Annotated in this window: 103 protein-coding genes, 3 tRNA genes and 1 pseudogene (2 of these 107 running past the window's edge); 67 read left to right on the plus strand and 40 right to left on the minus strand. The window is 72.6% G+C overall.

Annotated features, from left to right (window positions below; translation table 11 throughout):
• A protein-coding gene (gatB, locus tag ACFYPH_RS05005; RefSeq protein WP_354861243.1) for an Asp-tRNA(Asn)/Glu-tRNA(Gln) amidotransferase subunit GatB crosses the window boundary here: on the plus strand, positions 1-1159 show its 3' portion. The gene continues 341 nt to the left of window position 1, outside the view; the window shows 1159 of its 1500 coding nt (coding positions 342-1500); its start codon lies off the left edge, out of view; its stop codon occupies positions 1157-1159.
• Between the two features lie 105 nt (positions 1160-1264).
• Entirely contained in the window at positions 1265-3622 is a 2358-nt protein-coding gene (locus ACFYPH_RS05010) for a pyruvate dehydrogenase (RefSeq protein ID WP_387179069.1), read from the plus strand.
• Positions 3623-4042: 420 nt separating this feature from the next.
• Here the strand turns inward: ACFYPH_RS05010 and ACFYPH_RS05015 are convergent, their stop codons facing one another.
• The 3 genes from ACFYPH_RS05015 to ACFYPH_RS05025 all read right to left on the minus strand — a co-directional run bounded on the left by ACFYPH_RS05015 (position 4043) and on the right by ACFYPH_RS05025 (position 8739).
• A complete protein-coding gene (locus ACFYPH_RS05015) occupies positions 4043-5614 on the minus strand; it encodes a metallophosphoesterase (protein ID WP_387179072.1) in 1572 nt (523 codons plus the stop codon).
• Between the two features lie 61 nt (positions 5615-5675).
• On the minus strand, positions 5676-6848 hold the full coding sequence (locus ACFYPH_RS05020; protein WP_354861248.1) for a PQQ-dependent sugar dehydrogenase: 1173 nt from the start codon (positions 6846-6848) through the stop codon (positions 5676-5678).
• A 73-nt stretch (positions 6849-6921) separates the two neighbouring features.
• The gene (locus ACFYPH_RS05025) at positions 6922-8739 is read right to left on the minus strand and encodes a SpoIIE family protein phosphatase (protein WP_355133275.1); all 1818 of its coding nucleotides are present in this window, start codon (positions 8737-8739) and stop codon (positions 6922-6924) included.
• Positions 8740-8925: 186 nt separating this feature from the next.
• Between ACFYPH_RS05025 and ACFYPH_RS05030 the strand changes: the two genes are divergently transcribed.
• A complete protein-coding gene (locus tag ACFYPH_RS05030; RefSeq protein WP_355133277.1) occupies positions 8926-9852 on the plus strand; it encodes a 2-hydroxyacid dehydrogenase in 927 nt (308 codons plus the stop codon).
• Positions 9853-9877: 25 nt separating this feature from the next.
• Here ACFYPH_RS05030 and ACFYPH_RS05035 read toward each other — a convergent pair whose 3' ends face one another.
• Positions 9878-10270: a PH domain-containing protein gene (locus ACFYPH_RS05035; RefSeq protein ID WP_354858679.1), complete on the minus strand. Its 393-nt coding sequence runs from the start codon at positions 10268-10270 to the stop codon at positions 9878-9880.
• Between the two features lie 215 nt (positions 10271-10485).
• On the opposite strand from ACFYPH_RS05035, the gene ACFYPH_RS05040 reads away from it, so the two are divergent.
• A complete protein-coding gene (locus tag ACFYPH_RS05040) occupies positions 10486-12915 on the plus strand; it encodes an EAL domain-containing protein (protein ID WP_387179077.1) in 2430 nt (809 codons plus the stop codon).
• 14 nt (positions 12916-12929) lie between these two features.
• Here the strand turns inward: ACFYPH_RS05040 and ACFYPH_RS05045 are convergent, their stop codons facing one another.
• Positions 12930-13949, minus strand: coding sequence for a LacI family DNA-binding transcriptional regulator (locus ACFYPH_RS05045; protein ID WP_354858684.1), 1020 nt, complete (start codon positions 13947-13949; stop codon positions 12930-12932).
• A gap of 401 nt (positions 13950-14350) precedes the next feature.
• On the opposite strand from ACFYPH_RS05045, the gene ACFYPH_RS05050 reads away from it, so the two are divergent.
• The 4 genes from ACFYPH_RS05050 to ACFYPH_RS05065 all read left to right on the plus strand — a co-directional run bounded on the left by ACFYPH_RS05050 (position 14351) and on the right by ACFYPH_RS05065 (position 20084).
• The gene (locus ACFYPH_RS05050; RefSeq protein ID WP_354858686.1) at positions 14351-15631 is read left to right on the plus strand and encodes an extracellular solute-binding protein; all 1281 of its coding nucleotides are present in this window, start codon (positions 14351-14353) and stop codon (positions 15629-15631) included.
• 78 nt (positions 15632-15709) lie between these two features.
• A complete protein-coding gene (locus ACFYPH_RS05055) occupies positions 15710-16726 on the plus strand; it encodes a sugar ABC transporter permease (RefSeq protein WP_354858687.1) in 1017 nt (338 codons plus the stop codon).
• 62 nt (positions 16727-16788) lie between these two features.
• Positions 16789-17631: a carbohydrate ABC transporter permease gene (locus ACFYPH_RS05060; protein ID WP_354858738.1), complete on the plus strand. Its 843-nt coding sequence runs from the start codon at positions 16789-16791 to the stop codon at positions 17629-17631.
• A 29-nt stretch (positions 17632-17660) separates the two neighbouring features.
• Positions 17661-20084, plus strand: coding sequence for a glycoside hydrolase family 2 protein (locus ACFYPH_RS05065; RefSeq protein WP_387179364.1), 2424 nt, complete (start codon positions 17661-17663; stop codon positions 20082-20084).
• A gap of 393 nt (positions 20085-20477) precedes the next feature.
• On the opposite strand, the gene ACFYPH_RS05070 is transcribed toward ACFYPH_RS05065, so the two are convergent.
• From ACFYPH_RS05070 to ACFYPH_RS05100, 7 genes are all read right to left on the minus strand, one after another.
• A complete protein-coding gene (locus ACFYPH_RS05070) occupies positions 20478-20870 on the minus strand; it encodes a hypothetical protein (protein WP_387179081.1) in 393 nt (130 codons plus the stop codon).
• A 46-nt stretch (positions 20871-20916) separates the two neighbouring features.
• Positions 20917-21342 (minus strand): hypothetical protein, encoded by a 426-nt coding sequence (locus tag ACFYPH_RS05075; RefSeq protein ID WP_387179084.1) that lies wholly within the window; start codon positions 21340-21342, stop codon positions 20917-20919.
• Positions 21329-21982, minus strand: a complete 654-nt coding sequence (locus ACFYPH_RS05080; protein WP_387179087.1) for a hypothetical protein — start codon at positions 21980-21982, stop codon at positions 21329-21331. The genes ACFYPH_RS05075 and ACFYPH_RS05080 overlap by 14 nt, the downstream gene beginning before the upstream one ends.
• A complete protein-coding gene (locus ACFYPH_RS05085; RefSeq protein ID WP_387179090.1) occupies positions 21979-22239 on the minus strand; it encodes a hypothetical protein in 261 nt (86 codons plus the stop codon). Before ACFYPH_RS05085 ends, ACFYPH_RS05080 begins: the two co-directional genes overlap by 4 nt.
• A gap of 16 nt (positions 22240-22255) precedes the next feature.
• Positions 22256-22519, minus strand: a complete 264-nt coding sequence (locus ACFYPH_RS05090; protein WP_355067014.1) for a hypothetical protein — start codon at positions 22517-22519, stop codon at positions 22256-22258.
• Between the two features lie 415 nt (positions 22520-22934).
• Positions 22935-23129, minus strand: coding sequence for a DUF397 domain-containing protein (locus ACFYPH_RS05095; RefSeq protein ID WP_387179093.1), 195 nt, complete (start codon positions 23127-23129; stop codon positions 22935-22937).
• Complete coding sequence (locus ACFYPH_RS05100) at positions 23122-24006, minus strand: helix-turn-helix domain-containing protein (protein ID WP_387179096.1); 885 nt, start codon at positions 24004-24006, stop codon at positions 23122-23124. Before ACFYPH_RS05100 ends, ACFYPH_RS05095 begins: the two co-directional genes overlap by 8 nt.
• Before the next feature lie 308 nt (positions 24007-24314).
• Here ACFYPH_RS05100 and ACFYPH_RS05105 point away from each other — a divergent pair, with 308 nt between their 5' ends.
• Positions 24315-24566 carry a hypothetical protein gene (locus tag ACFYPH_RS05105; RefSeq protein ID WP_363937917.1) on the plus strand — a complete coding sequence of 84 codons (252 nt, stop codon included), beginning with the start codon at positions 24315-24317 and terminating at the stop codon, positions 24564-24566.
• On the plus strand, positions 24538-24954 hold the full coding sequence (locus ACFYPH_RS05110) for a hypothetical protein (protein ID WP_363937919.1): 417 nt from the start codon (positions 24538-24540) through the stop codon (positions 24952-24954). Before ACFYPH_RS05105 ends, ACFYPH_RS05110 begins: the two co-directional genes overlap by 29 nt.
• 90 nt (positions 24955-25044) lie before the next feature.
• On the opposite strand, the gene ilvD is transcribed toward ACFYPH_RS05110, so the two are convergent.
• Complete coding sequence (gene ilvD, locus ACFYPH_RS05115) at positions 25045-26892, minus strand: dihydroxy-acid dehydratase (protein ID WP_387179101.1); 1848 nt, start codon at positions 26890-26892, stop codon at positions 25045-25047.
• 129 nt (positions 26893-27021) lie between these two features.
• On the opposite strand from ilvD, the gene ACFYPH_RS05120 reads away from it, so the two are divergent.
• The 5 genes from ACFYPH_RS05120 to serA all read left to right on the plus strand — a co-directional run bounded on the left by ACFYPH_RS05120 (position 27022) and on the right by serA (position 35068).
• Positions 27022-29376 (plus strand): putative bifunctional diguanylate cyclase/phosphodiesterase, encoded by a 2355-nt coding sequence (locus tag ACFYPH_RS05120; RefSeq protein ID WP_387179367.1) that lies wholly within the window; start codon positions 27022-27024, stop codon positions 29374-29376.
• Positions 29377-29563: 187 nt separating this feature from the next.
• Positions 29564-31450 carry an acetolactate synthase large subunit gene (locus ACFYPH_RS05125; RefSeq protein ID WP_387179104.1) on the plus strand — a complete coding sequence of 629 codons (1887 nt, stop codon included), beginning with the start codon at positions 29564-29566 and terminating at the stop codon, positions 31448-31450.
• A complete protein-coding gene (ilvN, locus tag ACFYPH_RS05130) occupies positions 31450-31965 on the plus strand; it encodes an acetolactate synthase small subunit (protein WP_088946549.1) in 516 nt (171 codons plus the stop codon). Before ACFYPH_RS05125 ends, ilvN begins: the two co-directional genes overlap by 1 nt.
• Before the next feature lie 58 nt (positions 31966-32023).
• Complete coding sequence (gene ilvC / locus ACFYPH_RS05135) at positions 32024-33037, plus strand: ketol-acid reductoisomerase (RefSeq protein WP_355067008.1); 1014 nt, start codon at positions 32024-32026, stop codon at positions 33035-33037.
• A 432-nt stretch (positions 33038-33469) separates the two neighbouring features.
• Complete coding sequence (gene serA / locus ACFYPH_RS05140) at positions 33470-35068, plus strand: phosphoglycerate dehydrogenase (protein ID WP_387179107.1); 1599 nt, start codon at positions 33470-33472, stop codon at positions 35066-35068.
• Between the two features lie 169 nt (positions 35069-35237).
• On the opposite strand, the gene ACFYPH_RS05145 is transcribed toward serA, so the two are convergent.
• Both ACFYPH_RS05145 and ACFYPH_RS05150 read right to left on the minus strand, forming a co-directional pair.
• Positions 35238-35594: a hypothetical protein gene (locus tag ACFYPH_RS05145; protein WP_234581292.1), complete on the minus strand. Its 357-nt coding sequence runs from the start codon at positions 35592-35594 to the stop codon at positions 35238-35240.
• A 363-nt stretch (positions 35595-35957) separates the two neighbouring features.
• The gene (locus ACFYPH_RS05150; protein ID WP_387179110.1) at positions 35958-36800 is read right to left on the minus strand and encodes an FAD:protein FMN transferase; all 843 of its coding nucleotides are present in this window, start codon (positions 36798-36800) and stop codon (positions 35958-35960) included.
• Between the two features lie 224 nt (positions 36801-37024).
• On the opposite strand from ACFYPH_RS05150, the gene ACFYPH_RS05155 reads away from it, so the two are divergent.
• Together ACFYPH_RS05155 and ACFYPH_RS05160 are read left to right on the plus strand one after the other, a co-directional pair.
• Positions 37025-38056 carry a 3-isopropylmalate dehydrogenase gene (locus ACFYPH_RS05155; protein ID WP_355133304.1) on the plus strand — a complete coding sequence of 344 codons (1032 nt, stop codon included), beginning with the start codon at positions 37025-37027 and terminating at the stop codon, positions 38054-38056.
• A gap of 162 nt (positions 38057-38218) precedes the next feature.
• Entirely contained in the window at positions 38219-39316 is a 1098-nt protein-coding gene (locus ACFYPH_RS05160) for a branched-chain amino acid aminotransferase (RefSeq protein WP_355067004.1), read from the plus strand.
• Positions 39317-39364: 48 nt separating this feature from the next.
• On the opposite strand, the gene ACFYPH_RS05165 is transcribed toward ACFYPH_RS05160, so the two are convergent.
• The 3 genes from ACFYPH_RS05165 to ACFYPH_RS05175 all read right to left on the minus strand — a co-directional run bounded on the left by ACFYPH_RS05165 (position 39365) and on the right by ACFYPH_RS05175 (position 41367).
• Complete coding sequence (locus ACFYPH_RS05165) at positions 39365-40117, minus strand: tyrosine-protein phosphatase (RefSeq protein ID WP_387179115.1); 753 nt, start codon at positions 40115-40117, stop codon at positions 39365-39367.
• 51 nt (positions 40118-40168) lie between these two features.
• A complete protein-coding gene (locus ACFYPH_RS05170) occupies positions 40169-40627 on the minus strand; it encodes a PRC-barrel domain containing protein (protein WP_234581286.1) in 459 nt (152 codons plus the stop codon).
• A gap of 209 nt (positions 40628-40836) precedes the next feature.
• Positions 40837-41367, minus strand: coding sequence for a carboxymuconolactone decarboxylase family protein (locus tag ACFYPH_RS05175; RefSeq protein WP_363941249.1), 531 nt, complete (start codon positions 41365-41367; stop codon positions 40837-40839).
• Between the two features lie 292 nt (positions 41368-41659).
• Here ACFYPH_RS05175 and cimA point away from each other — a divergent pair, with 292 nt between their 5' ends.
• Positions 41660-43258 carry a citramalate synthase gene (gene cimA, locus ACFYPH_RS05180; protein ID WP_354858716.1) on the plus strand — a complete coding sequence of 533 codons (1599 nt, stop codon included), beginning with the start codon at positions 41660-41662 and terminating at the stop codon, positions 43256-43258.
• A gap of 72 nt (positions 43259-43330) precedes the next feature.
• Here the strand turns inward: cimA and ACFYPH_RS05185 are convergent, their stop codons facing one another.
• Positions 43331-44317, minus strand: a complete 987-nt coding sequence (locus ACFYPH_RS05185; RefSeq protein WP_354858740.1) for an endonuclease/exonuclease/phosphatase family protein — start codon at positions 44315-44317, stop codon at positions 43331-43333.
• Positions 44318-44639: 322 nt separating this feature from the next.
• Here ACFYPH_RS05185 and ACFYPH_RS05190 point away from each other — a divergent pair, with 322 nt between their 5' ends.
• The 9 genes from ACFYPH_RS05190 (at position 44640) to ACFYPH_RS05230 (ending at position 51909) form a co-directional block, all read left to right on the plus strand.
• Positions 44640-45155, plus strand: coding sequence for a hypothetical protein (locus tag ACFYPH_RS05190; protein WP_354858719.1), 516 nt, complete (start codon positions 44640-44642; stop codon positions 45153-45155).
• A 191-nt stretch (positions 45156-45346) separates the two neighbouring features.
• Entirely contained in the window at positions 45347-46396 is a 1050-nt protein-coding gene (locus ACFYPH_RS05195; protein WP_354858720.1) for a MoxR family ATPase, read from the plus strand.
• Positions 46393-47430, plus strand: a complete 1038-nt coding sequence (locus tag ACFYPH_RS05200; RefSeq protein WP_354858722.1) for a DUF58 domain-containing protein — start codon at positions 46393-46395, stop codon at positions 47428-47430. The genes ACFYPH_RS05195 and ACFYPH_RS05200 overlap by 4 nt, the downstream gene beginning before the upstream one ends.
• Positions 47427-48386 (plus strand): VWA domain-containing protein, encoded by a 960-nt coding sequence (locus ACFYPH_RS05205; RefSeq protein WP_354858724.1) that lies wholly within the window; start codon positions 47427-47429, stop codon positions 48384-48386. Before ACFYPH_RS05200 ends, ACFYPH_RS05205 begins: the two co-directional genes overlap by 4 nt.
• 34 nt (positions 48387-48420) lie before the next feature.
• The gene (locus ACFYPH_RS05210; protein ID WP_387179122.1) at positions 48421-49278 is read left to right on the plus strand and encodes a S1C family serine protease; all 858 of its coding nucleotides are present in this window, start codon (positions 48421-48423) and stop codon (positions 49276-49278) included.
• A 99-nt stretch (positions 49279-49377) separates the two neighbouring features.
• A complete protein-coding gene (locus ACFYPH_RS05215) occupies positions 49378-49674 on the plus strand; it encodes a hypothetical protein (RefSeq protein ID WP_354858729.1) in 297 nt (98 codons plus the stop codon).
• A 34-nt stretch (positions 49675-49708) separates the two neighbouring features.
• Positions 49709-50134 carry an alternative ribosome rescue aminoacyl-tRNA hydrolase ArfB gene (gene arfB, locus ACFYPH_RS05220; protein ID WP_354858732.1) on the plus strand — a complete coding sequence of 142 codons (426 nt, stop codon included), beginning with the start codon at positions 49709-49711 and terminating at the stop codon, positions 50132-50134.
• 109 nt (positions 50135-50243) lie between these two features.
• Positions 50244-51242, plus strand: a complete 999-nt coding sequence (locus ACFYPH_RS05225) for an aldo/keto reductase (protein ID WP_387179125.1) — start codon at positions 50244-50246, stop codon at positions 51240-51242.
• A 73-nt stretch (positions 51243-51315) separates the two neighbouring features.
• Positions 51316-51909 carry a TetR family transcriptional regulator gene (locus ACFYPH_RS05230; protein WP_387179128.1) on the plus strand — a complete coding sequence of 198 codons (594 nt, stop codon included), beginning with the start codon at positions 51316-51318 and terminating at the stop codon, positions 51907-51909.
• Positions 51910-51965: 56 nt separating this feature from the next.
• On the opposite strand, the gene ACFYPH_RS05235 is transcribed toward ACFYPH_RS05230, so the two are convergent.
• Together ACFYPH_RS05235 and ACFYPH_RS05240 are read right to left on the minus strand one after the other, a co-directional pair.
• Positions 51966-52832 (minus strand): 3-methyladenine DNA glycosylase, encoded by an 867-nt coding sequence (locus tag ACFYPH_RS05235; protein ID WP_354863246.1) that lies wholly within the window; start codon positions 52830-52832, stop codon positions 51966-51968.
• A 34-nt stretch (positions 52833-52866) separates the two neighbouring features.
• Positions 52867-54351 (minus strand): hypothetical protein, encoded by a 1485-nt coding sequence (locus tag ACFYPH_RS05240; RefSeq protein WP_387179132.1) that lies wholly within the window; start codon positions 54349-54351, stop codon positions 52867-52869.
• A gap of 175 nt (positions 54352-54526) precedes the next feature.
• Between ACFYPH_RS05240 and ACFYPH_RS05245 the strand changes: the two genes are divergently transcribed.
• The 4 genes from ACFYPH_RS05245 to ACFYPH_RS05260 all read left to right on the plus strand — a co-directional run bounded on the left by ACFYPH_RS05245 (position 54527) and on the right by ACFYPH_RS05260 (position 55942).
• On the plus strand, positions 54527-55330 hold the full coding sequence (locus ACFYPH_RS05245; RefSeq protein WP_234591312.1) for a fumarylacetoacetate hydrolase family protein: 804 nt from the start codon (positions 54527-54529) through the stop codon (positions 55328-55330).
• Positions 55331-55438: 108 nt separating this feature from the next.
• A tRNA-Gln gene (locus tag ACFYPH_RS05250) sits at positions 55439-55510 on the plus strand.
• Between the two features lie 134 nt (positions 55511-55644).
• Positions 55645-55717: transfer RNA gene (locus ACFYPH_RS05255), tRNA-Glu, on the plus strand.
• A 152-nt stretch (positions 55718-55869) separates the two neighbouring features.
• A tRNA-Glu gene (locus ACFYPH_RS05260) sits at positions 55870-55942 on the plus strand.
• 178 nt (positions 55943-56120) lie between these two features.
• Here the strand turns inward: ACFYPH_RS05260 and ACFYPH_RS05265 are convergent.
• On the minus strand, positions 56121-56807 hold the full coding sequence (locus ACFYPH_RS05265) for an IclR family transcriptional regulator (protein WP_007456408.1): 687 nt from the start codon (positions 56805-56807) through the stop codon (positions 56121-56123).
• Positions 56808-56856: 49 nt separating this feature from the next.
• Between ACFYPH_RS05265 and leuC the strand changes: the two genes are divergently transcribed.
• The 4 genes from leuC to ACFYPH_RS05285 all read left to right on the plus strand — a co-directional run bounded on the left by leuC (position 56857) and on the right by ACFYPH_RS05285 (position 61814).
• Positions 56857-58302, plus strand: a complete 1446-nt coding sequence (gene leuC / locus ACFYPH_RS05270; protein WP_387179135.1) for a 3-isopropylmalate dehydratase large subunit — start codon at positions 56857-56859, stop codon at positions 58300-58302.
• A 14-nt stretch (positions 58303-58316) separates the two neighbouring features.
• Positions 58317-58904 (plus strand): 3-isopropylmalate dehydratase small subunit, encoded by a 588-nt coding sequence (gene leuD / locus ACFYPH_RS05275; protein WP_354860107.1) that lies wholly within the window; start codon positions 58317-58319, stop codon positions 58902-58904.
• Positions 58905-59076: 172 nt separating this feature from the next.
• Positions 59077-59727, plus strand: coding sequence for an HU family DNA-binding protein (locus ACFYPH_RS05280; protein ID WP_354860105.1), 651 nt, complete (start codon positions 59077-59079; stop codon positions 59725-59727).
• Positions 59728-59870: 143 nt separating this feature from the next.
• Positions 59871-61814 (plus strand): endonuclease/exonuclease/phosphatase family protein, encoded by a 1944-nt coding sequence (locus ACFYPH_RS05285; protein ID WP_387179139.1) that lies wholly within the window; start codon positions 59871-59873, stop codon positions 61812-61814.
• Positions 61815-61914: 100 nt separating this feature from the next.
• On the opposite strand, the gene ACFYPH_RS05290 is transcribed toward ACFYPH_RS05285, so the two are convergent.
• Genes ACFYPH_RS05290 through cofC form a run of 5 tightly spaced genes read right to left on the minus strand, consistent with a single transcriptional unit; the run spans position 61915 to position 67621 of the window.
• Positions 61915-62793: an NUDIX domain-containing protein gene (locus ACFYPH_RS05290; protein WP_387179142.1), complete on the minus strand. Its 879-nt coding sequence runs from the start codon at positions 62791-62793 to the stop codon at positions 61915-61917.
• Positions 62781-64301, minus strand: coding sequence for a CHAD domain-containing protein (locus ACFYPH_RS05295; RefSeq protein ID WP_387179145.1), 1521 nt, complete (start codon positions 64299-64301; stop codon positions 62781-62783). Before ACFYPH_RS05295 ends, ACFYPH_RS05290 begins: the two co-directional genes overlap by 13 nt.
• A gap of 24 nt (positions 64302-64325) precedes the next feature.
• Positions 64326-66698, minus strand: a complete 2373-nt coding sequence (locus ACFYPH_RS05300; RefSeq protein WP_354860099.1) for an RNA degradosome polyphosphate kinase — start codon at positions 66696-66698, stop codon at positions 64326-64328.
• A gap of 54 nt (positions 66699-66752) precedes the next feature.
• Positions 66753-66950 (minus strand): cold-shock protein, encoded by a 198-nt coding sequence (locus tag ACFYPH_RS05305; protein WP_354860096.1) that lies wholly within the window; start codon positions 66948-66950, stop codon positions 66753-66755.
• Positions 66951-66994: 44 nt separating this feature from the next.
• The gene (gene cofC / locus ACFYPH_RS05310) at positions 66995-67621 is read right to left on the minus strand and encodes a 2-phospho-L-lactate guanylyltransferase (RefSeq protein WP_354860093.1); all 627 of its coding nucleotides are present in this window, start codon (positions 67619-67621) and stop codon (positions 66995-66997) included.
• A 126-nt stretch (positions 67622-67747) separates the two neighbouring features.
• Between cofC and ACFYPH_RS05315 the strand changes: the two genes are divergently transcribed.
• The 5 genes from ACFYPH_RS05315 (at position 67748) to ACFYPH_RS05335 (ending at position 72742) form a co-directional block, all read left to right on the plus strand.
• Entirely contained in the window at positions 67748-68482 is a 735-nt protein-coding gene (locus tag ACFYPH_RS05315) for a lysophospholipid acyltransferase family protein (protein WP_387179149.1), read from the plus strand.
• Entirely contained in the window at positions 68479-69486 is a 1008-nt protein-coding gene (locus ACFYPH_RS05320) for an NAD(P)H-dependent glycerol-3-phosphate dehydrogenase (RefSeq protein WP_354860089.1), read from the plus strand. The genes ACFYPH_RS05315 and ACFYPH_RS05320 overlap by 4 nt, the downstream gene beginning before the upstream one ends.
• Before the next feature lie 7 nt (positions 69487-69493).
• Complete coding sequence (locus ACFYPH_RS05325) at positions 69494-70612, plus strand: cystathionine gamma-lyase (protein ID WP_387179153.1); 1119 nt, start codon at positions 69494-69496, stop codon at positions 70610-70612.
• A gap of 5 nt (positions 70613-70617) precedes the next feature.
• Positions 70618-71406, plus strand: coding sequence for a putative protein N(5)-glutamine methyltransferase (locus ACFYPH_RS05330; RefSeq protein ID WP_355133328.1), 789 nt, complete (start codon positions 70618-70620; stop codon positions 71404-71406).
• Positions 71407-71692: 286 nt separating this feature from the next.
• Positions 71693-72742 carry an ROK family protein gene (locus tag ACFYPH_RS05335; RefSeq protein ID WP_355066987.1) on the plus strand — a complete coding sequence of 350 codons (1050 nt, stop codon included), beginning with the start codon at positions 71693-71695 and terminating at the stop codon, positions 72740-72742.
• 121 nt (positions 72743-72863) lie between these two features.
• Here ACFYPH_RS05335 and ACFYPH_RS05340 read toward each other — a convergent pair whose 3' ends face one another.
• Together ACFYPH_RS05340 and ACFYPH_RS05345 are read right to left on the minus strand one after the other, a co-directional pair.
• The gene (locus tag ACFYPH_RS05340) at positions 72864-73064 is read right to left on the minus strand and encodes a DUF397 domain-containing protein (protein ID WP_387179156.1); all 201 of its coding nucleotides are present in this window, start codon (positions 73062-73064) and stop codon (positions 72864-72866) included.
• A 5-nt stretch (positions 73065-73069) separates the two neighbouring features.
• Positions 73070-73915: a helix-turn-helix transcriptional regulator gene (locus ACFYPH_RS05345; RefSeq protein WP_354860077.1), complete on the minus strand. Its 846-nt coding sequence runs from the start codon at positions 73913-73915 to the stop codon at positions 73070-73072.
• Between the two features lie 274 nt (positions 73916-74189).
• Here ACFYPH_RS05345 and ACFYPH_RS05350 point away from each other — a divergent pair, with 274 nt between their 5' ends.
• Together ACFYPH_RS05350 and ACFYPH_RS05355 are read left to right on the plus strand one after the other, a co-directional pair.
• Positions 74190-74408: a hypothetical protein gene (locus ACFYPH_RS05350; protein WP_354860075.1), complete on the plus strand. Its 219-nt coding sequence runs from the start codon at positions 74190-74192 to the stop codon at positions 74406-74408.
• A 172-nt stretch (positions 74409-74580) separates the two neighbouring features.
• The gene (locus tag ACFYPH_RS05355; RefSeq protein ID WP_354860072.1) at positions 74581-75681 is read left to right on the plus strand and encodes a D-alanine--D-alanine ligase family protein; all 1101 of its coding nucleotides are present in this window, start codon (positions 74581-74583) and stop codon (positions 75679-75681) included.
• A gap of 49 nt (positions 75682-75730) precedes the next feature.
• On the opposite strand, the gene ACFYPH_RS05360 is transcribed toward ACFYPH_RS05355, so the two are convergent.
• Both ACFYPH_RS05360 and ACFYPH_RS05365 read right to left on the minus strand, forming a co-directional pair.
• Positions 75731-76444: a DUF3515 family protein gene (locus ACFYPH_RS05360; protein ID WP_354860070.1), complete on the minus strand. Its 714-nt coding sequence runs from the start codon at positions 76442-76444 to the stop codon at positions 75731-75733.
• On the minus strand, positions 76445-76678 hold the full coding sequence (locus tag ACFYPH_RS05365) for an Lrp/AsnC ligand binding domain-containing protein (protein WP_007456453.1): 234 nt from the start codon (positions 76676-76678) through the stop codon (positions 76445-76447). It lies immediately after the preceding gene.
• Between the two features lie 153 nt (positions 76679-76831).
• On the opposite strand from ACFYPH_RS05365, the gene ACFYPH_RS05370 reads away from it, so the two are divergent.
• Positions 76832-77764 (plus strand): thiamine-phosphate kinase, encoded by a 933-nt coding sequence (locus ACFYPH_RS05370; protein WP_387179371.1) that lies wholly within the window; start codon positions 76832-76834, stop codon positions 77762-77764.
• Between the two features lie 29 nt (positions 77765-77793).
• Complete coding sequence (locus ACFYPH_RS05375; RefSeq protein ID WP_355133338.1) at positions 77794-78255, plus strand: GNAT family N-acetyltransferase; 462 nt, start codon at positions 77794-77796, stop codon at positions 78253-78255.
• Positions 78256-78349: 94 nt separating this feature from the next.
• On the opposite strand, the gene rpmB is transcribed toward ACFYPH_RS05375, so the two are convergent.
• A complete protein-coding gene (gene rpmB / locus ACFYPH_RS05380) occupies positions 78350-78541 on the minus strand; it encodes a 50S ribosomal protein L28 (protein ID WP_007456456.1) in 192 nt (63 codons plus the stop codon).
• A 275-nt stretch (positions 78542-78816) separates the two neighbouring features.
• On the opposite strand from rpmB, the gene ACFYPH_RS05385 reads away from it, so the two are divergent.
• Both ACFYPH_RS05385 and recG read left to right on the plus strand, forming a co-directional pair.
• Positions 78817-80430 carry a DAK2 domain-containing protein gene (locus ACFYPH_RS05385; protein ID WP_354860062.1) on the plus strand — a complete coding sequence of 538 codons (1614 nt, stop codon included), beginning with the start codon at positions 78817-78819 and terminating at the stop codon, positions 80428-80430.
• Positions 80427-82625 carry an ATP-dependent DNA helicase RecG gene (gene recG / locus ACFYPH_RS05390; RefSeq protein WP_387179163.1) on the plus strand — a complete coding sequence of 733 codons (2199 nt, stop codon included), beginning with the start codon at positions 80427-80429 and terminating at the stop codon, positions 82623-82625. The genes ACFYPH_RS05385 and recG overlap by 4 nt, the downstream gene beginning before the upstream one ends.
• Positions 82626-82774: 149 nt before the next feature.
• On the opposite strand, the gene ACFYPH_RS05395 is transcribed toward recG, so the two are convergent.
• On the minus strand, positions 82775-84295 hold the full coding sequence (locus ACFYPH_RS05395; protein WP_387179166.1) for a cell wall anchor protein: 1521 nt from the start codon (positions 84293-84295) through the stop codon (positions 82775-82777).
• Between the two features lie 306 nt (positions 84296-84601).
• Between ACFYPH_RS05395 and rsmD the strand changes: the two genes are divergently transcribed.
• The 9 genes and pseudogenes from rsmD to ACFYPH_RS05440 all read left to right on the plus strand — a co-directional run bounded on the left by rsmD (position 84602) and on the right by ACFYPH_RS05440 (position 92590).
• Positions 84602-85165: a 16S rRNA (guanine(966)-N(2))-methyltransferase RsmD gene (gene rsmD / locus ACFYPH_RS05400; protein ID WP_354860055.1), complete on the plus strand. Its 564-nt coding sequence runs from the start codon at positions 84602-84604 to the stop codon at positions 85163-85165.
• The gene (coaD, locus tag ACFYPH_RS05405) at positions 85162-85650 is read left to right on the plus strand and encodes a pantetheine-phosphate adenylyltransferase (protein ID WP_354860053.1); all 489 of its coding nucleotides are present in this window, start codon (positions 85162-85164) and stop codon (positions 85648-85650) included. Before rsmD ends, coaD begins: the two co-directional genes overlap by 4 nt.
• A 243-nt stretch (positions 85651-85893) precedes the next feature.
• The gene (locus ACFYPH_RS05410; protein ID WP_234590503.1) at positions 85894-86391 is read left to right on the plus strand and encodes a hypothetical protein; all 498 of its coding nucleotides are present in this window, start codon (positions 85894-85896) and stop codon (positions 86389-86391) included.
• 110 nt (positions 86392-86501) lie between these two features.
• Positions 86502-87065, plus strand: a complete 564-nt coding sequence (locus ACFYPH_RS05415) for a YceD family protein (RefSeq protein ID WP_357981126.1) — start codon at positions 86502-86504, stop codon at positions 87063-87065.
• Between the two features lie 5 nt (positions 87066-87070).
• Complete coding sequence (gene rpmF, locus ACFYPH_RS05420) at positions 87071-87244, plus strand: 50S ribosomal protein L32 (RefSeq protein WP_030335284.1); 174 nt, start codon at positions 87071-87073, stop codon at positions 87242-87244.
• A gap of 114 nt (positions 87245-87358) precedes the next feature.
• Positions 87359-88345 (plus strand): phosphate acyltransferase PlsX, encoded by a 987-nt coding sequence (locus ACFYPH_RS05425; protein WP_354863221.1) that lies wholly within the window; start codon positions 87359-87361, stop codon positions 88343-88345.
• Positions 88342-89058, plus strand: a pseudogene (gene rnc / locus ACFYPH_RS05430) (ribonuclease III); the annotation flags it as partial. The gene ACFYPH_RS05425 and the pseudogene rnc, both read left to right, overlap by 4 nt.
• A 232-nt stretch (positions 89059-89290) precedes the next feature.
• Entirely contained in the window at positions 89291-90148 is an 858-nt protein-coding gene (gene mutM / locus ACFYPH_RS05435) for a bifunctional DNA-formamidopyrimidine glycosylase/DNA-(apurinic or apyrimidinic site) lyase (protein WP_387179172.1), read from the plus strand.
• Positions 90149-90370: 222 nt separating this feature from the next.
• Positions 90371-92590 (plus strand): MMPL family transporter, encoded by a 2220-nt coding sequence (locus tag ACFYPH_RS05440; protein WP_387179175.1) that lies wholly within the window; start codon positions 90371-90373, stop codon positions 92588-92590.
• Positions 92591-92677: 87 nt separating this feature from the next.
• Here the strand turns inward: ACFYPH_RS05440 and ACFYPH_RS05445 are convergent, their stop codons facing one another.
• Positions 92678-93520: an endo alpha-1,4 polygalactosaminidase gene (locus tag ACFYPH_RS05445; protein ID WP_387179178.1), complete on the minus strand. Its 843-nt coding sequence runs from the start codon at positions 93518-93520 to the stop codon at positions 92678-92680.
• A 116-nt stretch (positions 93521-93636) separates the two neighbouring features.
• Positions 93637-94683 carry a CAP domain-containing protein gene (locus ACFYPH_RS05450; RefSeq protein ID WP_387179374.1) on the minus strand — a complete coding sequence of 349 codons (1047 nt, stop codon included), beginning with the start codon at positions 94681-94683 and terminating at the stop codon, positions 93637-93639.
• Positions 94684-95077: 394 nt separating this feature from the next.
• Between ACFYPH_RS05450 and ACFYPH_RS05455 the strand changes: the two genes are divergently transcribed.
• The 3 genes from ACFYPH_RS05455 (at position 95078) to ACFYPH_RS05465 (ending at position 99878) form a co-directional block, all read left to right on the plus strand.
• The gene (locus ACFYPH_RS05455; RefSeq protein ID WP_007456482.1) at positions 95078-95272 is read left to right on the plus strand and encodes a hypothetical protein; all 195 of its coding nucleotides are present in this window, start codon (positions 95078-95080) and stop codon (positions 95270-95272) included.
• Positions 95273-95643: 371 nt separating this feature from the next.
• Positions 95644-99258, plus strand: coding sequence for a chromosome segregation protein SMC (gene smc / locus ACFYPH_RS05460; RefSeq protein ID WP_387179181.1), 3615 nt, complete (start codon positions 95644-95646; stop codon positions 99256-99258).
• On the plus strand, positions 99258-99878 hold the full coding sequence (locus ACFYPH_RS05465; RefSeq protein ID WP_354856425.1) for an HAD-IA family hydrolase: 621 nt from the start codon (positions 99258-99260) through the stop codon (positions 99876-99878). The genes smc and ACFYPH_RS05465 overlap by 1 nt, the downstream gene beginning before the upstream one ends.
• A 180-nt stretch (positions 99879-100058) precedes the next feature.
• On the opposite strand, the gene ACFYPH_RS05470 is transcribed toward ACFYPH_RS05465, so the two are convergent.
• The 5 genes from ACFYPH_RS05470 to ACFYPH_RS05490 all read right to left on the minus strand — a co-directional run bounded on the left by ACFYPH_RS05470 (position 100059) and on the right by ACFYPH_RS05490 (position 105058).
• Positions 100059-100580, minus strand: coding sequence for a DinB family protein (locus tag ACFYPH_RS05470; RefSeq protein WP_354856423.1), 522 nt, complete (start codon positions 100578-100580; stop codon positions 100059-100061).
• Positions 100581-100624: 44 nt separating this feature from the next.
• Complete coding sequence (locus tag ACFYPH_RS05475) at positions 100625-101119, minus strand: universal stress protein (protein ID WP_354856421.1); 495 nt, start codon at positions 101117-101119, stop codon at positions 100625-100627.
• A 9-nt stretch (positions 101120-101128) separates the two neighbouring features.
• Positions 101129-102733, minus strand: coding sequence for an MDR family MFS transporter (locus ACFYPH_RS05480; protein ID WP_355067835.1), 1605 nt, complete (start codon positions 102731-102733; stop codon positions 101129-101131).
• Between the two features lie 145 nt (positions 102734-102878).
• Positions 102879-103319, minus strand: a complete 441-nt coding sequence (locus ACFYPH_RS05485) for a MarR family transcriptional regulator (RefSeq protein WP_354856417.1) — start codon at positions 103317-103319, stop codon at positions 102879-102881.
• Positions 103320-103345: 26 nt separating this feature from the next.
• Positions 103346-105058: an alkaline phosphatase D family protein gene (locus ACFYPH_RS05490; RefSeq protein ID WP_387179187.1), complete on the minus strand. Its 1713-nt coding sequence runs from the start codon at positions 105056-105058 to the stop codon at positions 103346-103348.
• Between the two features lie 82 nt (positions 105059-105140).
• On the opposite strand from ACFYPH_RS05490, the gene ftsY reads away from it, so the two are divergent.
• From ftsY to ACFYPH_RS05535, 9 genes are all read left to right on the plus strand, one after another.
• Positions 105141-106331, plus strand: a complete 1191-nt coding sequence (gene ftsY / locus ACFYPH_RS05495) for a signal recognition particle-docking protein FtsY (protein ID WP_355067839.1) — start codon at positions 105141-105143, stop codon at positions 106329-106331.
• Between the two features lie 6 nt (positions 106332-106337).
• Entirely contained in the window at positions 106338-107201 is an 864-nt protein-coding gene (locus ACFYPH_RS05500; protein WP_234590129.1) for an aminoglycoside phosphotransferase family protein, read from the plus strand.
• A 263-nt stretch (positions 107202-107464) separates the two neighbouring features.
• Entirely contained in the window at positions 107465-108877 is a 1413-nt protein-coding gene (locus ACFYPH_RS05505; protein WP_387179191.1) for an ammonium transporter, read from the plus strand.
• Positions 108878-108902: 25 nt separating this feature from the next.
• Positions 108903-109241: a P-II family nitrogen regulator gene (locus ACFYPH_RS05510; protein WP_007456507.1), complete on the plus strand. Its 339-nt coding sequence runs from the start codon at positions 108903-108905 to the stop codon at positions 109239-109241.
• Positions 109242-109257: 16 nt separating this feature from the next.
• On the plus strand, positions 109258-111534 hold the full coding sequence (locus tag ACFYPH_RS05515) for a [protein-PII] uridylyltransferase (RefSeq protein ID WP_387179194.1): 2277 nt from the start codon (positions 109258-109260) through the stop codon (positions 111532-111534).
• A gap of 84 nt (positions 111535-111618) precedes the next feature.
• Positions 111619-112785 (plus strand): sensor histidine kinase, encoded by a 1167-nt coding sequence (locus tag ACFYPH_RS05520; protein ID WP_387179197.1) that lies wholly within the window; start codon positions 111619-111621, stop codon positions 112783-112785.
• Positions 112782-113438, plus strand: a complete 657-nt coding sequence (locus ACFYPH_RS05525; RefSeq protein WP_234590136.1) for a response regulator transcription factor — start codon at positions 112782-112784, stop codon at positions 113436-113438. Before ACFYPH_RS05520 ends, ACFYPH_RS05525 begins: the two co-directional genes overlap by 4 nt.
• A 126-nt stretch (positions 113439-113564) precedes the next feature.
• On the plus strand, positions 113565-115118 hold the full coding sequence (ffh, locus tag ACFYPH_RS05530; protein ID WP_354856405.1) for a signal recognition particle protein: 1554 nt from the start codon (positions 113565-113567) through the stop codon (positions 115116-115118).
• Between the two features lie 68 nt (positions 115119-115186).
• On the plus strand, positions 115187-115343 hold the 5' end (the start) of the coding sequence (locus tag ACFYPH_RS05535) for a Uma2 family endonuclease (RefSeq protein ID WP_354856403.1). 422 nt of this gene lie beyond the right edge of the window; the window shows 157 of its 579 coding nt (coding positions 1-157); the start codon lies at positions 115187-115189; the stop codon falls past the right edge of the window.

Consider the following 115343-nt stretch of genomic DNA (forward strand, 5'->3'; position numbering starts at 1 on the left):
CGGCTACCTGGACGTCGAGGTGGGCGGCGAGACGGTGCGCATCGAGATCGAGCGGGTGCACCTGGAGGAGGACACCGGCAAGACGCTGCACGTCGGTGGCGCGACCGGCCGCATCCACGGTGCGACCGAGTCGCTTGTCGACTACAACCGGGCCGGCATTCCGCTCGTCGAGATCGTCACCAAGCCGATCCCGGGCACCGGCGCGCTCGCCCCCGAGGTGGCCAAGGCGTACGTCACCGAGCTGCGGGACGTGATCCGCACGCTCGGGGTCTCGGACGTGCGGATGGAGGAGGGTTCGCTGCGCTGTGACGTGAACACCTCGCTCAACCTGCCGGGTCAGGAGTGGGGCACCCGCACCGAGACCAAGAACGTCAACTCGCTGCGCTCGGTGGAGCGGGCGGTCCGCTCGGAGATGCTGCGGCAGGCGTCGGTGCTGGACGCGGGCGGCCGGATCACCCAGGAGACCCGGCACTTCCACGAGGACACCGGCGACACCACCCCGGGGCGCTCGAAGGAGACGGCCACCGACTACCGGTACTTCCCAGAGCCGGACCTGGTGCCGATCGCACCGGACCCGGCCTGGGTCGCCGAGCTGAAGGCCGCCCTGCCGGAGCTGCCCCGGGTGCACCGGCGTCGGCTTCAGCAGCAGTGGGGCCTGTCCGACCTGGACATGCAGTCGGTGCTCAACGCCGGCGCGGTCGAGCTGATCGAGGCCACCGTGGCCGCCGGCACCACCCCGGCGGCGGCCCGCAAGTGGTGGCTCGGCGAGCTGTCCCGACGGGCCAACGAGAGCGGCGTGGAGCTGGCCGACATCGGCGCCACCCCCGCCCAGGTCGCCGAGCTGCAGGGCCTGGTCGACGCGGGCAAGCTCAACGACAAGATGGCCCGTACGGTGCTGGAGGGCGTGGTCGACGGTGAGGGCTCGCCCACCGAGATCATGACCAGCCGTGGCCTGGAGGTCGTGTCGGACACCGGCGCGCTCACCGCCGCCGTGGACGAGGCGATCGCCGCCAACCCCGGCATCGCCGACAAGATCCGTAGCGGCAAGGTCGCGGCGGCCGGCGCCCTCGTCGGCGCGGTCATGAAGACCACCCGTGGTCAGGCCGACGCGAAGACCGTCCGTGAGCTGATCCTGGAGCGCCTCGGCGTCCAGGGCTGATCCGCCCGATCGAACACCGCTGGCGCGTGCTGCGCCAGCGGTGTTCGCCGTGCACACCGCATCCCCTCGCGAGGGCGTCAACGGCGACGCCCGGATGGAGCCACCGTGAACCAGCACGACCTCGATGTCCTCGACGAGATCCAGCGGCGGGTGCTCTGGCTCGCCACCCGGATCGTGGACGCCGCCAACCACGACCGGGCCACCGGCGACGGGGTGAAGGTCGGCGGCCACCAGGCGTCCAGCGCGTCCCTCGTCACGGCGATGACCGCGCTGTGGTTCGCGCACCTGGACGCCGAGGACCGCGTCGCCGTCAAGCCGCACGCCTCGCCGGTGTTCCACGCCATCCAATACCTGCTGGGCAACCTGGACCGCTCGTACCTGCCCCGGTTGCGGGCCCGGGGCGGCCTCCAGTCGTACCCGTCGCGCACCAAGGACCCCGACGAGGTGGACTTCTCCACCGGCTCGGTCGGTCTGGGCGCGGCGGCGCCGCTGTTCGCCGCCGCCACCCGCCGCTACATCGACGCGCACTTCGGCGCCCGGCCGCGCTCCCGGTTCGTGGCGCTGATCGGTGACGCCGAGCTGGACGAGGGCAACATCTGGGAGGCCGTCGCCGACCCGGCCACCACCGGGCTCGGCAACGTGATGTGGCTTGTCGACTTCAACCGGCAGTCGCTGGACCGGGTGGTGCCCGGCATCCGGATCAAGCAGTGGCGCGGTCAGTTCGAGGCGGCCGGCTGGCACGTCGTGGAGGTCAAGTACGGCCGCCGGCTCGCCGAGGCGTACGCCCGGCCGGGTGGCGAGGCGCTGCGCGACTGGATCGACGCGATGCCCAACGAGCAGTACCAGTCGCTGTTCGGGTTGGCCGGCCCGGCCCTGCGCAAGCAGTTCCTGGACGGTGCGCCGGCCGAGGTGGGCGCGTTCGTGGAGGGCATCGATGACGAGGAGCTGCGTCCGCTCGTCACCGACCTGGGTGGGCACGACCTGTCCGCGATGCTCGACGCGTACGCCCAGTGCGACGCGGTCACCGACCGGCCCAGCGTCGTCTTCGCGTACACCGTGAAGGGTTGGGGGTTGCCCATCGCCGGCAATCCGCGCAACCACTCGGCGCTGCTCAGCACCGAGCAGGTCGACACGCTGCGGGCCGCGCAGGGCTTGACCTCCGAGACCGAGTGGGACCGTCTCGACCCGGCGTCACCAGCCGGGATCCGGGCCGGCGCCCGCCGGGAGGCGCTGTCCCGCGCGCCGCGCGAGCGCGCGCTGGGGGTCACCGTTCCGGAGAGCACGGGAGTACGCGCCAACAAGCCGATCTCCACGCAGGAGGTCTTCGGTCGGGTGCTGGTGGATCTGGCGCGGGACCGGGAGGTGGGCCGTTACCTGGTGACCACCGCCCCGGACGTGGCCACCTCTACCAACCTGGCCGGGTTCATCAACAAGACCGGGGTGTTCGCCCCCACCGAGCAGCGTTCCTGGACCGAGGACCGGATGCTGCGCTGGACCGAGAGCCCCGGCGGGCAGCACATCGAACTGGGCATCTCGGAGATGAACCTGTTCCTGCTGCTGGGCCAGCTCGGCCTGTCCTGGGACCTGTCCGGGCAGCCGCTGCTGCCGGTGGGCACCGTCTACGACCCGTTCGTGCTGCGCGGCCTCGACGCGTTCCTGTACGGCACGTACTCCGGTTCGCGGTTCGTGGTGGCCGGCACCCCGTCGGGCATCACCCTGGCCCCCGAGGGCGGCGCCCACCAGTCCACGATCACCGCGTCGGTCGGCCTGGAGCTGCCCGGGGTGACGTTCCTCGAACCGGCGTACGCGGGGAGCCTCGACTGGCTGCTCTGCGACGCCCTCGGGCAGATCGCGGGCGGGGCGACCCCGGCCGCGACGGCAGCGCCGACCGAGGACGGCGCGTACTACTTCCGGCTGAGCACCCGACCGCTGGACCAGGCGCCGTTCGAGGCGGCCCGGGCCCGGCTCGGCGACGCGGTGCTGCGCCGGCAGGTGGTCGCCGGGGCGTACCGGCTCGTCGACGCGCACCAGGCGTACCCGCATCTGGTCGACGCCCCGGTCGTGCAGCTCGCCGCGTCCGGCGCGGTGCTGCCGGAGGTGCTGGCCGCCGCGGCGGAGCTGGCCGAGGAGGGCGTCGCCGCGCACGTGGTGGACGTGACCTCGCTGGACCGGCTCTACCGGGCGTGGCAGCGCACCCTGCGTCAGGGCGTACGGACCGCGACCGTGCCCAGCGTGCCGGGTGCCCTGCGGTCCGCGTTCGCCGATCGGGTGCCGGTGGTGACCGTGCACGACGCGGCGTCGCACGCGATGGCCTGGCTCGGGTCGGCGCTCGGTGCCCCGGCGGTGCCGCTCGGGGTGGACGAGTTCGGCCAGTCCGGCAGCGTGGCCGACCTGTACGACCTGCACGACCTGATGCCCGGCAGCATCGTCAACGCCGCCCTGGCCGCGCTCGCCCTCCGCTGACCTTGCCCTCCGCTGACCTTGCCCTCCGCTGACCTCGCCCTTCGCTGACCTTGCCCTCGAGGGGTGCGCTCCGCTCGCTTGCCTGCGTGCGCCGGATCGCGTGCGCCAGCCTTCGTGTCTCACTGCCGCCGCCACTGAGAGTGAGGAGCGTCCGCCTGTCGATGGGGTTCTCTTCGCCCTTTGCTCTGCTTCAATATGCGCAACACCTTGCTGAGCTGCAGAAATTCGGGTGCGCGCAGCTGAGCGGAGTGACCCGACGTAACTGTTGCGTCCGTTGAAGCAGAGCAAAGGCTGCGCAGGCACCGTAGGGCTCGGCTCCGGCTCCGGCTCGGAGGGCTCGGCTCGGGCCGGGCTCCGGCTCGGGCTCCACAGGCGGGTGGGCACCGCCGAGTCGGCGGGTGGGCAGGGGGCAGCTCGCGCTCAGCGGGTCGGGGTGGGGGTGACCGAGGCGGGCGCGCCGGCGCTGGGGTTCTGCACGATGTGGCGTTCCAGGTTGACCTGGGCCTGGCCCGTGCCGCCGACGGTGATGTCGTCGTACGCCTGGAGCATCTTCTGCTGGTCGAAGTAGAGCACTGTCATCGACAGCGGGGTCGGCTTCTCACCCTCCAGGCCGCGCAGCCCGGCCCCGCCGGTCGAGCCCTCCACGAACAGGGCGGTGGGCTGCTGACCGGGTGCCTGCGGCAGCTTGGAGACCTGCCGGGCGTGGGTGTGCCCGGCCAGCACCAGCGGGCAGGTGCCGGCGAGCGGCCCGGCCGACGCCGGGTCGTGCACCAGCGCGATGTTGACCGGCCGGGGCGAGCTGCGCACCGTCGCGGCGAGCTGCGTACCGACCCCGATCACCTGGTTGGCCACCTCCTGGGTCAGCCCGCTGCCGGCCGGTGAGGTGTTCTTGTCCGGGGTGAAGCGCGGGTCGCCGATGCCGGCGATGGTCAGCCCGGCGACCGTGGTGGTCGAGTTGTTCAGCACGATCGCGTTCGGCTGGCGGGCCACCGCCGCGGCGGTCTTGCCCGAGTCGTGGTTGCCGCGGATGAACACGTACGGCTTCTTGAGCAGGCTGATCGAGCCGACGAAGGACGCCTCCGGCTCGCTGCCCCAGTCGGTGATGTCCCCGGTGTCGATGACCACGTCGATGCCGAACTGCTCGACCACCGTGCGGATCAGCTGCCAGCCGGTCGGGTTGAGGTGCATGTCGGAGACGTGCAGGACCCGGGTGGTGCCGGGCGCCGGCTCCAACACCGGCAGCGCCGACACCGTCGTGTAGAGCTGGCTGACGTTGCCGACGATGCGTTGCAGCTGCTCGGCGTACTTGGTGTAGTCGTTGGCGATGCGGCGGGCGTCGCCGACGATGGCGGGGGCGTTGACCAGCAGGCCCTCGTAGCGCGGCTCCTCGATCGCCTGGGGGCGCAGGGTCGCCGCGGCGGTGCCGAGGCTGCCGGCGGTGACCAGCAGCGCCAACCCGCCCGCCCAGGCGGTACGCCGCACATCGCGGAAGATCAACCCGGCCAGGATGAGGGTGACCAGCACCGCCGACGCGAGGGTCCGCAGGCCCAGCCGCATCACCCCGGAGCGGACGTCCTCCACTGCGCTCTGGCTGGCTCGGTTGATGCTCGCCGGGTCGTCGAGCAGCGCCTCGGTGCGCCCCTGGTCCAGCGCGCCCAGCCGCACGGTGAGGTGGGTCGGCCCGCTGTGGCTGTCGAGCAGCAGGGCGCCGAGCGGTGGCACGTCGATGGTCGTCCCGCCCTCGCGGGCCGGGGAGAGGGTGAGGTTGGCCCGGAACGGCCCGATGTCGGTGTCCACCCGACCACCGGCCAGCACCCCGAGCACCGCCCCGGCCAGGGCCACCATGAGCACGGCGAGGATCACGCCCGTGCGCCGCACCGGTCCACCGGGCCGGCCGATCCGCCGGCGCGACGGCCGCGACGGCTCGCCGCCGGTCACCGGGTCGCCCCGGTCCTCGGCGTCGTCGTGCTGCTCGTCGCGTTGCCCGTCCATGCTGAGATTCTGACCTGCCCGCCCAAAGATCTTGGCAAACCTGCGCGGAAGGTGACGCAGGTCAGCTGCGACCGCCGTCGCCGCCGGCGAAGACCACCCGCAGGAGGCGGTCGTCGTCGGCCGCCGGATCACCCCGCCCGTCGTGGTTGGAGGTGCTCACCCAGAGCGAACCGTCCGGCGCGGCGGCCACCGCGCGCAGCCGGCCGTACCGGTTGGTGAGCAGATCGCTGGGCTGCCCGAGCAGCGTGCCGGTGTCGGTCAACTCCATCACCCAGAGCCGCTTGCCGCGCAGGCAGCCGGTGACCAGCAGCCGGTCCGTCGCGGCCAGCCCGGAGCAGGACGCGTCGGACGTCGCCCACTGCGTGATCGGGTCGGTGAACCGCTTGTCGCCGGCCCGCCCCTCGACCTCCGGCCAGCCGTAGTTGCCGCCCTTGGTGATCTGGTTGATCTCGTCCCAGGTGTTCTGGCCGAACTCGACGGCGTACATCCGCTTGGCGTCGTCCCAGGCGAAACCCTGCACGTTGCGGTGACCCAGCGACCAGACCGGGGAACCGGGGTACGGATTGCCCGGCGCGGGCTTGCCATCGGCGGTGATCCGCAGGATCTTGCCGCCGAGGCTCTTCGTGTCCTGCGCGTTCGGGCGCTCGCCCGCGTCGCCCGTGCTGACGTAGAGCTGGCCGTCCGGGCCGAAGCCCAACCCGCCACCGTTGTGCACGTTCGCCTTCGGGATGCCGGTGAGGATCGGGCTGGGTTGCCCGCCGAGTTGCAGGCGGGCGACCCGGTTGTCCTGCTCGGCCGTGTAGTAGACGAAGACCGTCCGGTCCCGGGCGTAGCCGGGGGAGACGGCGATGCCGAGCAGGCCACCCTCGCCCGCCGCCGCCACGTCGCTGATCGTCTGCACGACCCGGACCCGCAGCCCGTCCGGGCCGGAGTCCGGGCCGACCTGGAGAATCCGGCCGCTGTCCCGTTCGGTGACCAGCGCGCCGCCGTCGGGCAGGAACGCGATGGCCCACGGCACCCGCAGCCCCTTGGCCAGGACGGTTGCCACCGCCTGCTGGCCCGCGCCGCCAGGGCTCGCCGGCGCCGACGGGGTCGGCAGGTTGGGCGGCTCACCGGCCGGGTCGGGCTCCGGCTCGCCGAAGCTGCAACCCGTGGCGAGCAGCAGCGTCGCGCAGGACGCCGCGAGGACCACCCGGAGGCGGCGGACGCGAGGGTACGGGAGACGGGCTCTCACCCGGCCCAGGGTAGCCCGCCGGACTGCCCGGCCGGGCCCGCGACACGTGGGCCTCGGCTCGTGCCGCAACCGCTCAGCGGGCCCGGACGGCCAGCAGCGCCGTGTCGTCCTCGCGGTGCTGGATCGAGGCGAGCAGCAGGTCACACAGGTCGTCGAGGGGGACGTTGTCGGTGCCGGTCAACCGGTGCACCAGCTCGGCGAGCCCGTCGTCGATGGACCGGTCCCGACGCTCGATCAGCCCGTCGGTGTAGAGCAGCAGCGTGTCGCCGGTGGCCAGGCTGGTCGAGTGGCTGGTCCGCGGCGTGGGCCGGGCCAGGCCGAGCAAGGGCTCCGGTGTCGCTTCGAGGACCTCCACCGCACCGCCGGCCCGCACCACCAGGGCCGGCGGGTGCCCGGCGTTGCACCAGGTCACCTCGCGGACGCCGGAGCGCCGGCCACAGATGCGCACCAGCGTCGCGGTGGCCGCGATGGGCAGCCGCAGGCCACGGATGGCGCTGTCCAGGTGGCTCATCAGCGCTCCGACCGCGTCCGGCCGGCCGAACGCGTTGCCACGCACCAGGTTGCGTAGCTGGCCCATGGTCGCCGCCGCCTCGATGTCGTGCCCGGCCACGTCCCCGATAGCCGCGATCAGGTCACCATCGGGTTGCACGAAGGCGTCGTACCAGTCGCCGCCCACCTCCACCCGGTCGGCCGCCGGCTGGTAGCGGGCCGTCAGCTCCAGCTCCGTCACGAGCGGCAGCCGCGGCAGCATGCTGTGTTGCAGCACCTCGGCGACGTGCCGCTGCTCCCCGTACATCGAGCTGTTGCCGACGGACTGCCCGGCCCGGCGGCCGATGTCCACGGCGGTGAGCAGGTCGCGGTCGTCGAACTGCTGACGGTCGGGGGCGTTGACCAGGGTGATCGCGCCCAGCACGGTGCCCCCGACGGCCCGCACCGGCACGCTGAGGTAGGAGGCGATGCCCAGCCGCTCGGCGATCGCCGACATCTCCGGATCGGTGGTGCCCCGGGCCACGTCGGTCAGCGACGCCACGCCGCCGAGCCGCGGTTGGCCGGTGCGCAGCACCGCCCGGATGATGGACTCCTGGCTCAGCCCCGTCCGCAGCAGCTCGGCGAAACGGTCGACGTCCGGCGTCCGGGCCGGGTCGCGGTGCACCGCGACCACCTCCCGGGGCTGTCCGGATGGCCCGACCAGCGTGAGCAGGCACCAGTCGGCGAGCAGCGGCACCATGGTGGCGGCGAGCCGGCGCAGCGAGGTGCCCACGTCCAGCGTGCCGGCGAGCGTCTCGCTCACCCCGGCCAGCAGCTCCAGCCGCTCATGCGCCCGGACGACCCGCCGCCGCGCCTCCTGCGCGCCGTCCAGCGCGATCCGCAGTCGCAGCTCCGACGAGCAGGCGGCGGCGAGGTCGGCAAGCGTCCGCAGCTGCCCGGCGGTCCACGCCCGGGGCTTGTTGTCGATGGCGCACAGCGAGCCGAGCACCCGGCCGGAGAGGTCGGTCAACGGCATCCCGGCGTACGCGACGACGCCGAGGTCGTCGATGGCCAGGTTGTCGCGTACGCGGGGGTAGAGCCGGGCGTCCGGCAACACCATCGGCACCTCGATGTCCACCACGTGCTGGCAGAACGAGTGGCTCAACGGGGTCTGCCGCCGCTGCGACCACGGCTCCGGCAGACCCACCGCGCCCGGGAAGAACTGCCGGTCGGCGGAGACCAGGGAGACCAGCGCGACCGGAACCTCCAGCAGGTCACTGACCAGCCGGGCGAACCGGTCGAACGCCTCGTCCGGTACGGCGTCCAGGCCCGTGTCGGCCAGCGCACGCAGCCGCGCCGCGTCGCCGAGCGCCGGGGGTGGGGCGGTCGAACGTCGCGGGCTGGCGGGGGAGCCGTCGGTCATCGAGCACCTGTCTGCCGGGGCGGGGGCCGACCGGCCCTCCGACCCTTGGTTATACCTCGTCATGGCCGGGACCGAACATCGGTGTGCCGAGTCTCGCCCGCCCCGCCGCCGCGCGCCATCCCCCGTGACGCCGGATCGCCGCCGTGCCCGCACCGGCCGTCGCGCCGGAGGCTATCGTCGGCGGACGTGAAGGTATGGATCCCGCATCCGGCCGGCCTGAACCTCGTCGGCGAGCTGCCCCCGGACGTGACGGTGGAGGTCGCCGAAACCGCCGACCGGTTGCCGTCCGCCCCGGCCGACGTCCGTTTCTGGGTACCGCCGTTCCTGAGCGGGTCGGACGCGACCGCGCTGCTGCACCAGCTCCCCGATCTGGAGGCGGTGCAGCTGCTCTCCGCCGGGGCGGACGCCTGGGTCGGCCGGATGCCGGAGGGGGTCACGCTCTGCGACGCCAGGGGGGTGCACGACCCGTCCACCGCCGAGTGGGTGGTCACCGCGATCCTCGCCCAGCTGCGGGCCTTCGGAGCCTTCGCCCGCGCGCAGGCCGAGCGGCGGTGGGCGTACGACGGCAACGCGCCGACCGACGAGCTGACCGGCAAGCGGGTGCTGATCGTCGGGGCCGGCTCGATCGGCACCGCGGTGCGCGACCGGCTCGCGCCGTTCGAGGTGAGCTTCACCCTGGTCGCCCGGACGGCCCGGCCCGAGCAGGGGGTGTACGCCGTCGCGGAGCTGCCCCGACTGCTGCCCGACGCCGACGTGGTGGTCGTGCTGGTGCCGCTCACCGACCAGACCCGCGGCCTGATCGACGAGGACTTCCTGGCCGCGATGCCCGACGGGGCGCTGCTCGTCAACGCGGCCCGCGGTCCGGTGGCTCGTACCGAGGCGCTCGTCGCCGAACTGGCCACCGGTCGGATCTCGGCCGCGCTGGACGTCACCGACCCGGAGCCGCTCCCCGCCGACTCCCCGCTGTGGACGATGCCGAACGTGCTGCTCACCCCGCACGTGGCCGGGTCGGTGCGAGGGCTGCTGCCGCGCGCGTACCGGCTGGTCGGCGACCAGGTGCGGCGGTTCGCCGCCGGTCAGCCGCTGATCAACACGGTGGTCGACGGCTACTGACCGGGCCGCGCGGTCCGGCCCGGGCTCACGGGCCGGGTGTTTCGGCGGCCTCGTCCCGCAGTGTCTGGCCGGTGGCCGAGACCAGTCGGGGCAGGTCGGTGCCGCGGACCGCCGGCAGACCGACCTGCTGGCCGTCGTCGAGGCGGGCGACGACCCGCCCGCGCGCGTCGGTGGCCAGCTCGACGACCCGGTCCCAGTCGATCCGACGTTGCCCGAACAGCGCCCGCAGGCGCAGTTCCCGGGAGTCGGCGTCGGTGCCGGCCCGCCAGGCCCACACCCCGACGGCGAGCGGGACGAGCAGCACCGGCAGCAGGTACGCCCGGGCGTTGGCCAGCGGCAGGGCGCCGATGAAGGCGATGACGGCGGCGGCCAGGATGGCTTGGTTGTACCGGAAGCGGACCGTGTCGGGCGTACTCACCCTGCGATGATCCCACCCCTGGTCGACGCGGGTCGCGGCGGGCGGCGCACGGAGCCCCGGACGCCGTACAGTGACACGGGTCACTGCTTCAGGCCGGTGACCGACGCGTAACCAATCTGGTCGCCGGTCGTTCCCCACTGTTGGGCAGCGGACCCGCAACGTCCGCCGCCCCGCACCGCCGCACCGCCCCGTGCCCCCTCACGAAGGCGACCGCCGTGCTCCTCGCGTACCCGTTCCATGTTCTCGTCTCCCGCCGGGCGACCCCGGAGGTCGCCGTGTCCACGGCCGTGGCGCTGCTCGTCCTCGTCGGGGCCGCCGATCTGGTCCCGACCCCGGTGGTGATCGCGTTGTCCGGCGGCGCGGGCGCCACCCTCGCCGGCGTACGACTCTCCCGGCTCGCCAGCCACCGATCCAGCGAGCCGCCGTCCACCGACCCCCCGTGGCGGGCGGCCGCCGTACTGCTCGACGCGGCGGTGGTGGCGGCCGGGTGCGTCGCCGCCGCGCTGCCGCTGGTCGACGCCGGGCACCGCGCTGCCGCGCTGCTCGGATCGCTGACCGTGGCGGTCCTGTCCGTGGCCGGGCTGCTTCGGCTTCCGGCTCGTCCGCCGGGGGCGGCGCGGCTGCGAGGGCTGGTCGAGGCGACCGGCCCGACGCTCGTTCTGACCCTCGCCGGCTGGTTGCTGCTCCCTTTCGACACCCTGCCGGCACCGGCCCGGCTGGTCGCGGCGCTGGTGCTCGGAGGGCTGGGCATGGCCGCGCTCAGCGCGTTCACCGGGTCCGGGCGGCGCTCGGGCGGCGCGGTCTGCCGGGGCGGAGTCCTGCTCACCCTGGTCGGGCTGGCGCTGCTGACGGTCCTGCCACCCGTCCCGACGGGCCGGGCGGCGCTGCTGGCGGTGCCGCCGCTGGTGCTCGGGATGCTGCTGACCGCACTCGGCGCGAAGTCCGCGGTGGCGACGGCCAGCGCGCAGCCGGTGACCGGCCCGCCCGCCGCGACCTGGCCACGGGTGGTGCTTCCGGCGTCGGTGCTGCTGCTGGCGGCGGGCCTGCAGGTTGTATCCGGCCGCACTCCGGACCGGACGAGTGTGCTGCTCGCCCTGGCGGCGGTGCCACCACTGGTCCTGCGGGAGCTGCTGCGCGGCGGCGACGCGGGCGCCGGGGAGCGACACGCCGCGCACCGCCGACGCGCCGACCACGCGGTCCGGCGCCGCCGGTCGGCGCAACCGCCCTTTCCCGGTACGACCGAGGGTGCGCCCGCGCACGACAGGTGCCCCGACGCCGCGCCGTGGCCGTCCGACGGGGGCGCGACCGCCATCTCCGGCGTCGACGAAGCCTGGCCCCCCGACGGTGGTGCCGCCGCGACGACCGGCCTCGACGCGGGTGTCGCCTGGTCGACGTTCGACCACCGGTCCGGATCGGCCGGGGAGCGGGCGGCGCTGCTGGACGCCCTCGCCGCCATCGGCGACGTGCCCGCGCCGGCCGGTGCGCTGCTGCTGGTGGAGCTGCACGGTGCGGACGGGCTCGGCCCGGTGGCGCGCGAGGACGTGCTGGCCGAGGCGGTCCTGCGGGCCCGCGCGGTCGTCGGGCCCGACGACCTGGTGACCGGCTGCACCGGCACCGGCTTCGCGGTGGTCACCGGCGCCGGGCCGGTGCTGGCGTACGCGCTGTGCACCCGGCTGCTGACCGCGCTCACGCCGCCGTACCAACCGGCCGGGTCGGTGCTGCGCGTGCAGGCGAGCATCGGGCTGGCCGAGGTGAGTGGATCCGGACCGGCCGACGTGCTCCGTCAGGCCGAGCTGGCCCGGCGGCGGGCGGTGCAGCTCGGCCGGGACCGGGTCGAGTGGTACGACGCGTTCCTGGAGGAGCAGTTGGTGCGCCGGCTCGACCTGGAACGTGAGCTGCCCGGCGCGGTGGCGCGGGGCGAGCTGGACCTGGTCTATCAGCCGGTGCTCGACCTGACCGACCGGCAGCCGGTGGGCGCCGAGGCGCTTCTGCGCTGGCGCAGCCCGGTGCTGGGCACTGTGCTTCCGGCCGAGTTGCTGCCGGTCGCCGAGGATCTGGATCTGGTCGGCGAGTTCGAGTGGTGGGTGCTGGACCGGGCCTGCCGGCAGTTGGCCGACTGGTCGGCGGGCCCCCGTGAGCTGTGGATGGCGGTCAACGTGACCACCCGGGAGCTGACCGTCCCCGACTTCGTGCAGCGCACCGCCGCGGTGCTGGCCGCGTACGGGGTGTCGCCGGAGCGGCTGGTGGTGGAGGTGGCCGAGCCGAGGATCGGCGCTGACCTGTCGACGGTGGTGGCCCGGCTGGCGGGGCTCCGGTCGCTGGGCGTCCGCACCGCGCTTGACGACTTCCGGGCCGAGCATGCGTCCCTGGCGCAGCTGCGCCGCCTGCCGATCGACCTGCTGAAGGTGGGCCCCGAGCTGGTGGGGGCGCAGCCGGCGGGGCAGCCGCCGCTGATCGACGTCGTGGTCAGCGTGGGCGAGCGGTTGGGTGTGGAGATCGTCGCCGAGGAGTTGGAGTCACCGACCCAGGTCGAGGGGGCGCGTCGGGCCGGCTGCCGCTACGGGCAGGGCTTCGCGCTGGCCCGTCCGGCCACCGCCGAACGGGTCGAGGCGTACTTCGAGGAGTTCCCCTCGGCTTCCCGCTGAGTCACTGAACCGGTTCACTTCCCGCGTGGCGGCGCCGTGCTGCCGCGCGGGGTCAGCTGGGGGCTCTCGTCCTGCACGCGCGTCGCCGGCTGCCCCCCGATGACGGCGAGCAGGTGGCGGGCGGCGTGCGCGCCGTACGCGGGGATGTCGCGGCCCAGCGCCGTCAGGGGCGGGTGCACCAGCCGGCACAGTGGCGAGTCGTCCCAGGCCACGATGGACAGGTCGTCCGGCACGGTGAGGCCCATCTCCTGGGCGACCGAGAGCCCGGCGACGGCCATCACGTCGTTGTCGTAGATGACCGCCGTGGGCCGCGCGGCGGAGCTGAGGAGTCGGCGGGTGACCCGCCCACCCTCCTCGCCGCTGTAGTCGGAGAAGACGGTGACCGCCTCGGCCAGGCCGAGGCGCTGGCACACCGCCGCGAAGGCGTCGGTACGGATCTCGGTGTGTCGCAGGTCGGGCAGGCCGCCGACGCGGGCGATGCGGCGGTGGCCGAGCGCCACCAGATACTCCACCGCCTCGGTCAGCGCGACCGCGTCATCGGACCAGAGGCTGGCCAGCTCGCCGGTGCCGCCCGGCCCGCCGATCACCACGGCCGGCAGTTGGAGCTGTTGCAGGGCGGCGATGCGGCGGTCGTCGGTGTGCAGGTCGCAGACGAGCACCCCGTCCACCCGGCGCTCGCCCCACCAACGCCGGTACACCGCGATCTCGGCGTCGTGGTCGGCCACCACCTGCAGGGTCAGCGCGTACGAGCGGGCCGAGAGTTCGGCCTCCACGCCACTGATCAGCGCCATGAAGAACGGCTCGACGCCCAGCGTCCGGGCCGGCCGGCACAGGGCCAGACCGACGGCGCCGGCGGTGGCGGCGGAGAGCGCCCGCGCGGCGCTGCTCGGGCTGAATCCGATCTCGGTCGCGATGGCGAGGATGCGCTGCCGGGTGGCCTCCGACACCCCGGGCTGCCCGTTCAGCGCGTACGACACGGCACCCTTGGACACGCCCGCGCGACGGGCGACGTCGGCGATTGTCGGCCGCTTCACCGGCGTGCTCCTCCACTCTCGCCCCGGGTCGGGGGTCGGCTGACTGCCACGGCCGAGGCCGGCCCGTGGCCTCCGTTGGCGGCCTCAACCTAGCGCAGCCGGCGTCGTCGACCGACGGCGACCGCGCATCGTCCCGAAACGGCTGCGCCCGGCGAAAGCTTGCCCGGTTCAGCGTACCCGTGTGGGAGGGCGCTGGGCTGTCCCGAGCCCGCCGGAAACTGTGGGAGAACGCGCTCCACCACGCATGATCGCGCTCCCACACGCCGCATTGCGCATCCACGCTCGTCGCGGTTCACCACCCGTTGACACTCCTGGAACCGGACCGTACGGTGACGGAACTTATCCGGTTCAGTCAACGTCTCTCGATGTCGGGAGCGTTTCCATACCTTCGGAGGGATGACATGAAACGGTCCTGGACCCGGTGGGCCCGCACGGTCGTCGCAGGTGCCGTCGGCCTCGCCCTGGTCGCCGCGTGCAGCGGCAGGAGCGGGCAGGAATCCGACGCGGCCGACGGGCAGGTCACCCTGAAAATCAACTTCTGGGGTGACTTCGGCCTTCAGGACCTCAAGACGAAGTACGAGGCCGCCAACCCCAACGTCAAGATCCAGCTCAACTCCGGCGAGTACAACGCCCAGCACGAGGACCTGCAGAAGAAGCTCGTCGCCGGCTCCGGCGCACCGGACATCGCGGCCATCGACGAGGGCTTCATGGTCCAGTTCCGCGGCCAGTCGGACAAGTTCGTCAACCTGCTCGACAAGGGTGCCGGTTCGTACGAGAGCAAGTACCTGCCCTGGAAGTGGAAGCAGTCGCTGTCGGCCGACGGCAAGACCCAGATCGGCCTCGGCACCGATACCGGCGGCCTGGCCATGTGCTACCGCACCGACCTGTTCAAGGCCGCCGGCCTGCCCACCGACCGCGACCAGGTATCCGCCCTCTGGCCCACCTGGGACAGGTTCATCGAGGTCGGCCAGCAGTACACCGGAAAGACCAGGAAGAAGTTCATCGACGCCGGCACCAACCTGTTCAACCCGATCCTCGGCCAGCAGCCCGTCGGCTTCTACAACGAGCAGGACCAGCTCCAGATGGAGCAGGGCCCGAAGGTCGCGTTCGACTACACCACCAAGGCCATCGACGCCGGGCTCTCGGCCAACCTGGTCAGCTTCCAGGCCGACTGGGACAAGGGCTTCACCAGCGGCGCCTTCGCCGTCCTCGCCTGCCCCGCGTGGATGCTCGGCCACATCAAGGACACCGCCCCCGGCACCCAGGGCAAGTGGGACATCGCCGCGGTGCCCGGCGGTGGCGGCAACTGGGGCGGCTCGTTCCTGACCGTCCCCAAGCAGGGCAAGCACGTCGACGAGGCGTACAAGCTGGTGGAGTGGCTGGTCCAGCCGGAGCAGCAGATCGAGATCTTCAAGAAGGTCGGCAACCTGCCCTCGCAGCCGGCCCTCTACAGCGACCCGGCCATCGCCGAGTTCAAGAACCCGTTCTTCACCAACGCGCCGGTCGGGCAGATCTTCCCGAAGATGGCGCAGGGCCTGACCCCGCAGTACCTGGGCAGGAAGAACGGCCCGACCCGGGTCGCGGTGGAGAACGTGATCCGCCGGGTGGAGAACAAGTCCCTCAGGTCCGACGCCGCCTGGGCGGAGGCGGTCAAGGAGGCCGAGAAGGCCAGCAGCTCCTGAGCCCGCTGCGGAGGCGGGCCGGACACGGCCCGCCTCCGCGCAGTCGTACCCCTGTCTCTTCGGCCCTGGAGTGCCCCGATGTCCACGACCCGCGCCGCGCCCGAGCCGTCGGCCCGACCAGCCGCCGGGCGGCACGGCCACGACACCGGCCCGGCCCGCCCCCGACTCGCCTGGCGCGACCGGCTGCACCGGTTCGACTCGCGCTACATGCCGTACGTGCTGATCGCGCCCTTCTTCCTGCTCTTCCTGGCGTTCGGGCTGTTCCCGCTGATCTTCAACGGCGTGGTGGCCCTACGGAACTACCGGCTGGACGACCCCGACGCGACCGGCTGGGCGGGGCTGGGCAACTTCCAGCAGCTGCTCGGCGACGAGGACTTCTGGAACGCCCTCTACAACACCTTCGGCATCTTCCTGCTGTCCTCGGTGCCCCAGCTGCTGCTCGCGCTGATCGTGGCGTCCCTGCTCAACCGGCGGCTGCGGGCGCAGACCTGGTGGCGGGTGGGCGTGCTGCTGCCGTACGTCACACCGATCGTCGCCTCGACGATGGTGTTCAGCGTCTTCTTTTCCCGCGACTTCGGGATGGCCAACTGGGCGCTCGGCCTGTTCGGTGTCGGCGGTGACGACCCGATCGACTGGCGGGCCGACAAGGTGCACTCCTGGATCGCCATCGCCACGATGGTCAACTGGAAGTGGATCGGCTACAACGCGCTGCTCTACCTGGCCGCCATGCAGTCCATCCCGCGGGACGTCTACGAGGCCGCGGCGGTCGACGGCGCCGGCCCGTGGCGGCAGCTCTGGCGGATCACCGTGCCGATGATCCAGCCGGTCGTCGTGTTCACCGTCATCCTGTCCACCATCGGCGGGTTCCAGCTCTTCGTCGAGCCCATGCTGTTCGACCTCCAGGCTCAGGCCGCCACCGGCGGGCCGAACGGCGAGTGGCAGACCATCGCCCAGCTGATCTACAAGGTCGGCTGGAAGGACCTGAATCTCGGGTACGCGGCCGCGATGAGTTGGGCACTCTTCCTGATCATCCTGGTCGTGGCCGGGATCAACACCCTGCTGACCAACCGACTCTCCGGAGGGCGATCCAGGTGAGCGCCGTCGACACCGCACCGCCCCGCCCGACGGCCGCGAAGAGCCGCCGACGGGCCGCCCTGATGGGCCGCGCCCCGCAGGAGACCCCGGCCGGCCTCGGCACGTACCTGCTGCTCGCCACCACCATGCTGTTCGCGGCGTTCCCGCTGTACTGGATGTTCGTCATCGCCACCAGCGACGACGAGGCGCTGGCGCAGCTCCCGCCGACGGTGATCCCCGGTGACCGTTTCCTCGTCAACCTCGACGAGGTCTTCTCCCTGCAGGACGTGTACTTCGCCGCGTCGCTGGTCAACAGCGTCATCGTCGCGACCGTGGTGACCGCCTCGATGCTGTTCTTCTGCTCGCTCGCCGGGTTCGCGTTCGCCAAACTGCGCTTCGCCGGCAGCCGGTGGCTGATGCTGTTCGTGGTGCTCACCCTCACCGTGCCCAATCAGCTCGGCGTCGTCGCGCTCTACATCGTCATGGGCAAGCTGGGCTGGAACGGCACCCTGCTGGCCGTGATCGCGCCGGGCCTGGTCACCGCCTTCGGCGTCTTCTACATGCGGCAGTTCATCCTCAACACCGTGCCCGACGAGCTGATCGAGTCGGCGCGGATGGACGGGGCCACCACCATGCGGGTCTACCGCTCCATCGTCCTGCCGGCGATCCGACCGGCCCTCGCGGTGCTCGGCCTGCTCACCTTCGTGGCAACCTGGAACGACTTCCAGTGGCCGCTGATCACCCTGAGCGGCACCGACTTCCCGACCTCGATGGTGGCCATCTCCGACCTGGCCAGCGGCAACTACGTCATCTACCGTCGGGTGCTCGCCGGGGCGTTCGTGGCGACCATCCCCCTACTGATCATGCTGTTTCTCGGTGGACGACAGATCGTCCGCGGAATCATGGAAGGCGCGGTGAAGTCTTGAGTCGACAGGCACTCCACGACGGCTGGACCATGCGGGCGGCACCCGGAGCGCAGGTGCCGGCCGCGATCGCCGGGCAGGCCGTGCCGGCGACCGTGCCCGGTTGCGTGCACACTGACCTGCTCGACGCCGGGCTGATCCCCGACCCGTACCTCGACGACAACGAGCTGTCCCTGGCCTGGATCGGGCGCACCGACTGGCACTACCGAACGACCTTCCGCCGCCCACCCGGCGACCACGACCGGGTCGACCTGGTCTGTGCCGGCCTGGACACGGTCGCCGCCATCAGCGTCAACGGGGTCGAGGTCGGCCGTACCGAGAACATGCACCGCGGCCACCGCTTCGACGTCTCCTCGCTGCTGCGCGACGGCGACAACGACCTGGCCGTCGCGTTCGACTCCGCCTACCGCTACGCCGAGGCGCAGCGTGACCGCCTCGGCGACCGCCCCAACGCGTATCCGGAGCCCTTCCAGTTCGTCCGCAAGATGGCCTGCAACTTCGGCTGGGACTGGGGGCCCACGCTGGTGACCGCCGGCATCTGGCAGGACATCGGCCTGCACGCCTGGTCCACCGCCCGGCTGGCCACCGTCCGCCCGCTGGTCACCCTCGCCGGCCGTGACGGCCGGGTCGACGTGCACGTCGAGGTCGAGCGGGTCGCGGCCGTCCCGCTGACCGTGCGCGCCACCGTCGCCGACGCCCACGCCGAGGTGGTCGTCCCGGCCGGGCAGCGCACGGCCGTGCTGAGCCTCACCGTCCGCGAGCCCGCGCTGTGGTGGCCACGGGGGTACGGCGAACAGGCCCGCCACCTGCTGGAGGTGACCCTGCACGCGCCGGACGGCGAGACCCTGGATGGCTGGTCGCGGCGGGTCGGCTTCCGCTCGGTGCGACTGGACACCACCCCCGACGAACACGGCACCCCGTTCGTGCTGTCGGTCAACGACGTTCCGGTCGTCGTGCGCGGCGTGAACTGGATCCCCGACGACGTGTTCCCCACCCGGATCACGCGGGATCGGCTGGCCGGGCGGTTCGACCAGGCGATCGGGGCCAACGTCAACCTGCTGCGCGTCTGGGGCGGCGGCCGGTACGAGTCGGAGGACTTCTACGACCTCGCCGACGAACGCGGGCTGCTCGTCCAACAGGACTTTCTCTTCGCCTGCGCCGCGTACCCCGAGGAGGAGCCGTTCGCCAGCGAGGTCGCCGCCGAGGCCGCCGAGCAGGTGACCCGCCTGACGCCCCACCCGTCGCTGGTCCTGTGGACCGGCAACAACGAGAACATCTGGGGCTGGCACGACTGGGACTGGCAGGAACCCCTGGCGGGCCGCACCTGGGGACGCGGCTACTACCTCGACGTCCTGCCCCGCATCGTCGGCGAGCTGGACCCGACCCGCCCGTACTGGCCGGGCAGCCCCTGGTCGGGCACCGAGACGATCCACCCCAACGACCCGGCGCACGGCACCACCCACATCTGGGACGTGTGGAACACCGACGACTACCAGAAATACCGGGAGTACGTCCCGCGCTTCGTCGCCGAGTTCGGCTACCAGGCCCCACCGGCGTACGCCACCCTGCGCCGGGCGCTGAGCGACGAACCCCTCGCCTCCGACTCGCCCGGCATGACCCACCACCAGAAGGCCGCCGACGGCGACGCCAAGCTCCAGCGAGGCCTGGACGCGCATCTGCCCGCCCCGGCGGACTTCGACGACTGGCACTACCTGACCCAACTCAACCAGGCGCGGGCCATCCAACTGGGGGTCGAGCACTTCCGGTCGCACCGGGACGTCTGCGCCGGCACCATCGTCTGGCAGCTCAACGACTGCTGGCCGGTCACCTCCTGGTCGGCCGTCGACGGCGACGGCCGCCGCAAACCCCTGTGGTACGCGCTGCGTCACGCGTACGCCGACCGGTTGCTCACCGTGCAACCTCGCGACGGCGGGCTGGCCCTGGTCGCGGTGAACGAGACAGCCGAGGCATGGAGCGCGCCGGCCACGGTCACGCGTGCCACCCTCACCGGGGAGCCGAGGGCGAAGACCTCGGTCGACCTCGACGTCCCGGCGTACTCGGCGGTGGTGCTGGCGCTGCCGGCGGAGCTGGCGCGGCCGGACGAGAGCCGCCGTGAGCTGCTGGTCGCGGAGGCTGGCGACGCCGTGGAGCGGGCGCTGTGGTTCTTCGCCGAGGACCGGGACGTGGAGTGGCCGGCGCCGGCCTGGGACGCGACCGTCGAACCGGTCGACGGCGGTCAGCGGGTACGGGTGACGGCGGGTACGGTGCTGCGCGACCTGACCCTCTTCCCGGACCGGCTGGACCCCGCGGCCACTGTGGACGAGGCCCTGGTCACGCTGCTGCCCGGCGAGACGGTCACGTTCACCGTGCGGTCCGGGGCTCCGCTGGACACCGTTGCGTTGACGGCGCGCCCGGTGCTGCGCTGCGTCAACGACCTCGCGTCGGCACGGACCTAGCCTGACCTAGCCCGATCGGCGGAGGTCACCGCCCGTGACCTCGGCCGGGGCGGATACGTCACTGAGCGGTATACCTCAGGGGAATGAATATTCCTCTGAGGTATACCGCTCAATGTCACGGCGACCCAGCCGAACGCATGCTGGACCAGATGCCAGGGCCGCGACCGAACGTCGAGGGCTCCGAGCGCTGTCACTGTCGCCGGAGCGCCAGCGCCAGCCGCCAAACCGCGGTTGAGGGGTTTGCGCCAGGCGGAGAGGCAAGCGTCTGCGCTCGTTCGATTGCGGCGTCGATGCCGTTACGAAAGTCGTCGAAGTCAAGCCTAGTTTTGTCCCAGTTGGGGAGGTGGCTACATCCGCGAGTACTACTGACGGCCCCGCGCTCAGGGCGCGGGGCTAGAGGTACTCGGCGGCTGTCCGCTCCACGTCTGCCATGAACTCCTCCAACTGCGTCTCGTCGGGATTGCGGTCTTGAAGCAGCTTGCCGAGGAAGACGATCTGCATCTGGAGCGCTGTCCCTGGGCTGAGATTGTCGATGAAGCCGACTTCACCGAGAGCCGCGCGGACGAGCCCTTCCATCGCCAGCGTGGGAAGCGATTGGGCTCCGGGGAACTGAGCGAGAGTCTCGGTCACAAAACGAGTGACTTCGGTGCAAGAGCCGCCACCGGCGAAGCGGTCGTTAACCGCGATGGCGAACGCCGCGCCGATCACCTGGTTACCGCCCTGCCAACCGGAAGTCTCCAACCCGTCCAGGAGTTGGTCCACCATGCCCCAGTCACGTCTCACCATCGCGCGGATCAGATCGCTGAACTCCGCCCTCGCCCTCAAGAGCAGCTCACACCCGGCTGGCGAGATCTGCCGCCTCGGCGAGGAGCGCGTCCAGATCTTCGCCCGAAGTGGCGCCGTGACCCAAAATTCGCAAGATCACTAGACCCTGGATCCTTCCGGCCATCTCAGGATCGATGTCCGTCTCGATGTTCGGGTTCAGTGCGGCGCGGATCAGCCGCTCGGCCGCGTTGGCGTCGATCTCTGGTGCGCCGGCCGGTGTGCTCGCTCGCATGTCGGCGACAAATCGCATGATCTCACCAGGGGCGGTCTGCTCGTCGAAGCGTCGGTTGACCGCGAAGTAGAAGACAGCACCGAGCAGGGTTGGAAAGCCATCCCAGCCAAGCTCATCGAGGCGGGCTTCGATCCGATCGTTGGCCTCGTGGTCACCTCTGATCATCGTCCGGATGTAGTCGACCATTTCAGGGCTGCTCATCAGATCGCTTCCTTTCGCGGCGCTTCTTTGCCATGTTCCAGGCCCCTCGAAGTCCTACGACGACCGCGCCAGCAGCCATGATGACTGATGTGACGGGGTGCTCCAACTGGGGACGGTCAGCCGGCGCGCCGGGGTTGGCGGGGGTCGACGTCGTGCTACCAGTCGAGCCCGAACCCTTCAGACTCTTCTGTAGCTCGCGAAGGCCAGTGGTGATCGATTGCTCCGTCTGCTTGAGGGTGTCCTCGGAGTCATCCGCTTTCTTGACGTGACGGCGGAGGAACGCCTCTGCTTTGCTGCTGCGGCCTTCGGCTTCCTCCACCAGCCGTTCGCCTGATGGTGATGCGGCATCGTCTGGCCCGGATGACGCGGCGCCGGGGGCGATGGTGTTGATGTACCGGGTGATGTGCCGGGCGGCGTCGGCCAAGAGGCGGGCGTAGCGCCCGGCTTTGTCACGGGCGACCTCGGCGTCGGTGGCGGCCTCCCGCAACTGTCGGTCGCTGCTACCCCGCCGGACATCGTTCAAAAGGGCCAGGGCATGCTCCGCGTCCGTGCGGGCGCGTAAGGCCCTGACGGCGGCGGCGTCGAGCTGTCCGCGTACGACGAGAAGCTGCGCGACGAGTTCGCCGATGCTGCCGCTCATCCGAGTTGATTGAGGTAGCGGGTTGCGCGTTCCGCAGTGTTGACGAATCGGCGGCGGGTCGGCTCAACCTCGGCACTCGCGGCGGCGAGTGCCTGCTGGACGGCTCTCACGTCCTCGTCTCGGCTGCCGTTCAGGATGGCTTCTGCCGCTGCGCTCGCTGCCTTCGCCCCGGCGGATGCCCGATCGAAGACGTCCCTCCCGTGGAGGGCCGCTTCGATGGCGGCACGCAGGGCTACCTTGACCTCGCCGACGCTCATCGTGGAGGTTCGGTGGTCAGCCGAGTACGCCGATGTAGCGGCGTGCCGCCTCCGCGCTGCCCTGCACCAGGGTCATGGCCTCGGCCAGACGCTGTTTGCTCTGCTCGCCCCGGGCGATGGCATCGGCGATGGTCGGGTGTCCGGTGCCGGCGGCGATGGCACGTAGCCGGGTCAGCATCTGCTCGGTGTTCTCGGCGGCGGCTCGGATCTGGTTGGCCGACACATTGCCCTGCTCGGCGGCCTGCATCAGCGCCGCCTTGACTTCCTCGATGCTGGCCATTCCGCCTCCATCTGCCGATCGCGCAACGAGTTCACGTTTGCGTGGTCGGACGGACACTATCGGAGATGAAGGTGGGTTGCAGCCCCGCTGCTCACAGGTGCTCTGCGGCCGTCCACGCCTTCCATCTCCAGTGAGGAGAGCGATTGAGCGCCGGAGAACTGGGCGCGAGTCTCGTTGCGAACCGGACCACCTGAATGGGGAAGCTCCCTCGAAAGATCCGAGCAACATCAGGGTTGTTGCTGCCTCACGCGCGCCGCAGGCAGCAACAACAGGGAAGTTGCTCGGATCTTGGTTCGTCGAGATGCTGGGGGATCCCGATTGGTCCCGCTTCTCGGGGCGGGTGCCGCTGCGTGACTATGCACGCTTGTGAGGCTTCGGTGGGTGTCCGGGCGGCCCCGGAACACCCACCGAAGCCTCAGCGGAAGGTGCTGGTTGCCTGGACGAAGGTGGCCCAGGCGGCGGGGGTGAAGGTGAGAGCTGGGCCGTGGGGGTCCTTGCTGTCGCGTACGGCGACGATGCCGGGCAGGTTGTCGGCAACCTCGACACACTCACCGCCGTTGCCCGCGCTGCGGGTGCTCTTGCGCCAATGGGCGCCGGTCAGGTCAACCATGGTGAACCTCCCCGATGATCTTATTGATCAGTTGGAACGATTGTCCCTCATCGAGGGTGAGTGACAGCAGGCTCGACCAGACCTTCTCGTAGGTCGCGAACTCATGGGGACGGTCGAGGTAGAGGGCGCCGGTGATCGCCTCGCTGTAAACCAGTGGAGGCTCGGGGGTAGTTCGGTTCCCGAGCGGAAACTCAAGGAGCACGAACTCGCCGGCAACAGTTCCGTGATGTGGCCCCGCGATCAGCGGCATCACGCGAATCGACACGTTCGGCAGCCGGGTCATCGCCAAGAGGTGGTGGAGTTGCCCGGCCATGGTCTCGGCGTCGCCCACCGGCCGTAGAAGCACCGATTCGCAGAGCACCACCTGCACCTGCGGAGCCCGGGGCAGGCGACGGGTCAGCAGGGACTGGCGTTGCAGGCGAAGCTCGACCGCGCGCTCCCGGTCGTCGTCGCTCATGTCGGGCTGGTCGATGCGGTAGATGCCCCGGGCGTAGTCCCGGCTCTGGAGAATGCCGGGCACGAGACTGTTCTTGTAGAAGCGGAGTCTGGACGCGGCAGATTCGAGCCCCACGTACAGCTCGAACCATTCCGGAACGGCGTCGCCGTACGCGTGCCACCAGCCCTTCGCTTTCGTCTCACTGGCCAGCGAGGTCAGCGCGTGGGTCAGCCCGTCCGTTGCCCCGTACAGCTCGCACATTGCCCGGACGTCGACGCCACGCACCGAGCCGAGGCCGCTCTCGATCCGCCACACCTTCTGGCGGCTGCACTCCAGCGCCTCGGCGACCGCGTCGAGGGTCGCCCCCGCCTCGGTGCGCAGGTCACGCAGCGCCCTGCCGAGCTGGCGTCGGGGCACCGTCGAGCCCATGTCATCGGCCACCCGGCTCTCCTTCCTGTGTTGAGTTTTGCAACATCCCGAGAGCCGTTCTGCAACAGGGGAATGTTGCGCACAATTATCGGAACAGTGTGAGTGGACATTCATTGCGATGGTGCTTCCGACCTTACAAGATTGGTCCGACAACGGCGATGGACGCGCAATTCCCACGTCGGTGTATGTCGAACAATTTGTGAGGAAGGGTGGTGCTGTTTCGTGCGCGCGTTTCTCCGTCATCTCTGGGCCGAGCCGCCCCGGCCGGTCAGCAGACGCCAGCGCAGCCGGCGGACCCGCGAGGATATGGCGGCCCGCCGGTGAGCGCCCGGTGGGTGGCGCACCTGCCGTTCACCGCCGCCGACCTGCCGGCCGCCCAGCATCTCGCCGGCACCCTGGCCCGATCGTTGAGCTTCTTGTCCGAGGTGGACGCCGGTGAGACAACGGTGTCGGCCGAGGACTCCCAGGGCGTACGCCATCGGGTCTTCTGCGACCTGCCGCTCGACGGCGGCCGGCGGTGTGTGCGGCGGGTGGAGCACGACGGTGACTGCGCGTCCCGGCGGCGCCGGTGACCCCCGTCGTCGTCACCTGCCCCGACTCGACCTGGCCCTCGTCGTGGGCATGGACGACCTGCGGCACAACTCCGGCGACCCGCTGCTGGCCGACGGGCTGAACTGGCCGGTCGACGTGAAACCGTGCCACGCCCCCGTCCGACCCGACCACCTGCCCAACCGGCCGAGCCTCGCCGCCGCGCTCGCCTGGTGCGCCGAGTGCCTGGCCGACGCCGTCGCCGGGCCGCCCGCACCGACGCCGCCCAGCACGCCGGGCAGGTGGTCACCGTCCGCTTCACCCGTGCCAACTGCATTGTGCACCGGCACGACGACGGCGGCGTACGCCTCCTCGCCGAAGCTCCCGACCTACGCGACCTGCGGTGGGCGTGAGGCATGTCGGCGGCCTTGATCGACACGAGATCGCCGATGTGGCGGTATCCACTCGACGGGATACCGCGACATCGGCGAAGTCGTGTTGATCAAGCGCAGGCGCGGGGCCTTACTCGGGGACGCGTCGGTAGGCGCCGTCGCTGGCTGAGGTGGCCATCGAGGCGTACGCGCGCAGCGCCGCCGACACCGGCCGCTGCCGGTTGGTCGGGGTGTACGGCTTGTCGCGCTTCTCCTCGGCCACCCGTCGCGCCTCCAGCTCGTCCTCGGCCACGTTGAGGGAGATCGACCGGCCCGGGATGTCGATGACGATCTCGTCGCCCTCGCGGACCAGGGCGATCAGCCCTCCGGAGGCGGCCTCGGGGGAGGCGTGGCCGATGGAGAGGCCGGACGTGCCGCCGGAGAAGCGGCCGTCGGTGAGCAGCGCGCACGAGCGGCCCAGCCCGCGACCCTTGAGGAACGAGGTGGGGTAGAGCATCTCCTGCATGCCGGGGCCACCCTTCGGGCCCTCGTAGCGGATCACCACGACGTCGCCGGCGACGACCTCCTTGGCGAGGATCGCCGTCACCGCGTCGTCCTGCGACTCGTAGACCTTCGCCGGGCCGCGGAAGGTCAGACAGTCGTCCGGCACGCCTGCGGTCTTCACGACGCAGCCGTCCGGGGCCAGGTTGCCGTGCAGGATGGCGAGGCCGCCGTCGGCGGAGTACGCGTGCTCACGGTCGCGGATGCAGCCCTCGGTCGCGTCGGTGTCCAGCGTCGACCAGCGGTTGGTGGTGGAAAAGGGCTCGACGGTGCGGACCCCGCCGGGAGCGGCGTGGAACAGCTCGACCGCCGTCGGCGTCGGCGAGCCGCCGCGCACGTCCCAGTCGGTGAGCCACTGCGCCAGCGAAGGGGAGTGCACGGCGTGCACGTTCCGGTTGAGCTGCCCGGCCCGGTCCAGCTCGCCGAGGATCGCCGGGATGCCACCGGCCCGGTGCACGTCCTCCATGTGGTACTTCGGCGAGTTCGGGGCGACCTTGGCCAGGCACGGAACCCGCCGAGAGATGGCGTCGATGTCGGCGACACCGAAGTCCAGTTCCGCCTCGCGGGCGGCGGCGAGCAGGTGCAGCACGGTGTTGGTGGAGCCGCCCATCGCCACGTCCAGGGCGACCGCGTTCTCGAAGGCGGCCTTGGAGGCGACCGTACGGGGGAGCACGGAGTCGTCGTCGCCGTCGTACCACCGCTTGGCGATGTCCACGACGGTGCGGCCGGCCTCGACGAAGAGCGACCGGCGCGCGGCGTGGGTGGCCAGCGTCGAGCCGTTGCCGGGCAGGGCGAGCCCGATGGCCTCGGTGAGGCAGTTCATCGAGTTGGCGGTGAACATCCCGGAGCAGGAGCCGCAGGTGGGGCAGGCGGAGCGCTCGATCTCGCCGAGCTGCTCGTCGGTCACCGCCTCGTTCGAGGAAGCGATCATCGCGTCGATCAGGTCGATCTTGCTGTGCACGACGCCCTCGATCGCCGTCGTCTTGCCGGCCTCCATCGGGCCACCGGAGACGAAGACGGTCGGGATGTTGAGCCGCAGCGCGGCCAGCAGCATGCCCGGGGTGATCTTGTCGCAGTTCGAGATGCAGACCAGGGCGTCCGCGCAGTGCGCGTTGACCATGTACTCCACCGCGTCGGCGATCAACTCGCGGCTGGGCAGGGAGTAGAGCATGCCGCCGTGGCCCATCGCGATGCCGTCGTCGACCGCGATCGTGTTGAACTCCCGCCCGACGCCGCCGGCCTCGGCCACCGCGTCGGCGACCAGACCGCCCATGTCCTTCAGGTGGACGTGGCCGGGCACGAACTGGGTGAAACTGTTGGCGATGGCGACGATCGGCTTTCCGAAATCGTCGTCGGTCATCCCGGTGGCCCGCCAGAGGGCCCGGGCGCCGGCCATCGTCCGACCGTGTGTGGAAGTCCTCGATCGCAGCTCAGGCATGTGTACCAGCATGACACCGCCGCCGCGTCAGGCATCCGGAGTATCCGCCGTGTCCCAACAGATGCACATCCGGTCTCCCACGGCGTGCACTCATCCGGCACTCTTGATGGCGTGCATCTCCCCCCGGGCATGGTCGCCGTCGCGGCGCTGAGCGGCGTGGTCGCAGCCGCGGCCACCGTGCTGCTGACCATGGTCGCGCGGCGGCGCAGCGGGCCGCGCCGGCCGGCGCACCTGCTGCTCGCGGCAGCCGCCGGGACGTCCCTGGCCAGCCTGTTGGTCGGTCTGGTGGCCGTGCTCTCCACCAACGAGCACTGGGCCCACGAGCAGAGCCAGCGCACCGGCTGGGCCACCGTGGCGGCGATCGGTACGGCGGTGAGCGGGCTGGCCTTCGCGGCCGGGCTGCTCCGGCTGCCGGGGGTCGCCGCCACCGCCGCGGGGACCGCCCGGCTCGCCCTGGACGGTCTGACCATGGCGGCGGCGCTGTGGTTCGTCGGCTGGGTGCTCTTCTCCGAGCCGACCCGGCTGCTCGGCGCCGCCACGCCGATGGCCTGCCCGGCGATCCTGGTGGCGACGGTGAGCGCGGCGCTCGGCGCCGGCCTCGCCGTGATCGTCGTCTTCCGGGCCGCCGCCCCGCGTCAGCGGCTGGCCGTGCTCGCGGCCGGGATCAGCGCGGTGAGCTGCGGCGGGCTGGGCCTCAGCGCCGGGCTCTGCCAGGCGGGGCCGACCATGGCACTCGCCGGCGCGGCGGTGCTGGCCGCCGGTCTGCTGACCGTCGCGCTCGCCGTCCACCAGGCCGACCGGCCCGGGCACGTCGAGCTGGACCTGATCGGTCGCGACGGCGAGTACGCCGTCGCCCCGATGCTGGCCATGGCGGCCTCGGCGATGTACCACCTCCTGCAGGACGGGCGGTTCACGGCGCCCGGCATCGTCGCCGGCAGCGTCGAGGGCTTCGCCCTGGTGGCCCGGCAGTACCTCACCCTCAAGGACGTCCGGGACTACGCCGGCCGGCTGGCCGAGCGGGAGGCGCACTTCCGTGAGCTGGCGCACACCGACCCCCTGACGTCGCTGGCCAACCGGCGAGGGCTGCTGCGGGCGCTGCACGACGGCGCGGCGGCCGGCACCCCGTGCGTACTGCTCGGTCTGGATCTGGACGGCTTCAAGAACGTCAACGACATGCGGGGCCACGACGTGGGCGACGCCGTGTTGGCCGAGGTGGGCCGCCGGCTGCGCGGCAACCTGCGCCCGGGTGACGTGGCGGCCCGGCTCGGCGGCGACGAGTTCGCCGTACTCATGCCGGCCCGACCGACCGAGGCGGACCGGGTGGCCGAGCGGCTGCTCGGCGTGCTCAACCGGCCGTACGACCAGCCGGAGGGCCCGGTCTTCCTGTCCGTGAGCATCGGCGTGGCCGGGTGGGCCGGCGAACCCGACGTGGAGCTGCTGCTGCGCCACGCCGATCTGGCGCTGCGCTACGCCAAGCAACGCGGCAAGAACCGGATCGAGCGCTACGACGCCGCGTACGACCAGTTGCTGCGCCGCCGCACCACGCTGGAGCACGAGCTGCGGGGCGCGATCGAGCGCGACGAGCTGCGGTTGGCCTTCCAGCCGGTGGCGTCGCTGCCGTCGGTGCGGCCGGTCGGCGCCGAGGCGCTGCTCCGCTGGCGCCACCCCGAGCTGGGCAATGTCCGTCCGGACGAGTTCATCCCGCTCGCCGAGGAGTGCGGCATGATCGCCCCGCTCGGTGCCTGGGTGCTGCATCAGGCCTGCTACCAGCTCTCCCGTTGGCTGGCGGACGGGCACGACGTCTGGGTGTCGGTCAACGTCTCCCCGCGCGAGTTGCACGCCCCGGAGTACGTGGTCCAGGTCGCCGAGGCGCTGCGCGCCCACCACGTGCCGCCGCAGCGGCTGGTGCTGGAGGTCACCGAGCACGCGGTCGCCACCGACCTGGATGAGCTGATCCGGCGGCTGACCGCGCTGCGGTTGACCGGTGTCCGGATCGCGCTGGACGACTTCGGGGCCGGCTACTCGTCGCTGGGGCAGTTGCGCCGGCTGCCGATCGACATTCTGAAGATCGACCACAGCCTGGTCGCCGAGCACGAGCCGGTCCGGCCGGTCGGCCAGGACGGTCCGGCGTTCGCGCCGATGGTCGACATCGTCATGCGACTGGGCCACCAACTGGGGCTGGAGGTGATCGCCGAGGGGGTGACCACCCCGACCGAGTTGGCCGCGGTGGTGGCCGCCGGCTGCCGGTTCGGCCAGGGCGCGCTCTTCGGCTGGGGGGTGCCGGCCGAGCACCTGGAGGCGATGCTGGAGGCGGCCACCTCACCGGGCGCGCGGCCCGCTCCGCTGCCCGCGCCACGCCGGGTTTCGGGCGGGTCCGGGCAGCTCACCCCATCTGCCGGTGGCGCGTCACCGGTCGACGCGCCGGCCTCCGTTAACCAACATGTGGGATCAGTTGACTCATCGCGTGAGATGCGTCAGGCTTAGCCGCATGTCGTCGTACCGGTCGCTGCGAGTACTTACCTGAGCGCACTCTCCCTCATTGAGAGTGCGCTGGCCCCGTGCATCTGCACGAGGGCCGTTTTTATTGCCGTCGGAACCTGGCGAGGCGGGCCCCGCCCGTGTCGCAACGCTTGACCAGCCACAGCCACTCCAGCCGAAGGCCAGAACCGCCATGACGAAACCCACGCCCGAGACCCTCGCCCACACCGCCCGCCGGGCCCGCGCGGCCGCCGACCCGACCGCCGCCGCCGCCGACCCGACCGCCGCGCGCAGCGCGGCCACCCCGGCCGTCCCGGCGGTACGGCCCTCCGCTCCGGCCCAGGTCTCCGGGGCCGGCTCGCTTGTGCGGTCCCTTGAGGCGCTCGACGTCGACGTCGTCTTCGGCATCCCGGGCGGCGCGATCCTGCCGGCGTACGACCCGCTCTACGACTCCACCGTCCGGCACATCCTGGTGCGGCACGAGCAGGGCGCGGGGCACGCGGCGACCGGGTACGCGCAGGCCACCGGCAAGGTTGGCGTCTGCATGGCCACCTCCGGCCCGGGCGCGACGAACCTGGTCACCCCGATCGCCGACGCGTACATGGACTCGGTGGCGATGGTGGCGATCACCGGGCAGGTGGCCCGACCGTCGATCGGCACCGACGCCTTCCAGGAGGCGGACATCCAGGGCATCACCCTGCCGATCACCAAGCACAACTTCCTCGTCCAGAACGCCGAGGAGATCCCTCGCGTGCTGGCCGAGGCGTTCCACCTGGCCAGCACCGGCCGGCCCGGCCCGGTGCTGGTCGACATCCCCAAGGACGTGCTCCAGGCGTCGACCACCTTCTCCTGGCCGCCCACCCTGGACCTGCCCGGCTACCGGCCCACCCTGCACCCGCACGGTAAGCAGATCCGGGAGGCGGCGCGGTTGATGGCCGCGGCCCGGCGGCCGGTGCTCTACGTCGGCGGCGGGGTGCTCAAGGCCGGCGCCACCGACGGGCTGCGCCGGCTGGCCGAGCTGACCGGCATCCCGGTGGTCACCACGCTGATGGCGCTCGGCGCGTTCCCCGACTCGCATCAGCAGCACCTGGGGATGCCCGGCATGCACGGCACGGTCGCTGCGGTCTACGGCCTGCAGAAGGCGGATCTGATCGTCGCGCTGGGCGCACGCTTCGACGACCGGGTCACCGGCAAACTGGACTCGTTCGCCCCGGACGCGGCGGTGGTGCACGCGGACATCGACCCCGCCGAGATCGGCAAGAACCGGCACGTGGACGTGCCGATCGTCGGCGACGCCAAGCACGTCATCGACGAGCTGATCGCCGCGGTCACCGCTGAGCGGTCGGCGGGGCACACCGCCGACCTCGGTGACTGGTGGACGCAGCTGGACGACCTGCGCAACCGTTACCCGCTGGGCTACGACGAGCCGGTCGACGGGACCCTGTCCCCGCAGTACGTGATCAAGCGGCTGGGCGAGATCGTCGGCTCGGACGCGATCTTCGTGGCCGGGGTGGGCCAGCACCAGATGTGGGCGTCGCAGTTCATCTCCTACGAGAAGCCGTACACCTGGTTGAATTCCGGCGGTCTCGGCACGATGGGCTACGCGGTTCCGGCGGCGATGGGCGCCAAGGTCGGCAAGCCGGACACGGTGGTCTGGGCGGTGGACGGGGACGGCTGCTTCCAGATGACCAACCAGGAGTTGGCCACCTGCGCGTTGGAGGGCATCCCGGTCAAGATCGCCGTCATCAACAACGGCAATCTCGGCATGGTCCGACAGTGGCAGACGCTCTTCTACAACGAGCGCTACTCCAACACCGAGCTCGGCACCCACAAGCACCGCATTCCGGACTTCGTCAAGCTCGCCGAGGCCCTGGGCTGCGTCGGGCTGCGGTGCGAGAGCGCGGCTGACGTGGACAAGACCATCGCCGCCGCCATGGAGATCAACGACGCGCCCGTGGTGATCGACTTCGTGGTCGGCAAGGACGCGATGGTCTGGCCGATGGTCGCCGCCGGCACCAGCAACGACGAGATCATGTTCGCCCGTGGCGTCCGCCCGGTCTTCGACGAGGATGACATTTAATGACGATGCACACCCTGTCCGTGCTGGTGGAGAACAAGCCCGGCGTGCTCGCCCGCGTCTCCGGCCTGTTCTCCCGGCGCGGGTTCAACATCGACAGCCTCGCCGTCGGCGAGACCGAGAACCCGGACGTCTCCCGGATCACCATCGTGGTCAACGCGGAGTCGTCCCCGCTGGAGCAGGTCACCAAGCAGCTCAACAAGCTGGTCAACGTGCTCAAGATCGTTGAGCTGGATCCGCAGGTCTCGGTTGCCCGCGAGCTGCTGCTGGTGAAGGTTCGCGCCGACCGGTCCGCGCGGTCGCAGGTGCTGGAGACGGTCAACCTGTTCCGTGCCCGGGTGGTCGACGTCGCACCGGACACGCTGACCATCGAGGCCACCGGCACACCGGACAAGCTCGACGCGCTGCTGCGCGACCTCGAGGCCTTCGGCATCAAGGAAATGGTCCAGTCCGGGCTGGTGGCCATCGGGCGCGGCTCGCGTTCGATCACCGCCGGCCCCGCGCTGCGCGCCGCCTGACCCATCCGCACAGACCACGACGGGCCACTCAGGCCGTCGTACGAAAGGGAAGTTTCTCATGAGCGTTGAGGTGTACTACGACGATGATGCCGACCTCGGCCTGATCCAGGCCAGGAAGGTCGCGGTGATCGGCTACGGCAGCCAGGGTCACGCCCACGCGCTGTCGCTGCGGGACTCGGGCGTCGACGTGGTGATCGGTCTGCCGGAGGGCTCGAAGAGCCGTCCCAAGGCCGAGGAGCAGGGCCTGCGGGTGCTCACGCCGGCACAGGCCGCCGCCGAGGCCGACGTGATCATGGTGCTGGCGCCGGACACCGCCCAGCGCAAGCTCTACACCGAGTCGATCGAGCCGCACCTCGCCCCGGGCAAGGCGCTCTTCTTCGGTCACGGCTTCAACATCCGGTACGGCCTGATCAAGCCCCCGGCCGAGGTGGACGTGGCGATGGTCGCACCGAAGGGCCCGGGTCACCTGGTCCGCCGCCAGTACGCCGACGGCAAGGGCGTGCCCTGCCTCGTCGCCGTCGAGCAGGACGCCAGCGGCAACGCGCTCGCGCTCGCCCTCGCGTACGCCAAGGGGATCGGTGGCACCCGGGCCGGCGCGATCAAGACCACCTTCACCGAGGAGACCGAGACCGACCTCTTCGGCGAGCAGGCGGTGCTCTGCGGCGGTGCGGCGGCCCTCGTGCAGACCGGCTTCGAGGTGCTCACCGAGGCGGGTTACGCCCCCGAGGTGGCCTACTTCGAGTGCCTGCACGAGCTGAAGCTGATCGTCGACCTCATGTACGAGGGCGGCATCGCGAAGATGCGGTACAGCATCTCCGACACCGCCGAGTACGGCGACCTGTCCCGTGGCCCGCGCATCATCGACTCCCGGGTCAAGGACGAGATGCGCAAGATCCTGGGCGAGATCCAGTCCGGCGAGTTCGCTCGCGAGTGGGTCGCCGAGGACGAGGCCGGCCGGCCGAACTTCAAGAAGTGGCAGGCCGAGGGTGCGGCGCACCCGATCGAGGAGACCGGCAAGAAGCTGCGCGGCATGATGAGCTGGGTCGACCGCCCGATCACCGAGACCGCCTGATCGCTCGGCCAGACGACAGTCTCCGACGGCCCCGGGCCGCGCTCTCCCCAGCGCGACCCGGGGCCGTCGGCAATGCGCCGACGCCGGTAGCGGCCTCGGCACGTGCTCGGGTGGGAGTGTCGCTGGTGAGCCGTATACCTGGGAGTCATATTCATACCTCTGAGGTATGTCGCTCACCGCAGTGGTAAGCACGACCCGTGCGCACGGCGCGCGACGGCGGTTTCGCTGTGGTGAACGGGTGATGTCCATCGCTCGACCGCGCGTGTGAGGGCACTCACCCTGAAGACCCGAACACGCCGGCCAGCGCGGCCCCTACGATCGCGGGTAGGTGCGCTGAGCCGGCACCTGACGGCCACGGCACGGATCAGCGTGGGGCGCAGTGCGGCGCCCCGCCGCCCGGGCCGATCGCAAACACGACCTCTACGAGGACCGATGAATCCTGTCGTACTGATCGCCGAAGAACTCGCCCCCGCCGCCATCGAGGTGCTCGCCCACGACTTCGACGTCCGGCACGTCGACGGCACCGACCGTCCGGCCCTGCTCGCGGCGCTCTCCGAGGCCGACGCCGTCATCGTGCGCAGCGCGACCCAGATCGACGCCGAGGCGATCGCCGCCGCGCCGCGACTCAAGGTGGTCGCCCGGGCCGGCGTCGGGCTGGACAACGTCGAGGTGCCGGCCGCCACCGCCCGGGGCGTCATGGTCGTCAACGCGCCCACCTCCAACATCGTGTCCGCCGCCGAGCAGGCCGTCGCACTGCTGCTCGCCGTGGCCCGTAACACCGCGAGCGCCAGCTCCGCGCTCAAGGCGGGGGAGTGGAAGCGGTCGAAGTACACCGGTGTCGAGGTGCAGGGCAAGACCGTCGGCGTGGTCGGGCTCGGTCGTATCGGGGTGCTCTTCGCGTCTCGCATCGCCGCCTTCGGCACCCGGCTGATCGCGTACGACCCCTACATCCAGCCGGCCCGCGCGGCGCAGCTCGGCGTCCGTCTGGTCGGGTTGGACGAGCTGCTGCGCGAGAGCGACTTCATCTCCATCCACCTGCCCAAGACGCCGGAGACGGTGGGCCTGATCGGTGAGAAGGAGCTGGCGATCGTCAAGCCCGGCGTCCGCATCGTGAACGCCGCCCGCGGTGGCCTGGTGGACGAGCAGGCGCTCGCGAACGCCATCGCCGAAGGCCGGGTCGCCGGCGCCGGCGTGGACGTGTACTCCAAGGAGCCCTGCACCTCCTCGCCGCTGTTCGCCTTCGACAACGTGGTGGCCACCCCGCACCTGGGGGCCTCGACGCACGAGGCGCAGGACAAGGCGGGCCTGGCGGTGGCCAAGAGCGTGAAGCTGGCGCTGCAGGGCGAGTTCGTCCCGGACGCGGTAAACGTCCAGGCCGGCGGCGTGGTCGCCGAGGACGTCCGGCCGCTGCTTCCGCTTGCCGAGAAGCTGGGCCGCGCGTTCACCGCCGTCGCTGGTGGGGTCGCCGCCAGCGTCGCCGTCGAGGTGCGCGGCGAGATCGTGGGCCACGACGTGTCGGTGCTCAAGCTCGCCGCGACGAAGGGCCTGTTCAGCTCCGTGGTCGAGGAGCAGGTCACCTACGTCAACGCTCCGCACCTGGCCGCCGAGCGCGGCGTCGAGGTCACGCTGGACAGCCTGGCCGAGACGGCCGACCAGCCCACCCTGGTGACGGTGCGCGGCGCTCTGCCGGACGGCCGGACGGTAAGCGTCTCCGGTACGGTCACCCACTCGGGCACCCGCGACGTCCCCCGGCTGACCGAGGTGGACGGTTTCGACGTGGAGATCGCCGCGGAGGGCATCCTGCTCTTCCTGCGTTACGCCGACCGGCCGGGCGTCGTCGGCACCGTCGGCACCCTGCTCGGCGAGTCGGGCATCAACATCGCCGCGATGCAGGTGGCCCGGCGTGAGGCGGGCGGCGAGACCCTGATGACGCTCACCGTCGACCAGGCGCTCGGCGCCGACCTGCTCACCTCGGCGGCCGACTCGATCGGCGCGACCGCCGCCAGCGCGGCGGACCTGCGCGACGAGTAGTCGGCGGTCACGCCACCGGCCGCGCACGACCGGCCGTGGCGGCACAGACGGCAGCACCACGGGGGGCCCGGCGACGCGCCGGGCCCCTCTGTCGTACCCCGGGGTGCGGCCGATGCCCGGCCCTCGGGGCGCCCCGCGGCCGGCATGCCCGGCCCGCCCCGCCCGGGGGTCAGTGGGGCAGTCGGGCCGGGGGCGGGTAGACCGAGCCGTCCTGCGGGTCGAAGAGCATCAGCCCGTGCTCCCCGGCCAGTCGCTCGATGTCCAGCAGCACCTGGTCCGCGCAGGTCGGGTGCAGGTTCAGCTCGACGTGGTCGTGGGCGGCGTGCAGCGGCGCCACGGCCCACGGGCTGTCCGGACCGGGGTGCCGGTCCGGATAGGACGCGGTGATCGCCCGGTAGAAGCCGACAACGCGCGGGTCCGGGTAACGGTCCACGTGCCGCCCCTGCCGGCAACCGTCGACCGCTGCCCGCACGTCCTCGGGCGTCGCCCCGTCCTCCAGGGCCCACACACTCAGATCGAAACTCACGGCGGACAGCGTGCCATCCGTCGTTCACCATGTCGAAACTGCCTCGCCGCAGGCCAATCGCCGACCCGCCGCTTTCCGGTCGGGAGAGTCCGCTGTGGAGACTCTTGCGTCGAGTTGCGTCGATTCGCTAGCGTACGACTGCGGTTACTGGCCGCAGGTCGCGACGCCGGCCCGTCTTCGGGTGGCGCGGCCGACGTCCGGCCCGACCGGTCCGCACCCCTCGATTGTGCGAGCCACGCGCACTCGTCGCTGATCGGCCCCCACGGCCGTTGCCGAGGCCGTGGGGGCCGATCGCAGCGGCCCGACCAGCCGACCATCCGGGCGGCCGAGGTGCGAATCGAGCCGGAGTTCCGTGCGACGGGTTCAGCGCCGGTGGGCGAAGAGCGCGCGATAGTCGGAGCCGCCACGGAACCAGGCCAGGCCGGTGGGCCCGGCAGCGTAGAGCGCGGTGGCGTACGCGTCGGCGACCGTCAGGTCCGGGCCGACGACCGTCGCGGCGACGAGCTGGTTGGCCGGCTCGCCGGTGTGCGGGTCGACCACGTGCCCCTGACGCCCGGTCACCCCAGAGGTGCCGACGGCCCCCGCGGTCATCTCCAGCGCCAGTGGCGCGCGCTCGGGTGCCGTCGGGTGGTGCACCGCCACCCGCCACGGCCCGCCGTGCGGCGCCCGGCCGCGGACCACCAGGTCGGCGCCGGCGAGTACGGCGTAGTCGTGGATGCCCGCGGCGCGCAGCCGGGCGGCGGCACGTTCCACGGCCCAGCCGCCCAGCAGGCCGCCCGGGTCGAAGCCGCCGGGCACCGCCCAGGCGTCGAACCAGCCGTCGGTGGCGGCCCGCATGGCCGTGCAGCGGTCCACCAGGTCGGCCAGCGGGGGGTACGACTCCGGGTTGATCTCTCCCCGCCGCAGCATGGAGACCAGGCTCTCCGGGCGGTTCGGGCCGTAGGTCAGGTCGACGGCGCGCAGCTCCGCGACGCTGTCCCGCAGCGCCTCGCCGACGCCTCGACGGCCGAGCCACTCGGGGGCGTTGAGCAGCAGGGTGTACTCGGCGGTCGCGGTGCGTACGGTGTGCTGCACGGCGATCCGGCCATCGGTGGCGGCGGTCGGGTCGATCCGGTGCCGGCGGCTGCCGAGCCGCAGGTCCGGCCGGCGGTTCCGGAACGCCGAAGGATCCGGCCAGCGGGTCCGCGGCTGCTCGTCGATGCGCATGGCACCTGCCCCCTCGCAGTTGACGTCGCGTCGTCACGACCACCGTTCGCGGGCCCCCTGACCCGCTGCCCCCACCGTAGGCAGCGGAGATGATCGCCCCATGAATCCCAGCTGAGAGGGTGCTGTGCATTCGGCTTTCCCAGATGTTGGAAGCATCGTACCGGGTTGCGGGACACCGACGTACCGTTGCCGAGACGGGGCAGTCGAGCGTGGGGAGTACGGGCGTGGCGCGGATCGCTGTGGTGGCCGGGGACGGCATCGGGCCCGAGGTGGTCGCGCAGGCTCGGAAGGTCCTCGACGCGGTGCTCCCCGGCGTGCAGGCCACCGAGTACGACCTCGGCGCCGCCCGCTGGCATCGTACCGGCGAGGTGCTGCCCGACTCGGTGCTGACCGAGCTGGCCGGGCACGACGCGATCCTACTCGGCGCGGTGGGTGACCCCACGGTTCCGCCGGGTGTCCTGGAACGAGGCCTGCTGCTCAAGCTCCGGTTCGCCTTCGACCAGTACGTCAATCTGCGCCCGTCGCGGCTCTGGCCCGGCGTCGCCGGTCCGCTGGGCAACGTGAAGCCCGGCGAGGTCGACCTGGTGGTGGTGCGCGAGGGCACCGAGGGGCTCTACGCCGGCGCCGGCGGCTCCCTGCACCGCGACACGCCCGCCGAGGTTGCCACCGAGGAGAGCCTCAACACCCGACACGGCGTGGAGCGGGTCATCCGTGACGCGTTCGCCCGCGCCGACCGCCGGGAGCGGCGCAAGGTCACCCTGGTGCACAAGACCAACGTGCTGACCCACGCCGGGTCGCTGTGGGCGCGCGCCTTCGAGGCGGTCGCCGCCGAGCACCCGGACGTCACGACGGAATACCAGCACGTCGACGCGGCCGCGATGTTCCTGGTGACCCAGCCGCAGCGCTACGACGTGGTGGTCACCGACAACCTGTTCGGCGACATCCTCACCGACATCGCCGCCGCGGTCACCGGCGGGATCGGGCTGGCCGCCAGCGGCTGCATCAACCCCGAGGGCGCGTACCCCTCGATGTTCGAGCCGGTGCACGGCTCGGCGCCGGACATCGCCGGGCAGGGCGTCGCCGACCCGGTGGCCGCGGTGCTCTCCGTCGCGCTGCTGCTGGAGCAGCTCGGGCACGCCGAGGCGGCGGCCCGGGTCAACGCGGCGGTCGCCGCCGAGCTGGCCGGCCGCACCCCGGGCGCGGCGCTGCGCACCGCCGAGGTCGGCGACCGGCTCGCCGCCCACGCCGTAGCCTGACCGCTCCGACCCGCCAGGGTCACCGGCGGCATCCGCCGGTCCGGGCAGTCCACCCGGTCCCGAGCGGCCCTACCCGCTGAACGACCGTTCGGGGTAAGTTTCTGGCACAACCATGTCGGTGTGCGATCCCGCATGCCGTTGTTCCCCAGGGAGGTCAGCGCGATGAGCGGTGGTGACAAGCTCGACTTCGAGATCCGTCCGAATCCCGCGCCGGTATCCGCCGCCGACCGGGCCGCCCTGCTGGCCAACCCGGGTTTCGGCCGCGTCTTCACCGACCACATGGTCACCGTGCGGTACGCCGACGGCAAGGGCTGGTACGACGCCCGGGTGGAGGCGCGTGGGCCGATCCCGATGGACCCGGCCAGCGCGGTGCTGCACTACGCGCAGGAGATCTTCGAGGGGCTGAAGGCGTACCGGACCGCGGACGGTGGCGTGACGATGTTCCGGCCGGACGCCAACGCCGCCCGGTTCGTCGAATCGGCGCAGCGGATGGCGATGCCGGCGCTGCCGCCCGAGGTGTTCGTCGACTCGCTGCACAAGCTCATCGAGATCGACCGGGAGTGGATCCCCACCGGCGAGGACGGCAGCCTCTACCTGCGGCCGTTCATGTTCGCCAGTGAGGTCTTCCTCGGCGTCCGCCCGGCCAACGAATACCTCTACATGGTGATCGCCTCGCCGGTCGGTGCGTACTTCAGCGGCGGGGTCAAGCCGGTCACGGTCTGGGTCTCTCCGGACTACACCCGGGCGGCGCCCGGTGGCACCGGCGCGGCCAAGTGCGGCGGCAACTACGCCGCGTCGCTGGCGGCCCAGGCCGAAGCCATCGACGCCGGCTGCGACCAGGTGGTCTTCCTCGACGCGGTGGAGCGCCGCTTCGTCGACGAGCTGGGCGGCATGAACGTCTTCTTCGTCTACGACGACGACTCGGTGGTCACCCCGCCGCTGACCGGCACGATCCTGCCGGGCATCACCCGGGACGCGATCATGACGCTGGCCGGCAAGGCCGGGCACCGGGTGGAGGAGCGGCCGGTCACGTTCGCCGACTGGCAGGCCGACGCGGCCAGCGGCCGGCTCCGCGAGGTCTTCGCCTGCGGCACCGCCGCGGTGATCACCCCGATCGGTCAGGTGCGCTTCCCCGACGGCGAGTTCCTGATCGGGGGCGGCGAGCCCGGCCGGGTCACCATGTCGCTGCGCCAGCAACTGGTCGACATCCAACGGGGCAAGGCCGCCGATCCGCACGGCTGGGTGCACCAGGTCCTCTGACGTCCGGCGCTGACCGGCCCGTTCCCACGGGCCGGTCAGCGCGGCCCGCTAGACCTCGTCGAGCAGGTGGTCGCGCAGGGCCGCGAGCTGCTCGTCGGTCACCCCGGCGTGGCGCAGGTACGCCTCGATCGAGCCGTGCCCCTCGCGCAGCTCGTTCAGGAACATCTGCATGGCCTCGGCGGGTGACGCCAAGAACGGCGCGGGCACCTCGGCCGCGTTCGGCATGGTGGCGGCCAGCCAGGCGCTGAACCGGGCCGACGCCTCGGTGCTCAGCGCGTAGTCGGCGGTGATGTCGGCGTCGTCGACGCCCAGGACGGCGAGGGTGAGGGCGCAGACGATGCCGGTTCGGTCCTTGCCGGCCACGCAGTGCACCACCACCGGGGCATTCGCGGAATCCGCGATCAGTCCGATCGCCTCGGCCAGCCCCGCGGTGCCGGTCTGGGCCAGGTCGGCGTACCGGTCGGCGAGGTAGCGGGCCAGGTCGGTGCCCTTCTCGTGCGGCGTACCCGACCAGTCCTCGTGCTCCGGGTGGATGTGCCGGTAGGTCAGCCCCTGGTACGCCGGCACCCGACCGTCGCGCTCCACCTCGGTGGGGCGGCGCAGGTCGATGACGGTGCGGATGCCGATCGCGGCGAACGCGTCCCGGTCCTGCTCGTCGAGGCGGTGCAGGGAGTCGGAGCGGTAGAGGCGACCCCGGCGTACGGTGCGGCCGTCGTGGCCGGGGTAGCCGCCGACGTCGCGGAAGTTGAAGGTCGCGGGCAGCGGGATGGGTCGTGTGTCGTCGATGGCGTCCACGGTCACACGGTAACGGCCGGTGGGCTTTTCGCCCCACCGGCCGTTGGGTCCGATCGGTCAGCGCGCGGTGCCCGGCGGAAGCGCGCCGTACGTCTCGTCGTAGTAACCGCCCAGCTGGTCCCGGTACGTCGGGTCGCTGTGGCTGGTCTCGTCGTACTCCGGGGCGGCCTTGATCTGGTCCCGGGTGCGGTCGACGGAGACGGTGCGCTGGTCGTGGTCGACCTGGTTGACGGTGCCGGCGGGCAGCATCACCTTCTTGCCGAAGATCCACGGTCCGGTGTCCACGACCAGGTAGCTGCCGCCGACCTCGTGACTGGCGCTGTCGATCTTGCCGACTCCGCCGTCGGTGGCCTCGACCTTGTAGCCGACCAGGTCGGCGTCGGCCACTCCGGCCGCGTCCCGGTAGCGCCAGGGGTCGAAGGTGCCGGTCGGTGCGCCGCCCGCCACGGCGCCCTGATCACCGCCGTGCAGCGGGTCGGGCCCGGCGTGGGCGGCGTGCGGGTCGATCCTGTCCATGCCGTTCACTCCTGACTGTCGCCGATCGTCTCTCGGCGTCGCTGGGTGCGTCCCCGCAGGAGCTACCCGGCGGTCGGGGTCCGGAAACGGCGCCCGGCTGGCGAGCCGGGGTGTCGGCGGGCCCGTACGGGCGGACCGAGCGTCGGTGGCGCGGCCCGTCGGGGTGCGTCGATCGCGCCATCGCCGTGGTGGCGGGCCCGGGGCGGGAGTCAGGCCAGAGCTGCCTCGGCGTCCAGCGTGACCGCCACCGCGTGCACGACGGCGGAGATCCGCAGCGCCTCGTGCACCTGTTCGCGGGTGACGCCACGGCGACGCAGCGCCTTCTCCTGCGTCTGGAGGCAGATCTCGCAGCCGTGGATCGCCGAAACGCCGAGGCACCACAGCTTGAAGTCGCTCTTGTCCACCCCCGGACGGGCGATGATCTGCATGCGGAGCCGGGCCGGCATCGAGGCGTACTCGGAGTCGCCGACGAGGTGGGTGGCCCGGTAGTAGATGTTGGTCATCGCCATGACTGCCGCCGCGCCCTTGGCCGCCTCGACGCCGTTCGGCCCGAGGTGGTCGAGCGCCTCGGCAGCGATCTCGCGCAGTACCAGCGGATTGCGGGCGGCCACCGCACAGGCCAGGGCCGTGCCCCAGGTCTGCGCCGGGGTCAGCGTCGAGGTGCCGATGGTGGCGTCGAGGTTGCGGGCGATGTCCGTGGCGTACGCGGGCAGGGCCGCCCGGATCGTGTCCAGTCCCACGGCTCAGCCCTCGGCCTCGGCGGGCAGGGTGTCGGCGTCGAGCGACACGGTGAGCACGGGGCCTCCTTGTGGGCGGGGTGTCATCTTCCGGCGGGTCAGGCGTCGCCACACCGACCGTGCCGTCCCGCGATGTGGATAGTTTCTCCCAAGAACGGGGCCGAGTGGCAGAGTAGCGAGCGTGACCAGCACCGCCCTGATTATTGCGACCTAGCGCGCCGGCTCTCCCTCCGCCGAGCGCGCAGACCTCCCGCATCCGCGGGAGGTCTTTTTGTTGCTCCGAGAAAGGATCCTGATGACGTTCCAGGTCTTCGACACGACATTGCGCGACGGCGCCCAGCGCGAGGGGCTCACCTACTCGGTGGTCGACAAGCTGGCGGTGGCCCGGCTGCTCGACGAGTTCGGTGTCGGCTTCATCGAGGGCGGCTGGCCGGGCGCGGTGCCCAAGGACACCGAGTTCTTCCGCCGGGCGCGCGCCGAACTGACTCTGCGGCACGCGGTGCTCGTCGCGTTCGGCGCCACCCGCAAGGCCGGCCTCGCGGTCGCCGACGACCCCCAGGTGCGTGCTCTGCTGGACGCGCAGACCCCGGCCGTCGCGCTGGTCGCCAAGGCCGACATCCGCCACGTCGAGCGTGCGCTGCGCACCACCGGCGCGGAGAACCTGGCGATGATCCACGACACCGTCAGCCACCTTGTCTCCGAGGGGCGCCGGGTGTTCGTCGACGGCGAGCACTTCTTCGACGGCTACCGCCACGACCCGGCGTACGGCGCGGCCGTGGTGCAGACCGCGCTCGCCGCGGGCGCCGAGCGGATGGTCCTCTGTGACACCAATGGCGGCATGCTGCCGTCCCAGGTGACCGCCGCGATCGTCGACCTGACCAGCCGACTCGGCGTCGACCCCGCGCTGTTCGGCATGCACGCGCAGAACGACACCGCGTGCGCCGTGGCCAACACGATCGCCGCCGTCGAGGCGGGTGTCCGCCACGTGCAGGGCACCGCCAACGGGTACGGCGAGCGCCCCGGCAACGCCGACATCTTCGCGGTCGTCGCCAACCTCCAGCTCAAGCTCGGCATGCCCGTCCTACCGGAGGGCTGCCTGGCGCAGATGGTGCGGGTCTCGCACGCCATCGCCGAGATCGCCAACATCGCCCCCGACACCCACCAGGCGTACGCCGGGGCCGCCGCCTTCGCCCACAAGGCCGGGCTGCACGCGAGCGCGATCAAGGTCGACCCGTTGCTCTACAACCACGTGGACCCGTCGGTGGTGGGCAACGACATGCGGATCCTGGTGACCGAGATGGCCGGTCGGGCCAGCGTCGAGCTCAAGAGCCGTGAGCTCGGCCTGGACCTGACCGACCGTCCGGAGGCGCTGACCCGGGTCACCAAGCGGGTCAAGGAGCTGGAGGCCGACGGCTGGTCCTTCGAGGCGGCGGACGCCTCCTTCGAGCTGCTGGTCCGCTCCGAGCTGCCGGAGGGCGGCCCGGCCCGGCCGTTCACCCTGGAGTCGTACCGGGTGCTGGTCGAGCACCGGGAGGACGGCGCGGTCGTCTCCGAGGCGACCGTGAAGATCCGGGTACGCGGCGAGCGGGTGATCGCCACCGCGGAGGGCAACGGCCCGGTCAACGCCCTGGACGAGGCGCTGCGGGTGGGGCTGGCGCGGCACTATCCGCGGCTTCGCGAGTTCGAGCTGGCCGACTACAAGGTGCGCATCCTGGAGGGCAGCCACGGCACCGGCGCCGTCACCCGGGTGCTCCTGGAGACAGCCGACGACAGCGGCCGCGACTGGACGACGGTGGGCGTGCACCCCAACGTCGTCGAGGCCAGTTGGCATGCCCTGGTCGACGCCCTCACCTACGGCCTGGCCCCCGCCTCCGCCACGACGCCAACTCCCTGACCTCCGCGATCCTGCACGGTGTGTCGACGGTCTGCGGCTTGTGCCCCGGACGTCGGGACGGGTCGGTAGGGGTCAGGCCGCGGGCAGGCGGAGGGTGGCCAGGACGGGGCGGTGGTCGCTGCCGGCCAGGTCGAACACGGTCACCTTGTCGGCGGCGATGCGGCGGTCGACAAGCACGTGGTCGATCGTGACCGGAGGGATGAGGTCACCGTCGTACGGGCCCCACGTGCCGGTCAGGCCCTCGCCGGTGGCGTCCGCGGCGTCGACGTAGCCGGTGCGCAGCAGTGCGCGCAGCGGCCCGTGGTCCAGGGTGGAGTTGAAGTCCCCGGCGAGGATCCGCAGGCCGCCGCCGGGGGTGGCCGGTGGCTGGGCGACCAGGTCGGCACGCCAGGCGCCGACCTGGTCCAGCGCGGACGGCGCCGCGGGGTGGGCCGACTCGACCCGTACCGGCGGGCCACCGGGGACGGCGAGCGTGCCGTACGCCTGGGTGAACCCCCAGCCACCGCGGTTGTTGCGGATGCCGGCGTCGCTGATCGGCCACCGCGAGTAGAGCGCGGACCCGGGCGTGCCGACGTGCGCGTTGAGCTGCCGGTAGGGCAGCAGCCGGTCGAGGCCGAGCCGGTCCAGGCTCGCCTGCGCCTCCGGAGTGAACTCCTGCACGGTGAGCACGTCGACCCGGTGCTGCCGGACCAGCTCGACAAGCGCCCCCGTGTCGGCGGCCCCGGCGAGCAGGTTGGCCGTGAGCAGCCGGATCGTCGGGCCGGTCGCCGCCGGCTGTGGCGCGGCCAGCGCCCGGGGCGCCACCACGCCGAGCAGTGCCACCGCGGCCAGGGCCGCGACCGCCGCCGGCCACCAGCGCCGCAGGGCGACCGTGAGGCCGAGGGCCAGCACGCTGAACCCGGCGACGTACGGAGTGAAGGCGAGCGCCTGCACAAGCGGCCCCCGGTCCAGCCCGGCCAGCCGCACGGTGGCCCAGGCGGCCGTGGGCCCGACGGCCGCCCAGCAGAGCGCCGTGCCGATCGGCAGCCGACGGCGGGTGGGTGCGGGTGGCACGTCGATGATCACGGCGCTCAGCCTAGCGGTCGGCGTCGCGCATATTTCGTGAATGCCGATGGGCTCACCTTTCACAATTATCTGACGGGTGGAAGACACCGCCATAATGCGAGGTCAACTATTGACGTCAAGCTTTTTGCGGTGCTACGTTCCACCTGGTCAAAACGACGCAACGCTGAGTAGTAATCCCAGTTCAAGATGGGTATAGATCGTCCAGAAACCGAATCTCCCGGGGCTCTCAGCACCGCCGTACATCTCATTTTCGGCAGTTATCCGTCCCGCCCCGCGGGTCGGCCGAATTCACCCGGTCACACAAGGGGGACCTGTCATGAACACATCCTTCCGACGTAAGGCGGCGGCGGTCACGTTCGCTGTCCTGGCGCTCACCCTGGCCGGTGGCGGGATCGCCATCGCCCAGCCGTCGGCGAAGGCACCGCAGGAGGCCGTCCAGCCGGCGTCCCGCGCCACGGGCGACGCCCAGCAGCCGCCGGTCACGGCCCAGTCGGCCCGCAGCGCCAAGGCGGCGCTAGAGGCCGGCAAGGCCAGCACGCTGGCGACCGCCAACTTCTACACGGTCGTCAACGCCAACGGCACCAAGGCCCGCGGCGACGGCACGGTCATCAAGTTCGGCCCCGGCCAGTACGAGGTGCAACTCGGCGTGAACGTCTCGACCGGCGCCTTCCTGGCGACCATCTCGCGGTCCGACTCCTGCTGCATCCCGCCCGCTGGCGAGATCTCCGTCGCGCCCCGCCTCGGCACGCCCAACTCGGTCTTCATCCAGACCCGCAACTCGTCCGGCACCCCGGCCGACCGGGGCTTCACCCTGCTCACGCACACCTTCTGACCGAACCGACCGGACCGGCCCCCATGCCCGCGCGTGCGGGCCGGTCCACGTCCCGGCCCGGGCGTCCCGCTTCGGCCTGCTCGTGCCGGTGCTCCTCTTTCGGGCGACCCATCCCCGTGCGGACCACAACGGCCCGGTCCGGCCCCGACAATCCCACGTTTGCCGGGGCCCCGGCCCGGGAAGCAAGCACCGTGACGGACATCTCGGACACCCTGGCCAGCCTGCCCACCTCGGTCGATCCCGAGCCGACCGGCGCCGAGCTGGAACAGACCCTCTTCGAGGTCAAACGCGTGATCGTCGGGCAGGATCGGCTCGTCGAACGTCTGCTCACCGCACTCATCGCCAACGGGCACTGCCTTCTGGAGGGCGTGCCCGGCGTGGCCAAGACCCTCGCGGCGCAGACTCTCGCCACCGTGGTCGGCGGCACCTTCTCCCGGATCCAGTTCACCCCGGACCTGGTCCCCTCCGACATCGTCGGCACCCGGATCTACCGGGCCTCCAAGGAGACCTTCGACATCGAGCTGGGCCCGATCATGGCCAACCTGGTGCTCGCCGACGAGATCAACCGGGCACCGGCCAAGGTCCAGTCGGCGCTGCTGGAGGCGATGGCCGAACGGCAGGTCTCCATCGGCGGGCGCAGCTGGCCGGTGCCGACGCCGTTCCTGGTGCTGGCCACCCAGAACCCGATCGAGTCCGAGGGGGTCTACCAGCTCCCCGAGGCGCAGCGCGACCGGTTCCTCATGAAGGTGGTCGTCGACTATCCCAGCGACGCCGACGAACTGGCCATCCTCTACCGGATGAGCACCGACCGGCCCAGCGCGCGTCAGGTGCTCGACCCGCAACGCCTGCGACTCCTGCAGACGCACGCCGAGCGGGTCTTCGTCCACCACGCCCTGGCCGAGTACGTGGTCCGGCTGATCCTCGCCACCCGCGACCCGGGCCGGTTCGGGCTGGCTGAGATCGCGCCGCTGCTGGCGTACGGCGCCAGCCCACGGGCGACGCTCGGTCTGGTCGCCGCCGCCCGCGCGCAGGCGCTGCTGCGGGGACGGGAGTACGTGTTGCCCGAGGACGTCCGGGAATTGGCGGTGGACGTCCTCTCCCACCGGCTGGTGCTCTCCTTCGACGCCGTGGCCGACGGGGTCTCGGCCGAGAGCCTGGTCCGGCGGCTCGTGGAGGCGGTGCCGCCGCCCCGGGTGGCCACCGGGCACCCCCAGCAGACCCCCGACCTGGCGGCGGCGTGAGACGCGCCGGCCGCACCTCGGTGGCCACGCCGCCCGACCCCGGCCTGGCCGAGCTGACCCCCGACCAGCGGCTGCGCCGACTGGAACTGACCGTCACCCGGAGACTCAACGGTCTGCTGCACGGCCAGTACCGTGGCCTGCTCCCCGGGCCGGGCAGCGAACCCGCCGGCAGCCGCGAGTACCGGCCGGGGGAGGACGAGGTCCGCCGGATGGACTGGGCGGTGACCGCCCGGACCGCCGTGCCGCACGTCCGACAGGTCGACGCCGACCGGGAACTCACCACCTGGCTGCTCGTCGACGCCAGCGCCAGCATGGAGTTCGGCACCGCCGAGCTGGACAAGCGGGAGCTGGCGGTGGCCGCCGTGGCGGCGGTGGGTTTCCTGACCGCAGGCATCGGCAACCGGTTGGGCGCCCAGGTGCTGGGCGCCGACGGGGTACGACGCTTTCCCGCCCGCAGCGGGCGTACCCATCTGCTCGGTCTGCTCCGCGCGCTGCTGACCGCGCCGCGCGCGACCGAGCCCGACGACCGGCCCCGGTCCCGGCTGGCGACCCCGCAGCCGGTCGCGGCGGCGGAGTTGGCGGACGGGCTGGACGCGGTGCACCGGGTCGCCAACCAGCGCGGGCTGGTCGTGGTGGTCTCCGACTTCCTCGACGGCCTGCCCGACGACCCCGACGAGCCGCCGCCCTGGGAGCGGACCCTGCGTCGGCTGTCCGCCCGCCACCAGGTGCTCGCGATCGAGGTGACCGACCCGCGCGAACTGGAACTTCCCGACGTCGGCCTGATCACGCTGGTCGACCCGGAGACCGGCCGTCGCCGCGAGGTGTGCACATCGGACCGCCGTCTGCGGGAGCGCTACGCCGCGGCCGCCGCCGTCCAGCGTGACCAGGTCCGCCAGGCGTTGCGCCGGAGCGCGGCGACACACCTGGCGCTGCGCACCGATCGGGACTTCAGCGCCGACATCGTCCGACACGTGCACGCCCAGCGGCGGATGGCCGCGGCGCCGGCCGGAGCCGTCCGGGGAGGTGCCGCGTGACCTGGGAGTCCCCGTTGCGGCTCTGGCTGCTGATCGGCGTGCTCGCGCTGGTCGGCGCGTACCTGGTGATGCAGCGCAGACGCAGCCAATACGCCGTCCGCTTCACCAACCTGCGGCTGCTGGACCGGGTGGCACCCGTTCGTCCGGCCTGGCGCCGGCACGTTCCGGCCGGACTGTTCCTGGCCATGCTGGCGCTGCTCGTGGTCGGCTTCGCCCGGCCCACCGCCGAGGTCCGGGTCCCCCGGGAACGCGCCACCGTGATGGTGGCCGTCGACGTGTCCACCTCCATGCTGGCCACCGACGTGGAGCCGGACCGGCTGGCGGCGGCCAAGCAGGCGGCCCGACGTTTCGTCGAGGGTCTGCCCGACGAGTTCAACGTGGGGCTTGTCGCGTTCGCCGGCAGCGCCGCCGTCCTGGTGCCGCCCGGCACCGACCGGGACGCCCTGGACGAGGGCATCGGTCGCCTCGCCGAGGGGGTGACCGGGGTGCAGGGCACCGCGATCGGTGAGGCCATCAACACCTCGCTCGGCGCGGTCAAGAGCCTGGACAGCGAGGCCGCCAAGGAGCCACCGCCGGCCCGGATCATCCTGCTCTCCGACGGAGCCAACACGTCGGGGATGGACCCGATGGAGGCGGCGGCGGAGGCGGTCGCGGCGAAGGTGCCGGTGCACGCGATCTCCTTCGGCACACCGTCGGGATTCGTGGACCGGGGCGGACGGCCGATCCAGGTGCCGGTCGACGGGCAGACCCTCAAGGCAGTCGCCGACGAGACCGGCGGAATGTTCCACGAGGCCAGCACCGTCGACGAGTTGCGCGCCGTCTACGACGACATCGGCAGCTCGGTCGGCTACCGCACCGAACGTCAGGACGTCTCGGCCCGGTTCATCGGCCTCGGACTGGTGTTCGCGATGGGTGCCGCCGCTGGCTCGATGCGCTGGTTCTCCCGACTGCCCTGATCCACCGCGCCGACGTCGACCTCGAGGAGTACGCATGGCAGTGCAGACCGGACTGGGCGAACCGCGCGGTCCCTGGTTTATCTCGCCGGAGCTCGACCCGGACGGGCGCGGGTGGTGGGACGCGCCCGGCTCGGGGCGGGACCCCGGCGGGCGACGCCCCGGCCGGCTGCTCGCCGCGTTGGCGATCGTGGCGGTGTCGGCCGTCTCGGGCGCCCTGGCCGGCGGCGTGGTGGCCAGCCGGGACGGCGCGGGGCCGTCAGCGGCGTCCGCCGCACCGGCGCCGGCGGAGTTGGTCACCGCCGCCGAGCGGACCGTGCCCGGTGTGGTGTCGGTGCTCGCCGGCGGCGCGAACGGCGCGTCCGCGACCGGCTCCGGGTTCGCCATCGACGACCAGCAGCACCTGGTCACCAATGACCACATCCTGGCCAAGGCCGGTGGTGGGCCGGTCACGGTGGAGCTGCCCGACGGCCGCCGGTACGAGGCCGAGGTGATCGGCAGGGAGCCGCGCAGCGACCTGGCGGTGCTGAAGGTGCCACCGTCGGCAGGCCTCGCCCCGTTGCCGCTGGCCAAGCCGGGCGCCACCCGGGTCGGTGAGCCGGTACTGGCGGTGGGCTCACCGCTGGGGCTGTCCGGGACGGTCACCGCGGGCATCGTCAGCGCGCTGGACCGCCAGGTGCGGTTGGGCAACAACCGGCACCGCGCGGTGCAGACCGACGCGTCGATCAACCCCGGCAACTCGGGCGGGCCGCTGGTCAACGCCCGAGGCGAGGTGGTCGGGGTGAACACCGCGATCGCCACCATCGACGGCAACGGGTCGATCGGCATCGGCTTCGCCATCCCGATCGATCAGGTGCAGCAGACCGCCGACACGATCATCGGCAAGGGCGGCTGAGCTGCCCGGACGGCCCGTCGGGTCGCCTCCATTGTCGGATATCCGGCCACACGTCATCGGGCCATGGAAATATGACGCTCGATATGGATACTGGCGGAGGTGGAGCGTCCTCTTCTCACGGTCCTCCTGCTGGTGGGCCTGGTCATCGGATGTGCGGTGGGGTCGGCGTACGCCCGGGCGCGACGCGGGTGGACCGATTACCAGACCGCGAAGAAATCGGTGCCCGGCGCTCGCCGCGGCGCGTGGGTGCTGATCCGCGGGGTCGCGCTGAAGGCCGCGGTGATCGGGTTGCTGCTGTTCGGCGCCGTGGCGTACGCCGCGGTCGGTTCGGACGACGAGACCGCCGGTCCGGCGCCGAGCCCGTCCACCACGCAGAGTGAGCCTCCGCGCCGGTGACCCGGGGCGGGCCGCAGCGGGCTAGCCTCGGGGCGTGGACGACGGACTGCGGGTGACCGATCGGTGGGTCGTCCCCGCCGGGGAGCTGCGGGAGCGCTTCTCCCGCTCGTCCGGCCCCGGCGGGCAGGGCGTGAACACCGCCGACTCCCGGGTCGAGCTGAGCTACGACCTGGCCAACTCTCCGGCCGTGCCCGAGTCGCTGCGGGCGCGGGCGCTGGCACGGCTCGCCAACCGACTGGTGGACGGTGTGCTGACGATCGCGGCCAGCGAGCACCGGGCGCAGCTTGCGAACCGGGAGGCGGCCCGCGAGCGGATGCTTGCGCTGTTGCGCGAGGCGGCCGCCCCGCCCCCGCCGCCGCGTCGGGCGACCAGGCCGTCCCGGGGCGCCAAGGAACGTCGGCTGGCCGAGAAGAAGCGCCAGTCGCAGCGCAAGCGCGACCGCCGCGTCGACGGCGAGTAGTCATCGTCACCGAGCCGTGTGAGTGACCCCTCTGACTGGCGAGTGACAGAATCTGGAATCTGTCAGCTGAAGTGTATGGTCGGCAGGTCACCCAGGAGAGGAAGACCTCATGGACACCCGCACCCTCGGCACCTCCGGCCCCACCGTCTCCGCGCTCGGGCTCGGCCTGATGGGCATGTCGGACCTCTACGGCCCCGCCGACGAGGCCGAGAGCATCGCCACCATCCACGCCGCACTGGACGCCGGCATCACCCTGCTCGACACGGGCGACTTCTACGGGATGGGCCACAACGAGATGCTGCTGCGGGAGGCGCTGCGCGGCCGCAACCGGGACAACGCGGTGATCAGCGTGAAGTTCGGCGCGCTGCGCGACGTCGACGGCGGTTGGAACGGCAACGACGTCCGACCCGTCGCGATCAAGAACTTCCTGGCGTACACGCTGCGCCGGCTCGGCACCGACCACGTCGACATCTACCGCCCCGCCCGGCTCGCCCCGGACGTGCCGGTGGAGGAGGTCGTGGGCACCCTGGCCGAGCTGGTCAAGGCGGGTCACGTCCGGCACATCGGCCTGTCCGAGGTGAGCGCCGAGACGCTGCGCCGGGCGCACGCCGTGCACCCCATCAGCGACCTCCAGATCGAGTACTCGCTAATCTCCCGCGCCCCCGAGGCCGAGATCCTGCCGACGGCGCGTGAGCTGGGCGTCGGGATCACCGCGTACGGGGTGCTCTCCCGAGGGCTGATCAGCGGCCACTGGACGGCGGGGCGGGAGACCGCCGGCACCGACTTCCGCAGCCACCTGCCGCGCTTCGCCGGCGCGAACCTGGACCGCAACCTCGCCCTCGTGGACGCGCTGCGCGGCATCGCCGAGGCGCGGGGCGTCACCGTGGCGCAGATCGCCATCGCCTGGGTGCTCGCCCGGGGCGAGACCGTCGTACCCCTGATCGGCGCCCGCCGCCGGGACCGGCTCACCGAGGCCCTCGGCGCCGCCGCGGTCACGCTGACCGAGACGGACCTGGCCGCCATCGAGGCCGCCGTCCCCGCCGACGCGGTGGCCGGCAGCCGGTACGACGAGGCGCAGATGGCGTTCCTGGACAGCGAGCGGTCATGACGACCCGGTCGTGGCGCGACCGCCGGCCGGGGGTCGCGCCACGACCGGCGGCGCGGTCAGGGAGGCTGGGACGATGAGCGACACCACCGCCCTGACCGCCGACCGCATCCTCGACACCGCCGAGGAGGTGCTGCGCCGGTACGGCCCGGCGAAGGCCACCGTGCTGGACGTCGCGCGCGCGCTGGGCGTCAGCCACGGCAGCGTCTACCGGCACTTCGCCAGCAAGGCCGCGCTGCGCGAGGCGGTGGCCGAACGCTGGCTGGCCCGGGTCTCCACCCCGCTGATCGACGTCGCCACCGGCACCGACCCGGCCCCAGAGCGGTTGCGCCGGTGGCTGGCCGAGCTGAGCGGCACCAAGCGGCGGATGGCCCGCGAGGACCCGGAGCTGTTCGACAACTTCCACCAGCTCGCCACGCTCTCCGAGGGGGCGGTCGCCAACCACCTGGAGGTTCTCGCCGGTCAGCTCAGCCTGATCGTCGCGGACGGAGTGGCCGCCGGCGAGTTCACCGTGCCCGACCCGGCGGTGGCCGGCCGTGCGCTGCTGCAGGCCACCGCGCGGTTCCACCACCCGTCGCACCGGACGGAGTGGAACGAGCCGGGCCTCGACGACGATTTGGCCGCGGTGGTCGCGCTGCTTCTCGACGGCCTGCGAGCCCGCTCGCGCTGACGCCGGGCCGGGCGACGGCACGGGCCAGCCGCCCGACCGCGCAGGGCCGTCGACGGTCAGCCGGGGACGGCGGCCAGCAGCCGGTCGCGGAGCACCGCCGCACGGTCGGCGAACCCGCGCTGCGCCGCGGCGTACTCCGCCCGGCCCTCCGGGGTCTCCACCCGTACCGGAGGGTGACCGAGGGCCGCCAGGTCGTACGGGCTGGCCCGCATGTCCAACGTGCGGATCTCCCGGGCCAGCTCGAAACAGTCCGCGACCAGCTCGGAGGGCACCAGCGGCGACAACTTGTACGCCCACTTGTAGAGGTCCATGTTGGCGTGCAGACAGCCCGGCTGCTCGTGCGCGTGCTGCGTCTCCCGGGTCGGGGTGAGCAGGTTCAACGGCCGGGCCGGCGGGGTGAAGAACCGGAACGCGTCGAAGTGGCTGCACCGCACCCCGCGCTCCTCGACGACCGCGGCAGTCCGCTCCGGATCCAGCCGCAACGGCCAGGCGTTGTGCCGCAGTTCCTCGCGGGTCTGCCGGTACACCATCGCCCACTCGTGCATTCCGAAGCAGCCGAAGTGCGCCGGTCGTCCGGCCGTGGCCGCCAACAGCGAGCGGATCCACGCGATCGACTCGCCGCGTCGCCCGCGTACCGCCTCGGTGTCGAGGGTGACCCCGGCGGTGGTGGCGCGGTAGTCCCGGCCGAACTCGGCCGGGTCCGCGTCGCGCAGCTCGACCCCCGCGCCCGGGTGCCAGCGGCGCAGCTGCGCCGGCCGGTGCGAGTAGTAGGTGAACAGGAAGTCGGCCACCGGGTGCCGCTCACCGCGACGTCGGCGGGCCAGGTGCGGCGTCAGCCACCCGTCCACCCGCTCCTCGTGGGCCCGGCGGCGCTCACGCCAGGCCGCCACGTCGAGCACGGCGGGGGCGAGGGCGGCGGTCACGGACCCCAGGGTACGACCGCCGCCCCATCGGCGGTCAGGGCATGTGCACCCGGACGCCGGCGGAGAACACGCCGCTGCGCAGCTCCAGCTGCTGGGGCGGGTCCCGCCCGTCGACGGTGAACACCAGCGGGAGCACCACCCGACTGCCCGCGGCCACCGGGTTGGCGAAGACGTCCCGACCCAGGTTGGCCGCCCGGGTGGCCGGCTCGTCCGTGCTCACCCATCGGCCACCCGGCAGGTAGGCGCGTTGCAGCTGGCCGTGCCAGGGCTGCGGGGTGCCGGTGACGTTGCGCACACCCACGGTGGCCTGGCAGCGCCGACCCCCGGCGGGTGCCGCGCCGGTCCCGCTGGTCGCGTCCGCCGCGCCACAGGTCATCCGGTAGACGGTGAACTCGAACGCGGACTCCTGCAACGGCACGCCCACCGGCCCGGAGACCCCGGTGCCCATCCACGCCCCGCTGGTCGGCTGCTTCTGGGTGTCGATCGACGACACCTGCCGGGTCGCCGTCCAGCCGGCCGTGCCGATCACGCCCGCCAGCACCACCACCGCCGCGCCGACCAGCAGCCAGACCGGCGGCGTACGCCGCCGTCGGCGCGGGCCGGGAGTCGCCGGACGTGGGTAGATCGTCCCGCGTCCATCGTCCGGCGTCGCGTTGGTGGCCAGGGCGGCGGCGGTCACCCGCCGCCCGCGCCGTCCGCGCCGTCGACGCCACACCCACGCCACGAGGGCGCTGAGCAGCAGCAGAACGCCCAACCCGGCGAGCAGCACCGGATACCGCCGCCAGGGCGGGGCCGCCGTGACCTCGGCCGCCGGACCTGCGGCCCCCTGCCAGGTGGCGGTGGCGCAGTCGTACGGCCGGCTGCCGTCACTGGTGAACGCGCAGGCCGGCGCCGCCAGCGGCTGGCCCGGCGCGACCGCGGTCAGCGCGGTGCCCAGCGTGGTGGTGCTGTGCGCGGGCAGCCGCAACCGCCAGGTCACCTCGGCCGTGGACCCGCCGGAGCGGCTGGACCGCCCGCCCCCGCTGATCGCGGTGGGCGACGACCCGGACGGCAGCTCCTGGCGCACCGTCGTGTCGAGCGGCGAGTTGCCCACATTCCGGACGTGGATCCGGTACCGGGGCGCCGGGCTGCTCTCCGACGCGACCGCCACCGTGACCGGAGGCGGGGGCGCGGACACCGGCACCCGCGACGGCGGTGCCACCGCCGGTGGCGCCGAGGGCGGGGTGGGCTCCGCGCTCGCCGCCACGGGCACCCGCGCGGCCACCGCCACCGCCGACGGCGCCGGGCTGACGGACGCGGGCGGCGTGACCGCCGTCGCTCCGGGCGCTGGTGCCGTCGGACGTGGCGTCGGCGCGGCTGGTCGTGGCACGGGCGCGGCTGGTTGTGGCGTGGCGGCCGCTGGTCGTTGCGCGACCGCCGCCTCCGGGGCCGCCGCGGGCAGGGCCGGCACGGCGGCGAGGATGCCGAGGCAGTGTACGAACACCGCGAGGGCTCTGTGGTGTCGTGTCGATGCAGGCATACGAACGAACCTCCGGAGCCGACGCTAGGGGTGCGCGCCCTCCGTGCGGGTACGAAGTCGAGAAACCCGCCCCGGCCGCCCAGACCTGCGCTAAGGTGCCGCGACGCTGACGGGTTGCGCACACCCGACGGCCCGTTGTGGCCGGTGAACGGGTCGGCGGGGCTAGATTGGCCGGGTGCGTATCGCTCGTTTCGCTCATGCCAAGGGAATGTCGTTCGGAGCCGTCGAGGGCGAGCCGGAGGCCGGGCCGCAGGGCCTGACCATCGCCGAGATCGAGGGTCACCCGTTCGGCCAGCTCTCCTTCAGTGGGGCCCGCTGGGCCCTTTCCGACGTCCGGCTGCTCTCGCCGATCCTGCCCAGCAAGGTGGTCTGCGTGGGCCGCAACTACGCCGACCACGCCGCCGAGCTCGGCAACGAGGTGCCCAAGGAGCCGTTGCTCTTCCTCAAGCCGTCCACCTCGGTGATCGGTCCCCGGGACGCCATCCGGTTGCCGATCTTCTCCAAGCAGGTCGAGCACGAGGCGGAGTTGGCGGTCGTGATCGGCGCGCCGGGCGCCCGCCGGGCCGACCGGGCCGCCGCCGAACGTGCCATCTTCGGCTACACCTGCGCCAACGACGTGACCGCCCGGGACCTGCAGCGCTCGGACGGGCAGTGGACCCGCGCCAAGGGCTTCGACTCGTTCTGCCCGATCGGTCCGTGGATCACCACCGGGCTGGACGTCTCCGACCTGGAGATCCGCTGTGAGGTGGGTCGCAACCCCGACGAGATGGAGGTACGCCAGCTCGGCCGCACGAAGGACATGGTCTTCGACGTGGCCGGCCTGGTGTCGTACATCTCGCACGTGATGACCCTGCTGCCCGGCGACGTGGTGCTCACCGGCACTCCGGCGGGGGTTAGCCCTCTCGTCGAGGGGGATACGGTCACCGTGCGGATCGAGGGCATCGGCGAGCTCAGCAACCCGGTGGTCCCCGTCGCCTGATCCGTCCGATGCCCCTGTTTCCGCAGCTCACGGGCGGTTCGGGGGGATCGGATTTGGCCTGTCGGCACCGGGAGGGTAATGTTCACTCCCGGCGCCGCAAGGGGCCAATGGGGTATGGGGTAATTGGCAGCCCGACTGATTCTGGTTCAGTTAGTCTAGGTTCGAGTCCTGGTACCCCAGCGCAGCTGGGATTCGCGAGAATCCCGGACGCTGGATTCTGACGGAGTTCGACTCCGCCCCTCCGGGGGCGGAGAGTGGTCTCTGGTAGAGTGCAGCTCCTCCGCCCGCGAGGGTGGGGGAGCGAAAGTGGTTCTGGCCCCGTCGTCTAGTGGCCCAGGACGCCGCCCTCTCAAGGCGGTAGCGCCGGTTCGAATCCGGTCGGGGCTACATCTGTGCACAACCCGTCTCACCTTGGTGAGGCGGGTTGTTTCGTTGCTACGCACGGCCGTCCACGGTGCCCAGACCCCACGCTCGCCCCGACGGACGGTGCCGCTAGACTACAGCGGCACCGCCTGCGAGGGCGGTGAACAGGAAGTTCTGGCCCCGTCGTCTAGTGGCCCAGGACGCCGCCCTCTCAAGGCGGTAGCGCCGGTTCGAATCCGGTCGGGGCTACAGATCAAAGGCTCACCTCGCCCCGCGAGGTGAGCCTTTCCCGTACCCACCCCCACCCGCCCGGCCCTCGCCCGGCCACCCACCTCCCCGTTGATCATGAAGTTATTGCCCTCCGCCACGGCGTGTCCGGGCAATAACTTCATGATCAACAAGGGCAGGGGCGGGGTGGGGGGTGGGGTTAGAGGCCGGAGAGGCGTTGGCCGGCTCTGACGACTGCCATGGCGTGGCGTTCGCCGGGGCGGCGGCCCAGGCGTTCGATCGGGCCGGAGATGCTGACCGAGGCGATCACGCGGCCGGTGCGGTCGCGGATCGGGGCGGAGACGCTCGCCACACCGGCCTCCCGTTCGGCCACGCTCTGCGCCCAGCCGCGGCGGCGGACCTCGGCCAGGGTGCGGCCGGTGAACTTGCTGCGCGGCAGCAGCGGCATCACCGCCTCCGGAGGCTCCCAGGCGAGCAGGATCTGGGCCGCCGAGCCGGCCGTCATCGGCAGCACCGAGCCGACCGGAACGGTGTCCCGCAGGCCGCTGGCGCGCTCCGCCGCCGCCACGCAGATCCGCTCGTCGGCGCGGCGCAGGTAGAGCTGCGCGCTCTCGCCGGTGGCGTCGCGCAGCGCGGCCAGCAGCGGCTCGGCGGCGGTCAGCAGGACGTCCGGGGCGGCGTTGGCCAGCTCGCCCAGCCGGGGCCCGGGACGCCAGCGCCCCTGGGTGTCCCGAACCAGCATCCGATGGATCTCCAGTGCCTGTGCCAGCCGGTGCGCGGTGGCCCGGGGCAGCTTCGTGCGTTCAACGAGTTCGGCCAGGCTGGCGCCGTCGACACAGGCGGCCAGGATGACCACCGCCTTGTCGAGAACGCCGACACCGCTCATACTGTGTCCCACAAGCCGAAACTTACCTCCCAGAATTTAGGATGTCCAGATGGTGGGAGTCACTCCTGAGCCGAGGACCCTGGCCGAGAAGGTCTGGGACGCGCACGTCGTACGGTCCGCCGCTGGTGAGCCGGACCTGCTCTTCATCGACCTGCACCTGCTGCACGAGGTGACCAGCCCGCAGGCGTTCGACGGGCTACGGCTCGCCGGGCGCCGGGTGCGCCGTACCGACCTGACCCTCGCGACCGAGGACCACAACACCCCGACCGGGTACGCCGATCCGGCGTTCCGGCTCCGCCGAGGTGACCTGCTCACCATCGCGGACCCGACGTCGCGTACGCAGATCGAGACGCTGCGCCGCAACTGCGCCGAGTTCGGCGTGCGGCTGCACCCGCTCGGCGACGAGAACCAGGGCATCGTGCACGTCATCGGCCCGCAGCTCGGGGTCACCCAGCCCGGCATGACGATCGTGTGTGGCGACTCACACACCGCCACCCACGGCGCGTTCGGCGCGCTCGCCTTCGGCATCGGCACCAGCGAGGTGGAGCACGTGCTGGCCACCCAGACGCTGCCGCAGAGCCGGCCGAAGACCATGGCCGTCAACGTCACCGGCCAGCTCGCCCCCGGCGTCACCGCCAAGGACCTGGTGCTCGCGCTGATCGCCCAGGTCGGCACCGGTGGTGGGCGCGGGCACATCGTCGAGTACCGCGGCGACGCCATCCAGGCCCTCTCCATGGAGGGGCGGATGACCATCGCCAACATGTCCATCGAGTGGGGCGCCAAGGCCGGCATGATCGCGCCGGACGAGACGACCTTCGCGTACCTCAAGGGTCGGCCGAACGCGCCGCAGGGCGCCGACTGGGACGCGGCGCTGGCCTGGTGGCGGACGCTGCCCACCGACGAGGGCGCGCGCTTCGACGCCGAGGTCACCCTGGACGCCAGCCGGATCACGCCGTTCGTCACGTGGGGCACCAACCCCGGGCAGGGCGCGCCGCTGAGCGCGCCGGTGCCCGACCCGGAGGAGTTCACCACCGACTCGGAGCGCGCTGCCGCCCGCCGTGCGCTGGAGTACATGGATCTGCGCCCCGGCACCCCGCTGCGGGAGCTGCCCATCGACGTGGTCTTCGTGGGTTCCTGCACGAACGGCCGCCTGGAGGACCTGCGGGCCGCCGCCGACGTGCTGCGCGGTCACCGGGTCGCCGAGACCGTCCGGATGCTCGTGGTGCCCGGCTCCGCCGCCGTACGCGAGGCGGCCGAGGCCGAGGGCCTGGACAAGGTCTTCGTCGACGCCGGCGCCGAGTGGCGGTTCGCCGGCTGCTCGATGTGCCTGGGCATGAACCCCGACACGTTGAAGCCCGGCGAGCGCTCCGCGTCCACCTCCAACCGGAACTTCGAGGGCCGGCAGGGCCGGGGCGGTCGTACCCACCTGGTCTCCCCGCCGGTCGCCGCCGCCACCGCCGTGGTCGGGCGGCTGGCCGCCCCCGCCGATCTGTAGAAGGGACCGAGGAGATGGACAAGTTCACCACCCACACCGGCACCGCCGTGCCGCTGCGCCGGTCCAACGTGGACACGGATCAGATCATCCCGGCCGTGTACCTCAAGAGGGTGACCCGCACCGGCTTCGCCGACGGGCTGTTCAACGCCTGGCGGGAAGACCCGGCATTCGTACTCAACGATGAATCCTATTCCGGTGCGTCGATCCTCATCGCCGGTCCCGAGTTCGGCACCGGCTCCTCCCGGGAGCACGCCGTCTGGGCGCTACGGGACTGGGGCTTCCGCGCCGTGGTGGCCCCGCGCTTCGGTGACATCTTCCGGGGCAACGCACTCAAGGAGGGCCTGCTGCCGGTCGAGTTGGAATTGAAAGCCGTCGAGGAGTTGTGGGATCTCGTCGAGGCCGACCCGACCACTCCGGTGACCGTCGACCTGACCGCCCGACAGCTCCGGGCCGGGGACGCGACCTGGTCGTTCCCACTGGACGACTTCAGCCGGTGGCGGCTGTTGGAGGGCCTGGACGACATTGGACTCACCCTCCGGCACGCCGATGACATCGCCTCCTACGAGGCGTCTCGACTGCCGTTCCTGCCCTCGGTGGCATAGCCGTACGCCCACCCGCACATCGGATTTCGCCCCCACCGGTCCAACCGGTGGGGGCGAATCCGTTACGACACAAGGGCTTTTTTCCACCGAATGTTTGTGTCCAGGCAGCGCAGGGCATACGGTGCGCGCAGAATGGCTCGCGTCGAGTCAGTTGCACAATCGGGAGGAAGTCGTGAACAAGGCCGAGCTCATCGAGGCGCTCGCCGTTCGCCTGGGGGACCGGAAGACGGCGACGGCCGCGCTCGACGCGGTCCTCACTGAGGTCCAGGCAGCGGTCACCAAGGGCGAGAAGGTGGCGATCACCGGATTCGGAGCATTCGAAAAGCGTGTGCGTGGCGCACGAACAGCGCGCAACCCGCGTACCGGCGAGGCGGTGAAGGTCAAGAAGACGTCCGTCCCGACCTTCCGCCCCGGCGCCGGGTTCAAGGAGATGGTGGCCAGCGGCAAGGTGCCGAAGGCCACGGTGGCGGCGAAGAAGACCGCCGCCGCCACGGCCAAGACCGCCGGCGCCAAGGCGGCGGGCACCAAGGCCACCGCCACCAAGGCGGCCGGTAAGAAGACCGCCCCGGCCAAGGCGAGCAAGACCACCACCGCCGCCGCCACCAAGGCGGCCAGCAAGAAGACCGCCCCGGCCAAGGCGAGCAAGACCACCACGGCGACCAAGACGGCCGCCAGCAAGAAGACCGCCCCGGCGAAGAAGACCGCCGCGGCGACCAAGTCCGCCACGGCGAAGAAGACCACCGCGGCGGCGAGCAAGAGCACGGCGGCCAAGAAGGCGCCGGCGAAGAAGGCTCCGGCCAAGAAGGCGGCCAGCAAGCGCTGACCGACTGTCCGCCCAAAGGGCGTCCACCCTCGCGGTGGGCGCCCTTTGCGCGTGCCGGGCCGTTGACCCGGCCGGGCCGTACGCGCAGAATCGCCGTGCCGGCCCCCCTTTGCGGACCGGTCCGCCGACGAAATGGGGCGCCGGTGCGCTACCGCCAGCTCACCACCGGATCGCTCGCGCTGGGCGTCATTCTGCTCATCGACGTGCTGCGCGTCTGGCTGCCCGGCATCATCACCATCTTCGGGCAGGCCGCGTCCACCCCGGCCGAGTTGATGGGCGCGTTCGCGCTCGGCTGGTTCGTTCTGGCGATGGCCGCGCCGGCTCTGGTCCGGCGGGTGGGCGCCCGCCGGGTCACAGTCGTCGCCGCCGTGCTGCTCGCCGTGGCCCGGCTCGCGCTCACCAGCGCCCCCGGCGGCCGTCCGCAGCTCTGGTTGGCCACCGCCGGTCTGCTCGCCGGTCTGGTCTGGTTGGTGGGTGTCGCCGGCGGCACCGACCGTCCGGTGCCGGGACTGGCCCTGGGGCTGGCGGTCAACGCCGCCATCCACGCGCTGCTGGACACCTACGACCTCGTCTGGCGGGGCGGCTGGGTGGCCTGGCTGCTCAGCGCCGTCGCGGTGGTGCTGTTCCTGCTCGGCACGACGCTGCCCACCGCGCCGCCCGGCCCCGGTGGCGCCCGATCGTGGCTGCTGGCCGGGCCGGTGCTGCTGCTGGCCGGCATGGTGGCCCTCGCGCCGGCCCTGGCCCAGGCCGGGATGTCGTACCTGGTCGCGAGTGGCGACGTCGCTCGCTCACCGCTGTTCGGCCTGGCGCCGGTGCCGGTGGCGGTCGCCGGGTTCCTGCTGGCCGCGCTGGCGGGCCCGACCCGGGGGTGGGGCCGGCCGCTCGGGCCGGCGGCCCTGCTGGTGGGCGTGGTGCTCTTCGCCCTCGACAGTGGCGACCTGCTCGTCGCGGCCATCCTGCTCACCGCCGTCGGACTCGGCGCCTGCCTCGCCCTCACCGACGCTCCGGGTCGCGCCGACGCCGACGGCACCGCCCACGCCGCCGCCGACGCTGACGCTGACGGTGAGGGCGCGTCGGGCACGGACGACAGCCGCCGAACGGCGGCCCGCCGGGGGTACGCCGTCGCCGCCGGCATGCTGCTCTTCGTGCTGGGGGCGGTGGGTTACTACTCCGCCTACGACCTGGGCTACCCGAACGCGGTGGTGCCGGTGGTGGTGGCCGGGGTGGTCGCCGCCGTGGCCCTGGCCGCCCGTCCGTCCGGCCGCCGGCGTCCCGGCCCGCTTCCGCCGCTGCGGACCGCCGGCGGGGTCGCCGCGCTGGCTCTGCTCGCGCCGCTGCTCGCCGACGAGGTGGCGGTGGCGAGCAACCGGGAGGGTCCGCCGGAGCGGTTGACCGTGGTGGCGTACAACATCCGGATGGGCTTCGGGCTGGACGGCCGGTTCGACCTGGCCGGGCTGACCGCGGCGATCGACCGGCAGCGGCCCGACGTGGTGCTGCTCAGCGAGGTGGACCGGGGCTGGCTGCTCAACGGCGGCCACGACACGCTGGACCTGCTGTCCGACCGGCTCGGCATGCCGTACGTGTTCGGGCCGGCCGCCGACCCGGTCTGGGGTGACGCGGTGCTCAGCCGGTGGCCGGTCACCGACCCACGGTCCCGGCCGCTGCCGTCTCTCGGGGCGCCCACCGGAGCGCAGGCTCTCGCCGTCACCCTGGACCTCGGCGACGGTGTCCGTGCCGCCGTGGTGAGCACCCACCTGCAACCGCCACCCGACGCGGGCCCGGTGGCGCAGGCTCGCGCGGTGGCCGACTTCGCCACCGGGTACGCGGCCGGCCGGCCGCTCGTGGTGGCCGGCGACCTGAACACCGAGCCGGGCGACGAGGCTTTCGAGCAGTTCACCGCGGCCGGGCTGGTCGACGCGTTGGCGGTCGCCCGTCCGCTGGCGACTAGCCCGGCCGACGATCCACGCCAGCAGATCGACCACGTCTTCGTCTCGCCCGGCCTGACGGCGACGAATCCGGTCGCGCCGCGCGGCGAGGCCAGCGACCACCTGCCGGTGGCGGTGACCCTCACCCTGCCGTCCCGCTGACCCCGCGCCGGGATCGCCGATGCTGCGGTATCTGGCCAGCCGGACACCGCCACGTCGGCGACCTGAAGGGGGGATCAACCGCCGAAGCGCCGGGCGGGCCTCACAGGCGGTCGGCCGCGAGCAGCCGCTCGCCGCTGAAGGCCAGCAGCCAGCCGCCGCCCTTCGGGGTAATGAAGTCCTCGTCGGCGCGGCCGGTCAGCTGCTCCAACGCGCCCGGCAGCACCTTGCCCTGGCTGCACACCGCCACCTGCCCGCCGGCGCAGGCCAGCTCCAGCAGTTGGGCGGCGGTGGCCAGCACCCGCTCGTCCTGTTGCTGACCCGGCTGCGGCTCGTCCAGGTCGCCGCAGATCTCGATGGGCAGGTCGAGCAACGCGGCGGCCGGGTCCAGGGTCTGCACGCAGCGGCGCGGCGAGGCCGACAGGAGCCGGGCCGGGCGCACCAGGGCGATCAGAGGCGCCAGCGCGTACGCCTGGGCCCACCCCTCGCGATCGAGCGGGCGGGCGGTGTCCGGGCCGGTCGAGGTGGCCCGCTTGCCGGCGTGCCCGTGCCGGACCAGCGCGACGGTCGCGGTCACCGGCGGCAGCGCGGCGAACGCGGCCAGCACCTCGGCGTCGTGCGGATAGCTGACCAGGCGGATCGCGTCGTCCACGGCCAGCCACCGGATGTCGTCGACCTCGGTGCCCGGCTGGAACCCGCCCTCGGCGACCGCGAGCATCGACCAGTAGTCGACCAGCTTGGCCTGCCCCTCGCTGCGGTAGCGCACCGACGGCAGCCGCACCTGCGGTACGCCCCGCACGTCGGCCTCCTCGGCCACTTCCCGGACCGCCGCGACCAGTGGATGCTCGCCCGGTTCGAGCTTGCCCTTGGGCAGCGTCCAGTCCCCGTAGCGCGGGCGGTGCACGACGCAGACCCGTACGCCGTCGGCGGTCGGTCGCCAGCAGACCCCGCCGGCAGCGCGGATGCCCGTCACGGCAACCATCTGGTCCGCCGTCGCCGGGTGGCCCGGTGCCAGGCGGCGGGGAACCGGGCCCGCATCAGGCGGACCGTGTCGCGTTCCCGCTCGGCCAGCCGCCCGGCGGTGACCGCCAGCTCGTGGTCGGCCGGTCGGTCGGCGGCGAGGGCGAGCCAGGTCTCGGCGGCCACCGCGGCGTCCTGGTGTTCGCCGAGCACGTCCTGGACGCGGGCCAACGCGCGGGCCAGCCGCCGCGCGTCCTTGCCGACGGCCGGGACCACTGCGGTGACCGCGTAGCGGGCCTGCTTGCCCTCCTTGCGGACGGCGTGCCAGCGGTCGTCGGGGGCCAGCGGGTCGAGCCCGTCCACGCCGTCGGGGCCGGTGAGCTGCCGCCACGGGCGGGCCACCAGCTTCGGTAGCGTGCGCGCCGCCGGGGTGGCCGCCCGTCGGGTGAGCCGGGGCGCGCGGGCGGCCAGCACCAGCGCGTCCACCAGGGCCAGGTAACGCGGCGAGCGCAGCGCCTCGTCGATGGCGGCGAGCGCCTGCCGCTGCCGCTGCGCGAGCGCCTCGTCCAGTCGGTCCACCGCGCCCGTGTCGAGCGGGCTGAGCGGGTCGGCGGTCGCGGTGCGCCGCAGTCGGTCGCGGAGCACCTCGGCGTCGCGCGCCCCGCCGAGCACCCCGGCCAGCCAGCGCAGCTCGTCGCGCAGGGGCCGGGCCCAGCTGCGGCGCACGAGCGGCCGGAAGGTGCGCAGGTCGCTGCGCAGCCGTCGGCAGGCCACCCGCATCTGGTGTACGGCGCTGTCGCCGCCGTCGGTCGAGGTGCGCAGCCGCACCAGCGGGTCGTGCGCCAACAGCCGGCCCACCTCCTTGCGGACCGCCTCGGTGACCATGTCCCCGGCGGTCGGGTCGGCCGTCAGTCCGCCCGGCCCGACCAGGTCGGGTTCGGCCTGCGCCACCGCCCCCAGCGCCCGTACGTGCTTCGGGGTGAACGAGCCGGCCCGGGCCCCGGCCTCGCACAGCACCTCGCCGATTCGTTCCAGCAGCTTGCGGTCGCCGGCCTTGCGCTCCACCTCCACCTCGCGGAACGCGCCGGTGGTGGCGCCGGCGTCGTCGAGGACTGTCACCCGGTCGTCCACCACCTCGGCGAGCACCGTTCCGGCCCGGTCGCACACCTCGTGAGCGTGCCGGACGGTGCGTACCACAGTCACCGGCGCCAGCGACGCGCCCCGATGCAGGACGGTGACCAGCTCGACCAGCTCCGGCGGCGGCTGCCCGACCGGCCCGGGACGGGAGATCTCGTGCCGGACGCCGGGCGTGCCGGTGGGCAGCTTCACCGTCCACGGCAGCTCGTCACCCTTGCGGTGGCGCAGGGACGCCCCGGCGCGGGCCAGCCGCAGGTCGACCGTGTCGAGGTAGCGGGCGACGAGCGTCACCGGCGGCAGCGCCCGGACCCGGCCGCCGGCCGGAAACGTGGCGGACAGGCCCGGCAGCACGAAGGTGTCGTCCACCTCGTACTTCTGCTCCTCCTCGACCATCAGCTCAGCCTATGCCGCGAACGGTCAGCCGGCCGTGCCACCGACGCGGCGCAGCAGCAGATCCTGCAGGTGCACCCGGGCCGCGTCGTCACCGTCGGTACGCCGCGTCCAGGTGCCGTCGCCGGCCAGCTCGAACGCGTCCACGTCCGGGCTCATCGCGGCGGTCAGCACGTAGTCCAGCTCGGCGCGGGCGACCGGATCGCTCACCTGCACCAGCGCCTCCACCCGCCGGTCCAGGTTGCGGTGCATCAGGTCCGCCGAGCCCATCCAGAACTCGGCCTCGCCGTTGTTGCCGAAACGGAAGACCCGGGAGTGCTCCAGGAACCGGCCGAGGATCGAGCGCACCCGGATGTTGTCCGACAGCCCCGGCACCCCCGGACGCAGCGTGCACATGCCCCGGATGAGCAGGTCGACGTGCACGCCGGCCTGGGACGCCCGGTACAGCGCGTCGGTCACGCCCTCGTCGACCAGCGAGTTGACCTTGAACTGGACCAGGCCGGGCATGCCCAACCGGACGTGCGCGATCTCCCGTTCGATGCGTTCGATGAGGCCGCTGCGGATGCCCTGCGGGGCGACCAGCAGCCGCCGGTACGCGGTCTGCCGGCTGTAGCCGGTCAGCACGTTGAACAGGTCGGTGAGGTCCGCCCCGATCTCCGGGTCGGCGGTGAGCATGCCGAAGTCCTCGTACAGGCGGGCGGTCTTCGGGTGGTAGTTGCCGGTGCCGATGTGGCAGTACCGGCGGATCTGGTTGCCCTCCTGCCGGACCACCAGGGCGGTCTTGCAGTGCGTCTTGAGCCCCACCAGGCCGTACACCACGTGGCAGCCGGCTCGTTCCAGGGTGCGGGCCCAGCCGATGTTGGCCACCTCGTCGAAGCGGGCCTTCACCTCGACCAGGACCACCACCTGCTTGCCGGCGGCGGCCGCGTCGACGAGCGCGTCCACGATCGGCGAGTCACCGCTGGTGCGGTAGAGGGTCTGCTTGATGGCCAGCACGTTGGGGTCGGCGGCGGCCTGCTCGATGAAGCGCTGCACGCTGGTGGCGAACGAGTGGTACGGGTGGTGCACCAGGATGTCCCCGTCCCGCAGGGTGGAGAAGACGCTGCGCGGCACCTCGCCCTCGGCGAGCCGGGGATGCGTGGCCGGCACGAACGGCGGGTCCTTGAGATCGGGGCGGTCGGCCTCGCCGTACACCTGCCACAGCGCGGAAAGGTCCAGCAGGCCGGGCACCCGCAGCACGTCCTGGTCGTCCATGTCCAACTCGCGGACGAGCAGCTCCAGCATGTGGTCGGAGATCGACGCGGCGACCTCCAGGCGGACCGGCGGGCCGAACCGGCGGCGGGCCAGCTCCCGTTCGAGGGCCTGGAGCAGATCCTCGTCGCGGTCCTCGTCGACCTCCACCTCGGCGTTGCGGGTGACCCGGAACAGGTGGCACTCGACCACCTGCATGCCGCTGAACAGCTGACCCAGGTGCACCGAGATCAGGTCCTCCACCGGCAGCATCCGCACGCCCGGCTGGTCCCGGTCGACCCGTACGAAGCGCGGGACGTTGTTGGGCACCTTCACCCGCGCGAACAGCTCGGACCCGCCGTCCGGGTCCCGGACCGCCACCGCCAGGTTCAACGACCGCCCGGAGATGTACGGGAACGGGTGCGCCGGGTCCACCGCGAGCGGGGTGAGCACCGGGAAGATGTGCTCCCGGAAGTAGGTGCGCAGCCGCTCCCGCTCGGGGTCGCCCAGGTCACCCCAGCGCAGTATGCGGATGCCCTCCTCGGCCAGCCGGGGCAGGACGTCGTCGACGAAGCAGGCGGCGTGCCGGGCGACCAGCTCGGCGGTCCGTTCGGCGATCAGCTCCAGCTGCGTGCGCAGGGGCAGCCGGTCGCCGCCGCGCACCGGCAGGCCGGCGGAGAGCCGCCGCTTCAGGCCGGCGATCCGCACCATGTAGAACTCGTCGAGGTTGCTGGCGAAGATCGCCAGGAACTTGGCCCGCTCCAGCAGGGGGGTGCGCTGGTCCTCGGCGAGGGTGAGCACCCGCGCGTTGAAGTCGAGCCAGGACAGCTCCCGGTTGAGGAAGCGGTCCTCCGGCAGCGGGGGAGCAGCCGGTGGCTCGTCGTCCCCCGCACCGCCCGCGGAGAGGCCGGTGGCGAGGCCGCCGGAGGTGCCGGGCAGGGCCGCGCCGGTCGCCGGGCCGTCCGTCTCCGTGGGCGGCACGCCGGGTTCGATGACCTCGTCGAGCCCGGAGGACGCCGCGCCCGGGTCGTCGGCGAGCGTGTCGGCACGGGCGGCGCCGGCCCGTTCGGCCCGGGACGGGCGGAAACGGCCGTCGGTGCCGCGAACGCGGGCGCCGTTGCGGGGGTCGGTGGCGGGAGGGGTGACCGGATGCTCGCGAGGGGTGCTCACCCGCTCATAATCACCCGATTAGAGTTAACGCAAAATGAACTTGGCCCCGCCAGCTCAGTGCATCGTCGGCAATGTCACCCGGACGACCTCGCCGTCGGGATCGGTGTCGATGCGCACCCGCTGGCCGAGCCGGAGCAACCGCAGGCCGGAGGCGTCGAACGCCCGGGCGGGAAAACGCAGCTCGGTGCCGTCGTCGAGCAGTAGGACACCGCTGCGTGTCGCCGCGTCGTAACTGGCCACCGTGCCCTGCATGCTCGCACCGTACACCGGCCGGGTCAGCTTGTTCAGCGCGCCGGTCAGCCGGCGGCGAGCAGCGCTGCGGTGCGTGGGCCTAGCCCCAGCCGGGCGGCGGCGGCCAGGTCCTCGGCGGTGTCCACGTCCCGCCGCAGGCTGGGCCAGTCACCGGTCAGCGGCAGCGCCCCACTCGCCGCGTGCGCCGCCGCCGAGCCGACCCCGAACCGTGGGTCGAGGTCGACGCCCGACGGCGCGGCGAGCAGCACCGTCCCACCACCTGGGGCGTCCGCCACGAACCGGCGTACCCCTTCGGTGTCGTGCTGCGCCGCGCGCAGCGCGTCGGCCAGCTCGGCCGGGCGCAGCGCCGGCAGGTCGGCGGTCAGCCCGGCCACCCACCGCCCGGGGATCTGTGCCGCGCCGTGCCGGAAGGCGGCGTTCAGGCCGGCGTCCGGCAGGTCGGGCACCGTCCGCGCCCCGGCGGCCCGCGCCGCGGCCGCCACCCGGGTGTCGTCGGTCACCACCAGGGCCTCGGCGACCGCCGGGCAGGCCAGCACCGCGCGGAGCGTGTCGGCCGCCAGCGCCAGCGCCAGCTCCTCATGCGGTACGCCGGGCAGCGCGCCCCGCAGCCGGCTCTTGGCCGCGGTCAGACGCTTCACCGGCACCACCACGGCCCACCTCGGCTGACTCACGTCCGCAATCCTGCCAGCCGGACGACGGGACCCTCGCTGGCCGTACCGGGGGCGAGCAGGCATGATTTCCGCTGCGGGTGTCGCGGGTGGGGCTCGCGGCGGGTCGGGGCGCGACGAGGAGGCACAGTGGCACGGCGGAGGCTGGGGTTCTGGCAACGGTTCGCCGTGGGGCTGGTGAAGCCGGTGATGACCGTCTGGACCCGGCGGACCTGGCGCGGCCAGGAGCACCTCGCCGGGGACGGCGGAATGATCATCGTCGCCAACCACATCTCGCACGCCGACCCGTTGGTCTCCGCGCACTTCATCTACGACTCCGGGCGGTGGCCGCAGTACCTGGGCAAGGCCAGCGTGTTCCGGGTGCCGGTGATCGGCTGGATCCTGCACCGCTGTCTGCAGATCCCGGTCGAGCGCGGCAGCGTGGACGCGGTCCGCTCGCTGGACAAGTCGGTCGCCGCGCTCGACGAGGGTGGCGCGGTGGTGATCTACCCGGAGGGCACGACCACCCGACAGCCGGACCTGTGGCCGATGAAGGCCAAGACCGGCGCGGCCCGGCTGGCGCTGGCCACCGGCGCCCCGGTGGTGCCGCTGGTGATGTGGGGTCCGGAGCGGATCTTCGACCCGCGGACCAGCCGGCTGAACCCCCGCCCCCGGATCCCGGTGACCGTCGTGGCCGGCGAGCCGGTCGACCTGAGCCGCTGGGCGGGCGCCCCACCGACCCGGGAAACCCTCGAGGAGATGACGGACGCCATCATGCTGCGGCTGCGGGACATGCTCGTCGAGATCCGCGGTGGCACCCCGCCGCCACTGTGGGAACGGCCGGCCCGACCGTCCGTCGAGCGCCACCCCGGTGAAGCGGCATGAGCGGCCACGTCGCGGTGCTGGGCGCCGGCTCCTGGGGAACCGCCTTCGCGAAAATCCTGGCCGACGCGGGGCGGGACGTGACCGTGTGGGCCCGCCGCGCCCCGGTGGCCGAGAGCATCCGCGCCGAGCGTCGCAACCCGGAGTACCTGCCGGACCTGCTGCTGCCGGCCCGGGTCACCGCCACCACCGACGCCGCCGAGGCGATCAGCGGCGCCGAGGTGGTGGTGCTGGCAGTGCCCTCGCAGACCCTGCGCGGCAACCTCGCCGAGTGGGCCGGGCACCTGCACCCGGACGCCACTCTGGTGTCGCTGATGAAGGGCATCGAACTCGGCACCACCAAGCGGATGAGCGAGGTCATCGTCGAGACCGCCGGGGTGGCCGCCGATCGGGTGGTGGTGGTCTCCGGCCCGAACCTCGCCCCCGAGATCGCCGCCGAGCAGCCGGCCGCCACGGTGGTCGCCGGCACCAACGCCGACCGCGCCACGCTCGTGCAGTCGTCGATCCGGACGCCGTACCTGCGGCCGTACACCAACGACGACGTGATCGGCTGCGAGCTGGGCGGCGCGGTCAAGAACGTGATCGCGCTGTCGTACGGCATCGCCACCGCGATGGGCTTCGGCGACAACACCCGGGCCATGTTGATGACCCGAGGGCTGGCCGAGACGGCCCGCCTGGGTGTGGCCCTCGGGGCGGACCCGATCACCTTCGCCGGCCTGGCGGGCATGGGCGACCTCGTCGCGTCCTGCTCGTCCCCGCTGGCCCGCAACCGCACCTTCGGCGAGCACCTGGGCCGGGGCGAGACGCTGGAGCAGGCCCAGGCCGCGACCCGACAGACCGCCGAGGGCGTCAAGAGCTGCCTCGCGATCCGCGATCTGGCGCGGGCGCACGGGGTGGAGATGCCGATCACCGAGCAGGTCGAACGGATCTGTCACGAGGGGATGGACCCGCGGCTCGCCGTGGACACCCTGATGAGCCGGACCGCCAAGCCCGAGTCGTACGAGTGAGGAACCGATGAGCGAACTGGGAGACGGCACCCGCTGCGTGCGCGCCGGCCTGCCCGAGCCGGCGCCGGGTGATGCGTTCCTGCCGGGTCCGGTCTTCGCCGCGCCGTACCACCTCGACCCGTGGCAGGGCCAGGGCACGTCGCCGAACGGCTACGGCCGCCCCGACAACCCGACCCGGCGGCTGTTGGAGGCCGCCGTGGGCGAGTTGGAGGGCGGTGACTGCCGGGTCTTCGCCAGCGGTCAGGCTGCCATCACCGGGACGCTGCTCACCCTGCTGCGCCCGGGGGACACCGTGGTGCTGCCCTCCGACGGCTACTTCCCCGTCCGGGCGTTCGCCACCGCCGTGCTGGAGACGATCGGCGTACGGGTGCTCTTCGTGCCGACCGTGGGGCCGTACCCGTCCTTCGAAGGCGTCCGGCTGGTGCTGGTGGAGACCCCGGCCAACCCGGGTCTGGACGTGGTCGACGTGGCCGCCCTGGCGGAGCGGGCACATGCCGCCGGCGCCCTGCTCGCGGTCGACAACACCACCGCCACCCCGCTCGGGCAGCGCCCGCTGGACCTCGGCGCCGACCTGGTGGTGGCCTCCGGCACGAAGGCGCTCACCGGCCACTCCGACCTGCTGCTGGGCTACCTGGCCAGCCGGTCCGCCGAGGTGATCGAGGCGGTGACGCTCTGGCGTACCGGCACCGGTTCGATTCCGGGAGCGTTCGACGCCTGGTTGGCGCACCGGTCGCTGGCGACCCTCGACCTGCGGCTGGCCCGGCAGAGCGCGAACGCCGCAGCCGTCGCCGACCTGCTGGCGGGCCGGCCGGACGTGACCGGTCTGCGCTGGCCGGGGCTGCCGGACGATCCCGCGTACGCGGTGGCCTCGGCGCAGATGCGCCGGATGCCCGGGGTGCTCTCGTTCGACCTGGGCGACGCCGACCGGGTGGCCCGCTTCGTCGAGGCCGCCCGGCTGGTGGCGGCGGCCACCTCGTTCGGCGGTCTGCACACCACGGCGGACCGGCGGGCGCAGTGGGGGGACGACACCGCCCCCGGCTTCGTCCGGCTCTCCTGCGGTGTGGAGGACACACCCGACCTGGTGGCCGACATCGCCGCCGCCCTGGACGCCGCCGGGCCGGTCTGAGCTTCGTGGCAGAGCCGTCCTTCACCGACCGCACCACCCTCGTCGGCCGGCTGCGCGCCGCCGGTTGCGTCTACGCCGAGGACGAGGCGGAGCTGCTGCTGGCCGCCGCAGACTCCCCGGCGACGCTGGCCGACCTGACCGCCCGGCGCGTCGCCGGCGAGCCGCTGGAGTACCTTCTCGGCTGGGCCGAGTTCTGCGGTCTGCGGATCGCCGTCGACGCGGGCGTCTTCGTGCCGCGCGGTCGGACGGCCCTGCTGGTCGAGGCCGCCGTCGAGCTGACCGGCCCGGCGCCGGCCGTGGTCGACCTCTGCTGCGGCTCCGGGGCCACCACTGTCGCGCTGGCCCGCCGGCTCGCGCCGCGCTGGCTGGCCGCCGCCGACATCGACCCGGCCGCCGTGGCCTGCGCCCGCCGCAACCTCGCCGGGCTACCCGCCGAGGTGTACGAGGGTGACCTGTTCGCTCCGCTGCCGGCGCACTGGCGGGGGCGGCTCGACCTGGTGGTGGCCAACGCCCCGTACGTGCCGACCGAGGCGGTGGCGCTGATGCCGCCGGAGGCGCGGCTGCACGAGGCGCCGGTTGCGCTCGACGGCGGGCCGGACGGGCTCACCGTGCTGCGCCGGGTGGGCGTCGACGCGGCGCACTGGCTGGTGCCCGGTGGGCACCTGGTGGTCGAGGCTGGCGAGACGCAGACCGACGCGCTGTGCGCGGCGTTCCACGCAGCCGGACTGTCGCCGACCGTACGACACGACGAGGACCTGGACGCCACAGCGGTAATCGCCCGCCGCCCAGGCTGATCCGCCCCCCCATCAGCGCTGCGGCGGAGATGCCTGGTCGACCGACCCACTTGTTCGCGTCCTTTGCTCTGCTTCAACCGGCGCAACACTCGCGGCCGATTTGTGTTGCGCGGAGTGAAGCAGAGCAAAGGACGCGCGACAGCAGTCCGGGGCACCGGGGACAGCAACTCAGGATGTCACCGGAGCTCGGCTGACACCCCAACCCAGTTTCGGTGGGCGGGCGTGGCGGGGGAGCGGGGTTGGCACTAGCCTCGGCTCACACTCATGAGGGCGGGAGGCGGTTGCGGTGGGCAGCGCAGGTGTGCCGGTGGTCGTCGGCCTGGACAACGGCGGCACCAGCAACAACGCCACAGTCCTGACGGTGGACGGCCGATTCCTGGTGGACGGGCTGCTGGAGATCCCGAGCGAGGTGCGCGACGGGCCGGACGCGGCGATCGAAGCGCTGGCCCGGGCGCTGGACGGGGCTCTGGCGCAGACCGGCGTCCCTCGTGACCTGGTTCGGGCGGTCGGCTTGGACACGCCCGGCCCGGCCAGCGCCACCGGCGTCATCTCGTCGCGCGGCTCGACCAACTTCTCCCAGCCGGCCTGGCGTGGTTTCGACGTGCGGGGCGCGTTGGAGCGGCGGCTCGGCCTGCCGGTGATCTACCACAACGACGGCAACGCCGCCGCACTCTACGCCCACCACGTGTACTTCGGCGACGAGGCGATGGCGCGATCGTCGGTCTCGGCAATCGTCGGCACGGGCCTCGGCGGCGGGGTGGTGGAGAGCGGCAAGGTGATCGCCGGCGCCGCCGGCATGGCCGGCGAGCTGGGTCACGTGCACATCCCGCTGAACGGGCTGCTCGGCCCGGGGCAGCCGGAGCCCACCTGCGCCTGCGGCTTCACCGGCGACGTCGAGAGCGTCGCCTCGCTGACCGGCATCGAGCGCAACCTGCTGCCGTACTGGCTGACCCGCCACCCCGACCACCCGCTGGCCGCCGAGCCGGCGGCGCGGGCGGCGAAGCTCGTGCGCGGCTACGGCGAGCGGGGTGACGCGCTGGCCCGGGACCTCTTCACCCAGCAGGCGATGGCGCTGGGCCGCCTGTTCACCGTGGCGGCCAATTTCACCGATCCCCACGCGTACTTCGTGGGGGGCGGGGTGGTGGAGGCGGCGCCGGAGTTCCGCGACTGGTTCCTGGCGACGGTCCGCGAGCACACCGTCCTCCGGGAGGAGCAGGCCGCGGTGGCCACCTTCGCGCTGGTTCCGGACCGCGACATGGCCGGTGCCAGGGGTGTGGCGATCGCCGCCCTGGAGGCGCTGCGCGCCGTGCCGGAGCCGCGCCCGCTGGTCGCCTGAGTTCTCTCCCGCTCGTCGGCCGTGCCCGCCTGCCGGAGCGTCCCCTTCCCCGCCCGCGCCCCGCTGACCGGCGGTGACAGCCCGGTCAGCGGGGCGCGGGGGCGGGGTGGTCGCGCTCCGGTCAGCGGCGCGGCGGGGCCTGGGCGAAGGCGGCCCAGGCCGCCGGGGGGAACAGCAGGGCCGGACCGGCCGGGTCCTTGGAGTCGCGGACGGCCACCAGCTGGGGGATCGTGGCCACCTCCACGCAGGCGCCCTCATCGCCGCTGCGGCTGCTCTTGCGCCACGCCGCCGTGGCCAACGCCGCTGTGATCGTCGGTGTCATCGGTCCTACCGTCCCTTCAGGACTGACAGGAGCATCGCCCGGCTGTCCGCCGGGCTGAGCGCCACGCTGCGCAGATGCTCCATGATCTTGGTGCAGGTACGCGTCTCGCCCGCGCGGTCGAGGATCATCTGACCGGCGACCGTCTCCACCGACGCGATGATGGGGTCCTCCGGGTCGGCGAACTCCAGGATGTGCAGCGAGCCCCGGGTGCCCCGGTGGTAACCGGCGGAGAGCGGGATCACCTGGACGGTGATGTTCGGCAGTTCGGCCATCTTGACGAGGTGCCGTAGCTGGCCGTTCATCACCGACTGGTCACCGACCGGGCGCAGCAGCGCGCCCTCGTCGATGATCGCGTCGAGGATGGGTGGGGTGTCGGCGGTGAGCCGCACCTGGCGGTCGAGTCGGACCTTGACCCGCTGCTCCACCAGCTCGTCGCCGAGGGTGTGCGGGCCGCCGCGCATCACGCCGCGGATGTAGTCCGCGGTCTGCAGCAGGCCGGGCACCACCGAGGGCTCGAAGTTGGCGATGGCGGTGGCCTCCGCCTCCAGGGCGATGAAGTCGATGGTGCGTGGGTCGAGCAGGTACGAGTACGACACCCACCAGCCCGGCTTGCGGGCGTCCTTGGCGAGCTGCACCGCGGCGGCCACCTCCTCGGAACCCACTCCGTACGAGGTGAGCAGGGCGCGCACGGTGGCCGGGTTGATCAGCGTCTGGGCGTTCTCGTAGCGGGAGAGGGTGCTGCGGGTGCTGTTGATCTCATCCGCGGCGGTCTCCAGCGTCAGCCCGGCGGCTTCCCGGTATTGACGCAGGGCGATGCCGAGTCGGCGGGCGCGGGCGGTCTTCGGGGCCATGCATCGATGGTCGCACACATTTATGGGAACGGGTACATGAGAGAAGGTGGATGAGAGTTGCATTCATGGCTGTAGACGTGTCAATCTGTCATCGCGTCCTCACCGCCGGTTGTCGTGGCGACGGTGGTGGTGAGCGACCGGAGGGGATAGGGCGCGCGGCGATCGGGTTTCTCCCCCGTACCCGATCGTCGCGTGCCGTCCGTTGCAGCCCGCCGGAAGGAGACGACGTGCATACCGGTTCGAAGTCTCTCGCCCCGCAGCGCGAGGGTCGGCGATGACCCGCTTTCTGGTCGTTCTCACCGACGTGCGTCCCGTCGAGGGCATCGACCGCAACGAACGCGTCGCTCCCGAACGCCGCCGCCAGGTGGTCGGCGCCAGCAGCAGGGAGGCCGCCGACCGGATCGCCGGAGCCTTCATGGCGCTGGGCATGGTGCGGGCCGGGCGGCAGCGGGTCAAGGTGATCGCGGTCGGCCGCCGGCACGCCGGGGACTGACCGGCCTCGAACATTCCGTCACGCACCGTATATGCTCTGTTGACCGATTGCCGTGTCGCTTCGGGGCTCGCCGGGTATCGCCGCGCCTGATCGCCACGCACAGTAAGGTCAACCGGGTGAGCGCCACCGGCGAGCACGACCAGCCGCAGTCGCGTACGAAGAGGTGACCGGAGTGACCACCCCAGGCAAGACCCGCGTGGCGATCGTCTTCGGCGGCCGCAGCCCGGAACACGGCATCTCCTGCGTCAGCGCCGGCAGCGTGTTCGCCGCACTCGACCCGGACGAGTACGAGGTGGTGCCGGTGGGCATCACCCGCGCCGGCCAGTGGGTGCTGACCAGCGGGGACCCCGCCCAGCTCGCCATCAACGCCCGCCAGCTCCCGGAGATCACCGCCGAGTCCGGCGAGGACATCGTGCTGCGCGCCGACCCGACCGGGAACGGGCTGATGGTGCTCGACCCGACCGAGGGCCCCCGGGCGCTGGCCGACGTGGACGTGGTCTTCCCGGTCCTGCACGGCACGTACGGCGAGGACGGCACCATCCAGGGCATGCTGGAGATGGCCGGCATCCCCTACGTGGGGGCGAACGTGTTCGCCTCCGCCGCCGCCATGGACAAGGAGTTCACCAAGAAGCTCTGCGCGGTCGAGGGCATCCCGGTCGGCGCGTACGCGGTGCTGCGCAACGGGATGACGCTGAGCGAGCAGGACAAGGAGCGGCTCGGCCTGCCGGTCTTCGTCAAGCCGTCCCGCGCCGGCTCGTCGTTCGGCATCACCCGCGTCACCGACTGGGCCGAGCTGGACACGGCGGTCGCCACCGCCCGGCAGTTCGACCCGAAGGTCATCATCGAGGCCGCGATCGTCGGCCGCGAGATCGAGTGCGGCGTGCTGGAGGGCGAGGCAGGCGGGGCCCCCGAGGCGTCCGTGCTGGCCGAGGTGCGGGTCGTCGCCGACCACGACTTCTACGACTTCGAGGCCAAGTACCTCGACGACTCCTGCGAGTACGACATCCCGGCCGGCCTGCCGGACCGGGTGACCCGCCAGGTGCAGGAGTACGCCGTCCGCGCGTTCTCCGCGCTGGACTGCGCCGGCCTGGCCCGGGCCGACTTCTTCGTCACCCCCGAGCTGGACGTCTACCTCAACGAGATCAACACGATGCCCGGGTTCACCCCGACGTCGATGTTCCCCCGGATGTGGGCTGCCTCCGGCCTGGAGTACCCCAAGCTGGTCAACCGGCTGATCCGTACCGCCCAGCGGCGCGGCGTCGGCCTGCACTGAGCAGCCGGCCCCGACGCGCGGCCCGCCGTACGGGCCGCGCGTCAGCGGATCAGCGCTGGCAGCCGGCGGGGATGGCGCCGCCCGAGGGCACCGACGCCACGATCGCGCTGGAGATCGGCGAAACCCACTGCAGCGGCTGCTCGTACGAGCGTGGGATGCGAACGGTGACCGGCGTCTCCCGGTCGACAGTGGTGAGCACGGTCACGTCGGTCTCCTCGACGGGGTGCCAGCAGACCCGGTTGACCGTCCAGACCTCGTCGGTGGCCGGGACGGTCGGCTCGGCGCCCCCGCAGGCCACGGTGAGCGCGGGGTCGCCGTACGCAGCGTTCTGCTCCGGGCCCGCCGTGACCGGGCGCTGGGCCAGGTCACGGATGGTCTGCGGCAGCTGGGAGAGCAGCGCGCGGCAGACCGTGGCCGGACGCTCGGCCAGCGCCGGGGCGGCCATCTCGACCGGAGCGGTGGACTGCGCCCGTGCGGTGCTCGCCGAGGGGCTCGGCGCGGCGGCGGGCGTGTCCGGGGCGAGCTTGGCGAAGGCCAGCACGGCCACCAGCAGCGTGATCGGCAGCGCGATCAACGTGGCCAGCAGGGCGGCGCCCCGGATGGTCCGGTCCCGGCCGGCCGGCGCGTCGGCGCCCGGGTCGGCGCTGTCGCGGATACCGTCAGCCGGCTCGGGCGTCCCGTCGACCGGCTCACGCGTCCCGTCAGCCGGCTCGTGCTTCCCGTCGTCGTCCAGAGCAGCCGAGGAGGTCGTCATCTCGTCCACTTACAGCCGCACCACCGAACACGTGAGGGTGCGCGTGATGCCGGGCACCATCTGCACCTTGCTGACGATGAGTTTGCCGAGCTCGTCGACGGTGTTCGCCTCGGTGAGGACGACCACGTCGTACGGCCCGGTGACGGCGTCGACGCGTACCACGCCGGCGATGTCCGCGATGAGACCCGCCACGTCACGTGCGCGGCCGACCTCGGTCTGGATGAGGATGTACGCCTGTACCACGACTCGACCTCCGTCCGTCGCCGCCCGGGAGCGGCCCGAAGGGTGAAACTACCTTACGGACCAGGTCTGATCCCTATCGGTGGTCAAGGAGCAGCGGTGAGCGAGCGCGGCGGTGCCGGGCAGTACGGGCCGAACGCCGGCGGTGGCGCCAGCGTGGCCGGGATCGGCGAGTTCGGGCTGATCGGGCGGATCACCGCCCGGTTGGCGATGGGCCCGACGACCCTGCTCGGCCCGGGTGACGACGCGGCGGTGGTGGCCGCGCCGGACGGCCGGGTGGTCGCCTGCACGGACGTGCTTGTCGACGGGCGGCACTTCCGGCGGGACTGGTGCTCGGCGCGCGACGTCGGTCACCGGGCCGCGGCGGCCAACCTGGCCGACGTCGTGGCGATGGGCGCCACCCCGACCGCCCTGCTGGTCGCCCTCTGCATGCCCGCCGACCTGGAGACGAGCTGGGCGGAGGGCCTGGCCGACGGGTTGGCCGCGGAGGCCGCCACGGTCGGCGCGAGCGTGGTCGGCGGGGACATGTCGGCGAGCCCCACCCTGACCATCGCGGTCACCGCGCTGGGTGACCTCGGCGGCCGGGCGCCCGTGGTGCGCTCCGGCGCCCGCCCCGGGGACGTGCTGGCCCTGGCCGGCCGCATCGGGTACGCGGCGGCCGGGCTGACCGTGCTCACCCGGGGCTTCCGCACCCCCCGACTGCTGGTCGAGGCGTACCGACGGCCGCAGGTCGCCTACCCGGCCGGGCCGCAGGCCGCCCAGCTCGGCGCGACCTCGATGATCGACGTCTCGGACGGGCTCCTCGCCGATCTCGGGCACGTGGCGCAGGCCAGCGGTGTGGCGATCGACGTGCGCCGCGACGCGTTCGAGGTGCCCCGGCAGATGGCCGACGCCGCGCGGGCGCTCGGCGTCGACCCGTACACCTGGATTCTGGCCGGTGGCGAGGACCACGCGCTGGCCGCGACCTTCCCCGCGACGGTGGCGTTGCCGCCGGAGTGGCGGCCCATCGGCCTGGTCACGGAGGGTGCCGGAGTGACGGTCGACGGCGGCGCCTACGACGGGCCTCGGGGCTGGGACCACTTCCGGTGACGCCGCGCGCCAGCCGTATCCTGGACACCGTGAGTGAGATCGAGATCCGGGTGGTGCGGTTCGACGCGCCGGTGGCGCAGCAGTTGATCCGGGCCGCGCTGGCCGACCTCGGTGCCCGCTACGGAGGCACCGGCGACGACACCCCGGTCGCCGCGAGCGAGTTCGAGCCGCCGGACGGCGCGTTCCTCGTCGCCTACCTGGCCGGTGAGCCGGTCGGCTGCGGTGGCTGGCGCAGCCACGGTGCGGGCACCGCCGAGCTGAAGCGGATGTACACCGCCCCGGCGGCCCGCGGTCGCGGCGTGGCGCGGACGGTCCTCGCTGCCGTCGAGCGCTCGGCCCGCGAGCAGGGCCGCAAGCGGATGGTCCTGGAGTGCGGCGACAAACAGCCCGAGGCGATCGCCATGTACGTGTCCGCCGGTTATGACCGGATCCCGAACTTCGGCTTCTACAAGGACGCGGAGGGCTGCCTCTCCTTCGGCCGCACGCTCTGAGCGGTCGCCGCCCACCCGGGCGCGGACACGACAGAGCCGGCGGACCGCAGGGGGCCGCCGGCTGAGCCGAACGAGAAGAGTTGGTGCTGCCGCGTCAGGCGCGGGTGACCTTGCCGGCCTTGATGCACGAGGTGCAGACCTGCAACTTCTTGGTGTTGCCGCCACCGGCCGGGGTACGCACCGACTGGATGTTCGGGTTCCAGCGGCGGTTGGTCCGCCGGTGCGAGTGGGACACGTTGTGGCCGAAGCCCGGTCCCTTGCCACAGACGTCGCACACGCTAGCCACGGGATACTCCTGGGATTGAAACGTTCATGAGGTCGCCGGCAGGCGCTGCCCGGGCAACCTGGTCAGGTTACCCGATGACCCGCCGACCCGGCCAACCGACCCGGTCGGGCGGTCGTGCACGGCCCGGCCCGGGCCTGCTGGTGGGCCGGTGGGCCGGCCCGGCGGCAACCGTACCGGAGGCGTCGACCCGGCCCGGGAGCGCCGTCGGACCGGGCGCGGACGGACACGCCGGACGAGTCCGACGCGTGTCGGTGCGCAACAGTAGGCTTCTGGCCGTGCTGGACACCCTCGACGCCGCCGCGGTCCGCCGCTGGTGTGCGAGCGGGCTGGCCGCGCTCAAGCGCCACCAGGGCGAGATCGACGAGCTCAACGTCTTTCCGGTGCCCGACGGTGACACCGGCACCAACCTGGTGCTCACCCTCACCTCGGCCCAGCAGGCCCTGTCGATGGACCTGGACACCCTCCCCGACAGCGGCCCCACCGCCCACGGGCACGCGCTACGGCTGATGGCACAGGGCGCGCTGCTCGGCGCCCGGGGCAACTCGGGGGTCATCCTCTCGCAGATCCTGCGCGGCTTCGCCGACGCCGTCGTGGCCGTGCCGGTGGTGCGCGGGCAGGCCCTGGCCGTCGCGCTGCGGGCCGCGACCGCCGCCGCGTACACGGCGGTCGGCCGTCCCGTGGAGGGCACCCTGCTCACCGTCGTCGCCGCGGCCGCCACCGGCGCCGAGCAGGTGGGCGGCGACGACCTGCCCGCGGTGGCCCGCGGCGCCGCGCGGGCGGCGGCCGAGGCCCTGGCCCGTACGCCCGAGCAGCTGCCGGCCCTGGCCCGCGCGGGGGTCGTCGACGCGGGCGGGCGGGGGCTCTGCGTCCTGCTCGACGCCCTGGTCGAGGTGCTCACCGGGGAGGGCGCCACAGGGCTCGCGCCGCCGCCGCGCACCGCCCGCCCGGCGGCCACAGTCGCGCGGGAGACCGGCTCCGAGGAGTACGCCTACGAGGTGCAGTTCCTGCTCGACGCCCACGCCGACGCGGTGGCCGTGCTGCGCCGGACCCTGGAGGCGCTGGGTGACTCGCTGGTCGTCGTCGGTGACGGGCGTGAGCCGGGCGGCACCTGGAACGTGCACGTGCACGTCAACGACGTGGGCGCGGCGGTCGAGGCGGGGGTCGCCGCCGGCCGCCCGTACCGGATCTCGGTGACCCGCTTCGCCGACCAGCCGGAGCCGTCCGCCGGCCCGACCGAGGACGGTCGGGCCGCCGTGGTGGTGGCCACCGGCCGCGGGATCGCGGAGCTGTTCGCCGCCGAGGGCGCGACGGTGGTGCCCGGCAACCCGTCCACGGGTGAGCTGCTGGACGCCGTGCGCAGCACCCGGGCGGCCCGGGTGGTGGTGCTGCCCAACGACCCCAACACGGAGGCGGTCGCGAGCGCGGCGGCCCGCGAGGCGCACCGGCACGGCATCAAGGTGAGCGTGGTGCCGACCCGTTCGCCGGTGCAGGCCCTCGCGGCCCTGGCGGTCCGCGACGGCACCCGTCGCTTCGAGGACGACGTGATCGCGATGGCCGAGGCGGCCGGCGCCTGCCGCTACGCCGAGGTCTGCCACGCCAGTCGGGAGGCGCTGACGGTCGCCGGCCCGTGCCGCCCCGGTGACGTGCTGGCGCTGGTCGAGGGGGAGGTGCACCTGATCGGCACCGACCTCACCGACACCTGCGCCGCAGTGGTCGACCGGATGCTCGGCGGCGGCGGGGAGCTGGTCACCCTGCTGGCCGGGGTGGACGCCCCCGCCGGGCTCACCGATGCCGTCCGCGCGCACGTCGCGCGGCGCTGGCCGTTCGTCGAGGTGCAGGCGTACCCGGGCGGCCAGCCGTTCTATCCGCTTTTGGTGGGGGTCGAATGAGCGAGCCGGCCACGGTGGACACCCCGTTGAAGAAGCTCGTCGGGGACAAGACGGCCAAGGCGTTGGCCGCCCACCTCGACCTGCACACCGCGGGGGACCTGATCTACCACTTCCCGCGTCGCTACGACGAGCGCGGCGAGCACACCGACATCCGGTCGCTGGACGTCGGTGAGCAGGTCACCGTGCTGGCCCAGGTGCAGCGCACCACCGTACGGCCGATGCGCCAGCGCCGGGGCAACCTGCTGGAGGTGACCGTCGGCGACGGCTCCGGCGGCCTGCTGACGCTGACGTTCTTCGGCAACCAGGCGTGGCGCGAACGGGAGCTGCGTCCGGGCCGGTGGGGGCTGTTCGCCGGCAAGGTCACCGAGTTCCGGAGCAAACGCCAGCTCAACGGCCCGGAGTACGTCCTGCTCGGCGAGGGCGGCGAGGGCGAGGCGGCGGTCAGCGACGAGATCGAGGAGTTCGCCGGCGCGCTGATTCCCGTGTACCCGGCCGCGGCGGCCGTCCCGACCTGGGTGATCGCCCGCTGCGTACGGGTCGTGCTGGACACGTTCACCCCGCCGGAGGATCCGCTGCCGTCCTCCGTCCGCGCCAGCCGCAACCTCGTCGACCTGGGCCCCGCGCTGCGGGAGATCCACCGGCCGTCCACCAAGGAGGCGCTGCACCGGGCGCGGCGACGACTCAAGTGGGACGAGGCGTTCGCCGTCCAGCTGACGCTGGTACAGCGCAAGCACCGGGCCGCCGACTGGCCGGCCCGGCCCCGCCCACCACGCACGGGTGGGCTGCTGGACGCCTTCGACGCCCGACTGCCGTACGAGCTGACGGCCGGTCAGCGCGAGGTCGGCGTGGAGATCGCCACCGACCTGGCGGCCGCGCATCCGATGCACCGGTTGTTGCAGGGCGAGGTCGGCTCGGGCAAGACGGTGGTGGCGTTGCGGGCCATGCTCCAGGTGGTCGACGCGGGCGGGCAGGCCGCGTTGCTGGCCCCCACCGAGGTGCTGGCCGCGCAGCACCACCGGGGCATGCTCGACCTGCTCGGGCCCCTCGGGCGGGCCGGTGAGCTGGATTCCGCCGAGCACGCGACCCGGGTGGAGCTGGTCACCGGCTCGCTGGGCGCGGCAGCCCGCCGACGGGCGCTCGGCGAGGTGGCCAGCGGCAACGCCGGCATCGTGCTCGGCACCCACGCGCTGCTCTACGAGGGGGTGGACTTCGCCGACCTGGGCCTCGTGGTGGTCGACGAGCAGCACCGCTTCGGCGTGGAGCAGCGCGACGCGCTGCGCGCCAAGGCCGACCAGCCGCCGCACACGCTGGTGATGACTGCCACCCCGATCCCGCGCACGGTGGCGATGACCGTCTACGGCGACCTGGAGGTGTCCACTCTCTCCCAGCTGCCCCGGGGCCGGTCGCCGATCGCCTCGCACGTGGTGCCGGCCGCCGAGAAGCCGGCCTTCCTCGACCGGGCGTGGCGCCGGCTGCGCGAGGAGGCGGCCGCCGGCCACCAGGCGTACGTGGTGTGCCCGCGAATCGGTGACGGCCCGACGTCCGACGAGGAGCCGCCGCCCGAGGACGACAACGGCCGCCGGCCGCCCCTCGCCGTGACCGAGGTGGCCCCGCTGCTGGCCGAGGGGCCGTTGCACGGGCTGCGGATCGGGGTCCTGCACGGCCGGCTGCCCGCCGACGAGAAGGACGCGGTGATGCGCTCCTTCGCGGCCGGTGACCTGGACGTGCTGGTGGCGACCACGGTGATCGAGGTCGGTGTCGACGTGCCGAACGCCACCGTGATGATCGTGCTGGACGCCGACCGTTTCGGTGTCTCCCAACTGCACCAGCTGCGTGGTCGGGTCGGCCGGGGTGCCGCCGCCGGGCTCTGCCTGCTGGTCAGCGAGGCCGCCGAGGGCTCGTCGGCGCGGGAACGGCTGGACGCGGTGGCGTCCACAAGTGACGGCTTCAAGCTCGCCGAACTGGATCTGGAGCAGCGCCGCGAGGGTGACGTGCTGGGCGCCACCCAGTCCGGGCACCGCTCGCACCTGCGCCTGCTGTCCCTGCGCCGCGACGCCGACCTGATCCGCGACGCCCGTGCCGAGGCGATCACCCTGGTCGAGGAGGACCCGGAGCTGATCCGCAACCCGGCGCTGGCCGCGTCGGTCGCCGCGCTCGTCGACGAGGACCGCGCGGAGTACCTGGAGAAGGGCTGAGCGCTCCTCGCTGACCGGTTTCGCGGAAACCGGGGTGTCCCGACCACGGTGACACCCCGGTTTTCTGGTTTCCGAGCCGATCTCCTGCACAGACCGAGGGCGCGCCGACCGGGTGGTCGACGCGCCCTCGGGCTTCAGCGCAGGTCAGGTCAGGCGGTGAAGGTCACCCGACGCCGACGGGCGATGACGAAGAGCACCGCGCCCGCGATCAGCAGGGCGATGGCGCCGGCGGCGATGCCGCCCGCGGCCGCACCGGTGACCGGGAGGCCCGGCTCGTCCTCGCCGCCGCCACCGCTACCCCCGCAGTTGCCCTCCGGCGTGTAGATGGCCTCGAGCTCCAGGTCCATGTCCGGCAGGGCGACGATCGCCGTCTTGTCCTTGCCAGCCTTGAAGGTCACCGTCTCCGACGCGTCGGCCGCGACCGTACGGGTCTCGGTCTTGTCGCCGTAGGTGAACGTGGTCTTCACCGGCAGGCCACCCTCGGGGTTGGTCACGGTGAGGGCGAACTCCTTGCAGTCGGCCTTGGTGGTGACGGCCGGCAGCGGGCAGTCCTCGGGGCGCTGCCACGAGTACGTGCCGTTCTCGATGACCTTGCCGTCGACCAGCACCTCGATCTTGCCGGCGTCGGCGGCGGGCACCACGATGCTGCTGTCGGCCTTACCCGGCGCGACGGAGACCTTCTTGGTGAAGCCGTTCTCGCCCTTGACCTCGAACTCGACGGCGTACTTGCTGATCTTGCCGTCGTTGCTCAGCGAGACGGCGACCGAACCGTCGCACTTGGACGCGAAGGTCGAGGCCGGGGTGACGCAGCTCTTGCTGCCGCCGTTGTACCAGCCCTGCGGGCCCTTGGACCGGTTGCCCGGAGCGCCCGGCGAGCCGAGCTTCTTGTTGTCGTAGCGCTTGCCGCCGTCGACGATCTCGTCGATGACCTGGTCCTTGTCGCCCCAGATGAGGTCGACCTGGGTGTGGCAGTCCGGGATCTCGACGTTAAGCGTGATCTCGCTCTGCTTGGCGCTGACGAAGTCGCTGTCCGGCGTGCCGTAGACGTACTGCGGGGTGGCGAACTGCGGCCGGGGCGCGAAATAGGACACCAGCGTGAAGTACTGCTTGCCGTCGCCGCAGAGCGGCAGGTCACCGTCGAGCTTGACGGTGGCGGTGCCCTTCGGACCGTCGAACGTGTGGCTGAACGTGGCCTTGTTGACGTCGACGCACTTCGGTGCCGGCGCGCAGGACCTGTCAGCGGCGAGGGTGATGCTCTTGGCCCGGGTGTCCTCGGCGGCTTTGACGTCCCCCACCCACCATTCGGCGTGCACCTCGAGGCTGGCGGTCGTCGTGTTGCCCGGCACCCGTTGAACGGCCTCAACAGTCGCGCTTCGGGGGAGGAGGTAGCCCTGCAGCGGCACCTCCTTCGCGCCCTGCATGAGCGCGTTCACCGGAGTCCCCGGATTAGTGGTCACCTTCTGGAGCGTCGCGTCCTTGTCGGCCTGACTGTTCTCCACCGACCACGTGATCAGACGCTCGCCGGTCTGCCGGTCGCAGCCGACCTTGGCGTTGATCGTGGTGTGGTGTGCGCTGGCTGGGGTGGCCACCGCGGCGACCCCGGTGAGGCCGACGAGGGCGGCTCCCAGGATGGCCAGCGGTCGCCGGAGCGACAGCTTGGGACGGATCACGGGTACTCCTGGAGTGCTGAAGCGTTTGGGGGTGTGGCACGAGAGTGACAGTGGACGGTCGCTGCACGTCCGATCGGAGAGGCGCCCTCCCGAGCCGTGGGCCGGCGGGTTGGCCGTCGGCACCCGGCAGACCCTAGCGATATCGCCGCGCGTGATACAGCGCTCAGGATTTGCTAAGACTGATGTTATGAACTTGAGATCATTGATATACGAGAAGTGATCACGTGATTCTCCTGGCGGTACCGACCGTGTCGAGAGCGGCCCCGAAGGGTCGCGTAGCGTCGGGGTCATGAGCAGGAGGAAACGGTGACCCGGATCGTGGCCGGGACGCTCGGGGGGCGGCGGATCGCCGCGCCTCCCGGCGCCGGCACCCGACCCACCTCCGACCGGGTCCGGGAGGCGCTGTTCAGCGCCGTCGAGTCCGAGGTCGACCTCGACGGCGCCCGCTTCGCCGACCTGTACGCCGGTTCCGGCGCGGTCGGGCTGGAGGCGCTGTCCCGGGGCGCCCGACACGTTCTGCTTGTCGAGTCCGATCCGCGGGCGGCCCGGGTGATCCGGGAGAACGTGGCGAGCCTGCGGGCCGGCCCGGCCGTACGGCTGGTCACCGGCAAGGTGGCGACCGTGCTGGCCGCCGGCCCGGACGGCGGCCCGTACGACGTGGTCTTCGCCGACCCGCCCTACGCCGTGCCGGACGCGGAGATCACCGCGCTGCTGACGACGCTTGTCGACGGCGGCTGGCTGGCGCCCGACGCGCTGGTGGTGGTGGAGCGGTCCCGTCGCACCAGGCAGTTCGAGTGGGTGGAGGGGATCACCCCCGAGCGCAGTCGCCGGTACGGCGAGACCACCCTTTGGTACGGTCGCCGATCATGAGACGTGCGGTGTGTCCCGGCTCGTTCGACCCGGTCACCAACGGACACCTCGACATCATCGGCCGCGCGAGCCGGCTGTTCGATGAGGTGATCGTCGGCGTGCTGATCAACCAGTCGAAGAGCGGCCTGTTCACCGTCGAAGAACGGATCGAGATGCTCCGCGAGGTGACCGCCTCGTACGGCAACGTGCGGGTCGAGTCCTTCCGGGGGCTGCTCGTCGACTTCTGCCGCGCCCAGCAGGCGAGCGTGCTGATCAAGGGGCTGCGGGCGGTCAGCGACTTCGACTACGAGTTGCAGATGGCCCAGATGAACATCGGGCTGGCCGGGGTCGAGACGCTCTTCATGCCGACCAACCCGCTCTACTCGTTCCTCTCCTCCAGCCTCGTCAAGGACGTGGCCAAGTGGGGCGGCGACATCTCCGCCCACGTCCCGGACCCGGTCCGCGAGGCCCTCCAGTCCCGCCTGGGCCCCCCGCCCCTGACCTGACCCGGCCGATCTCGCACGTACCGTTCCCGGTTCGCCCCTTTCGCGCTGCTTTGCCGCCACCCGAAAGTGCAAGGTCGGCGCGGGGGAGGGAGTGCGGGGGGCGGGGAGTGACCATGTCGCGACTCGCCGGGTTGGGGTGAGTGGGGCGGCGGTGGGGCGGGCACGACATGATTGGTCGAGCAGGAACCCGGCCGTGGCCCGCATCATGGAGGTCGGCCGACGAACGACAGGAGTGAGGTACCGGTGGACCCGCTCGATCGCATCGACGAACTGATCGCCATGGTGGAGCAGGCGCGCTCCGTCCCGATGTCGCGCAACAACTGCATGGTCGACCGGGGCGAGATGATCGCCGCCCTGGACGAGATGCGTGCCGACCTCCCCGCCGACCTGCGTCGAGCCGCCGCGCTCCTGGAGGAGCGCGACAAGATCATGGACGCCGGCAAGCGCGAGGCGGACCGGATCATCAGCGAGGGTGAGGCAGAACACGCCCGCCTCGTCTCCGTGAACGAGATCACCGTGTCGGCCGAGCACGAGGGCGCCCGGATCATCGCCGAGGCCCGCGCCGAGGCGCAGCGCCTGCGCGAGGAGGTCGACGACTACGTCGACACCGCGCTGGCCAACTTCGAACAGTTCCTCACCCGGGCTCTCGCCTCGATAGAGCGGGGCCGCGACAAGATGCACGCGCTGCGGGAGATCGGCACCTTCGGTGGGGATGAGGCGGAACGCCCGCTACCCTTCTGAGCGGCACTTCACCAGCCGACATTCTCGCCACAGGCGTCCCCCCGGTTCGACGGTCCGGCGGTCGCCCAGGTAACCTTTTTTGTCGGCCTCTCACCGGCCGGAGTCTGACTATGCCCAAGCACTCGCCATCGACACTCGACCCCAGGTCGCCGCTGGTCCTCGACACGAGGGACCTGCCGCGTCGCCCTGGCGCGTTGCGTGAGGTCCAGCGGGTCGTGCCGGCACCGGCGGACCTCGGTGTGGAGTTGATCGGCGTGCCGGAGGGCGCGGACCTCGACCTCGATCTGAGGTTGCAGTCGGTGTCCGAGGGCGTGCTCGTCTCCGGGACCATCACCGGTCCCATCCGGGGCGAGTGCGGGCGTTGCCTGCGCGAGATCAACGAATCGATGGCCGTGACGATCCAGGAGCTGTACGCGTACGAGAACAGCACCACGGACGCCACGACCGACGAGGACGAGGTGGGCCGGATGCAGGGCGATCTGATCGACCTGGAGCCGGCGCTGCGGGACGCGTTGGTGCTCACGCTGCCGACCAACCCGCTCTGCCGGGAGGACTGCCCTGGACTGTGCCCCGAATGCGGGGCGCACTGGGACGATCTGCCGGCCGACCACAGTCACCAGCAGATCGACCCGCGTTGGGCGGGCCTGTCGCAACTGACCCGTACAGAGGAGTAAGAACCGTGGCCGTCCCCAAGCGCAAGATGTCGCGCAGCAACACCCGGTCCCGCCGGGCGAACTGGAAGGCGACCGTGGTCGCGACCGTCGCGTGCCCGCAGTGCAAGTCCCCGAAGCTGCCGCACGCCGCCTGCTCCGTCTGCGGCACCTACAACGGCCGCCAGGTTCTCGAGGTCTGACCTGGACGCCGAGTGACGCCCCCGACCCCAGGTCGGGCGGCGCGCGCACCCTGGCAAACGCCCGGTGCCCCGGCTCCCTCCGACGCCGGCCGGCCCACTCCGGCCGGCGTACCGATGGAGCCGGGCACCGCGCGGATCGCCGTTGACCTCCTCGGCGGGGACGACGCTCCCGCCGTCGTGGTTGACGGCGCTCTGCGGGCCGTGCGCGCCGATCCCGATCTGCACCTGCTGCTCGTCGGCCCGACCGAGGTCGCCGACGCGCTGATCGCTGCCCTCGCCCCGCCCGAGCGGGCCCGGATCACGGTCCGACCGGTCCGAGCCGCCGTCGGCATGGCCGACCATCCCAGCGCGGCCCGCTCGGAGAGCACCGTCCGGGCCGCCGTCACCGCCGTCCGCGACGGCACCGCCGACGCCCTCGTCTCGGCCGGCGCGACCGGCGCCACGGTCACCGCCGCCGTGCTCGGGCTCGGACGCTGGCCGGAGATCCGCCAACCCGCCCTGGTCGCCACCCTGCCCGCGGTCGCCGGGCCGGTGGTGCTGCTCGACGTCGGCGGTTCGCTGGAGCCCCGCCCCGCCACCCTGGCCCGGCACGCCGTGCTCGGCGCCGCGTACGCCGCGGTGGCCCATTCGGTCGTCGCGCCGCGGGTCGGCCTGCTCTCGGTCGGCACCGAGGCCGGCAAGGGCGACCGGGTACGCCGTGCCACCGACCCCCTGCTCGCCGTCGAACCGCTGCCCTGCGGGGCACGCTACGTCGGCCTGGTCGAGGGGTACGACGTGACTCTCGGCGCGCGCGCCGATGTGGTGGTGACCGACGGTTTCACCGGTAACGTGCTGCTCAAGGCGATCGAGGGCGCGTACGCGATGGCCGGCGGCCCGCCCGTCGTCGGCGGCGCGCCCCGGGCCGCCGCCCTGCTGGGCGTCGCCGGGACGGTGGTCGTCTGTCACGGCTCCGCTCGCGCCGACGACGTCGCCTCCGGCATCGCTCTCGCCGCCCACCTGTGGCGACGGCGTGCCACCGAACTGGTCTCCGCGTTGCTCGACGGCGACGCCGCGACGGACCGCACCGACCGCTCCACCGACACCGAGGTACGCACATCATGAGCAACGACAAGCGGCGGCGGGCGTCCGTCGGTCACCTGGAAGCCGCGTTCGGCGTCAGCCTGGAGCCGGACCTGCTGGAACGCGCGCTGACCCACCGCTCGTACGCGTACGAGAACGGCGGCCTGCCGACGAACGAGCGGCTGGAGTTCCTCGGTGACTCGGTCCTCGGCGTCGTGATCACCACGGCGCTGTTCCACAACCACCCGGACCTGCCCGAGGGCCAGTTGGCGAAGCTGCGGGCGAGCGTGGTCAACATGCGGGCGCTCGCCGACGTGGCCCGCGGCCTGGGCCCGGACGGCCTCGGCGCGTACCTGCTGCTCGGCAAGGGCGAGGAGACCACCGGTGGCCGGGACAAGGCGAGCATCCTCGCCGACACCCTGGAGGCGCTACTCGGCGCCATCTACCTCCAGTACGGGCTGGACACCGCCGGGATCGTGATCCACCGGCTCTTCGACCCGCTGATGGCCGAGTCGGCCGGCCGGGGCGCCGCCCTGGACTGGAAGACCAGCCTCCAGGAGTTGACCGCCGCGCTCAGTCTCGGCGTGCCCGAGTACCGGATCGAGGGCACCGGACCGGACCACCTCAAGACGTTCACCGCCTGGGTCGTGGTGGCCGGCAACCGGTACGGCGGCGCGGAGGGGCGCAGCAAGAAGGAGGCCGAGCAGCGGGCCGCCGAGGCGGCCTGGCGGATGCTCACGGACCAGCACGAGCAGAACGCCCAGCAGGACCAGCAGAACAGGTCCGACCAGGACGAGTCGTTCGGGCCGCCCGACAGCGCCGAGCAGGCGGCCCGGGCCGAGGTGGCCGACCACCTGGCGCAGGCCATGCCGGCCGACGTGGCGGAGCAGCAGACCCCGCCCGAGCGGCAGACGTCCGCCAACGGCGGCGGCCCGACCGAGGCCCGCGACGCCGAGGCCCCGAGTGGCCACGAGACGGGTGTACGTCGTGCCTGAGCTGCCCGAGGTGGAGACCGTCCGGCAGGGGCTGGCCCAGTGGGTCACCGGCCGGCGGATCGCCTCGGTCGAGGTCCGACACCCGCGCGCCGTCCGGCGGCACGTCCCCGGCGGCGCGCACTTCGCCGACGTGCTCGCCGGCCGGACCATCGTGGACGTGCGCCGCCGCGGCAAGTACCTGTGGCTCCCGCTGGACAGCGGCGACGCGGTGATCGGGCACCTCGGCATGTCGGGTCAGTTGCTGCTCCAGCCGCCCGGCACCCCCGACGAGACCCACCTGCGGGTGCGGTTCCGGTTCGCCGACGACGGGCCCGAGCTGCGCTTCGTCGACCAGCGCACGTTCGGCGGGCTCGCGGTCAGCGAGGGCGGCGTGGACCTCCCCGCGGAGATCGCGCACATCGCCCGCGACCCGATGGACCCGGAGTTCTCCGACGCGGCGTTCGTCGCCGCGCTGCGCCGGCGGCGGACCGAGGTGAAACGGGCCCTGCTCGACCAGACGCTGATCTCCGGCGTGGGCAACATCTACGCCGACGAGGCGCTCTGGCGCGCCGGGCTGCACGGCGCCCGCCCCACCGACGCGCTGACCGGCCCGGCCGCGCAGCGCCTGCTCGGTCACGTCCGCGATGTGCTCGCTGAGGCGATCAAGGAGGGCGGCACGAGCTTCGACGCCCTCTACGTCAACGTCAACGGCGAGAGTGGTTACTTCGACCGGGCGCTGAACGCCTACGGCCGCGAGGGCGAGCCGTGCCGGCGGTGCGGTGCGCCGATCCGCCGCGAGTCGTTCATGAACCGCTCCTCGTACAGCTGCCCGCGCTGCCAGCCCCGGCCTCGGGGTGCCCTTCGGGGATGACCCGGAGCTGGCTCCGGGTCGGCACCGGCGGGTCGCGGCCGGACGCTCCGGGCCACACCCCGGCGTACGCCCGAATCGCGGGTTGATGCCCGTCCGGCGGGCCCGCCGCCCTCGACGGACCGACTCCGGGGCGGACGGGGGCCGTTCCCCGATGTGACCGCCTCGTCACGCCCCTAACGTCAGCACCGTTGACAGGGGGTCGACGTGACAGGGGGACGCGAGATGGGCAACAGACCGGTGACCGTGCGGATGGCGCGGTGGAGCGCCGAGCATCCGTGGCGGGCGATCGCGTTGTGGGTCGTGTTCGTGGCGGTGTGTTTCGTCGGTGGCAACGCCGCCGGCCTCACCGAGGCCACCAGCGGCGACCAGGCGATCGGCGAGGCCGGACGGGCCAGCATCATCGTGGACGGGGGGGCCTTCGACGATCCGGCCGTGGACAACGTCCTGATCACCTCCCGGGGTGGCGCCCTGGACCCGGCGGCGGCGAAGGCGGCGGCCGACGACGCGGCCGCCCGGCTGCGGACGGTCACCGGCGTCGCCGAGGTCGGCCCGCCGGTCACCGCGCGGGACGGGTCCGCGCTGCTGCTGCCGATCACCATGTCCGGTGACCCGGAGACCGCGTCGGACCGGGTGCAGCCGCTGCGCGACGTCACCGCCACCGTGCAGGGCGCGCACCCGCAGCTCCGCGTCGAGCAGGTCGGCGGGCCGTCGATCGGCCAGGCGCTCGACGACACCCTGGGCAAGGACTTCGAGCGCGCCGAGCTGCTGAGTCTGCCGGTCACCCTGGCCATCCTGATCATCGCGTTCGGCGCGTTGATCGCGGCCAGCGTGCCGGTGCTGCTGGCGCTCTCCTCGGTCGCCGCCGCGATGGGCCTGTCCACCCTCGCCTCGCACCTCGTGCCGGCCACCGACACCACGGCACCGGTGATCCTGCTGATCGGCATGGCGGTGGGGGTCGACTACTCGCTGTTCTACATCCGCCGGGAGCGGGAGGAACGGGCCAAGGGCCGCTCCGGCCTGGACGCGGTGGAGATTGCCGCGGAGACCTCCGGGCACGCCGTGGTGGTCTCTGGCTTCGCCGTGATCATCGCGATGGCCGGGCTGTTCCTCGCCGGCGACGTGGTCTTCTCGTCCCTGGCCGTCGGCTCGATCCTGGTGGTCGCCGTCGCGGTGACCGGCTCGCTGACCGTGCTGCCGGCCCTGCTGGCCAGGCTGGGCCGCTGGGTCGACCGGCCCCGGGTGCCGCTGCTCTGGCGGCTGACCGCGCCGCGCACCGGCCGGCACGGCGAGCCCCGTACGCCCCGGCTCTGGCCGGCGGTGCTCCGGCCCGCGCTGCGCGCCCCGGTGGCGACGCTCGTCATCTCGGTCGGCCTGCTGCTCGCGCTGGCCGCGCCGGCGCTCGGCATGAAGCTGAAGTTCCCCGGAATGGAGGACCTGCCGCGCACCACGCCGGCCATGCAGGCGTACGACCGGCTCACCGCGGCTTTCCCGAGCACCGGCACCAGCCACGTGGTGGCCGTCCGTGCGCCGGCCGAGCAGGCCGACCGGGTCAACGCGGCGCTCACCGACCTTGCTGCCCGGGCCGGAGGCGACCCGCTGTTCGCCCCCGCCGAGGCGGACGGCCCGAAGATCAAGGTGTCGGCCGACCGGCGGGTGTCGGTGCTGGACGTCGCCACGCCGTATTCCAGCAGGGACGACCGGTCGGTGCGGTCGCTGGAGAAGCTGCGTGCGGACCTGGTCCCGGCCGAGCTGCGGGGGATCCCCGGGATCGAGTACGCGGTCGGCGGGAGCGTGGCCGACAGTGAGGACTACGCGTCGCACGTCCGCGACAAGCTGCCGCTGGTGATGGGCTTTGTGCTGGTGCTCACGTTCCTGGTCATGGCCTTCACCTTCCGTTCGGTGGTGGTGGCGGCCAGCTCCATCGCGTTGAACCTGCTCTCCGCCGGCGCCGCGTACGGGTTGCTGGTCCTGGTCTTCCAGGGGGAGTGGGCCGAGGGGCTGCTCGGCTTCACCTCGATGGGCGCGATCGTCTCCTGGTTGCCGCTGTTCCTGTTCGTGGTGCTCTTCGGCCTCTCGATGGACTACCACGTCTTCGTGGTGAGCCGGATCCGCGAGGGGGTCCGGGCCGGCATGTCCAACCGCGACGCGGTGTCGTACGGCATCACGTCGTCGGCCGGGGTGGTGACCAGCGCGGCGATCGTCATGGTCGGGGTGTTCTCGATCTTCGCCACGCTGAGCACGATCGACATGAAGCAGCTCGGCATCGGCCTGGCGGCGGCGATCCTGCTGGACGCCACGATCATCCGGGGAGTGGTGCTGCCCGCCCTGATGACCATGCTCGGCGACGCGAACTGGTGGGCCCCGCGGTTCCTGCGGCGACGCCCGGCGCCCGCGCCCACCGACCCGCCGGCCCCCGCGCCGGAGCTGGTGCCCGTCTCCTGAGTAGCCGGTCGTCTCTCGTGCCGGGCCGCGACTCGCGGCCCGGCACGTGCCGTCCGGGCGACTGTGCACCCCCAGCGCGATCGGGCGTCACGGCAGCGCGCAGGGTTCCCGCCAGGCGTTCAACGTCCGGTCCTTGCGTATCGACGCGAAGCCGTAGCCGACCGTGGTGACGCAGAAGTCGTCGGTCGACCCGGTGTACTCGACGTGGAAGACCGGCTTGCCCGCGTCCACGAACGGCAGCAGCTTGGCGCACTGGTCCAGCCGGACGCACTCCTCGTTGACCACGAAGTCGAAGTCCGGCGCCAGCGCCGCGAGCTGCGGCACGTCGTTGACCAGCCCGGGGGAGAGGTCCAGCGTGCGGGCCAGCTGGGCCAGCCGGCGGTTGAACAGCAGTTGGTCGTCGAAGCCGAGAGGGAAGCCGCTGCGGTGGACGTACCCGTCGGCGTCGGAGAGGGCGACCGCGCCGAAGCCCTTGCCCCGGCACAGCCGGAACCGGTCGGCCAGCACCGGCTCCAACGCGTCCCACCCCCGCACGTCCAGCCACCGGCTGCCCGGCTGTGGGCCGGCCGCGCCCTGCACGGCGGCGGGCACCCGGCTGGCGTCCGGGTCGGTCGAGCGCAGCGAGCCGACGGGCACCTGGCAGATCAGCCGTCGGTCACGGGCGCGTAGTTCGGCCGTCTGCGCGGCGGTGGTGGCCACCGGGTCGAGCAGGAAGACGTCGGCGTCCACCGTCGGGTCGAGCGGGCCGTCGAGTTGCCACTGCCACTGCCAGTGACGGGCCTGGGTGGCCGGCCACGGGGTGGGCGCGCCCGGCGGGATCAGCTCGCGGCGGCACCCGTACGCCGGCACCACCAGGATGAGCGCGACACCGGCCGACACGATCCTGCGCAGCGGGCGTGCGACGGCACGTCGCCGCAGCCGGATCCGCATCGGCAGCTCCCGGGTCCTGGGCGGCTGGTCGCCGCCCACACCGGCACGCCGCCCCCACGTCCGGTCCGGCGTGCCTCACCGGGTCCAACGAGCGCGGGGGCGTGGGCGACGCGCCCTCAGCGCGGCGCCGCGAAGACCTGCGTCCAGTACGGCCCGTTGCTGCTGGCGATGCCGACGCCGATCTCGGTGAACGCGCAGTTGAGGATGTTGGCCCGGTGCCCCGAGCTGTTCATCCAGGCGTCCATCACGGCGGCCGGCGTCTTCTGGTTCCACGCCACGTTCTCGCCGTAGGTGCGCCAGGCGTAGCCGACGCGGTCCAGCCGGACGCCGGTGTTGCTGCCGTCGCTGCCGGTGTGCGACATGTTCTGGTGGTCGGCCTGGTCCTGGCTGTGCCGCTGCGCGGCGGTCATCAGCTTGTCGTCGACGCTCAGCGCCTTGCAGCGGGCCTTGGCCCGCTCGGCGTTGACCAGGTCCACCACCTCCTGGGCCTGGGCGCTGACGGTGCCGCTGCCGCCTCCGGAGCCGCTGGTGCTGCTCGGGGCCTTGCTGCGCTCGGCGCTGCGCCGGGACGTGGCGGTGGTCCGCGACGCGGCCGGGGTGGGCTTGACCACCTTGCTCGGCGACGGGCTCGGCCGTGCCGGGCTGGGCGAGCTGGTCGGGGAGGGGGCGACCAGGGCGTCACGCGCCGGCTCGTCGGTCGGGCCGTTCCCGCCGGGCATCGCGAGCGCGCCGACGCCGACGCTCACCACGAGGGTGGCTGCCGCGGCGGCGCCGCCGATCATCAGCGGACGACGCCAGCGCCGGGGTGAGCGGTGCCGTCCGCTGCCGGTCCGTCCGTTGCCGGCGGCCTCCGTGCTCCAGCCGCCGGTGGTCTCCGCGTCGGACTCGGTACGCCAGCCGCCGCTGACCTCGGTGGGCCGGGCGTCGTCGTGCCAGCCGCCGGTCGCTTCCTCACCTCGTCCGAGGCCCGGCCATTCGGTGGTCGGTGCCTCCACGGGCGCGGGCTGCCAGCGGGCGGTGGGCTCCGCGCGGTGCCACTCGTCGCCGGGCTGGTCGGGGTCGTCGCCGAACAGGTAGGTCGAGCGGGGCTCCGGACGGTCGCGCAGCCAGTCCGGCTCGTCGGTCGGCCGCTCGGCGCGCCGGGGGGCGCCGTTCGGGTCCATCGGGTCGGTCCAGCCGTACACGGCTCTGCCTCCACGGGGTCGGTTGCGGGCCGGGGTGACGCTACGACTCGCCCGCGACCTGCGGCAACGTGGCTAAGGAAGAGTTAAGAGGAAGTCGGACGTCCAGGCGCTGACTTCCCCGAATCCCGGCGTACAGTAAAGGAGTCCGGACAGAGCGTGTCCGTGCCTTGCGGCAGCCCCCCGACAAGTGGACAGGTCGACGTGGAGATGATCTACGGCCTGCGAGAACTTGACGAAGGAGGGGTTTGCGGCTTAATATATAGGTGTCGCCAGTCGCGCCCGGTCATGCCCAGATACACCTGGAATGACAGCCGCGTACAAAATTGGGCGCGCGTTGGCCGGCCTTTCCGGCAGCGCATATCAAGGAGTCAGCATGGCGAAGGCCCTCTACGGCCACGTAGGTGCAGCGCCCGACCGGCGTCTGCTCGACGAGGTCACCCGACTGCGTGCCAGGGTTCAGGCACTGGAGTTCGAGATCACGCGTCTGCGTGCCGACAATGATCGGCTCGCGGCGGCTGCGGCGGAAGCGGACGACCTGCTCCGTCTCGCCGAGCCGGCGCTGACCTGATCTTCGGGGCGGAAAACTGAATCGCAGCACCACCGCAAAAATGCGCGCCGACACCTCTGTGCCGGCGCGCAACGCTGTCCGGCACCTTTCGTGCCCGACCATTTGTGATCTTGTAACCGGCTCCGTGATAACCGCAGCACAGTTTCACCGAAACAAGCCGGGCGGCGGGCCGATCGTGAGCGTTGTTTGTCTTTCTCGGCCCTGCCGTTACACCAGCGCGGTCGGCCCGCGGTCACCGTCCGCGCCGCCCGCCGGGACCACCCGGGGCGGGTCGCGTGCCGGGTCGGTCCCGCCATCGGGTTAGTCTGCGGGTTCACCCAGGTCCGCGCAGCCGGCGACGGTACGGCGGCCACCGGACGAGGATCGAGTAGGTGTATCTCAAGAGCCTGACGGTGAAGGGCTTCAAATCCTTCGCCTCCGCCACGACGTTGAAGCTGGAGCCCGGGATCACCTGCGTGGTGGGCCCGAACGGCTCCGGCAAGTCCAACGTCGTCGACGCCATCGCCTGGGTGCTCGGCGAGCAGGGCGCCAAGGCGCTGCGCGGCGGCAAGATGGAGGACGTCATCTTCGCCGGCACCGCCGGCCGTGCGCCGCTGGGCCGCGCCGAGGTCACCCTCACCATCGACAACACCGACGGCGCGCTGCCCATCGAGTACACCGAGGTCTCCATCACCCGCCGGATGTTCCGCTCCGGCGAGAGCGAGTACGAGATCAACGGCAACTCCTGCCGCCTGCTCGACATCCAGGAGCTGCTGTCCGACTCCGGCATCGGCCGGGAGATGCACATCATCGTCGGTCAGGGCCGGCTCGACGGCATGCTGCACGCCAAGCCCGAGGACCGCCGGTCGTTCATCGAGGAGGCGGCCGGCGTCCTCAAGCACCGCAAGCGCAAGGAAAAGGCGCTGCGCAAGCTCGACGCGATGCAGGTGAACCTCAACCGGCTCACCGACCTCACGGCCGAGTTGCGCCGCCAGCTCAAGCCGCTGGGCCGGCAGGCGGAGGTGGCCCGGCGTGCCGCCACCATCCAGGCCAACCTGCGCGACGCCCGGTTGCGACTGCTCGCTGACGACCTGGCCACGCTGCGGACCACCCTCGACCGGGAGATCGCCGACGAGACCGCGTTGCGGGAGCGACGCGAGCAGATCGAGGGCGAGCACACCGAGGTGCAGGGCCGGCTCGGCGAGTTGGAGGGCGCCCTCGCCGAGGACGCGCCGCTGCTCGCCGCCGCGCAGGACACCTGGTACAAGCTCTCCGCCCTGCAGGAACGCTTCCGCTCGATCGAGCAACTGGCCCGCGAGCGGCTGCGGCACCTCAGCGCCACCGGCGACGACGAGCGGCCCGGCCGCGACCCCGACCAGCTGGAGGCCGAGGCGGAACGCGTCCGCGAGCAGGAGGAGGAGCTGCGCGCGGCGCTCACCGACGATCAGATCCGGCTGGCCGAGGCGGTCGAGCACCGCCAGGAGCTGGAACGGCAGCTCGCCGCCGCCGAGCGGGAGCTGGTGGCCGCCGCCAAGGCCATCGCCGACCGGCGCGAGGGCATGGCCCGGCTCACCGGCCAGGTCAACTCGGCACGAGCCCGGACCACGAGCGCCGGTGAGGAGATCGAACGCCTCGCCGTCGCGCACGCCGACGCGCTGGGCCGCGCCGAGCAGGCGCAGGCCGACCTGGACGCGGTGGCCGCGCAGTCCACCGAGGCGGACCGGGACAACGCCGACCTGGACGCCCGGCACGCCGAGGCGGTTGCCGTCCAGGACCGGGCGCAGGCAACGGTCCGGTCGCTGACCGACGCCGAGCGGGCCGCCGAGAAGGACGCCGCCACCTGGAAGGCCCGCGAGGAGGCGCTCGCCCTGGGGCTGCGGCGCAAGGACGGCGCGGGAGCGCTGCTCGCCCGCGCCGGCGACGTGCCCGGCCTGCTCGGTAGTCTCGCCGGGCTGCTCACCGTCGCGCCGGGGCACGAGGCCGCGCTGGCCGCCGCGCTCGGGGGACTCGCCGACGCGGTCGCCGTCAGCGGGGTGGACGAGGCCGTCGAGGCGATGCGGCTGTTGAAGATCTCCGACGCCGGTCGCGCGGGCCTGCTGGTCGGCAGCCCGGCGGGGCCCGGCATGACGGGCTCGGCCGACGCGCTGCGCCCGAAGCTGCCCGACGGCGCCCGCTGGGCCCCCGACCTGGTGGAGTGCACGCCCGACATTCGTCCGGCGGTGCACCGGGCGCTGCGCGACGTGGCGCTCGTCGACGACCTCGCCGCCGCGGCCGAGCTGGTCGCCGGCAACCCCGAGCTGCGGGCCGTCACCCCGGACGGGGACGTGGTCGGGGCGTACGCGGCGGCCGGCGGATCGGCCAAGGCGCCCAGCTACATCGAGGTGCAGGCGGCCGTCGAGGAGGCCCGCACCAATCGGCTCGCCGCCGAACGGGCCGGCGCCGAGCTGCGCGACCAGCTCGTCGAGGCGCGTGCCGAGGTCGCCGCCGCCAAGGAGGCCGTGCAGCACGCCGCCGCCGAGAAGCGCGAAGCGGAGAGCCACCGCAACGCCGCCGCCCGCCGGCTCGCCGAGCTGGGCGCGGCCGCCCGCTCGGCCAAGGCGGAGACCGACCGGCTGGGTGAGTCCCGGGCCCGCGCCGAGGCGGCCCGGCAGCGGGATCTCGCCACGCTCGACGAGCTGGAGGAGCGGCTGCGGCTGGCCGAGGAGACCCCGGTCGACGCCGAGCCCTCCACCGAGGAGCGGGATCAGCTCGCCGCCATGGTGCCGCAGGCCCGGCAGAACGAGATGGAGGTCCGGCTCGCCGTGCGTACCGCCGAGGAGCGGGTCTCCTCGATCGCCGGCCGGGCCGACTCCCTCGCCCGGCAGGCCACCGCGGAGCGGGCCGCCCGCGAACGCGCCGCGGCCCGGCGGGCCGCGCGCACCCGGGGCGCGGGCATCGCCCGGGCCGTCGCCGGCGGCGCCCGGGAGGCGCTCACCCGACTCACCACGTCGATCGCGGCGGCCGAGGAGCACCGCGACGCCGTCGCGCGGGAGCGCGCCGCCCGCGAGGCCGAGCTCCAGGAGGTACGCGGGGCAGCCAAGCGGCTCGGCGCGGAGCTGGAGCGGCTGACCAGCCAGGTGCACCGCGACGAGGTGGCCCGCGCGGAGCAGCGCCTGCGCATCGAGCAGCTGGAGGCGAAGGCCGCCGAGGACTTCGGGCTGGACGTGGAGACGCTGGTCGCCGAGTACGGCCCCACCCAGCCCGTTCCGCCCACCCAGGCGGACGTGGCGGCGGCCGAGCGCGACGGTCTGCCGGTGCCCGAGCCGGTCCGCTACGAGCGGCCGGTGCAGGAGAAGCGGGCCGCCAAGGCGGAACGCGAACTGGCCCTGCTCGGCAAGGTCAATCCGCTCGCGTTGGAGGAGTTCGCCGCGCTGGAGGAGCGCTTCAAGTTCCTCTCCGAGCAGTTGGAGGACCTCAAGGCGACCCGGCGGGACCTGCTCACCGTCGTGAAGGACGTGGACGAGCGGATCCTGGAGGTCTTCGCCAGCGCGTTCGAGGACACGGCCCGGGAGTTCGAGCAGGTGTTCACGGTGCTCTTCCCCGGCGGCGAGGGTCGGCTGATCCTCACCGACCCCGAGGACCTGCTGACCACCGGCGTCGAGGTCGAGGCCCGACCGCCGGGCAAGAAGATCAAGCGGCTGTCGCTGCTCTCCGGTGGCGAGCGGTCGCTGACCGCGGTGGCCATGCTGGTGGCGATCTTCCGCGCCCGGCCGAGCCCGTTCTACATCATGGACGAGGTGGAAGCGGCCCTGGACGACGTGAACCTGGGTCGGCTGATCACATTGCTGGCACAGTTGCGGGAGAAGAGCCAGCTGATCGTCATCACGCACCAGAAGCGGACGATGGAGATCGCCGACGCGCTCTACGGGGTGACCATGCGCAGCGGGGTCACCCAGGTGATCAGTCAACGGCTCAACCGGGCCGACGAGGACGACCAGCGGCCCGGCCGCGGCGAGGAGAACGGGTAGTGGCTCGGGAACGCGCGACGGCGCTCCTGCTGGACTTCGACGGCGTACTGCGCCGGTGGGACCCGGCGGTGGCCGCCGATGTCGAGCGGGAGTACGGCCTCGCCGAGGGGGTGCTCGGCGACATCGCCATGCAGTGGGGGCGGCTCCAGCCGGTGCTCACCGGCCAGGTCAGTCACGCCGAGTGGGTGAGCAGCGTGGCGGACGCCCTGACCGAGTCGGTGGGCAGCCCCCAACGGGCCCGCGCCGCCGTCGAGCAGTGGCAGAGCTACCGGGGAGAGGTCGACCAGGAGGTGCTGGCGTTCGTCCGGGAGGTCCGCGCGGCGGGCGTCCGGGTGGGGCTGGGCACCAACGCCACCGACCTGCTCGACACCGACCTGGCCGCGCTCGGCCTGGTCGGCGAGCTGGACGTGGTGGTCAACTCCTCCACGCTCGGGGTGCACAAGCCGACGCCGGAGTACTTCCAGGCCGCCTGCCAGGCGCTGGCCACCCCGCCGGCCCGGGTGCTCTTCGTCGACGACGAGGACTGGGCCGTGCGGGGCGCCCGGGCCGCCGGGCTGTCGGCGCACCGCTGGGGCGGCCACGCCGACCTGCGCTACCTGCGGGCGGCCCTGGACTGCTGAGCGGCGCGGTAGGAGGGGCGCCTTGGCTGACCCGCGAGGCCGACATGCTGACAAGCGGTATACCTCAGAGACATAAATATGTCTCTGAGGTATACCGCTCACCACCGCATCCGCCCCGGCGGAGGTGACCGAGGGTGACCGTTCTACCGTACGGCGCCGGAACCGGTTGACCGGGCCTGTTCACTCGCCGGTGACGCCGTCGATGCGTTCCCGGATCAGGTCGGCGTGGCCGTTGTGCCGGGCGTACTCCTCGATCATGTGCACGTACACCCAGCGCAGGTTGAACGTGCGCTTCTTCGCGCCGACCTCGGTGAACGTCTCGTCGAGCGAGTGCCCGGCGGCGGCCGCGCGGGCCAGGGCCACCTCGCGGTAGAAAATGGCGAAGTCCGCCTCGGCGTCGGCGGCGCTCACGTCGTGGTCGGCGTCCGGGTTCTCCGGCGTGAAGTACGGGTAGTCGACGCGCTCGCCGGCGAAGTTCTCCCGGAACCACCACGCCTCCACCTCGGCGAGGTGCCGGACGAGGCCGAGCAGGGTCAGCCCGGACGGCTCGACGCTCGGAGTGCGCAACTGCTCCTCGGTGAGACCTGCGCACTTGAGCAGCAGTGTCTGCCGGTGGTAGTCGAGCCAGCCGTCGAGCATGGTGCGCTCGTCGCCGACGTACGGTTCCGGGTTCCGGGTGATCTCCGGTGCGATCCACGTCATGGCGCGCATCCTGCCCGGCACACTGACCTGACGCGACGGGTTATTCAGGGCACCACGACGACGGGCCAGTGACCCTTGCGGACCAGCCGGGTGGCGACCGAGCCGACCAGCCGGTGACCGGCCTGCTCGGACGCGCCCACCACCACCATGTCGGCCTGGAACTCGTCGGCCGCCGCGCACAGCTCGGCGTACGCGTCGCCGCGCCGGCACAGGAAGGTCACCGGGATGCCCAACTGCTCGGCCCCACGCCGGCACTCCCGGCGCAGCTCGTCGGCCAACTCGTCGTACGTGCGCTGGACCGCGCCGGCGTCCATGCCGGGCACCAGGGCGGTGAGCCCGCTCGCCGAGCTGACGAAGACCACCACCAGGGCGGCGCCCTGCCGGCGGGCCAGCCCGGCGGCGTAGGCGCCGGCCCGCCCGGAGGTACGGGTGCCGTCCACCCCCACCATGACCACCCGCGGGCCGTCCGTGCCCCGCTCGAAGGGCAGCGGGCTGATCCGAGGGCCGTACTCCTCGCGGTCCGGCGCTCCCACGCTCATGGCTCTACCTCACCTCTGCTCGCCGGTCTGGACCGCGCCGGAGACGAGGTTCGATTCCCCGTCGACCGCATCGGAAACCGGGCTGCCGTTGTGCTGCCGCAGCGGCACCTCCTTGATGAAGCTCACCGCGATCAGCGCGATCAGCGCGAAGGGAGCGGCGGCCAGGAAGATGTCGCCGGCGCCGTGGCCGTACGCGCTCTCCACCACCGCTCGCAGCGGACCGGGCAGGGTGTGCACGTCAGGCAGGGTGCCGCCGCTGCCGGAGCTGGACGCCCGGATGCCGAGCTGGGACAGCCCGTCGGCGGTGTAGTCCTTGACCTTGTGGGCGAGCACCGCGCCGAGGGCCGAGACGCCGATCGCGCCGCCCAGACTGCGGAAGAACGCCACCACGGAGCTGGCGGCACCCAGCTCGTGCGGGCCGACGGTGTTCTGCACGGCGAGCACGAGGTTCTGCATGGTCAGGCCCAGGCCGACGCCGATCAGCACCATGTAGACGCTGAGCAGGGTGAAACTGGTGTCCGCGCGCAGCGTGCCCATGAGCGCGAAGCCGACGGTGAGCAGCGCCGAGCCGAGCACCAGGAACCGCTTCCAGCGGCCGGTCCTCGTGATGATCCGTCCACCCACCGTCGAGGCGACCAGCAGGCCGAGGATCATCGGCAGGGTCATCAGGCCGGACATGGTCGGGGTCTCGCCCCGGCTGATCTGGAAGTACTGGCCGAGGAAGATCGACGCGCCGAACATGCCCACGCCCACCGCGATGCTGGCGACGACGGCGAGGCTGATCGTGCGGTTGCGGAACAGCCGCGGCGGAATCATCGGCTCGGCGGCCCGGGTCTCCACCCGGATGGCGAGCGCGCCGAGGAGCAGAGCGCCGAGGACCATGGCGACCGACTGCCAGGAGGCCCAGGCGAACTTGTCGCCGGCGAGGGAGACCCAGATCAGCAGCACCGACACGGCCGCGGTGATCAGGGTGGCGCCCCACCAGTCGATCTGCGCCTTGCGCTTGACCACCGGCAGTTTCAGGGTCTTCTGGAGCACGACCAGCGCGGCGATGGCGAACGGCACGCCGACGTAGAAGCACCAGCGCCAGCCGAGCCACGAGGTGTCGACGATCACGCCGCCGATCAGCGGTCCGCCGATGGTGCCGACGGCCATCACGGCGCCGAGGTAGCCGCTGTAGCGGCCCCGCTCGCGCGGCGCGATCATCGTCGCCATGATCACCTGGGCCAGGGCGGTGAGGCCGCCGGCGCCGACGCCCTGGAGCACCCGACACGCGATCAGCTCGCCGGTGCCCTGGGCGGCGCCGGCCAGCACCGACCCGAGGACGTAGATCCCCAGGGCGAGCTGGACCAGCGTCTTCTTGCTGGTCAGGTCGGCGAGTTTGCCCCAGATGGGGGTGGTCGCGGTGGTCGCGAGCAGAGCCGAGGTGACCACCCAGGTGTACGCGGACTGGCCGCCGTGCAGCTCGGTGATGATGCGCGGCAGCGCGTTCGAGACGACCGTGGAGGAGAGGATCGCGACGAACATGCCCAGCAGCAGGCCGGAGAGAGCCTCCAGGATCTGCCGGTGGGTCATGTCGACGGCGGGCGCCCGGGACGCTGTCGCCTGGCTCATCGTTTACTGCCTCCGAGCGGAGTAGAGGTGGTGGGCGGCGGGCCGCACGGCGGGTCCCGCCTGGGAGTTGCCTGAAGCAACCGTACGGTTCGGTTGCCTCAAGCAACAACTGGGCGGACGGTGGCCGCATTCCCACCGTCGGAGGTCATCTCCAGGAATCGTTGAACCGGCCGAGCAGCCGGGCGAACTCCTCGACGTCCCGGGCCGGCCAGTCGTCCAGGGCACGCAGGAACTCGCCCAGGCGGGCGGACCGGGCGACGTCGAACCGGCGCTGGCCCTCCTCGGTGAGGCTGATCTGCGCCGCCCGCCGGTCACTCGGGTCGGGGTCGCGGTGCACCAGACCGAGCGCTTCCAGCCCGTTGATCTGCCGGCTCAGCGTGCCCTTGCCCACGCCGAGCCGCGCCGCCAGCTCGGTCAACCGGATCGATCCACTGCGCCGCAACCAGAGCAGCAGCCCGTACGTGTTCGGTTCGAGGGTCGGGTGCACCTCCCGGGCGATTTCCCACGAAACCGCCCGACCCCGGCGCAGCAACGCCGTCAGCTCGTGCTCGACAGCCCGGATCGGCTCCGGCAGGTGCTCGTCCACGGGCTAGAGAGTACGGCGAGGCCCGGTCAGTCGTCGCCGGACAGGCGGCGGCTCATCACCGGACGTAGTTGCCCGTCGCTCGTGGTGCCCTCGATGGTCACCTCGGCCCGCCGGCCCCGGTGGGTCAGGGTGGCGACGGCATTGCCGAAGTAGGGACCGGCCAGCTTGCGCCAGCGCACCCCCGGGCGTCGGACACCCGCCGAGCGGGCCAGCGCCCGCGTGGCACCCGCCGGCCCGGACGACCAGCCCAGCCGCATCAGCGGACGGATGCCGGCCGGCACCTGGTTGTGGATCGGCGAGCAGGTGAGCTGGTGCACCGGGGTGACCACCGCCGGGTCGGCGAACCGGGCCCGGGCCACGTACGAGTGGTGCACGTCCCCGGAGAGCACGCTGATCGACGCCGGTGGGGCGTACGCCGGCCCGGCGCCGACCCGGGCGCCGGACTGCCCCGGGGTGCCGGTGCCGATCCGGGCGAAGGTCTCGCCGAGCGCCTCGAAGGAGCGCCGGAACGCCGCCCAGTGCTCCAGGTCGAGTGCCCGGCGCAGCTTCTCGGCCCCCCGGGCCACCCACGGCCGGCGCGAGTCGGCCAGCTTCTCGTTCCACGCCTCGATGTGATGGATGCCCTGCGGCAGCAGCCAGGGCAGCGACGCGCCCACCACCAGGTGGTCGTAGACCCCGTGCGCCTGGTCGAGGAACCACGACCACTCACCCGGCGGCAGCATCGCCCGGCTGCCCGGCTCGAGCACCCGGCTGCACCGGTTGTCCAGCATGACCAGCCGGGTGCGCCCCAGGTCGATCGCGTAGCTCCACTGGTACTGCACCGCGCGCCAGCGCTCCGTGTCGTGCGCCAGGTCGGACTCCTGGTCGACCCGGTGCCCGAAATCACGCAGCACGCCGGTGGCGTCCTCCGCGGCGGCGACCTTGGCGAAGACCGGGTCGGCGGCGATCTCGTCCGGGGAGAGGTTGCCCAGGTGCTGGTAGACCCAGTACGAGGCCAGCCCGCTGCCGATCCGTTCGGCCCACCACGGCTGCTCGCGCATCTCGGCACGCCACGCCGCCGAGGTGTTCCAGTCGTCGATGATCTCGTGGTCGTCGAAGATCATCACGCTCGGCACGGTGGAGAGCAGCCAGCGGATCTCCGGATCGCGCCACGACTCCAGATAGAGCTTGGTGTACTCGTCGAAGCTCACCACCTGGTCGGCCGGGGCGCCCTTGGGCCGCCGCCGGCGCCGGCGCAGCAGCCGCCGCACGGTCGGGGAGGTGACGTCGGCGTAGACCTGGTCACCGAGCAGCACCAGCAGGTCGGGCAGCGCGTTCGACTCGGGGTCGGCCATCAACCGGCGGGCGTACGCGTCCAGGGCGTCCGGCGGCAGCTTGCGGGTGGTGGCGTGCTGAGTGGTCTCCCGACAGGAGCCGAAGATCAGGCTGACCGGCTGGTCCCGGTCGTCGGCCGCCCGGGTGCGAATCACGCTGGGCGGAAAGCCGCTGCTCTCCACCGGCCAGACCAGCTCGTCGTCGACAAGCACCTCGTAGGTCGTCGTGCTGTCCGGGGTGAGCCCCTCCACCACGACGAGGGCGTAGTGGTGGTCGTACGCCGAGAAGGTGGGTGCGGTGCCGCGGGCGCCGTCGGCCGTGCGGACGGTGACCACGGCGGGCGCGGCGGTCTCCACCCAGATCGTCGCCCGGGTGTCGACCACTCGCCGCAGAAGTGGGCCGATCAGGAGGTGTGCGGCGGGCATGCGGCGAGCCTACCGCCGGTTCGTGAGGCCGGCCGGGTGCGGTGGCTGGGACGCCGTCGCCGGCATCTGACAGGATTCCGGCATGGCCGAATATCTCGTCCTCGCTCTGGTCCTGCTCGGTGTGCTGATCGCCGGCACAGTCGGGCTGGTCGTGCCGCGTCTGCGGCGGCGGCCCGAGCCCCCGCTTCCGCGCACCGAGGTCGACACCCGCGCCGAGGAGGATCTCGCCGGCCCGCCCGTCGAGGCACCGGAGTCTGATCTGTCCACCGGTGTCCTGGTCGAGCCGCCACCGGTCATCGAGGCGCCCGCCCCGACCGTGGAGGTGCCCGAGCCGACCGCCGGCCGCCTGGTCCGGCTCCGCTCACGGCTGTCGCGTTCGCAGAACGTCTTCGGCAAGGGCCTGCTCGGCCTGCTCGCCCGCGACCACCTCGACGAGGACGTCTGGGAGGAGATCGAGGACAGCCTGATCACCGCCGACGTGGGCGTCGACGCGACCCGCGAGATCGTCGACCGGCTGCGCGAGCGGACCCGGGTGCTGGGCACCCGCTCGCCTGGTGAACTGCGCGCGCTGCTCGCCGCCGAGCTGGTCAACGCCCTCGACCCGAGCATGGACCGCTCGCTGCGGACCGCCCCGAAGGACGGCGTACCGGCGGTGGTGCTGGTCGTCGGCGTCAACGGCGCCGGCAAGACCACCACCTGCGGCAAGATCGCCCGGGTGCTGGTCGCCGACGGCCGTACCGTGCTGCTCGGCGCCGCCGACACCTTCCGGGCCGCCGCCGCCGACCAGTTGCAGACCTGGGGCGAACGGGTCGGTGCGGAGACCGTCCGCGGCCCGGAGGCGGCCGACCCGGCCAGCGTCGCGTTCGACGCGGTCCGCCGGGGTATCGACACCGGCGTGGACACCGTGCTCATCGACACCGCCGGCCGCCTGCAGAACAAGGTCGGTCTGATGGACGAGCTGGGCAAGGTCAAGCGCGTGGTGGAGAAGCAGGGGCCGATCGACGAGACACTGCTCATCCTCGACGCCACGACCGGCCAGAACGGTCTGGAGCAGGCCCGGGTGTTCACCGAGGTCGTCAACGTGACAGGTCTGGTGCTGACCAAGCTCGACGGCACCGCGAAGGGCGGCATCGTGATCGCCGTGCAGCGCAAGCTCGGCATCCCGGTGAAGCTCGTCGGCCTCGGTGAGGGCAAGGACGATCTCGCCCCGTTCGACCCGGCGCAGTTCGTCGACGCGCTGCTGGGCACCGAGCCCGCCGGACGGGACGCGTAGTCTCGGGTGACCACTGACGATCGCGCGTACGCGGGCTGGCGCGACCCCGGCCACCCTTCGCAGCGCCTCGGGAGACCGTACGTGACTTCGCAGGAGATCCCGCTGCACGGCGGCAACGTGAGCACCGTGGTCCGGGTCGGTGACACGGTCCGTCGTAACGCCGGGCCGTGGACCCCTTCCGTGCACGCCCTGCTGCGCCACCTGGAGTACGTCGGGTTCACCGGCGCGCCCCGGGCGCTCGGGATGGACGAGCGCAACCGGGAGGTGCTGTCGTACCTGGAGGGGGAGTGCGGGGAGTACCCGCTCGCCCCGCACTGGGTGACCGACGAGGCGCTGGTCACCGTCGCCACCATGCTGCGGATGTTCCACGACGCGCAGTACGGCTTCGCCCCGCCGCCGGGGGCGGTCTGGCGCTCGTTCGGGCCCCCGCCACCGGACACCGAGGTGATCTGCCACCACGACGCCGCGCCGCACAACGTGATCTGGCGGCCGGACGGCACGCTCGGGCTGATCGACTTCGACCTCGCCTCGCCCGGCGCCCGGATCTACGACGTGGCGTACGCCGCGTGGACGTGGGTGCCGATCTTCGCCGACCGGGACTCGATCACGCTGGGCTGGAAGCATCCGGACCGGCCGCGGCGGCTGCGCCTCTTCGCCGACGCGTACGGGCTGATCCCGCGGGACCGGCACCGGCTGATCCGCACCATCCGCAAGCGGATCGTGGACCACGTCGAGGGCATCCGCCGGATGGCCGCCGCCGGTGAGCCGGCGTTCGTCCGGATCGTGCACAAGGGGCACCTGCGGCGGCCGATGCGCGACCTGCGGCTGCTCGACTACGAGCGGCACGCCCTGGAGAACGCCCTCCGCTGAGCGCCGACCGGTCGGTTCCGGAAGGCGGTCGGTCGATGGCTCCACCCGGTCAGCCATCGACGTCCGCCGTCCGGGCGATCAACCCCTGTCCATGCCGCCTGGTGTGCGGACTTCGTGACACGTACGAAACAACCCGTCACGAAACGGAAACCCGCACGGGACCCTGGGTGAAACAGCCGGCCGCGAGGCTTCCGCGCAACCGGCCTACGGGCGACGCTGCCCCGGAAAGCCGCGAAGGAGGACTTCACCTTTAGGAGGCCAGCGTGCCTGAAGCACCGACGATCGACGGCGCCAATACCACGTGGCTGCTGGTTTCGACCGCGCTCGTGCTGCTCATGACCCCCGGACTGGCGCTGTTCTACGGCGGCCTCAACCGGGCCAAGGGCGTACTCAACATGATGATGATGAGCTTCTCGGCCATCGGGCTCATCTCTGTTCTGTGGTGGTTCTACGGCTTCAGCGTCGCCTTCGGGACCGACGTGAACGGCTTCTGGGGTGATCCGGGCGCGTACCTCGGCACCAAGACGTTCCTCGCCGAGACCGACCTGTGGGGCGCCACGACGGAAAACCCCAGCGGCATCGGGATTCCGCTCTACGTGTTCATGGCCTTCCAGATGGTCTTCGCGGTGATCACCGTCGCGCTGATCAGCGGTGCCATCGCCGACCGGGCCAAGTTCGCCGGCTGGCTGCTGTTCGCGTTCGGCTGGGCCACCCTGGTCTACTTCCCGGTCGCCCACATGGTGTGGGGCGGCGGCATCATCGGCGCTGACATCCACGCACTGGACTTCGCCGGTGGCACCGCGGTGCACATCAACGCCGGTGCGGCGGCCCTGGCCGTGGCGCTGGTGCTCGGCAAGCGGCTCGGCTGGCCCCGCGAGGGCATGAAGCCGCACAACATCCCGCTGGTCGCGCTCGGCGCCGGTCTGCTGTGGTTCGGGTGGTTCGGGTTCAACGCCGGCTCGGAACTGACCGTCGACTCGGTCGCCGGTCTCGCTTTCATCAACACCCAGCTCGCCACCGCCGCCGCGGTGCTCGGCTGGATCGCGGTCGAGTGGGTCAAGGACCGCAAGCCGACCATGGTCGGCGCGTCGTCCGGCGCGGTCGCCGGCCTGGTCGCGATCACCCCGGCCTGTGGTTTCATCGCCCCGTGGGCGTCCGTCCTGCTCGGCATCGTCGCCGGGGTCGTGTGCGCGCTCGCGGTCAGCCTCAAGTACCGGCTCGGCTACGACGACTCCCTCGACGTGGTCGGCGTGCACTTCGTCGGTGGCTGGATCGGCTCGCTCTGGCTCGGCCTGTTCGCCACCAACTCGGTCAACGCCGCGATCAGCGACGTGGTGGGCGCCTCCGACGGCCTGTTCTACGGCGGCGGCGCGACCCAGCTCGGTCGGCAGGCCCTCGCCGGCCTGATCGTCACCGCCTGGTCGTTCGGCATCGCCTGGGTGCTCGCCTTCGTCATCGAGAAGACGATCGGCTTCCGCGTCCAGGGTGAGGCCGAGGTCGAGGGCATCGACATCGCCGAGCACGCCGAGAGCAGCTACGACCTGTCCCCGGCCGGCGGCGGCACGGGCAGCGCGTTCGCGATGGCCGGCATCGGCACCCCTGGTGGCGGAGCGCCGAGCGGTGCCACGCCGGAGGCGGAGTCCACCGAGCCGGTCAGCGCCAAGGTCGCCGGTTAACGTTCCTGGGATGGAGGGGTTGGACATGAAGCTGGTGACCGCGGTCATCAAGCCGTACCAGCTGGACGCGGTGAAGGAGGCTCTGCACGCCCTGGGCGTGGCCGGGCTGACCGTCAGCGAGGTTCAGGGGTACGGACGGCAGAAGGGGCACACCGAGGTCTACCGGGGTGCCGAGTACACGGTCGAGTTCCTGCCCAAGATCCGGGTCGAGGTGCTCACCGACGAGATCGACGTGGAAAAGATCGTGGACGCCATCGTCGGCGCCGCCCGCACGGGCAAGATCGGCGACGGCAAGGTGTGGGTCACCGGTGTCGAGGAGGTCGTCCGGGTGCGTACCGGCGAGCGCGGCCTCGACGCCCTCTGATCCGGGCCACGACGACATGACCTCGTTGATCAAGAAGAACGCGTCAGGGCACGCCGGGAACGGCGACGCGAACCTCTTGATCAACGAGGTCGTCGGCGTACCTGGGGGGATCGGGGAGGCCGCCCGCCGGGCCCGGGCGGCCGCGTACGACGAGTTTCTGCGCGGGTTGCTGCCGGCGCGCGACGGGGTCGCCCTGATAGCCGTCGGGGGGTTGGGGCGGCGGCAGTGTGCCCCCTACGGCGACCTCGACCTGGTGCTGCTGCACGCCGGGGTGCCCGGCACGGACGAGTTGGCGGCCTCGGTCTGGTACCCGATCTGGGACGCCGGCCTGCGCCTGGACCACTCGGTGCGGACCGTCTCCGAGGCCCTCTCGGTGGCCCAGGACGACGTCAAGGTCGCCCTCGGGCTGCTCGACGCCCGCCTGGTGGTCGGCGACCAGGCGCTCGCCGACGCCCTGATCCGCACCGCCGCCGATCACTGGCGGCGTACCGCCGTCCGCCATCTGCCGGGCCTGCGGGAGGTCACCGTCGCCCGCTGGCAGGCGCACGGCGAGCTGGCCTTCCTCCTCGAAGGCGACCTGAAGGAGGCCGCCGGCGGGCTACGCGACGTCGGGCTGCTGCGCGCCATCTCCGCGGCGGGGATCACCGACGCGCTGCGCCCCGCCGTCCGCGCCGCCCACCTGCGCCTGCTGGACACCCGCGACGCCCTGCACCAGCAGGTCGGTCGCCGGGTCGACCGGCTGGTCGCTCAGGAACGCGAGGGCGTCGCCGCGCTGCTCGGGGTGGAGGACGGCGACGCCCTCCTGCGTCGGGTGGCCGGGGACGCGCGCACGGTCAGCCACGCCCTCGACGACGCCTTCCGCGCCGCCGACCGGCTGCGCTCCGGCCGCTCCCGGAGCGGGAACGGCGGTCCCGTCCGCCGGCCCGTGGCCCGGGACGTGGTCGAGCACGACGGGGAGCTGGTGCTGGCCCGGACGGCGATCGGCGCGCGCCCCGACCCGAGCCTGTCGCTGCGGGTGGCCGCCGCCGCGGCCACGACCCGGCTGCCGATCGCGCGGGCCACCTGCGAGTGGCTGGCGGCGTACTGCCCCCCGCTGCCCGCGCCCTGGCCGGCCGAGGCCCGGGCCGCGCTGACCACGCTGCTGGGCGCCGGTCCCGGCCTGGTGCCGGCCTGGGAGACCTGCGACCGGTACGGGCTGGTGGACGGCTGGCTGCCCGAGTGGACCAGACTGCGCAGCCTGCCCCAGCACAACCCGGTGCACCGCTACACCCTGGACCGGCACCTCGTGCAGGCCGCCCACGAGGCCAGCCGGCACGCCCGCGAGGTGGACCGCCCCGACCTGCTGCTGCTCGGCGCCCTGCTGCACGACATCGGCAAGGGCCTGCCCGGTGACCACAGCACCGTCGGGGTGCCGCTCGCCGAGACGGTGGCGACCCGGGTCGGGCTGCCCGGCCCGGAGGTCGAGCTGATCGGCACGCTGGTCCGGCTGCACCTGCTCCTGCCCGACGTGGCCACCCGCCGGGACCTCGCCGACCCGGTCACCATCGCGTCGGTCGCCGAGGCGGTGGGGGACACCGGCACGCTCGACCTGCTGCACGCGCTGGTCCGCGCGGACGCCGCGGCCACCGGCCCCGCAGCCTGGTCGGACTGGAAGGGACGACTGGTCGCCGAGCTGGTCGCCCGCGTCCGCACCGCCCTGGACACCGGCGTGCTGCCCGAGCCACCCGCGCCCGATCCGATGCTGCTGGCCGGGCCGTTGCCGGTCGTGCACCTCACCGGGGACCGGGTGGCGGTGGCCGCCGCCGACCGGCGGGGACTGCTCGCCACGGTGGCCGGCTGCCTGGCCCTGCACCGACTGGAGGTGCTCTCCGCGGACGCCTCCGTGGTCGACGGCCGGGCCCTGGTCGAGTGCCGGGTGCAACCCCGCTACGGCCTGCCGGCCGATCCGGTCCCGCTGCGCGCCGACCTACGTCGCGCGGTCGCCGGCGACGTGTCCGTCACCCAACGGCTGCGCGGCCGTGCGCTCGCCGCCCGGGGCAGCGGCGCCGCTCCCCGGGTCGTCTGGCACCGCGAGGCCGCCACCGACGCCGTGCTGCTCGAACTTCGCGCGGCCGACGCCGCCGGGCTGCTCTACCGGGTCGCCTGCGCGCTCGACGAGGCGGGAGCCCTGGTCCGCGCCGCGCGCATCTCCACCCTCGGCGCCGACGTGGTCGACGCCTTCTACCTGGTGGGTGGCTGGCCGGACGACGCCACCCGGGCCCGCCTGGAGGCCGCAGTCCTCGCCGCCGTCTGAGTGGCTGGGTACGTCCCGGGGCGTAGCGGCGGTGCCGCTCGTGGACGCACGTCAGGGGGCGTCGGCGCGGGCAGAATGACGGCCATGCGATGGAACGGGCGGCGGGCGTGGCCGGGCGCGGTGGGTGACGCCGTGCTCGCCCTGGCGCTGCTCGGGTTCGGGCAGCTCGCCACCGGGCTCGCGGGGGTCAACCAGCCGGGGTCGAGGCCGGTGGACGGGTTCTGCCGGGTGCTCATGGCGGTCGCCGCGCTGGCCCTGGTCGGCCGCCGCTACGCCCCGGTGAGCACCCTCGTCGTGGTCACCGTGGCCACCACGACGTACCTGGTGCTCGGCTATCCGTACGGGCCGATTCTGCTCACCTTCCTGATCGCGGTGTACACCGTGGCCGTGCGGCTGCCGGTGCGCCCGGCGGCGCTCGCCACCGCCGGCGCGTTCGTGGTGCTGCTGGCGCACGTCTTCTGGTCCCGGGGGCCGGCGCCGGGCTGGGCCGGAGTGCTCCCCGCGTCGGCCTGGGCGGTCGTACCCTTCGCTGCGGGCGTGGTCGTGCGGGTCAACCGCGAGGCCGCCGCCCGCAGCCGCGCCGAGCAGGCCCGCGATCGTGTCGAGCAGGCCCGGCGGCAGGCCGACGAGGAGCGGCTGCGCATCGCTCAGGAGGTGCACGACGTGGTGGGGCACGGGCTGGCCGCGATCAGCATGCAGGCGGAGATCGCCCTCCATCTGCTGCCGAAACGGCCGGAGCAGGCGGAGGTCGCGCTGACCGCGATCGGTCGCACCAGTCGGGAGGCGCTGGACGAACTCCGGGTCACGCTGGGCGCGGTGCGCCGGGGCGCGGAGCGCGAACCGGTGCCGGGACTGGCCCGGCTCCCGGCGCTGTGCGAACGGTTGGCCGGTGCCGGTCTCGCCGTCGACCTGCGCCGTGACGGCGACCCTCGGGAGTTGCCGGCGGCGGTGGACCTGGCCGCGTACCGGGTGGTGCAGGAGGCGCTGACCAACGTGCTGCGGCACGCCGGGGTGACCAGCGCGGAGGTGACCGTCGGCTACCGGGCCGACGAGGTGACCGTCGAGGTCACCGACCGGGGCGTCGGCGCCGCCGCCGGCCCGTTCGACGCGGCCGACGGCCAGACCGGAGGGCACGGTCTGGCCGGTATGCGGGAGCGGGTGGCCGCGCTGGGCGGGCGGCTGACCATCGGACCGCGCCCGGACGGCGGATTCCGCGTCTGGGCCCGGCTGCCCGTGGAGCCGCCCGCGTGATCCGGGTGCTGATCGCCGACGACCAGGATCTGGTCCGCCTTGGGCTGCGCGCGCTGGTGGAGAGCGAGGACGACCTGGCGCTCGCCGGCGAGGCGGCCGACGGGCTGCGGGCGGTGGAGCTGGCCCGCCAGGTTCGGCCGGACGTGGTGCTGATGGACATCCGGATGCCCGGCATCGACGGGATCGAGGCGACCCGCCGGATCGTCGCCGACCCCGAGCTGACCGGCACGCGGGTGGTGGTGCTCACCACCTTCGAGCTGGACGAGTACGTCTTCGACGCGCTGCGGCACGGCGCGAGCGGGTTCCTCACCAAGGACACCCGGCCGCCGGAGCTGCTGCGCGCCATCCGGCTGGTCGCCGAGGGAGAGGCGCTGCTGTCCCCGTCGGTGACCCGGCGGGTGGTGCGGGAGTTCGCCACCCGGCCGTCGAGGGCACCCCGTCCGCACCCGCGGCTGGACACCCTCACCGACCGGGAGCGCCAGGTCGTCGGCCTGGTCGGTGAGGGCCTGAACAACGAGGAGATCGCCGCCCGGTTGGTGGTCAGCCCGGCGACCGCTCGGACCCACGTCAGCCGGGCGATGGGCAAGCTGGGAGCCCGGGACCGGGCCCAGCTCGTCGTCTTCGCGTACCAGTCGGGTCTGGTGTCGGGGTGAGGCCCGGGAAGCGGGCCGGGCCGGGCGGAAGCAACCCCGCGGCTGGGCGGTTACCCTAGCGGTGGCCGGACTCCGCAGTGCCGGCCGCGTTGTGCCCGCCGGAACACTGACAAACGGGATGTTCGTGTGTTTGACACCTTGAGTGACCGCCTGTCCGGGATCTTCACCAAGCTCCGCGGCAAGGGGCGGCTCACCGACGCCGACATCGACGCCACCGCGCGCGAGATCCGCCTCGCGCTGCTGGAGGCGGACGTCGCGCTGCCGGTGGTCAAGGGCTTCATCGCGGCCGTCAAGGAGCGCGCCCGCAGCGCCGAGGTCTCCCAGGCGCTCAACCCGGCCCAGCAGATCATCAAGATCGTCAACGAAGAGCTGATCAAGGTGCTCGGCGGCGAGGGCCGACGGCTCCAGTTCGCCAAGCAGCCGCCCACGGTGATCATGCTGGCCGGCCTCCAGGGCTCCGGTAAGACCACCCTCGCCGGCAAGCTGGCCCGCTGGCTCAAGGCCCAGGGGCACCAGCCGCTGCTGGTCGCCGCCGACCTCCAGCGCCCCAACGCCGTCGGGCAGCTCCAGGTGCTCGGTGGCCGGGCCGGCGTCGAGGTGTACGCCCCGGAGCCCGGCAACGGCACCGGTGACCCGGTGCAGGTGGCCCGCGCCTCGATCGAGCACGCGAAGCGCGCGGCCCGCGACATCGTCATCGTCGACACCGCCGGCCGCCTCGGCATCGACGCCGAGATGATGCAGCAGGCCGCCGACATCCGCGACGCCGTCTCGCCGGACGAGGTCATCTTCGTCATCGACGCGATGGTCGGTCAGGACGCCGTCCGCACCGCCGAGGCGTTCCGCGACGGCGTCGGCATCACCGGCGTGGTGCTCTCCAAGCTCGACGGCGACGCCCGTGGTGGCGCCGCGCTCTCCGTGCGCGAGGTGACCGGGCAGCCGATCCTGTTCGCGTCCACCGGCGAGAAGCTGGAGGACTTCGACGTCTTCCACCCCGACCGGATGGCCAGCCGGATCCTCGGCATGGGCGACGTCCTCACTCTGATCGAGCAGGCCGAGCAGGCCTTCGACTCGGATCAGAAGGAGAAGATGACCGCCAAGCTGATGGGCGGCGAGCAGTTCACCCTGGACGACTTCCTCGACCAGCTCATCGCGGTGCGGCGGATGGGCCCGATCGCCAACGTGCTGGCCATGATGCCGGGCATGGGGCAGATGAAGGACCAGCTCGCCGAGCTGGACGACAGTCACTTCGACCGGGTCACCGCGATCATCCGGTCGATGACCCCGGGCGAGCGGACCAACCCGAAGATCATCAACGGTTCCCGCCGGGCGCGCATCGCCAACGGCTCCGGGGTCACCGTGATGGACGTCAACCAGCTGCTCAACCGCTTCGCCGACGCGCAGAAGATGATGAAGCAGATGGGCGGCATGATGGGCCTGCCCGGCGGTGGCCGGCGCAAGGCGACGAAGTCCCCGAAGAACAAGCGCAAGGGCACCAAGGGTGGCGGTCGTCCGCGTACGGGCGCCGGCATGCCGGCCGGCTTCCCGGGTGGCATGCCGCAGCTCCCGCCGGGGATGGACCCGAACGACCTCGCGGGCGGCCAGGGCCTTCCGCCCGGCTTCAAGCTCCCGAAGATCGACTTCAACAAGCTCGGCAAGGGTGGCGACAAGGGCCCGCGCTGACGCGTGTCGGTGACGGCGGGCGACGTTTCCGGCGCTTAGGGTGACGTCGCCCCTTGGAAGGAGATGTCATGACCGCTGCCCCGATCCTGCCCGAACGGCACGAGTGGACGGTCGACGACCTCGGTGATCTGCCGAAGGACCTTCCGTACGAACTGATCAACGGAAGGTTGATCGTGCCGTCCCCCACGCCGCTGCACCAGTTCATCTGCGGTCGAGTCATGTTCG

Source organism: Micromonospora sp. NPDC005252, from assembly GCF_042872475.1.
In the GTDB taxonomy this organism is placed as follows: Bacteria; Actinomycetota; Actinomycetes; order Mycobacteriales; family Micromonosporaceae; genus Micromonospora.

Bases quoted from the DNA above. Each gene is read 5' to 3' on its own strand.
- ACFYPH_RS05520 (WP_387179197.1), top strand. From the start codon at position 111,619: ATGCGATGGAACGGGCGGCGGGCGTGGCCGGGCGCGGTGGGTGACGCC.
- ACFYPH_RS05230 (WP_387179128.1), top strand. From the start codon at position 51,316: ATGAGCGACACCACCGCCCTGACCGCCGACCGCATCCTCGACACCGCC.
- ACFYPH_RS05265 (WP_007456408.1), bottom strand. From the start codon at position 56,807: ATGAGCGGTGTCGGCGTTCTCGACAAGGCGGTGGTCATCCTGGCCGCC.
- ilvD (WP_387179101.1), bottom strand. From the start codon at position 26,892: ATGCCTGAGCTGCGATCGAGGACTTCCACACACGGTCGGACGATGGCC.
- ACFYPH_RS05065 (WP_387179364.1), top strand. From the start codon at position 17,661: ATGCGGGCGGCACCCGGAGCGCAGGTGCCGGCCGCGATCGCCGGGCAG.
- ACFYPH_RS05415 (WP_357981126.1), top strand. From the start codon at position 86,502: ATGCCCAAGCACTCGCCATCGACACTCGACCCCAGGTCGCCGCTGGTC.
- coaD (WP_354860053.1), top strand. From the start codon at position 85,162: ATGAGACGTGCGGTGTGTCCCGGCTCGTTCGACCCGGTCACCAACGGA.
- ilvN (WP_088946549.1), top strand. From the start codon at position 31,450: ATGACGATGCACACCCTGTCCGTGCTGGTGGAGAACAAGCCCGGCGTG.
- ACFYPH_RS05440 (WP_387179175.1), top strand. From the start codon at position 90,371: ATGGGCAACAGACCGGTGACCGTGCGGATGGCGCGGTGGAGCGCCGAG.
- ACFYPH_RS05150 (WP_387179110.1), bottom strand. From the start codon at position 36,800: ATGCGCATCGACGAGCAGCCGCGGACCCGCTGGCCGGATCCTTCGGCG.
- ACFYPH_RS05095 (WP_387179093.1), bottom strand. From the start codon at position 23,129: ATGGTTGACCTGACCGGCGCCCATTGGCGCAAGAGCACCCGCAGCGCG.
- ACFYPH_RS05170 (WP_234581286.1), bottom strand. From the start codon at position 40,627: ATGGACAGGATCGACCCGCACGCCGCCCACGCCGGGCCCGACCCGCTG.
- ACFYPH_RS05515 (WP_387179194.1), top strand. From the start codon at position 109,258: ATGACCTCGTTGATCAAGAAGAACGCGTCAGGGCACGCCGGGAACGGC.
- leuD (WP_354860107.1), top strand. From the start codon at position 58,317: ATGGACAAGTTCACCACCCACACCGGCACCGCCGTGCCGCTGCGCCGG.
- serA (WP_387179107.1), top strand. From the start codon at position 33,470: ATGAATCCTGTCGTACTGATCGCCGAAGAACTCGCCCCCGCCGCCATC.
- ACFYPH_RS05085 (WP_387179090.1), bottom strand. From the start codon at position 22,239: ATGAGCGTCGGCGAGGTCAAGGTAGCCCTGCGTGCCGCCATCGAAGCG.
- ACFYPH_RS05290 (WP_387179142.1), bottom strand. From the start codon at position 62,793: ATGGTTGCCGTGACGGGCATCCGCGCTGCCGGCGGGGTCTGCTGGCGA.
- ACFYPH_RS05455 (WP_007456482.1), top strand. From the start codon at position 95,078: ATGGCGAAGGCCCTCTACGGCCACGTAGGTGCAGCGCCCGACCGGCGT.
- ACFYPH_RS05060 (WP_354858738.1), top strand. From the start codon at position 16,789: ATGGGCCGCGCCCCGCAGGAGACCCCGGCCGGCCTCGGCACGTACCTG.
- ACFYPH_RS05025 (WP_355133275.1), bottom strand. From the start codon at position 8,739: ATGACCGACGGCTCCCCCGCCAGCCCGCGACGTTCGACCGCCCCACCC.
- cimA (WP_354858716.1), top strand. From the start codon at position 41,660: ATGACGTTCCAGGTCTTCGACACGACATTGCGCGACGGCGCCCAGCGC.
- ftsY (WP_355067839.1), top strand. From the start codon at position 105,141: ATGGCCGAATATCTCGTCCTCGCTCTGGTCCTGCTCGGTGTGCTGATC.
- ACFYPH_RS05050 (WP_354858686.1), top strand. From the start codon at position 14,351: ATGAAACGGTCCTGGACCCGGTGGGCCCGCACGGTCGTCGCAGGTGCC.
- ACFYPH_RS05445 (WP_387179178.1), bottom strand. From the start codon at position 93,520: ATGCGGATCCGGCTGCGGCGACGTGCCGTCGCACGCCCGCTGCGCAGG.
- ACFYPH_RS05225 (WP_387179125.1), top strand. From the start codon at position 50,244: ATGGACACCCGCACCCTCGGCACCTCCGGCCCCACCGTCTCCGCGCTC.
- ACFYPH_RS05055 (WP_354858687.1), top strand. From the start codon at position 15,710: ATGTCCACGACCCGCGCCGCGCCCGAGCCGTCGGCCCGACCAGCCGCC.
- ACFYPH_RS05305 (WP_354860096.1), bottom strand. From the start codon at position 66,950: ATGCAGGGCACGGTGGCCAGTTACGACGCGGCGACACGCAGCGGTGTC.
- recG (WP_387179163.1), top strand. From the start codon at position 80,427: ATGAGCGAGCCGGCCACGGTGGACACCCCGTTGAAGAAGCTCGTCGGG.
- ACFYPH_RS05340 (WP_387179156.1), bottom strand. From the start codon at position 73,064: ATGACACCGACGATCACAGCGGCGTTGGCCACGGCGGCGTGGCGCAAG.
- ACFYPH_RS05190 (WP_354858719.1), top strand. From the start codon at position 44,640: ATGAACACATCCTTCCGACGTAAGGCGGCGGCGGTCACGTTCGCTGTC.
- ACFYPH_RS05345 (WP_354860077.1), bottom strand. From the start codon at position 73,915: ATGGCCCCGAAGACCGCCCGCGCCCGCCGACTCGGCATCGCCCTGCGT.
- ACFYPH_RS05160 (WP_355067004.1), top strand. From the start codon at position 38,219: ATGAGCGGTGGTGACAAGCTCGACTTCGAGATCCGTCCGAATCCCGCG.
- ACFYPH_RS05350 (WP_354860075.1), top strand. From the start codon at position 74,190: ATGACCCGCTTTCTGGTCGTTCTCACCGACGTGCGTCCCGTCGAGGGC.
- ACFYPH_RS05210 (WP_387179122.1), top strand. From the start codon at position 48,421: ATGGCAGTGCAGACCGGACTGGGCGAACCGCGCGGTCCCTGGTTTATC.
- ACFYPH_RS05080 (WP_387179087.1), bottom strand. From the start codon at position 21,982: ATGAGCGGCAGCATCGGCGAACTCGTCGCGCAGCTTCTCGTCGTACGC.
- ACFYPH_RS05125 (WP_387179104.1), top strand. From the start codon at position 29,564: ATGACGAAACCCACGCCCGAGACCCTCGCCCACACCGCCCGCCGGGCC.
- ACFYPH_RS05450 (WP_387179374.1), bottom strand. From the start codon at position 94,683: ATGGACCCGAACGGCGCCCCCCGGCGCGCCGAGCGGCCGACCGACGAG.
- ACFYPH_RS05090 (WP_355067014.1), bottom strand. From the start codon at position 22,519: ATGGCCAGCATCGAGGAAGTCAAGGCGGCGCTGATGCAGGCCGCCGAG.
- ACFYPH_RS05320 (WP_354860089.1), top strand. From the start codon at position 68,479: ATGAGCGGCCACGTCGCGGTGCTGGGCGCCGGCTCCTGGGGAACCGCC.
- leuC (WP_387179135.1), top strand. From the start codon at position 56,857: ATGGTGGGAGTCACTCCTGAGCCGAGGACCCTGGCCGAGAAGGTCTGG.
- ACFYPH_RS05475 (WP_354856421.1), bottom strand. From the start codon at position 101,119: ATGAGCGTGGGAGCGCCGGACCGCGAGGAGTACGGCCCTCGGATCAGC.
- ACFYPH_RS05120 (WP_387179367.1), top strand. From the start codon at position 27,022: ATGGTCGCCGTCGCGGCGCTGAGCGGCGTGGTCGCAGCCGCGGCCACC.
- ACFYPH_RS05295 (WP_387179145.1), bottom strand. From the start codon at position 64,301: ATGGTCGAGGAGGAGCAGAAGTACGAGGTGGACGACACCTTCGTGCTG.
- ACFYPH_RS05075 (WP_387179084.1), bottom strand. From the start codon at position 21,342: ATGAGCAGCCCTGAAATGGTCGACTACATCCGGACGATGATCAGAGGT.
- ACFYPH_RS05325 (WP_387179153.1), top strand. From the start codon at position 69,494: ATGAGCGAACTGGGAGACGGCACCCGCTGCGTGCGCGCCGGCCTGCCC.
- ACFYPH_RS05015 (WP_387179072.1), bottom strand. From the start codon at position 5,614: ATGGACGGGCAACGCGACGAGCAGCACGACGACGCCGAGGACCGGGGC.
- ACFYPH_RS05490 (WP_387179187.1), bottom strand. From the start codon at position 105,058: ATGCCCGCCGCACACCTCCTGATCGGCCCACTTCTGCGGCGAGTGGTC.
- ilvC (WP_355067008.1), top strand. From the start codon at position 32,024: ATGAGCGTTGAGGTGTACTACGACGATGATGCCGACCTCGGCCTGATC.
- ACFYPH_RS05480 (WP_355067835.1), bottom strand. From the start codon at position 102,733: ATGAGCCAGGCGACAGCGTCCCGGGCGCCCGCCGTCGACATGACCCAC.
- ACFYPH_RS05510 (WP_007456507.1), top strand. From the start codon at position 108,903: ATGAAGCTGGTGACCGCGGTCATCAAGCCGTACCAGCTGGACGCGGTG.
- ACFYPH_RS05240 (WP_387179132.1), bottom strand. From the start codon at position 54,351: ATGCCTGCATCGACACGACACCACAGAGCCCTCGCGGTGTTCGTACAC.
- ACFYPH_RS05425 (WP_354863221.1), top strand. From the start codon at position 87,359: ATGGAGCCGGGCACCGCGCGGATCGCCGTTGACCTCCTCGGCGGGGAC.
- ACFYPH_RS05070 (WP_387179081.1), bottom strand. From the start codon at position 20,870: ATGGTGAGACGTGACTGGGGCATGGTGGACCAACTCCTGGACGGGTTG.
- ACFYPH_RS05470 (WP_354856423.1), bottom strand. From the start codon at position 100,580: ATGACGTGGATCGCACCGGAGATCACCCGGAACCCGGAACCGTACGTC.